The organism is Streptomyces sp. NPDC051180 (assembly GCF_040689545.1).
Classification (GTDB): Bacteria; Actinomycetota; Actinomycetes; order Streptomycetales; family Streptomycetaceae; genus Streptomyces.
The window spans coordinates 56,504-169,546 of record NZ_JBFBBC010000014.1 but is presented as its reverse complement, the minus strand read 5'-3'; the positions used below and the strand labels follow the sequence as shown (position 1 = coordinate 169,546).

Here is a 113,043-nt window from a genome sequence, read left to right as displayed (position 1 = left end):
GTCGGCGCGGCGGGCAAGACCGCCACCCCGGCCGCCCAGAAGGTGGCCGGCGACACCGCGGGCAGCGCGGGCGAGGTCGTCGGCAAGACCGCCGGCGCCGCCGCCGAGGGCGCCGAGGCGCCGACCGGGGGCGCCCTCGGCGGCGGCCTCGGCAACCTGCCGACCGGCCAGGCGCTGGGCGCCGCGCCGCTCGGCGGCCTGCCCATCGGCTGACCTCGACACACGCGGAAGGGCCCGGGAGGCGATCGCCTCCCGGGCCCTTCCGCGTACGGACTAACCGAGGCGCTTGACGGCGGCCTCGACGCGCTCGTCGGTGGCCGTGAAGGCCACGCGCACGAACCGCGCGCCCGCCTCGCCGTAGAAGTCGCCGGGCGCCACGAGGACGCCCTTCTCCGCGAGGTACGCCACGGTCTCCCAGCACGGCTCGTCCCGGGTCGCCCACAGGTACAGGCTCGCCTCGCTGTGCTCGATCCGGAAGCCGTGCGCCTCCAGGGCCGCCCGCAGCGCCGCACGGCGGGCCGCGTACCGCTCGCGCTGCTCGGCCACGTGCGCGTCGTCGCCGAGGGCCGCGACAGTCGCCGCCTGCACCGGGGCCGCGGTCATCATGCCGCCGTGCTTGCGGATCTGGAGCAGCTCGCCGAGGACGGCCGCGTCGCCGGCGACGAACGCGGCGCGGTAGCCGGCCAGGTTGGAGCGCTTGGACAGCGAGTGGACGGCGACGATGCCCTCGTACGAACCGCCGCAGACGTCCGGGTGGAGGACCGAGACCGGGTCGGCCTCCCAGCCCAGCTCCAGGTAGCACTCGTCGGAGAAGACCAGCACCCCGTGCTCGCGCGCCCAGGCCACGATCCGGGTCAGCTCGTCCTTGCCGAGGACCTTGCCGGTCGGGTTGGACGGGGAGTTCAGCCAGAGCAGCCGGAGACCGGCCGGGTCGAGCTCCGTCGGGTCGTCGTAGACGACCGGCTCGGCGCCGCAGAGCCGCGCGCCGACCTCGTACGTCGGGTACGCGAGGCGCGGGTACGCCACCTTGTCGCCGGCACCGAGCCCCAGCTGCGTGGGCAGCCAGGCCACCAGCTCCTTGGAGCCGACCACGGGCAGCACGTTCTCGTGCGCGAAGCCGACCGCGCCCAGACGCCGCTCGCACCAGCCGGTGAGCGCGTCCCGCAGCTCCGTCGTCCCCCACACCGTGGGATAGCCCGGCGAGTCCGCCGCCGCCACCAGGGCCTCCTGGATCAGCGCGGGGACCGGGTCGACGGGGGTGCCGACGGAGAGGTCCACGATTCCGTCCGGGTGCGCCAGGGCCGTCCTCTTGTACGGCTCCAGCTTGTCCCAGGGGAAGACGGGCAGGCGCGAAGAGACTGCGCTCACGGGTTGGCTCTCACTTCCTCGTACGTACGGGAAAACGCCTCGGTCCCGTACGGCGGCCGAGGCCGTACGGGACCGGATGCGGTCGATCAGCCGTTCTGCGGCGGCAGGGCGGCGATGAAGGGGTGGTCGCGCTCGATCTCGCCGAGCTTGGAGGCACCACCGGGCGAACCGAGGTCGTCGAAGAACTCGACGTTCGCCTTGTAGTACTCCTTCCACTCCTCCGGGGTGTCGTCCTCGTAGAAGATCGCCTCGACCGGGCAGACCGGCTCACAGGCCCCGCAGTCGACGCATTCGTCCGGGTGGATGTACAAGGACCGCTTGCCCTCGTAGATGCAGTCGACGGGGCACTCCTCGATGCACGCCTTGTCCTTCACGTCGACACAAGGCTGCGCGATGACGTAGGTCACGCTGTCGTTCCTCCTCGATAGGGCTGGTCTGCGCGGGAGCGCGGCGTCGTCGATGCCCGCACCTAGTATCTCCGTTCTTGGGGGCGATCCGAACAGGAGGGGCGGAGAAGCTGTGGAATTCACCGGCGGAGGGCGCCTTGAGGTCCGAATCACCAGCGCTGACGTGGGAAAACGTGTCTCCGTTCGGTGCGTGACGGAGTCACCGGCGGCGGGTGGGAAGTACACCGACGCGGTCGGGGTTCTCACATCATGGGATGCCGGTGTGCTGCTGATCACACGAAAGGGCGGCGAGAACGTCAGGATCGCCGAGTCCTCACTGGTCGCGGGCAAGGTCGTGCCGGCCGCCCCGGCCCGCCGCCGCGGCCCCGCCGCCACCTTCCCCGAGCTGGCCAGGGCCACCGCGCGCGCGTGGCAGCCGGTCGAGAGCGAGGCCCTCGGCGAGTGGACCCTGCGGGCCGCCGTCCAGGAGCTGTCGGCGGGCCCCGGAGGACCGGCGGGCGGACGCCGGACGGGCTTCACCCGCCGCGCCAACTCCGCGCTCCCGCTCGGCGACCCCGGACTCCCGGTCGCCGACGCGCTGACCCGCGTACGGGAGTGGTACGCGGCCCGCGGCCTTCCCGCGTACGTCCAGGCCGCGACCGGCGCCGAAGGCACCCAGGAGCTCCTGTGCGCCGCGCTCGACCGACACGGCTGGCGGCGCGAGGTCTCCGCCGAGGTGCGGATCGCCGCCCTCGCCCCGATCGGCGACCTCGACGCCGACGTCTCCGCCGTCCGGCTCTCCCGGACCGTCGACGACGCCTGGCTGGGCCGGTACGGGCGCTTCGAGGAGGCGAGCCCGACCGTGCGGTCCGTCCTCGCCTCGGGACCGCGTGTGTGGTTCGCTTCCGTGGCGGGCACGGGAGGGGTACCCGCGGCGATCGGCCGCTGCGTCGTCGACGGACGCTGGGCCGGCTTCATGGCCGTCGAGGTCGACCCCGACCGGCGGCGCACCGGCCTGGCGACGTCCGTCATGACGGCGCTCGCCCGGCAGGCCCTCGACGAGGGCGCGTCGGCGGCCTGGCTCCAGGTGGAGACGGACAACGACGGCGCGCGGGCACTGTACGACGGGATGGGCTTCGCCGCCCATCACCACTACCACCACTACCGATGGGTGGAGGCGTGACGGACGAAGGACCACCGGCCGCGGGGGGCGGGGAACCGCACGACGGGGCCGACGACGGGCGTCCCGACGGCACCGCGCCGCACGACGGACCCGGCGGCCGCCCGGCGGACCCGGGCGGGGAAACCCCCGACTGGCGGCAGGAGTTCGCCGAGGAGGCGCGGGCCGAACGGCCCGACCTCGCGCGGCTGTGCCTGCTCGTCGGAGCGGTGGCCGACCCCACGGTCACCCGGCACGCCCTCGACGAGGCGGAGATCGAACTCGACCGCCTCGCCGGCCTCGTCCCGTACGCGACCCGCGTCACCGGCGACTGGGCCGCCGAGCTCGCCGCGCTGCTCGGCCGCCACGAGGGCTTCGAGGGCGTCCCCGCCGACTACCAGCGACTGGAGTCCTCCCTCCTGCACGAGGTGCTCCGGCGCCGCCGCGGCCTGCCGATCCTGCTCTCCGTCGTCTGGATGGAGGTCGCCCGCCGGGCCGGCGCCCCCGTCTACGGCCTCGGCCTGCCCGGCCACTTCGTGGTGGGCTTCGGCGACCCCGCCGACCTGCACCTCGCCGACCCCTTCGCCGGCGGCCGCGCCATGACCGGCACGGACGCGGAGCTCCTGGTGGCGAGCGCGACCGGCGAGGCCCTCGACCGCTCGATGCTGCGGCCGGCCGAGCCCGGCGCCATCGTGCTGCGCATCCTCAACAACATCCGCGCCTGGGCCGCCTCCCGGCCCGAGCGCTCCGACGTCGCCCTCTGGGCGGTGGAGCTCTCCCTCCTCCTCCCCTCCCACCCCGCCCGCCTCCGCTACGAACGCGCCGAACTCCTCGTGCTCCGCGGCGAGTTCCTCACCGGCGCCATCGAGATGGAGGCGTACGCCCAGGTCATGGACGCCGTCGACCCGGAATCCGCCACCGCCATCCGGCGCCGCGCCCAGGCGGCCCGGGCCATGCTCAACTAGCGCGACACCCGTCCTGGCCCTCGTCCTCGTCCTCGTCCTCGTACGGCGGGATGGTCCAGCGCAGGACCGTGGAACCGTCGCGGGGGGCGAGGACCACCGGGTACACCCGGTCCCAGGGACGCTCGCCGTGATGGCGGACGGAGTGGTCCCCCTGGTCCCACCCGAGACCGAGGACCGGGCAGCCGTCGATGTCGAGGACCGCGGCGAGGAGCGGACGGTTCCCACCCGCCCGGTGCAGCAGGTGGTAGTGGGAATGCCGGTCCACCGCGACCATGAGGCCCTTGCCGGGGCCCCGCTCGACCCAGGCGTCGAGACGGGCGGCGAGCGCCGTCGCCTCGTCGACGGGCAGGTCGAGGTGGCCGTACTGGCTGTCGTACGCCAGCGGCTCGCCCCCGAACTCGGCATGGGCCGCGTCCTTGTGGAGCCCCCAGTACGTGACGTCCGCGAGCCCGTCCACGGACTCCCCCGCCAGACCGACGAAGCCGTCCAGCGCCCGCGCGTCGCCGACGACCATGCCGCACCGGTCCACGGGGAGATCGCCCAGGGGCACCGGGTCGGGGCCGCGCTCCGCGGGCCAGGGGAGCAGCAGGTCGACCTCCAGGACGGAGACCGTCGGCTCGCCGTCGAACGGGGAGGCGGCCGTCTCGGCCCGTACCGGGAGGGGCCGGTCGTTCGCGGCGGCCACGACGACCGCCTCGGCGTACCACTCCTCGGGATCCGCGTCCTCGGGCAGGTGCAGGTGCCCGCCGCCGGCGCGGGCCGCGTCGAGGCCGCGGGCGGACAGCGGGCGGCCGGAGTCGGCCCAGCAGTCGACGGCCCCGGCCATGCCGAGGACCAGGACGCCGGAGGGCGCGGTGACGGAACCGAGGAGACGGGTCATGCCCCGATCCAAGCGGAGCAGTCCGCGAGCGTCTCCGGCGGGGGGCGCGGTGATGGGGGGCCGGGGGCGGCAGACTGACGGGATGCCTCTGACCGCGGACATCCTCGTCGCCCTCGTCGCGCTGCTGCACGCCTCCATCATGGTGATGGAGATGTTCCTGTGGCAGAAGGAGACCGGGCGGCGCTTCTCGGGGTTCGACGCGGAGATGGCGCGGGCCACGGCGCCGCTGGCGGCGAACCAGGGGCTCTACAACGGGTTCCTGGCGGCCGGGCTGGTGTGGGGGCTGGTCGCGGAGGATCCGACGGCGTTCGCGGCGCGGGTGTTCTTCCTGTCGTGCGTGGTCGTCGCGGGGATCTACGGGGCGGCCACCGCCAACCGGCGCATCCTGTTCGCACAGGCGCTGCCGGGCGCGCTCGCCCTGTCCGCGGTCGTCGTCTCCCACTGACGCCTTCCGCCGAAGGGGGCGTCGCGCGTGTCCCCCCGGCGGGCCCGGCGACCGGCAGGCCAGTGTGGGACGGAACGGCACGCACACGGCGAAAGGCGCGCGATGGGAACCCCTCACGGCACGGGCAGCTTCGTGGCCCATACCGGTACCGACGTCTACGGGCCCGGGAAGGTCATCGGCGTGGAGGGGGTGCGGCGCCGCGTGCGGTTCACCCGCTACGTGGCGACGATCAGGGCCGACGACCTGCGGGCGGCCTCCGCCGCCGAGAAGCGGGAGGTCGAGGCGTGGCTGCGGGCCAGGAAGGCCCGCTACGGCGGCGCGTGGTGACCTCGGGAGCCCGCGGGACGGGACTCGGCCCGTGACGCGCGGGAGCCCCCGTCCCGGGAGGGGACGGGGGCTCGGGCGCGGGGTGGATCAGCCTCGGCCTTCGAGGTCGATGGTCTTGGTCCGCTCCGCGAGGTTCTTGCCGCGCAGGGCGTCGCGCATGACGAACGCGACGTCGTCGGCGGAGACCTGGTGCTTGGTCCCGTCCCCCTTGGTGACCATGACGCCGTCGAAGGCCCCGTCGAGGAGCCGGTCGATGGCCTCCTTGTCGTAGTACTCGACCAGTCGGCCGTCGACGGCCTTCATGGAGAGGATCTGCGGCAGGGAGCGCGCCGGGCCGAAGTCGATGTGCTTGCCGCCGGCGTTGATCCTGATCAGGCCGGACATCGCGGGCGTCGCGAAGTCCTTCATCGCCCGGTCGAGCTCGGCCTTGGTGATCGTGGGCTGGCGCGTGGTGACCGGGAGCTCGACGAGACTGCGCCGGCCCGTCTCGACCTGGGCGCGGAAGGCGTCCTTGACGGAGATCATCGAGCGCTGGATGTCCAGCCCCTTGCCGGGCTTGCCCGGGACGGCGGTCACCTTGTTCGGTGCGAAGAGGATCGTGCCCTCGGTCGCCGCGGCGGACCGGCCGGCGAGGTCGGCCAGGGCCACGGCGAGCTTCTCGTCGTCGACCGGGAAGACCGGCTTCGCGACCCGCTCGCCGCCGAGGAGGGAGCCGATGACGGAGACGGGGTTGTAGTCGCTGCCGGCCGCCGCGCGGACGGTCTCCTGGCTGTCGAGCGTCAGGCCCGCCTTGTCGGGGGCCAGCTGGACCTTCTCGCCGCCGACGCTGAGCTGGAGGGGGGCGTGGGCGCGCGTGCCCAGGGCCTTCTCCAGCTTGTTGACGGCCTCCTCCTTCGTGCCTCCGCCGATGTCCACGCCGAGCACGGTGGTGCCCTTGGGGACGTCGGAGTGGTTGAGGAGGAGGCCGGCGCCGTAGGCGACACCGGCCAGGCCGACGACTCCGACGGCGGCCAGGACCAGCTTGGAGCGGCCCTTCTTCGCCGGGGCGCGGGCGGGCGCGGGCGCCGGCCGCGGTGCCGGCGCGGGGGCCGGGGACGCCTGCTCGTCGCGGCGCGGGCCCGGCTCGGGGCGGCGGGCCGCGTTCGGCGGGACCACCGGGATGCCGCTGGTGAGCGTGTCCCCGGAGACGTGGCCGGCTCCGCCGTCGGCCGGAGCGCCCTGCCCGGGGGCGAACGCTCGCCCGGGGCCCGGGGCGGGCGCCTGCGGGGTGAGGATCGCGGTGTCGTCGGACATCCGGGGCGCTCCACCGGGGAACGGGGAGCCCTGCCCGGGCCCCCGGCCCGGGAAGGGGCCGGTGCCGGGGCCGCCGGGTGCGCCGAGGGACGCGGTGCCGGTGACCGGGCCGGTGGTGGGCCCGGTCGGGGCGGCCGCCCCCGGACCGCGGTGGACGGGAGCGCCGGCGGCGGGGGTGCCGGTGTACATCGGGGTGCCCCCTGCCGGGGTGCCGTCGTACATCGGCGTACCGCCCGCCGGCGTCCCGTCGTACATCGGCGTACCGCCCGCGGGAGTGCCGTCGTACCTCGGCGTGCCCCCTGCCGGGGTGCCGTCGTACATCGGGGTGCCGCCCGCCGGGGTGCCGCTCTCGTAGAGGGGGTTGCCGGGGCCGCTGACCGGGCGGCTCGACGGGGTGTTGCCGACCGTCGGGACGCCGGAGGTGGCCGAGCCGGCGAAGCCGGTGCCCTGGGTGTCGGGGCCGGACGGCTGCGGGCCGGGCCTGAGGGTGGGCGCCGGGGCCGCGGGGAGCGCGGGAGCCGCGGAGGGAGCGGGGGCCGCCGCCTTGCGGGGGGCGAACCAGTCGCTGGTCTCCTTGGCCTTCGGGGCCTCCTCGGCCTGCGGCGGCTCGGGGGCCGCCGGCGGCGCGGGCTCCGGCTCGACGACGGCCGGGGCCGGGGCCGGCTCGGGGTCCGGGGCGGGGGCCTCGTTGACCGTCTGGCGGACCACGACCGGCGGGATCGGCCGCGAACCCGGGATGTTGATCCGGATCCGGGTCGTCAGCGTCGTCTCGGTCTTGGGCTCCTCCGGCAGCGCGGGCGCGACGGGGGGCTCCGCCGGCGCGTCCTGCGTGGGGTGGAGCGACGGATACTGGCGGGATCCGTACGGCGGGGTACCCGAGGGGTACGCGGCTCCACCGCGCCCCTGGGCGCCGGAGGACGAACTGTCAGTCTCTCGACCAGTTTCACGACTCAAAGCAGGATCTCCCGGTTGGCTCCACCGCCCGCTCTTGCAGATGCTCGTGTACCCGGGCGGTTCGGCGGCGCGCACCACCATACTGGCCGCCGCCGCTTCTTACCCGACCCCCGGGTGACCCACGTCGGGCATTCCGGCCGAAGTCGGGACGTCCCCGGACTCAAGTCGTGCTGCTCACGGGGCCGGTCGCACCAGTCGGGCGAGCGTGGTGCACATCACAGCGGCCGCCATGCCCCCGAAGAGGAAGAGCAGCTCGCCGACGCCGCCGGCGAACACCCCGTCGCCCTCGGGGCGTCCGAGGCTGAGCACGATGACGGCGATGAGCCAGCCCGCGCCCGCGGCGACGACGGCGAGCTGGGTGCCGACGGCGCGCAGCCCTCCGTAGAAGAGGGCGGCGGTGGCGAGGAGGCCGAGGAGCAAGCCGCCGGGGAACCAGGCGGCTTGGACGAGGGAGCCGGCGGCGCCGACGAGGAGGCCGAGGAGGAACAGAACGGCGTACGCGGCATACCGGACGGCGGCGGAGGGTCCGGGCGTCGGGGCGGGCTTCCGGGCCGGGGCGGGGGCGGTCATGCGGTCACTCCCGCAAAGAGGTCGGTCTCTCGGACGCCGGCGGGAGCACCGGAGGCGCCCTGGACCAACTCGTAGTACTCGGTGGTGAAGAGGGGCTGGCCGAGGGCGTTGGAGAGCGCGAAGAACGGACCGTCGACGGCGACTTGGGTGACGTGCGCGGCCATCGCGGCGCTCTTGCGGGCCGCCTGACCGGGGGCCGCCTCGATCTCGGCGGTGATCCGGTCCTCGTCGACGACGCCGGGGACGTCGTCGATCGCCGCGACGGCCGGGAAGACGGAGCCCTCGGCCCGCAGCCGGGCGAATCCGGCCTCGGCGACGGACCGCGGGACGCGGTTCCAGTAGATCTTCGCGATCGCGTGGGCGGCGCCGAGGTCGGGCCGGTACGCCGGGTCGGCGGCGAGCTCGGCGGCCCGGGTGGCGACGCGGTGGGCCTGGATGTGGTCCGGGTGCCCGTATCCGCCGTCGGGGTCGTAGGTGACGAGGACCTGCGGGCGGGTCTCGCGGATCACCTCCACGAGGTACGGGGCGGCGGTGTCGACGTCGGTGTTCCAGAAGGCGTCGTCCCGCTTGTTCTGCTCGGCGCCCATCATCCCGGAGTCGCGGAAGCGCCCGGGGCCGCCGAGGAAGCGGTGGTCGGCGACGCCCAGCTCGCGCATCGCGGCGGCGAGTTCGCCGACGCGGTGGGGGCCGAGCCGGTCCTCGCGGTCCGGGGCCAGATGGGCGAGGTCGGGCGGGATGACCTCGCCCTCCTCGCCGAGCGTGCAGGTGACCAGGGTGACAAGGGCGCCCTCGGCCGCGTACCTGGCCATGGTGGCGCCGTTGTTGATCGACTCGTCGTCCGGGTGCGCGTGCACGAGGAGCAGACGACGGGCGGGGAGATCGGTCATGTCCCCACCCTACGAGACCCCTCCCGCGCGGGCCCCGAACCCTCCGGGGAACCCCCGCGGGGTCAGAACTTGAGGCCGCCGATCATCCCCGCCACGTTCGTCGTGAGGGTGCTGATGGACGAGGCCATGGACGAGCTCGCCAGGTAGAAGCCCAGGAGCGCGCAGACCGCCGCATGTCCAGCCTTCAGCCCGGATTTCCGGATCAGCAGGAAGACGACGATCGCCAGCAGCACCACCGCCGAAATCGAGAGTGCCACGGCGGTTCACCTCCACACTTCTTCGGTCGGATATTCGATCGGACAGGGCAGCGCGCATGTGCCAGTCGGGTACATACCCACCTAGCGCTACGGATCATAACTATCCGTGCCATCGCATCGATCGGCGGACGGAGGCACGCGGGGGGCGCACGGCGCTACTTTCAGCCGCATGACCTCGACTCGACAGCAGCCGGCCACTCCCCGGGCCCCGCTCTCCTTCCCGCGCCAGCTCGCCCGGACCCAGCGCTTCACCCTGGGCGCTCCGCGCGGCTTCTCGGTCTCCCCGGACGGCGAGCGGGTGGCCTTCGTCAGATCGGGCACGGGGACGGACCGTTCGCACCGGCTGTGGGTGCTCGACCTCCCGCCGGGCGGGACGCCGGTGGAGCGGACGGCCGCCGACCCCGGGGTGCTGCTCGCGGGCGCCGAGGAGGAGCTGTCCCCGGAGGAGCGGGCGCGCCGGGAGCGGAGCCGGGAGGGCTCGGGCGGCATCGTCGGGTACGCGGTGGACGGGGCGGTGGAGCTGGCGGCGTTCGCCCTGTCGGGGCGGCTGTTCACTGCGGAGCTGCGGGCCGGGACGGCGCGGGAGCTGCCGGTGCCCGGACCCGTGATCGACCCCCGGCCCTCGCCGGACGGGCGGCTCGTCGCGTACGTGACGGGGGGCGCGCTGCGGGTGGTGGGCGCGGACGGGTCGGGCGACCGGGAACTGGCCGCCCCGGAGGACGATCACGTCTCCTACGGATTGGCCGAATTCATCGCATCCGAGGAGATGGGCCGCGACCGCGGCTACTGGTGGTCCCCGAGCGGGGATCGACTGCTCGTGGCGCGGGCGGACGACCGGGCGGTACGGCGGTGGTGGATCGCCGACCCGGCGCGGCCGGAGCGGGAGCCGCAGCGGGTGGGGTATCCGGCGGCGGGGACGGCCAACGCGGAGGTGCGGCTGTTCCTGGTGGACCTCGACGGGACGCGGACGGAGGTGGTCTGGGACCGCGAGCGCCACCCGTACCTGGCACGGGTGCACTGGTCGGCCGCCGGGGCCCCGCTCCTGCTGGTGCAGACGCGCGACCAGCGGGAGCAGGTGCACCTCTCCGTCGACCCGGAGTCGGGGCGGACGGAGAGGGTGCGCACGGAGACCGATCCGGCGTGGCTGGAGCTGCACCGGGGTGTGCCGGCGTGGGGGCCGGGCGGGGATCTCGTCCGGGTCACCGACGAGAGCGGGGCGCGCGCCCTGGCCGTCGGGGACGCGCTGTGGACGGGCGCCGACCTGCACGTGCGGGCGGTGCTGGACGTCGGCGCGGAGGACGTCCTCGTGTCGGCGTCGGCGGGCGAGGCGGCCGCGGATCCGGAGACCGGCGAGATCCACGTGTACCGGGTGTCGGCCGGGAAGGGCGCCGAGCGGCTCTCCGAGGGCGTCGGGGTGCACGCGGCGGTGCGTGCGGGGGCGGTGACGGTCCTGGTGTCGGCGCGGCCCGACGAGCCCGGGAGCGTGGCGCGGGTGCTGCGGGACGGCGAGCGGGTCGCGGTCGTGGCGTCGTACGCCCAGCGACCGGTGATCACGGCCCGGGTGCGGCTGACCGAGGCGGGCGCCCGCCGGATTCCCTGCGCGGTCCTCCTGCCGTCGGGATACGCGGAGGGGGACGGGCCGCTGCCGGTCCTGATGGACCCGTACGGCGGTCCGCACGGGCAGCGCGTGGTCGCCGCGCACCACCCGTATCTGACCTCCCAGTGGTTCGCCGACCAGGGGTTCGCGGTGATCGTGGCCGACGGCCGGGGCATGCCGGGCCGCTCCCCCGCCTGGGAGAAGTCGATCCTGCGCGACCTGACGCCGACGCTCGACGACCAGGTGGAGGCGCTGCACGCGCTGGCCGGACGGTTCCCGCTGGACCTGGACCGGGTCGCGGTGCGCGGCTGGTCGTACGGCGGCTATCTGGCGGCCCGCGCGGTGCTCCAGCGGCCCGACGTCTTCCACGCGGCGGTCGTGGGGGCGCCGGTGACGGACTGGCGGCTGTACGACACCCACTACACGGAGCGGTACCTCGGGACCCCCGAGGCCGAACCCGACGTCTACGCCGCGCAGTCGCTGCTGACCGACGACGGGCTCTCGGTCGCCGAGGGACCGGCCCGGCCGATGATGATCGTGCACGGCCTCGCCGACGACAACGTGGTCGTCGCGCACGCGCTGCGGCTCTCCTCCGCCCTCCTCGCCGCGGGCCGCCCGCACGAGGTGCTGCCGCTCTCCGGGGTCACCCACATGACACCGCAGGAGCAGGTGGCGGAGAACCTCCTCCTGCTCCAGGTGGACTTCCTCAGGCGCTCCCTCGCCGGCTGACTCACCAGCCGGGCGGCGGCGGGGACGGCGGCGCCGGAGGCAGCGCGCCGGGCGGCCCGTACGCCCCGTACGGGCCGGCCCCGGCCGGCCCGCCGTACGGCCCGTACGACCCGAACGGGGCCGTCTCCTCGGCCGGGGCGCCGGGCGCGGCGAGCAGCACCAGCACCGCGACTCCCGCGCACAGCCCGAAGACGGCGCTGAGGACGCTCAGTTGCTGCACGCCGGCGAGGTCCCCGAAGTGGGTCACCCACTCGTACCGGACGTCCCGCGCCACCTCCGCCGACCCGGCGGCCGTCAGGAACCCTCCGGCCAGCAGACCGAAGGCCCGGCTGTGGCGGGCCCGCGCGAAGGCCGACCCGGCGGCCGTCGCGTACAGGCCGACGAGCACGGCCGACAGCCAGCCCGGCGGCGGCGCCAGGGCCGGCGTGACGGCGGACCGGCCTCCGGTGAGCCGGTCGACCGTGATCTCGGCCGGCAGCTCCCCCGCCCAGTACAGCTCCCAGCACGCCACCACGGCCGCGGCCACCGCGAGGAGCACCCCCGCGGCGACGGCGCGGCCCGTACGCGGCCGGGTCGGGGTCCGCTCGTACGCGGCCGTCACCGGGCGCCGCCCCGCCGCGGCGACGACGACCAGCCCGGCGGCGAGCGCCAGTTCGGCGAGTGCGGTGACGAGCGCCCCGCTCCCCGCCGCCCACAGTCCCGGCAGCCGCAGCGCGAGCGTCACCGCGCCGGTGGCGGCGAGCGCGGACGCCGCGTGCCGGGAGCGCAGCGATGCGACGGCCGCGGCCACCGAGACGACGAGCAGCACCGGGTCGGTCAGCGAGGTGGCGGACCTCCCCCGGATCAGGAAGAGGTGGTCCCCCGCCCAGTACCAGGCGAGATCGGCCGGCGAGCCGAGCACCGCGAGGTCCTTGAGGATCCACACGGCGGCGATGAGCGCGAGCCCGGCGCAGAGCGCCGCCCCCGTGAGACGTGCCGGTCGTGTCACAGTCACGACCCCGATACTCACGGTCGCGACCGACCGAAACAAGCGATTCCGCATGTACGTCACATGACGGCCGCCCGGGCGAGTGAGCCGAAGGGGCGCGTCGGTGTCGAGACGGCGAGCGCGCGGAGGCCCGACGAAGGAGGGTCGAGCACGATCGCCGACTCGACACCGGCACCAGCGCCCCGGAGGCGAACCGAGCCCAAAAAAGAGGGCGGCGAAGCCGGCCGGGGTGCTGGTGCGCCCCGGCCGGCCTACGGCACCCGCACGGCCGTACCTGGCCGAGCCTGCCGTGTCCGTATATCGGAGGGGATTCCGTGAAGTTGCCCGCGCGTTACGGCTCCTGGGGCTCCTCGGGCGCCTGGGGCTCCTCGGGCGGGACGACCTGCTTCTCCTCGGCGAAGTGGCAGGCGGAGTCGTGCTTGGCGGGGCTGTCGGTGAGGCGGAAGGCGGCGGGGACGGCGAGGAGGGGGACTTCCAGGGCGCAGCGTTCCTGGGCCTTCCAGCAGCGGGTGCGGAAGCGGCAGCCGGAGGGGACGTTGGCCGGGGAGGGGACGTCGCCGGTGAGGATGATCCGCTCGCGGTGGGCGCGGGCCTCGGGGTCGGGCACGGGCACGGCGGAGAGCAGCGCCTGGGTGTAGGGGTGGGTGGGGTGGTCGTAGATCTGGATGTCGGTGCCGATCTCGACGATCCGGCCGAGGTACATGACGCCGACCCGGTCGGAGATGTGGCGCACGATCGAGAGGTCGTGGGCGATGAACACGTACGAGAGGGAGAACTCGCTCTGGAGGTGGTCCAGGAGGTTGACGACCTGGGCCTGGACGGAGACGTCGAGGGCGGAGACCGGTTCGTCGGCGACGATGATCTCGGGCTGGAGCGCGAGGCCGCGGGCGATGCCGATGCGCTGGCGCTGGCCGCCGGAGAACTGGTGGGGGTAGCGGTTGATGTACTCGGGGTTGAGGCCGACGACGTCCAGGAGGTCCTGGACCTTGCGGCGCCGGTCGCCCTTCGGGGCGACCTCGGGGTGGATCTCGTAGGGCTCGCCGATGATGTCGCCGACGGTCATGCGGGGGTTGAGCGAGGTGTACGGGTCCTGGAAGACCATCTGGATGTTGCGGCGGACGGCCTTGAGCGCGCGCGGGGAGAGTTTGCTGATGTCCTCGCCCTTGTAGCGGATCTCGCCGGACGTCGGCCGTTCCAGGTTGACCAGCATCTTCGCGACGGTCGACTTGCCGCAGCCGGATTCGCCGACGATGCCGAGGGTCTCTCCGGCATGGAGGTCGAAGTCGACGCCGTCGACGGCCTTGACGGCGCCGACGTGCTTCTTGAAGAGGATGCCCTGGGTCAGCGGGTAGTGCTTGTGGAGGTCCCTGACTTCGAGAATCGCCTCAGCCATGGAGGCACTCCTTCCAGAAGTGGCAGGCGCTGGAGCGCTTCACCGGGGACTCGGTCACGTCGTAGAGCGGGGGCACGTCGGTGCGGCAGACGTCCTGGGCCATGGGGCAGCGGGGGTTGAAGGCGCAGCCGGGCGGGATGGCGAGGAGGTTGGGCGGGAGGCCCTTGATCGCGTAGAGCTCCTGGCCCTTCTGGTCCAGGCGCGGGATGGAGTCGAGCAGGCCGCGGGTGTAGGGGTGGGCGGGGGCCTTGTAGATCTCGTGGACGGGGGCCTGTTCGACGATCCGGCCGGCGTACATGACGGCGATCTTGTCGGCGACGTCGGCGACGACGCCGAGGTCGTGGGTGATGAGGATGAGGCCCATGTTGAGCTCGCGCTGGAGTTCGGCGAGGAGGTCCATGACCTGGGCCTGGACGGTGACGTCGAGGGCGGTGGTCGGCTCGTCGGCGATGATCAGCTCGGGTTCGAGGGCGAGCGCCATCGCGATCATGATGCGCTGGCGCATGCCGCCGGAGAACTGGTGGGGGTACTGGCCGACGCGTTCCTTGGCGGCGGGGATGCGGACCCGGTCCATCAGCTCGACGGCCTTGGTCCTGGAGTCCTTGCGCGACATGCCCCGGTGGACCTGGAACATCTCGCCGAGCTGGTCGCCGACGCTGAGCACGGGGTTGAGGGAGGACAGCGCGTCCTGGAAGACCATCGCCATCTTGGCGCCGCGGATCTTGCGCCGCTCGTCCTCCTTGAGCTTGAGCAGGTCCCGGCCCTGGAAGAGGATCTCGCCCTGGCTGATCTTGCCCGGGGGGACGTCGAGGATGCCCATGACGGCCTGGGCGGTGACGGACTTGCCGGAGCCGGACTCGCCGAGGACGGCGAGGGTCTCCCCCGCGTCGACGGAGTAGTCGACTCCGTTGACGGCCTTGGCCACCCCCTCGCGGGTGTGGAACTCCACGTGCAGGTCGCGCACTTCGAGCAGCATGGGTCCCTACCTCAGCTTCGGGTCGAGGGCGTCGCGGACGGCGTCGCCGAGCATGATGAAGGCGAGCACGGTGACGGCGAGCGCGCCGGCCGGCCACAGCAGCATGTGCGGGGCGTTGCGGATGTACTGCGAGGCCGAGGAGATGTCGATGCCCCAGGAGACGGTCGGCGGCTTGAGGCCCACTCCGAGGAAGGACAGGGTCGCCTCCAGGGAGATGTACGTGCCGAGGGCGATGGTCGCGACGACGATCACCGGCGCGAGGGCGTTCGGGGTGATGTGGCGCAGCAGCATCCGGGAGTTGGAGGCGCCGAGCGCCCGCGCGGCCTGGACGTAGTCGTTCTGCTTGGCGGTGATGACCGAGCCGCGGGCGATGCGGGCGATCTGGGGCCAGCCGAGGAGGACCATGAAGCCGATGACGGGCCAGACGGTGGCGCTGGTGACGACGGAGAGCAGGACCAGGCCGCCGAGGATCACGGGGATGGCGAAGAAGACGTCGGTGACCCGGGAGAGGACGCCGTCCCAGCCGCCGCCGAAGAAGCCGGCGAGGCCGCCGAAGAGGGAGCCGATGATCGCCACTCCGAGCGTGGCGAACACGCCGACCTGGACGGAGGCCCTGGCCCCGTAGACCGTGCGCGTGTAGACGTCGCAGCCCTGGCCGTTGAAGCCGAACGGGTGGCCCGGCTGGGAGCCTTCCTGGGCCTTGGACAGGTCGCACTGGAGCGGGTCGCCGCTGGCGATCAGCTGGGGCCAGATCGCGATGATCACCAGGAAGAGGATGATCAGGCTGGAGATGATGAAGACGGGGTTGCGCCGCAGGTCGTGCCAGGCGTCGGACCACAGCGAGCGGGGCTTGCCGGTGGGGCCGGTGCCGAGGGGTCCGCCCGGGGTCTTCTCCAGCGACTCGCCCTCTTCCATGGCGAGGTCCGTGGGCCCACCCGCTCCGGTGTGGTCGATGGCGCGTCCGTGGTCGAACGGCTCAAGGGGCTCAGGCATAGCGGATCCTCGGGTCAAGGACGGCGTACAAGAGGTCGACGAGGAGGTTGGCCAGGAGGAACACCAGGACGAGGACGGTCACGAAGCCGACGACGGTCTGGGTGTTCTGGCGCACGATGCCCTGGTAGAGCTGGTAGCCGACCCCGTGGATGTTGAAGATCCGCTCGGTGGCGATGGCGCCGCCCATCAGGGCGCCGATGTCGGCGCCGATGAAGGTGACCACCGGGATGAGCGAGTTGCGCAGCAGGTGGCGGGTGACGACCCGGCGGCGCGGCAGACCCTTGGCGACGGCGGTGCGGACGTAGTCGGCGCGCTTGTTCTCCGCGATCGAGGTCCGGGTGAGCCGGGTGACGTACGCGAGGGAGACCGAGGCGAGGACGAGGCCGGGGACGATCAGCTCGCTGAAGGGGGCCTCCGGCGAGACGGCGGGCTTGATCCATCCCCACTCCACGCCCAGCAGCAGCTGGAGGAGGAGGCCGGTGACGAAGGTCGGGATGGAGAGGACGACGAGGGTGAGCACCAGCACGGTGCTGTCGACGGGCCGTCCGCGCTTCAGTCCGGTCAGCACGCCGAGGCTGATGCCGATGACGATCTCGAAGAGGATCGCGACGATGGTGAGGCGGATGGTCACGGGGAAGGCGTTCGCCATCAGCTCGGTCACCGGCTGGCCGTTGAAGGCGGTGCCGAAGTCCCCGGTGAACAGGTTCCCCATGTAGATCAGGTACTGCTGCCACACGGGCTTGTCGAGGCCGAACTCCTTCTCCAGCTGGGCGGCGGTCGCCGGGTCGCAGGCGCGGTCGCCGCAGAGACCGGCGATGGGGTCGCCCATGACGTTGACCATCAGGAAGATCAGCAGGGTGGCGCCGATGAAGACCGGGATCATCTGCAGCAGACGCCGGATCACATAACGTCCCATGAGGGGCTCCGGGGGGTGTGGGGAAGGCGTACGGCCCGGCTCGCGCGCGAATCGCCAGGCCGGGCCGTACGACGACGAGCTGCGTCAGTTGACCTTGATCTGGTCGTAGACGGGGACGCTGAAGGGGTTCAGGGTCACGTTGGAGACGCGCTCGGAGTAGCCCGCGCTGCCGTTCTGGTACCAGAGCGGGATGGCGCCCATGTCGTCGCGGAGTACGCCCTCGGCCTGCTGGAAGATCCCCACGGCCTTGGCGATGTCGGACTCGGCGTTGGCCTGGTCGACCAGCTTGTCGAACTCCGGGTCGGAGTACTTCCCGTCGTTCGACGAGGCGTTGGTGTAGTACAGCGGCTGCAGGAAGTTCTGGATGAGCGGGTAGTCCATCTGCCAGCCGGCGCGGAAGGGGCCCTTCATCTTCTGCGTGCTGACCTGGCTGCGGAAGTCGGCGAAGGTGCCGACCGGGTTGCCGACGCACGCCCGGTTGTTGCCGAGGGCGTTGTTGATGGAGTTGCAGACGGCGTCCACCCACTCCTTGTGGGAGCCGGTGTCGGCGTTGTACGAGATCGTCATCGTGCCGCCGGGGATGCCGCCGCCCTCGGCGACGAGCTTCTTGGCCTGGGCGGCGTCGTACTTGCAGAAGTCGCCGCAGACGTCCTTGAAGCCGCCGTCCTCGCCGAGGACGGGAGAGGTCCAGTCGACGGCGGGGGTGCGGGTCTTCTGGAAGATCGTCTCGGTGATCTGGTCGCGGTTGATCGCCATGGAGAGGCCCTGCCGGAGCTTCTCCTGTCCGGGCTTGTTCCAGGCCGGGTCGTAGAACGGGAAGGACAGCGTCTGGATGATGCCGGCGGGGACGTTGATGTACCGGTCGCCGAGGTCGGCGGAGACGTTCTTCAGCTGGGAGGCGGGCACGTCGTCGACGAGGTCGAGGTTGCCGGCCGTCAGGTCGGTGTAGGCGGTGTTGTTGTCGGTGTAGACCTTGAGGGTGATGCCGCCGTTCTGGGCCTTGTCGGTGCCGGGGTAGGCGTCCCACCGCTTGAGGGCCATCTGGGAGCCCTTGGAGTACGAGTCGACGGTGTACGGGCCGTTGCCGATGGGCTTGGAGAGCCAGGCGGCGTGGTCGGTGAAGAACGCCTGGGGCAGCGGTGCGAAGGCCGCGTAGCCGAGGGTGATGGGCCAGGTGGAGAACTTCTGGGTGAGCTTGACCGTGAAGGTCTGGGGGCCGGTCACCTTGAGGCCGGACATGGTCTCGGCGGTCGGCTCGCCCTTCTCGGGGTGGACCTGGTCGTACCCCTCGATCTGGCCGAAGAAGTAGGCGTTCTTCTGGTTGTTCTTCAGTTGGGCGCCGTAGTTCCAGGCGTCGACGAACGACTTGGCGGTGACCTTCTCGCCGTTGGAGAAGGTCCAGCCGTCCTTGACCGTGATGGTGAAGTTGGTCGAGTCGGTGGTCTCGATGCTCTGGGCGAGCATGTCCTTGGCCTCGCCGGTCTTGGGGTCGTACTGCTTGAGTCCCCGGAAGATCATGGAGAGGACCTTGCCGCCCTGGACCTCGTTCGTGTTCGCGGGCTCCAGCGGGTTCTGCGGGTCGCCCCACGAGGAACTCACGATGCCGTCGGCACCTCCGCCGCCGCCGCTGTCGTCACCGCCACCGCAGGCGGTCGCCGCGAGGGCGACGGCGGTGGCCAGAGCGGCCCACTTGGCGTGCGTGGCTCCGCGCATGGAGTGCCTCCCGTATGTCCTAAGTCTCACTTAGGCCCCAATATCACCCGATACTGACGGTCATGCACTTTCAAGGCACCCGGACGGCGGCCGCCACGACGGAGGGCGCCCCCGGTCCTGGTGGACCGGGGGCGCCCCTCTGTCATGCGCGCGATGGGTCAGTGCGCTCCGACGACGTTCTTCTCCTCGGCGAAGTGGCACGCCGACGAGTGGGCGGCCGGGGTGTCGAGCCCCTGGAAGCGCGCCGGCACCGCGAGCAGCGGAACCTCCTGCGAGCAGCGCTCCTGCGCCTTCCAGCACCGGGTGCGGAAGCTGCAGCCCGACGGCGGGTTGGCCGGCGAGGGGACGTCACCGGTGAGGATGATCCGCTCGCGGTGCGCGCGGGCCTCCGGGTCCGGCACCGGCACCGCGGAGAGCAGCGCCTGGGTGTACGGGTGCGTCGGGTGCTCGTAGATCTCCTCGTCCGTACCGATCTCGGCCATCTTGCCGAGGTACATGACGCCGACGCGGTCCGAGATGTGCCGGACGATCGACAGGTCGTGCGCGATGAAGAGGTAGGAGAGGTTGAACTCGTCCTGGAGCTTCCCCATCAGGTTGATGACCTGTGCCTGGACGGAGACGTCCAGGGCCGAGACCGGCTCGTCGCAGATGATGATCTCGGGGTTCAGCGCGAGGCCGCGGGCGATGCCGATGCGCTGGCGCTGACCGCCGGAGAACTGGTGCGGGTACCGGTTGATGTACTCCGGGTTCAGACCGACGACGTCGAGCAGCTCCTGCACCTTGCGGCGCCGGTCGCCCTTCGGGGCCACCTCGGGGTGGATGTCGAAGGGCTCGCCGATGATGTCGCCGACCGTCATGCGCGGGTTCAGCGAGGTGTACGGGTCCTGGAACACCATCTGGATGTTGCGGCGGACCGCCTTCAGCGCGCGCCCGGACAGCTTGGTGATGTCCTGGCCCTTGTAGAAGACCTCGCCGGCGGTGGCCCGCTCCAGGTTCATCAGGAGCTTGGCGACCGTGGACTTGCCACAGCCGGACTCGCCCACGATGCCGAGGGTCTCGCCCTGGAAGAGGTCGAAGGAGACCCCGTCCACGGCCTTGACCGCGCCGACCTGCTTCTTGAAGAGGATGCCCTGCGTCAGCGGGAAGTGCTTCTGCAGGTTGCGCACCTGGAGGATCGGCTCGCCACGGCCCACAGGGGCGTCGAGGGCGGCGGCCACGGCCTCGTCGTTCTTGCTGAGGTCAGCCATGGATCGTCTCCTTCCAGAAGTGGCAGGCGCTCTTGCGGCCCGGGAGGTCCGCGCCGTTCTGCTCGGTGATCGGCACCAGGGCCGGGATCTCCGTGCGGCAGATGTCGTCCGCCTTGGGGCAGCGCGGGTTGAAGGCGCAGCCGGTGGGCACCTTGAGCAGGTTGGGCGGCAGGCCCTTGATCGCGTAGAGCTCCTGGCCCTTCTGGTCCAGGCGCGGGATCGAGTCCAGCAGACCGCGGGTGTACGGGTGGGCCGGACGCTTGTACAGCTCGTGCACCGGCGCCTGCTCGACGATCCGGCCGGCGTACATCACGGCGATCTTGTCCGCGACGTCGGCGACGACGCCGAGGTCGTGGGTGATCAGGATCAGGCCCATGTTGTATTCCTGCTGGAGCTCCGCGAGGAGGTCCATGACCTGGGCCTGGACGGTCACGTCGAGAGCCGTGGTGGGCTCGTCGGCGATGATCAGGTCCGGCTCCAGGGCGAGCGCCATGGCGATCATGATGCGCTGGCGCATACCGCCGGAGAACTGGTGCGGGTAGTCGGAGACCCGCGCCTTGGCGGCGGGGATCTTCACCCGGTCCATCAGCTCGATGGCCTTGACCGTGGCGTCCTTCTTGGACATGCCGTGGTGCACCCGGAACATCTCGCCGAGCTGGTAGCCGACGCTGAGGACCGGGTTGAGGGAGGAGAGCGCGTCCTGGAAGATCATGGCGATCTTCCGGCCGCGGATCTTCCGGCGCTCCTCCTCGGACATCTTCAGCATGTCCTCGCCGCGGAACAGGATCTCGCCCTGCGGGATCTTGCCCGGCGGCATGTCGAGGATGCCCATGACGGCCTGCGCGGTGACGGACTTGCCGGAGCCGGACTCGCCGAGGACGGCGAGGGTCTCGCCGGCGTCCACCGAGTAGTTGACGCCGTTGACCGCCTTGGCCACACCGTCACGGGTGTGGAACTCCACGTGCAGGTCGCGGACTTCGAGCAGCGGACCGTTGTGGTCGGAGCCGCCGCGCGGCGCGGGGACGGCCGCGGTCTTGTCGATGATGCTCATCTTTTACGCCCTCCTCAGCGCAGCTTGGGGTCGAGGGCGTTGCGGACGGCTTCGCCGAGCATGATGAACGCCAGAACGGTGAGGCTCAGCATGATCGAGGGCCAGAGCAGGACGTGCGGGGCCACTCGGATCTGTGCGACACCGGCGGAGATGTCGACGCCCCACGAGACGGTCGGGGCGGCGAGGCCCAGACCGAGGAAGGACAGGGTCGCCTCGGCGGAGATGTAGCCGCCGAGCGCGATGGTCGCGACGACGATGACCGGGGCCATGGCGTTCGGCAGGATGTGCCGGAAGAGGATCCGGGTCGTGCCGGCGCCGAGCGCCTTCGCCGCGTGGACGTAGTCGGCCTGCTTGACCGTGATCACGGCACCGCGCATGACGCGGGTGATCTGGGTCCAGCCGAGGAACGCGAGGGCGAAGACGACGACCCAGACGGTCCGCTCGACGAACGACTGCAGGACGACCATGGCGCCGAGCAGGAACGGGATGCCGAAGAAGACGTCGGTGACGCGGGACAGGATCGCGTCGACGATGCCGCCGAAGTAACCGGCGATCATGCCCATCACGCCGCCGACGATCGTGACGATCGCGGTGACGCAGACGCCGACGATGATCGAGGCGCGGGTGCCGTGGATCAGTCGGGCGTAGACGGAGCGGCCCTGCTGGTCGTAGCCCAGCCACTCCGGCGAGCCGATGCTGCCCAGCTCCGGCTTGCTGAGGAAGTGGTGGACCAGGTCACCGGCGGTCGGGGACGCGCTGGTGAAGAGGGTCGGCCACGCCGAGATCAGCAGCAGCAGCGCGATCAGCACCGACGAGACGATGAAGTACGGGTTGCGGCGGAGATCGGCCCAGGCGTCGCCCCAGAGGCTGCGGGCCTTCTCCTGCTTCGCCGCCGGAGCGGACGCGTCCACCGAGGGGGTGGCGACGGCGTCCTCGACTGCGGTGGCGGTCTTGGTCACGTCAGGCATACCGGATCCTCGGGTCCAGGACCGCGTACAGCAGGTCGATGAGCAGGCTGGTGACGAGGTAGACGATCACCAGGATGGTGACCAGGCCGACCAGGGTGGCACCTTCACGACGGGAGATCGACTCGGCGATGACGCCGCCGATTCCCTTGATGTTGAAGATGGCCTCGGTGACGACCGCGCCGCCCATCAGGGCGCCGATGTCGGTGCCGAGGAAGGTGACCACGGGGATCATCGAGTTGCGCATCAGGTGGACACCGATGACCCGGCGGCGCGGCAGGCCCTTGGCGACGGCCGTGCGCATGTAGTCGGCGCGCAGGTTCTCCGCCATCGAGGTGCGCGTGAGGCGCGCCACATAGGCAAGGGAGAGACCGCCGAGCACGATGGCGGGAGCGAGCATCTCGCTCAGCTGCGGCTCGGTGCTGACGTTCGGGTCGATCCAGCCCAGGTTGAAGGCGAAGACCATCTTGATGATGTAGCCGAGCACGAACACCGGGATCGAGATGATCAGCAGGGTGAAGATCAGGATCAGGTTGTCCGCGATGCGGCCGGCACGCAGGCCGCCGATGATGCCCAGGCCGATGCCGAAGATCAGCTCGATGGCGAACGCCAGGGCGGCCAGCTGGAGCGTGATGGGGAACGCGTCGCCCAGCACCTCGGTGACCGGCAGTCCGTTGCGGATCTGGGTACCGAAGTCCAGGTGCAGGATCATGTCCCGCATATAGAAGAAGTACTGCTGCCATTCCGGCTTGTCGAGACCGAGCTCATGGCGCTTCGCGGCGAGAGTCGCCGGGTCGGCGCCCTTGTCGCCGAACATCGCCAGCACGGGGTCACCGGGCAGGCTGTGCACCATGAGGAAGATCAGCAGGGTCGTCCCGAGGAAAACCGGGATCATCTGGAGCAGTCGTCGTGCGACATAACGCCCCATCATGCCTCCGTTGAGATGTGACAGCGGCAACCGACGGGCCCTCCCTCGACAGCATGCCCGTTTCCGGGCAGGGCTATGTCGTGGAAGGGCCCCCCAGCCACTGCGTAAGGCACCGAAACGGGACTGACGATCCGTCAGTCCCGTGACGGCGTGCGGACTACGCTCGGTTGGTTACTTCTTGACCTCGACGCCGGTCAGGATCGGGTCGCCGTCCTGACCGTAAGCCACGCCCGAAACCTTCTCGGAGTAGCCCGCGTTGACCTTGTAGTACCAGAGCGGGATGGACGGCATGTAGTTGACCAGGTCCTTCTCGATGGCCTGGAACTGCTTGACCGACTCGTCCAGCGTGGCGGCGGAGTCAGCCTTGGCGATCTTGGCGTCCAGCTCCTTGTTGGAGAAGTCGCCCTGGTTGCCGGCCGCACCCGTGCGGAACAGGTCCGAGATGAAGTTGGCGTTCACCGGGTAGTCGAGCACCCAGCCGGAACGGTAGAGCGACTTGACCTGCTTGGTCTTGCGAGCGGTCAGGTCGGCCTGGAAGTCCGGCTTGCCGTCGCCGACGCACTGGACGGAGGTGGACTGGGTGATGGAGTTGCAGACAGCGTCCACCCACTCCTTGTGGCCACCGTCGGCGTTGAACTGGATGGAGATCTTGTTGCCGGGGACGCCGCCGCCGGCCTTGATGAGCTCCTTGGCCTTCGCCGGGTCGAACTTGGTGACGCCGGCGCCACCGTCCTCCTGGAAGCCCAGGACACCCTTGGCGACCCAGCCGGTCGCGGGCTCACGCGTACCCTGCAGCACCGTCTTGGTGATGGTGGCACGGTCGATCGCCATGGACAGACCCTGGATGACGCGCGGGTCGATCTGCTTCGGCTTCTTCCACTGGTCGGAGTAGAAGGCGACGGCGATGGTCTGGATCGCGGAGTACGGCTGGTCCACGGCGCGGTCGCCGAGGTCCTGGCGGTAGACCGGGAGGTCCTTCGGCGCGATCTGACGCAGGACGTCGACGTTGCCCGACTTCAGGTCCTCGTACGCGGCCTCGAGGGTGGTGTAGTTCTTGAAGACCACACCGCCGTTCTTCGCCTTGTTCGGGCCCTTGTAGCCGTCGAACCGGGTGATCTCGATCTTCTTCTTGTGGTCCCAGCTCTTGAACTTGTAGGGACCGTTGCCGACCGGCTTCTGGCCACCGGCGACCGGGTCCTTGTAGAAGGACTCGGCCAGCGGCGCGAAGACGATGTAGGCGAGCTTGTGGCCGAAGTACGGAACGGCCTTCGTGAGCTCGATGGTGAAGGTGTTCTCGTCGACGACCTTCAGGCCGTCGAGCTTGTCGGCGGTCTGCTTCGCACCCTCGGCGTCGGGGTGGACCTTGTCGTAGCCCTTGATGTCGCCGAACCAGGACGCGAGGCCCTGGGCGTTCTTCAGGCTGGCGTTCCAGTTCCACGCGTCCACGTAGGACTTGGAGGTCACCGGGGTGCCGTCGTGGAAGGTCCAGCCCGGCTTCAGCTTGACGGTCCACGTCTTCGAGTCCGTCGTGGTGACCGACTCGGCGTTGATCATCTCCAGCGAGCCGTCGGCCTTGTAGTCGACCAGGGTCGAGAACAGGCCGGCCATGACGGCGGAGCCGTTGGACTCCATCGTGTCGCCGGTGAGCAGGGGCTTCTCAGGCTCGCCCAGCTCGATGGAGAAGATTCCGTTCGGGTCAACAGCGCCCTTGGCGTCACTGCCGCCGTCGCTCTTACCCCCGCCACAGGCGGTCGCAGCAAGGGCGACGATGATCGCGCCCGTTACCCACTTGGCGCTCTTGGCACCGCGCATGGGTTCCTCCTCATGAGTCCACTTTGTCACTACAAGAGGGGCACTCCGAGTTTCGCCGACACCCCTGACGGCTTTGGACTCAAGTGCCCCGAGTGTGCTCGTGAGTCGGCACTCCCCACAGTGCGTGACCCATTGACCCGAGCTCAATGGAGCCAACTATTAAGTACGTCCGGGCTGTAAACCACACTTAAGTGGTCTCGTTTTGACAACATCACCAGGGCCCTAGAGACCGAAATCCGGACAAACTGAGCACAGACAGACACGCCCGAAACGGACTGTTAACACACGTACCGGAGAGCGATCGCCGATATGCGGACACCCGGCCCACTAAATGGAGTTGACTCGACTTGACGAAAAGCCCGGACCCCCACAGCTTCTGTGGGGGTCCGGGCTCTGTTGCCGACGTCACGTCAGGCGGGAGCGGCGAAGATCACAGGACCCTGATCTACCCCGCCGTCCTCGGCCGTATGCGACCTTACTCAGCCGTTCTTGGCGCGGGAAGACGCACGGCCACGCGCGTTCTGGTCGAGGATGACCTTGCGGATGCGCACGGCCTCCGGGGTGACCTCGACGCACTCGTCGTCGCGGCAGAACTCCAGCGACTGCTCCAGCGACAGCTTGCGCGGCGGGACGATCGCCTCGAAGGAGTCGGCGGAGGCGGAGCGCATGTTGGTGAGCTTCTTCTCCTTGGTGATGTTCACGTCCATGTCGTCGGAGCGCGAGTTCTCGCCGACGATCATGCCCTCGTACACCTCGGTGCCGGGGTCGGTGAACAGGACGCCGCGCTCCTGGAGGTTGGTCATCGCGAAGGCGGTGACGGCACCGGCGCGGTCGGCGACCAGCGAACCGTTGTTACGGGTCGTCAGCGTGCCGAACCACGGCTCGTGGCCCTCGTGGATGGAGTGGGCGATGCCCGTACCGCGGGTGTTGGTCAGGAACTCCGTACGGAAGCCGATGAGGCCACGGGACGGAACGACGAACTCCATGCGGACCCAGCCGGAGCCGTGGTTCGACATGTTGTCCATGCGGCCCTTGCGGACGCCCATGAGCTGCGTGACGGCGCCCATGTGCTCCTCGGGGACGTCGACCGTGAGGCGCTCGACGGGCTCGTGCGTCTTGCCGTCGACCTCCTTGGTGACGACCTGCGGCTTGCCGATGGTGAGCTCGAAGCCCTCGCGGCGCATCTGCTCGACCAGGATGGCGAGCGCGAGCTCTCCACGACCCTGGACCTCCCAGGCGTCCGGGCGCTCGGTGTCGAGGACGCGGAGCGAGACGTTGCCGATGAGCTCGCGGTCCAGACGGTCCTTGACCTGGCGGGCGGTGACCTTGCGCTGCTTGACCGCGGACTTGGCGTCCGCGCCCTTGCCCGTGCCGCCGCGGCCGACGAGCGGCGAGGTGTTGGTGCCGATGGTCATGGAGATGGCCGGCTGGTCGACCGTGATCAGCGGCAGCGCGATCGGGTTCTCCGGGTCGGCCAGGGTCTCGCCGATCATGATGTCGGGGATACCGGCGACGGCGCAGATGTCACCGGGGCCGGCGACCTCGGCGGGCTTGCGGGTGAGCGCCTCGGTCATCATCAGCTCGGTGATGCGGACGTTGGAGATCGTGCCGTCCCGCTTGATCCACGCGACCGTCTGGCCCTTGCGCAGCTCGCCCTGCTCGACGCGGAGCAGCGCGATGCGGCCGAGGAAGTTGTCGGCGTCCAGGTTGGTGACGTGCGCCTGGAGGGGGGCCTCCTCGTCGTACACCGGGGCCGGGACGTGCTCCAGGATGGCCGTGAAGAACGGCTCCAGGTTGTCGCTGTCCGCGGGAACGGTGCCGTTCTCCGGCTTGGTCAGCGAGGCGACGCCGTCACGGCCGCAGGCGTAGACGATCGGGAACTCGATCTGGTCCTCGTCCGCGTCCAGGTCGAGGAAGAGGTCGTAGGTCTCGTTGACGACCTCGTCGATCCGGGAGTCCGGGCGGTCCGTCTTGTTGATGCAGAGGATGACGGGCTTGCGCTGCTGGAGCGCCTTGCGCAGCACGAAGCGGGTCTGCGGGAGCGGACCCTCGGAGGCGTCCACGAGGAGGACGACCGCGTCCACCATCGAGAGACCGCGCTCGACCTCGCCACCGAAGTCGGCGTGGCCGGGGGTGTCGATGATGTTGATCGTGATCGGGGCCCCGCCGTCCTTGGGGTGATACTTCACCGCCGTGTTCTTGGCGAGGATCGTGATGCCCTTCTCACGCTCCAGGTCGTTCGAGTCCATCATGCGGTCGTCGAGCTGCTGGTGGGCGGCGAAGGCACCGGCCTGCTTGAGCATGGCGTCGACGATGGTCGTCTTGCCATGGTCGACGTGGGCGACGATGGCGACGTTACGGATGTCGTGGCGCGTGGGCATGGGTGCTTGCGCTTCTCTCGGATCGTGGGATGCGGCGTCAGTTCCTCGTACGCCCGCCGGGCGGACGCGCCACGGCTATGTCCTATGGTACGGGGCTGCCGCGCAAGGGGCTTCCCCGCCCGGGATCCGAGAGGGTCTACTGGGAGTTTTCAAGGGTGTGGGGAGGGTCGTGCGACCGGGTCAAGGGGCCGACGCGATCCTGCCCGCCGGGTTCACCGGCGGGCAAGGAAATTGAGCTGCTTCTGAGGTTGTGACCTGCGGTTTCGGAGGTTTCGGAGGTTTCAGCGGTTTCGTTCGGCGCCGTGGGAGGACGCGGGCTTCTTGAAGCCGATGTCCTGGTAGCGGGGTCCGGCGAGACCCCAGGCCCCGGCGTTCACCAGATCGGCCTTGGCGGCGACGAGCTGGGGGCGCTGGTAGAGGGGGATGGAACCGGCCGCGGCCCAGATCCGGGCGTCGGCCTGGCGCACGAGATCGCGGGCCTCCTCCTCGTCGAGCGTACCCGCCGCCTGGTCGAAGAGCTGGTCGATGCGGTCGGTGCCGACCCGCGAGTAGTTCTGTTCGACCAGGAGCGAGCCGTCCGAGGCGGGCTCGGGCTTGGCGAAGATCGGCCGGGCGTCGGTCGCCGGGAAGGCGGAGGCGGGCCAGGAGTAGAGGGCGAGGTCGTAGTCCCCGGAGGCGACGTGGTCCTTGAAGAAGCTGTCGTCGGAGACCTTGGTCACCTCGGTGCGGATGCCGACCGCGTCGAGCATCCGGACGATCCGGTCGCCGACCGTGCGCAGCGACTCCGAGCCGGGGCCCGAGGGCAGGACGAAGCGGAGGCTGAGGGCCTTGCCGTCCTTGCCCAGGGCGGTCGCGGCGTCGGGCGCGGTGACCGGGGCGGCGGTGCCGCGCGGGGCGTAGGCGCCGGCCATGCCCTGGTCCGGCTTGGCGGCCGCCTGGGCGCCGACCCCGGCGGCGGAGCCCGTGCCGGTGTCGAGCGCCTCGGCGCGGGCGAGGAGCGCGGCGCTCTGGCGGGCGGCGGCGGGAGCCGGGGCGAGAACGGCGGTGCCGTTCTCGGGGCCGCCCGCGCCGATGGCCGGGGCGGCGGCGAGGCGGGAGCCGGGCTTGTCGTCCCCGACGATGTAGAGGCCCTCGTCGGAGGCGGTGTCGCCGCTCTTCCCGGCGCCGGTGGCGTCGGTCCCGGCCTTGTCCTCCTTGGCCGTGCCCTCCTTCTTCTTCTGTTCGGCCTCCTGCTTCTGTTCGGCCTCGCTGCCCGCCTTGGTGCCGGCGGGCTTCCTGGCCGCGCCGCCGGGGACCCAGCCCGCGTCGGCGAGGAGGGCGCGGGCCTCCTTGGTGTCCTGGCCGCCGAGCGCGTCGCTGCTGTCCGCGTACGCCGCCTGCCCGGCGAGGGCGAGGTGGCTGCCGGGGGGCTTCGCGGGGAGGCCGAGCGGCTTGAGCACGGATTCGGCCAGCTCCTGGCGGTTGATGGCGCGGGCCACCGCGCGCCGGACCCGCTCGTCGGCGAGCGGTCCGGACTCTCCGTTGAGCGACAGCTGGGTGTAGGCGGGTTCGAGGGACTTGCGGACGACGTACTTGGCGAGGGTGTCCTGGGCGGCCGCGTACGCGGCGATGGCCTGCTGGTTCTTCGCCCGGGCGGCGGTGACCTCCTCCGCCTTGTCGTCGTCGGAGCCATGGGCCAGGGCCCAGGACCGCAGGGCCTTGGAGGGGGTGATCCCGGATCCGGGGCCGTGGGCGAGGGCCGCCTGCGCTCCGTTCCGGCCGGCGCGGGCGTCGCGGAGCGCGAGGGCGATCCGTTCGGCGGTGGACCGGTCGATCTCGGCCAGGTCGAGCGTGCCGGCGGCGAGGGCGGCGGCCCGGTCGGCCCGGGGCACGGCGGCGAGGACGATGCTGTCGAGCTTGGCGGACTGACCCCACCAGCGGGGGTTGCGGGTGAGGGTGACGCCGCCGGTCCCGCGGTCGATCGACTTCAGCAGGAACGGTCCTGCAGTGGCCTTGAGGGTGGTGCGCGCCCCGTCGTTGAAGGAGTTCGGGGACCCCATGACCTGCTTCGGGTACAGGGGGGTGAAGAGGGACTGCCAGTCGGCGTAGGGCTTGGCGAAGGTGACCCGCACCTCCAGGTCGTTCTTGCCCCGCTCGATCTTCTCGATCCGCTCGTACCCGGAGTTCCGGGCGGTCCAGTACGCGGTGTCGCGGCCGCTCAGGGCACGCCACTGGGCGACGAAGTCGGGCGCCCCGATCTCGCGCCCGTCGCTCCACACCGCCTGCTGGTTGAGCTTGTAGAGGACGACCTGCTTGGGCTCGGTCTCGACGACCTGCGCCGACTCCAGGTAGTCGGCGTTGCGCTGAGGCCGGCCCCGCTCGTCGATGGTGTAGAGCGAGGGGAGCACCGCGGCCGCGATGCGCGAGGTGGCGCCGTCGGCGTCGGCCTGGAAGGTGTTGAGGGTGGTGGGCAGCGCGTCGACGGCCCAGCGCACGGTGCCGCCGTCGGCCACCCGGTCGCGCGCCGCGGGCGCGTTGTCCTGGGCCGCGGCCTGGGCCTCGTCGGCGTCGTCACCGGAGCTGCAGCCGGCGAGCACGGTGACGGCGAGGACGGCACTGGTGAGGGTCGCGACGGAGCGGAGCGTGCGGGAGCGGGGGCTCCTGGAGCATGTCCTCCCGCGAGGGGCGCCGATCTGGGACATGACTTGTACCCCTTCGTCCGTATTCATTCCATTTGGAGATGATCACACCTATTGCTCATCCACTGAAAAGGACGGAATGAATTCGGCCAGCACGACACGACGGCGCGTCCGGAAAACGCCACTCGTGCGGCGCAACAAGCTCCGCCGACAGCACCCGGCGGAGGGAAGGAGCGGTCCTCAGCCGGTCGCGCCCGCGCTCCAGCGGCCGAGGACCGGTTCGGCGAGGGTGCGGGCGGGGCGGCACAGCGTCTGGCCGTGGCGGGCGAAGAGGTCGTCGCGCGAGGTGAAGCGGCCCAGGTCCGTACGGAGATGGGCGGAGAGGTCGCAGGGCGCGGTGCCGGCACAGGCGGCGGGCGCGTCCCAGTCGACGGTGGTCCGGGCGACGGCCTCGAACAGGGTCTCCGCGCCGGAGTTGGTGAAGCTCGCGTCCGGCCCGACGGGGACTCCGGCGGCGAGGGTCCCGGGTGCGAGGGCTCCGGGTGCGGGGGTCCCGGGTGCGGGGGTCCCCGGTGCGAGGGCTCCGGCGGGGTCGGGTCCGGACTCCCGGGGCGCCGCGAACAGTTCGGCTATCGGCACCCAGGCGCCGTCGAGACGGAACTCCGGCCAGGCCAGCAGGACCTCCGCGGGCACGAACGGACGGAGCCGCGGGAAGCGCGGGTACCAGAAGGCGCCGTCCACCAGCAGGCCACGCACCCGGGTCTCCACGGCGAGCGAGCGGGCGACCGCCTCCAGGACCGCCATCCGCTGGCTGCACGAGCCGCGGCCGAGGCGCAGGGTGCGCGACACCCGGCGCCGGTCCTCGACGGAGTAGACCGGCCGGACGGAGGTGACGATCATCCCGTGCGCGATCCGGAGCCGGTCGCGGTCGGTCACCGCCCCGCGCTCGTCGGCCTCGCGCCGCACCCGGGCCACGAACGCGGCGACCCGCGGGTGGTCCAGGTCCAGGATCGCCGTGGGACGGACCGACCCGGCGGTCGGGTCCTGGTCCCCGGCCTCGAACACCCGGTGCGGGGCGGGTGCGACGGTGCGGAACGGCATCAGAAGACGACTGGTCATGGCTGGATCCCCCTTCGCCGGGCGGCTGGAGCGCCCCGGCGGCACCATCCTCCTCTCCCGCCCGCAGACCCCGTGACCGGGGTGAGGTCCGCTCAGTGCCAGCCCTCGCGGTAGGCCGCCCAGTCCCCCTCGCGCGCCGCGAAGTCGACGTAGAGGGCGAGTCCGAAGCGCTCGCGGCCGGGGTCGGTCCGGCCGAGGCCCAGCCGTGCGCCCCTGACGGCCGCAGCGACGGTCTCCGCGTTCTCGTGGTGGCCGAGGTCGTCCTCGTGGAAGAAGGGAAGCCCCATCAGGAGGTCGGTCGACTCCGGGGTGACCTCCAGGGCGAGGCTGGTCTGCTGGGCGACGTACCCGCCGTACAGGCTCTCCAGCGGCATCCACGTGTCGTACGACATGACGGCTATCTGGTCGACGCGCCGGGCGACCTCCCCGAAGAACTCCTGCGACCACCACTTCTCGCTGCCGCTGACCGCGCCCAGCGCCGTGTGGGCGCCCGGCAGCGGGTCGATCTGGTGGGCGGCGACCGACAGCGGGACCTTGCGGGACCGGGTCAGCCGCCCGAGGTCGTCGAGCAGGGAGAGGTAGTGCCGGTCGTCGGAGTGCAGCGGCTCCAGGTCGAAGTGGACCCCGTCGAAACCCGCGTCGAGGACCTGCCGGGCCGAGCCCACCACCGCCCGCCGGGATCCGGCGTCCTCCAGGCGCAGCCCCACCGGGCCCTCGGTCGCCAGGACGTCGCCGAGCCACGCCTGGACGCGTACCCCCGGCATCGTCCGGTGCACCCCGTCGACCAGCCACTTGACCCGGGGATACGCCGAGGCCGGCAGGGTGCCGTCGTGCTCCAGCGGTCCGGCGTGCACGTACAGGTCGCGTATGCCGGTGCCCTTGAGCCGGGCGGCGAGCGCCGTGAGGTCGGCGTCCTTCCTGCGGCCGTCCACCCAGGCGTGGCCGATCCAGAAGGCGTCCCTGCCGCGGGTCCTCGCGTCGTCCCTGAGGTCGCCCGCGTAGCTGACGCGAAGGGCGAGGGCGCCGAAGAGCGGCGGCACGACGAGGAGCAGCACGAGGCCGAGGACCCACCATCGTCCCCTCCGCCACCACCTGCGCAGCCGTCCGTCCAACCTGAGCCCCCCGGGGTCGTCACGCCACTGGAAACCACCGTAGAGGCGGCCACTGACAGTGACGCCGTGGGGCGAGGATCGGTTTCCGTCCGGTCGCGACACCCCATACCCGGACATAACCTCCACCTTGTGACGCGAATAGCCACCCGAGCCCTTCTCGCAGCACTGGTGGCGGCGTGGTGGCTCCTCGTGCCCGCCGTTCACGGTGCCCACGCCGACGACCCCGTCGTCCTGTCCCGCGACGGGCAGATCACCGACCGGGTGGATGCCCTCGGCGACCGCCGCCCCTCGGTCGTCGAGGCCCTCGACCGGCTCTACGACGACCGGCGGATCCAGCTCTTCGTCGTCTACGTCCGCGACTTCTCCGGCCGCACGGGGCAGAGCTGGGCCGACGCCACCGCCGAGCGCAACGGCCTCGGGACCGACGACCTCCTCCTCGCCGTCGCCACCCACGACCGGCAGTACGGCTACTCCGCCGACCCCGACGCCCGCCTCACCCAGGCACAGCTGGACGAGGTGGCCCGCACCGCGATCGAGCCGGCCCTGCGGCAGAACGACTGGGCGGGCGCCGCCATCGGCGCGGCCGACGGCTACGACGCCGTGCTCGCCGGACGGCCCGTCCCCGTCCCCAGCCTCACCCCCGGCCCCGCCGACCCCGGCACGGCGGCCGACGACGGCACCTCCGGCTCCGACCTGATCCTGCCGGTGGTCCTCGTCGGCGGCGCGGGGGCCGTGGCGGCCTACGCGTACACCAAGCGCCGCCGGCGGGCCCGGACCCGCACCACCCCGCAGGCCGGCCAGGGCTGGGGCGCGCCGCAGGAACCCGCGCCGCCTTCGCTCGCCGACCTCGACGGCCGGGCGCGCCGGACGCTGGTCGCCACCGACGACGCCGTCCGCACCAGCCAGGAGGAGCTGGGCTTCGCGTCCGCCCAGTTCGGCGAGGAGGCCGTACGCCCCTTCACCGAGGCGGTCGACTTCGCGAAGGAGCAGCTGACGGCCTCGTTCCGGCTGCGCCAGAAGCTCGACGACGCCTACCCCGAGGACGACTCGACCCGCCGGGCCATGCTGGACGAGATCCTCCGCCGCTGCGCCGAGGCGGACGCCCGGCTCGACGCCGAGACCGAGGACTTCGACCGGCTGCGGGCCCTGGAGCGGACCGCGCCCGAGGCGCTGGCCGCGGTCGAGGCCGCCGTACGGGAGCAGACCGGGCGGGTGGGCACGGCCGAGGCGGCGCTGACCGCGATGCGCGAGCGGTACGCGGAGAGCGCCGCCTCCCCCGTCGCCGGCGACGCCGAACAGGCCAAGGACCGGCTCGTCTTCGCGTCGGCCCACGTCGAGCAGGCCCGCGGGCAGGTCGACGCCGGCGACAACGGCGGCGCCGCCGTGCACATCCGGGCGGCCGAGGGCGCCGTCGACCAGGCGGCCCGGCTGATCGAGGCCGTGGACCGGCGGGCGCAGGAGCTGGCCGAGGCGGTGGGGAAGCTGCCGGGCGCGCTCTCGGAGGCCGACGCGGACCTCGCGGACGCCCGCGGTCTGCTGGACGGAACGGCCGAGGGGGTGTCCACCGCCGATCTGCGGGGCCGGATCGCCCGGGCCGAGTCGGTGGTAGCCGAGGTGCGGCGGACGGTGGACTCCGGACGGTACGACCCGATCGACGCGTTGCGGCGGGTCGAGGAGGCCGACACGGCGCTCGACGAGGCACTGGAGGGCGCGCGGGAGCGCGAGTCGGGTTCCCGGCGCGCCCGTGCGCTGCTCGACCAGGCGATGCTGACGGCCCGTTCGGCGATCGGGGCGGCCTCCGACTTCGTCACCACGCACCGGGGCGCGGTGGGCAGCGAGGCCAGGACGCGCCTGGCCGAGGCCCAGCGGCACTGGAACGAGGCGCACGCGCTGGCCGCCGCCGGGGACCCGCAGACCGCTCTCGCCGAGGCCCGGCAGGCGGACGCCCTCGCCCGCCGCGCGCAGGACCTCGCCGAGCAGGACGTCCGCACCTATGGGAACCCGAACGGCATGGGCGGTGTATCAGGAGGGGGAGGCGCCGGCGGCGGGCTCGGCGGCGCGGTCCTCGGCGGCATCATCCTCGGCGGGCTGTTCGGCGGGGGACGGGGAGGCGGACACGGGGGGTTCGGTGGGGGTTCGGGCGGGGGGTTCGGGGGCGGGGGCCCCGGCGGCGGGCCGGGCAGCTTCGGCGGCAGCGGCACGCGCGGCCGACTGGGCGGCGGCGGCCGGTTCTGACGGCGGTCCGCGCCGCGTCCTTTCCCTTTCTGTCCCTCTCAAGGAGAAGAGCCATGAGCAAGCAGACCATCCTCGGCCGTGTCACCCAGCTGGCGAAGGCCAACATCAACGCCCTGCTGGACCAGGCGGAGGATCCGCAGAAGATGCTGGACCAGCTGATCCGCGACTACTCGAACAACATCACCGAGGCGGAGGAGGCGGTGGCCGCGACCATCGGCAACCTCCGGCTGATGGAGCAGGACCACCAGGAGGACGTGGCGGCGGCCCGGGAGTGGGGCGGCAAGGCGCTGGCCGCGAGCCGGAAGGCGGACGAGCTGCGCGGCGGCGGACAGACGGCGGAGGCGGACCGGTTCGACAACCTGGCGAAGGTCGCGCTGGGCCGCCAGCTCCAGTCGGAGAAGGAGGCGCGGACGGCGGAGCCGACGATCGCCGCGCAGACCGAGGTGGTCGCCAAGCTGAGGACCGGCCTCGACCAGATGAAGGCCAAGCTCGGCGAGCTCCAGGCCAAGCGCGACGAGCTGGTGGCCCGCGCCACCTCGGCCCGGGCGCAGAACCGCATGATGGACGCGGTGAAGAGCATCGACGTGCTGGACCCGACGAGCGAGCTGAACCGCTTCGAGGACAAGGTGCGCCGGGAGGAGGCGCGGGCGCTGGGCAAGCAGGAGCTCGCCGCCTCCTCCCTGGACGCCCAGTTCGAGCAGCTGGACGCGCTCGGCGACAGCGCCGAGATCGAGGCCCGGCTGGCGGCGCTCAAGGGCTGACGCCCTGCGGGCGCCGGTCAGAACATGCTGAGGAGCTGTTCCACGGTGGGCTCCGCCGTGCCTTCGCCGTCCGGCAGCGCCAGTTCGAACCAGACGGTCTTGCCGCGCGGGGTGCGGCGCGAGCCCCAGGAGGACGAGAGCAGGCCGACCAGCTGGAGGCCGCGGCCGCCCTCGTCGGTGTCCCGGGCGCGGCGGCGCCGCGGCTGGACCAGGCCGGCGTCCCAGACCTCGCAGACGAGCGTGCGGTCGCGGAGCAGCCGCAGCCTGATCTCGCCCTCGCCGTACCTCAGGGCGTTGGTGACGAGTTCGCTGACGAGGAGTTCGACGGTGTCGACGAGCGGTTCGAGGTCCCAGGCCGCCAGCTGGGTGCGGGCCAGCTCGCGGGCCCGGCCGACCGAGCGGGGTTCCCTGGGCAGCTGCCAGTCGCCGACCGCCTCGCTGGGCAGTCCCTGGATCCTGGCCATGAGGAGCGCGATGTCGTCCTCGCCGTGTCCCGTGTTCAGGCTGCCGAGGACGCGGTCGCAGACGTCCTCCAGCGGCCGGGCCGGGTCGGTGAGGGCCCGGCGGAAGGCGCTGAGGCCCTCGTCGAGGGGATGGTCGCGGGACTCGACGAGGCCGTCCGTGTAGAGGGCGAGCAGGGCGCCCTCGGGGAGTTCGACCTCGACCTCCTCGAAGGGCTCGCCGCCGACGCCGAGCGGCATCCCGGGGGGCACGTCGAGCAGCATGGCCTCCTCGCCGGGCTCGACGAGCACCGGCGGGAGGTGGCCCGCGTTGGCGAAGGTGCAGCGGCGGGTGACCGCGTCGTAGACGGCGTAGACGCAGGTGGCGAGGTAGACCTCGGAGAGTTCGGGACCGCGGGACTTCTGGGTGCGGGACTGCTGGGTGCCGATCGGGGCGCCGAGGCCGCGGGCGATCTCGTCGAGGTGGGAGAGGACCTCGGCCGGTTCCAGGTCGAGCTGGGCGAGGGTGCGGACGGCGGTGCGCAGTTCGCCCATGGCCACGGCGGCGCGCAGACCGCGGCCCATGACGTCCCCGATGACGAGGGCGGTGCGGTGGCCGGGGAGTTCGATGACGTCGAACCAGTCGCCGCCGACCTCGGTGGCGGCGGTGCCGGGGAGGTAGCGGCAGGCGATGTCGAGGCCGGCCGCCTCGGGGTCGCCGGGCGGCAGGAGGCTGCGCTGGAGGATGAGGGCCCGTTCGTGCTCGCGGCGGTAGAGGCGGGCGTTGTCGATGCAGACGGCGGCGCGGGCGGCGAGTTCGACGGCGAGGGCCCGGTCGCGTTCGCCGAAGGGCTCGCTGCCCTTGGTGCGGGAGAACTGCACGAGGCCGACGACGATGTCGTGGGCGACCATCGGGACGACCAGGGTGGACTGGACGAGTTCGCCGTCGACGCCCGGCACCGTGCGGATGCGGCCGGTGCGCAGGGCGCCCGCGCAGGGCGAGTTGAACGGGTAGCGGTGGACGGCTCCGACCTCGATGGGCACGGGTCCGCAACAGCCGCTGTCGGCCGCGTGGCCCTCGTCGCTCCTGAGGGGGGTGTCGGAGACGGCGCTGGCGAAGGCGACCCGGCGGAGTTCGGCGCTGCCCGCCCCGTAGCCGACGTCGTGGGAGCTGCCCCACCGGCCGGGCGGGGCCTCGTCGCCGGTCAGCAGGCCCTGGTAGAGGTCGACGGAGGCGAGGTCGCAGAAGCCGGGGACGGCGACGTCGAGCAGTTCGCGGGCGGTGGCCTCCAGGTCGAGGGAGTTGCCGATGCGGGCTCCCGCCTCGTTGAGGAGGGCGAGGTTGCGGCGGGCGCTGGCGGCCTCCCTGGCCGCGTTGTGGCGGCGGGTGACGTCGATGCCGAGGCCGGCGACGCCGATCGGCCGGCCGGAGCCGCTGTGGACGCGGTAGAGGTTGATGGACCAGTGGCGGCGGTCGCGGGCGCCGGGCGCGGCGCCGACGATCTGGAAGTCGGTGACGGACTCCCCGGTGTCCAGGACCCGCTGGAGGGCGCCGGTCATCCGGTCGGCCTCGGGGCGGGTGAGGTAGTCGTGGACGGTGCGGCCGCGGTGGTCGTCGGCGGAGCCGCCGAAAACGGTGGCGAAGCGACGGTTGGCCCGCTTCACCGTGAGGTCCGTGCCGAAGAGGAGAAAGCCGAAGGGAGATTGGCCGAATATCGCCTGGGAGGCGGCGAGGTCCGTCTCGATACGGCGGAGCGCCCGCACGTCGACGACGATGCACAGCGCGGCCCGTTCACCGGTCTGGGTCTCGCTCGGCATGACGTACATCTCGGCGATGCCGTGGGGCCGTTCCTCGCCGGGCAGACGGAAGGGGACGAGTCCCGTCCACTCCTTGCCGTCGAGGATCTCCTTGACCCTCCGGTGTCCGCGCTCGCGCAGGTCGGCGGGCATGAACGCCTCGACGGGGTCCTTGCCCATGGCCTCCGCCGCGGTGACCCCGAAGAGGTCCACCGCCCGCCGGCTCCACTGCTCGACGAGGCCGTCGGGCCCGATCGAGAAGGAGGCGACCCGGATGTAGTCATAGATCGAGCCGGGCGGGCTGCTCTGCCACACGACGCCGCCGCTCGCCGTCTCGGATATCTCGCTCACGCGACCGTCCCCTCCAGCTCACCGCACCGGATCGGCCATGCCCGCAGTATTCAATACGGCGGGCCCCGACGGCACGACGTTCCCGATCACAGGGTGGTCTCGGTCGTCCCGTGCCGAGTACCGGTGATCGTTGTCCCACCCTGTTTACTCACCAGGGAGAGCCAGCTCGAACCATACGGTTTTGCCCGTCCTTCCTTTACGGGTCCCCCAGCGCCGTGCGGAACAGGCTACGAGGCCGAGACCGCGGCCCCCTTCGTCCTCCGGTCCCGAGGGGCGCGCGGTCGGCGGATCCGGAAGCGGATCGGAGACCTCCACCAGCAGGGCCGGGCCGCGGTCCGGGGCGGCGCCGTCGGGGGGGATCCGGACGAGCCGGACCCCGATCGGGCCGGAGGCGTACCGCAGCGAGTTGGTCACCAGCTCGCTGACCAGCAGAACGGTCACATCACCGACGGCCGCGTCGAGCTTCCAGGCCCGCAGGGTCTCGCGCACCGCGTGGCGGGCCGTGCGCACGGCGTTCGCCTCCGCGGGGAAGTTCCACTCGGCGCGGTCGCCGTCGGTGTCGATCACACCCGATCACTTCCCCAGCTGTGCGTCAGCAGGCCGACCCGCATCCTCTTTCAAGGGATCAATCTGGACATACCCGATATTCGGGGCGGGATATCGCGCCGGAGGCAGCAGCGGGCGCACGGTGGCACGAACGGCGTAGAGACTCAGTCGCGCGCTCCGTCGGCGGGCGTCTCCGGCAGCCTGCGCCCGGCCTCGGCGACGGCGGGCCGGTCCTGGTCGAGCCAGTCGACCGCGTCCAGCTCGTGCCGGGCGAGCCAGCGCAGCTCGTCGTGGTCCTCCAGCGGGCGCGGCGTGCCGGAGAGCAGACGGGCGGTCCACACCCGCAGGACGTATCCGGGCTTCAGCGGCCACTCGCCCGGGAGGCGTTCGCCCGGCTCGACCTCCACGCCCAGCTCTTCGCGGAGCTCCCGGACCAGGGCTTCCTCGCCGCTCTCCCCCGGTTCGAGCTTGCCGCCGGGCAGCTCCCAGCGGCCGGCGAGCTCGACGGGGGCGCTGCGGCGCGCGGCCAGCAGCCGGCCCCCGTCGTACAGGGCGCCCGCGGCGACGACCACGACACCGCCGCCCCGGTCGGGGTCGGCGTCGTGGCGGGACTCGTCGTGGCGGGGCGCGTCACGCCGGGGCTCTGCGGGGGTGGCGGGGTCGGTGGTGCGTTCCGTCATGGGCGCGAGCGTAGCCCGGCCCGGGCGGCGGCCGGGCTCAGAGAGCGGGGGTGCCGATGCGCTCGACCCAGTAGAGCTGCTTGTGACCGCGGTCGTCGAGGCTGTCCGCGATCTTCTGGGCCTCGTCCCTGGTCGCGTACCGCCCCACCCGGTAGCGATTGCCGTTGTCGTCCTGCCGTATGACGAGCCACGGGAGGAGAGGGCCGCTGTCGGTCATCGGGCTTCTCCTTCCGCCGGTCCGGGCGCCGTCCTGGATCTCCGGGAAACCGCAATCCGCATATGCCGGAGCTTACGCCTGACCTTCACACAGCGGATATGTGTTTTCACAAAGAGATACGGATCGGCCGGGAACCGACGGAAGGCGGCCGAAGCTCACACCCCGGGCGTCACACCGCAGGTGTCACGCCCCAGACGTCACACCCCGGGGGACGGTGGGCACCGGCAGGAGGACGGGACCGCCCGCCCCCTGCGGATCCTTGCGGCAGACGTCGCCGCACGCGCCGTCGAGCGAGCAGCACAGGGAGCAGATCGGCCCGGCCTGCACCGGGCAGTCGGCGATGTCGGGCAGCTCGTAGGCCGTCTCGCAGACCGCGCAGAGGTGGGTCGCCCGCTCGTCGGCGACCTCGGCCGACGGACCGTTCACGGTGTTGGGGCGGGCCAGGTAGTAACGCCCCTTGGTCGCCCAGGCGATCAGCGGGCAGAGGACGACGGCGAGTCCGGCGGCGATGAAGGTGGAGAAAGCCTGCGCGTACGTGCCGAAGAGGCCGAAGAAGGCGAGGATCGAGACGGTGGAGGCGACGACCATGGCGCCGAAGCCGGCCGGGTTCACGGCGTACAGGTAGGCGCGCTTGAACTCGATGTACGGCGGGCTCCAGCCGGCCCGCTTGTTGACGACGAGGTCGGCGGCGACGGCCGCGATCCAGGCGATGCCGACGTTGGAGTAGAACCCGAGCAGCTTGTTCAGCGCCGCGAACATGTTCATCTCCATCAGCGTCAGCGCGATGGCGAGGTTGAGGAAGATGTACCAGACGCGCCCGGGGTGCCGGTGGGTGACGCGGGAGAAGAAGTTCGACCAGGACAGCGAGCCGCTGTAGGCGTTGGTGACGTTGATCTTGATCTGGGAGACGATCACGAACAGCGCGGCGGCGGGCAGGGCGAAGGAACCGAGCCAGGGCCGGAGCGCCTCGATCTGCGGGGCGATCGGTTCCAGCGCGTGGGTGGTGCCGACGGCCTCCAGGGCGACGAAGGCGAGGAACGCGCCGCCGAGCTGCTTGGCCGCGCCGATGACCACCCAGCCGGGGCCGGCGGCCAGCACGGCGAGGTTCCACCGCCGCCTGTTCTCCTCCGTCTTCGCGGGCATGAAGCGCAGGTAGTCGGCCTGCTCGCCGATCTGGGCGATCAGCGAGAGGGCGACGCCCGTGCCGAGGCCGAAGCCGATCCACGAGAAGCCCGCGCCGGCGCCCTCCGTGCCGCCGAAGGAGGTGAAGGCGCCCCAGGCGTCGGGCGCCTCGAAGGCCAGGACGGCGAAGGGCAGCACCAGGCCGACGAGCCAGATCGGCTGGGTCCACGCCTGGACCTTGGCCAGGGCGCCCATGCCGCGGAAGACGATCGGGATGACGATCAGCGTGGTGACCAGGTAGCCGATCTCGACCGGCAGGCCGACGGCCTGGTGCATGGCCTGGGCCATGATCGAGCCTTCGAGGGCGAAGAAGATGAAGGTGAAGGAGGCGTAGATGAGCGAGGTGAGGGTGGAGCCGAAGTAGCCGAAGCCGGCGCCGCGGGTGATGAGGTCCATGTCCAGGCCGTACTTCGCGCAGGCCCGGGCGATGGGGATGCCGGTGAGGAAGATGAGGGTGGCGGCGGTGAGGATCGAGGCCAGGCCGCTGCCGAAGCCGTAGGTGAAGACGATCGAGGCGCCGATGGCGAAGTCGGCGAGGTAGGCGATGCCGCCGAGGGCGGTGCCGGCCACGGTCGCGGGCGACCAGCGCCGGAAGGAGTGCGGGGCGTAGCGCAGCGAGTAGTCCTCGCGGCTCTCGTCCGCCGCCAGCTTCGCGTAGCTGCGGCGGGGGCCGGGAGGCGGCGCGACCGCCCCCGGCTCCGGGGTGGGCGTGGTGACCGTTTCCGTCATGGGGATTCCTGTCGTCCGACCGGATCGCGGGTACGGCCAGGAAGCTAGGAGCCCGGGATGACGCCTGTCGTAGGCGAGGGGTTGCCGCGCGGTAACGCGGCCTGACGCCCCGTTAACTCCGGGTCACGCGCGCCGGACGGCGTGTCCCGCTCAGCGGGCCGCCCTCCGGGGCGGGCCCGCGGGGGGGGCGGACAGCGGAGGACCGACGGTCAGCGGACCGGCAGGTGGTAGGCGATGCGATAGCGGTCGGCGGGGACCACCACGTCCGCCGTCTCGACGGCCCTCCCCGAGGCGTAGTAGGTCCGCTCGACCACCATCACCACGTGCCCGGGGACCCCGCCGAGCGCGAGGAGCTCCTCGGCGAGGCCGGGCCGGGCCCCGACCTCCTCCGCGACGTTGTCCACGACCACGTCGATCGCGGCCATCCGCTCGACGACGCCGCAGCCGCCCAGCGGGCCCTCCTCGGGCAGCATGACCGGCGTCCGGCCGGTGACGGCGAGGGGCTCCCAGGAGGTGGAGACCATCATGGGCTCGCCCCCGTCCCGGTACACGTACCGCGTGCGCATGACCCGCTCCCCCGGGTCGATGCCGAGCCGCTCGGCGACCTCGGCGCTCGCCGGCTCCTGCTCGCTGTGGGACTCCCAGGTGCCGCGGGTCCCCTCCGCCGCCTGCTCCTGGCGGAAGGGGGTGGCGCCGGCCGCCGGACGGTATCCGGAGCGGGCGATCCGGCGCGGCACCGGGCGCTCCCGCACGTACGTCCCCGAGCCCGAGCGCCCCTCCACGAGCCCCTCGGCCATGAGCACCTTGCGGGCCTCCAGCGCGACGGTGTCCGACACCCCGTACTCCTCGCGGATGCGTGCCTGCGAGGGAAGACGGGTATGCGGGGGGAGCGAGCCGTTGGCGATCTTCTCCCGCAGATCGCTCGCCACGCGCAGATAGGCGGGCTGCTCACCGAACGTCACTGGACACTCCCCTCAGGTTGACTGACAGCTACAGCGTGACAACCGAGGGTCGCGATCCGCAAGCATGGGCCAGAGTTTCACCCGAAGTGATGACAGGGCGGTCCGAGCCCTTGCCCCCCGCGGCCACCCCGGATAGGCGCCGCCGAACCCCTTGACCTCATTGGTACAGACCAATACGTTCCTGCCTGAACCCCTCGGACCACTCCCGCACGCTCCATCCCGCCTCGCACAGGAACGAGCCCATGCGTCCCAGAGCCATGACCAAGCTGACCTTCGGCGCGGCCGCCGCCGCCACTCTCGGCCTCCTCGCCACCCTGGCCCCCACCGCGGACGCGCACCAGCCCTCCGCGCACACGCCGGCCCTCAAGCGCGTCGGCTACTTCACCCAATGGGGCATCTACGGCAGGAACTTCCAGGTCAAGGACCTGGAACAGAGCGGCACCGCCGGCAAGCTCAGCCACATCAACTACGCCTTCGGCGTGATCGGTTCGGACGGCAAGTGCCTCATGGGCAACGCGCCGGGCTCCGACCCGTGGGCCGACTACGTGCGCCCGGTCGACGCCGCCAACTCCGTGGACGGCGTGGCCGACACGGCCGAGCAGCGCCTGGCCGGCAACTTCAACGAGCTGCGCGAGCTCAAGGCGAAGCACCCCGGCCTCAAGGTCATGATCTCGCTGGGCGGCTGGACCGGATCCGCCCACTTCTCCGACGCGGTGCGCACCGACGCCGGCCGCAAGGCCCTCGTCGCCTCCTGCATCGACACGTACATCAAGGGCAACCTGCCGGTCGACGGCGCCCGGGGCGGCGCGGGCGCCGCGGCGGGGGTCTTCGACGGAGTCGACCTGGACTGGGAGTGGCCCGGTTCGGAGGGCAACCCCGGAAACGTGATCCGCCCGGAGGACAAGCCCAACTTCACCAAGCTCGTGCGGGAGTTCCGCACGCAGCTCGACGCCTACGGGCGCTCGCTCCCGCAGCGCAGGCACTACGACCTCAGCGCCTACGTCCCCACGGCGCCCGCCAAGATCGACGCGGGCTTCGAAGTCTCCAAGATCATGCGGGACTTCGACTTCGTGAACCTCCAGGGCTACGACTTCCACGTCTCCGGCGAGAAGACCACCGCCCAGCAGTCGGCGCTGTTCGCCAAGAACGACTTCAGCGTCGACCAGACCGTCAGGGCCTGGCTGCGGCGCGGGGCCCCGGCCCACAAGCTCGTGGTCGGCATGCCGTTCTACGGGCAGGGCTGGACCGGCGTCACCGGCGGCGGCGACGGCCTCGGACAGCCCGCGACCGGACCCGCCCCCGCGACCTGGACGGCCGGCTCGGAGGACTACAAGTACCTGAAGGCGCTGGCGGACTCCGGGACGTACAGGCTGTACCGGGGCGCGCACAACGGCCACGCCTGGCTCTTCGACGGCACCACCCTGTGGACCTACGACGACCCGACCGTGCTGCGCACCAAGGCGTCCTACGTCCGTCAGCACGGGCTCGGCGGAGCGATGGTCTGGTCGCTCGACGGGGACACCGCGAACGGTGAGCTGATCACCGCGATCGACCGCGGCCTGACCCGCCGCTGAACCGCCGCTGAACCGCCCGGACGGCGGCGCGGGGCCCATGCCCCGCGCCGCCGTCCGACCTGTGCGCCGCCGTACGGTCCCCGCGCCGCCGTTCGACCCGTGAGCCGCCGTCCGACCCCCCGCGCCGCCGTCGGCGCGGCCGCGTCGGCTCAGGCCGGGGAGCCCTCCCCCGGCGGCAGGGTGCCCGTGAGGCCGAGGGCGGTCCGCGCCTCCGCGCCGAGGTTCTCCGGTAGGACCTCCCAGGCGGTGTCGTACGCGTCCCAGTAGGCGTCCGCGTCGGCCGCCCGCGCCAGCTTGCCGAACTCCTTCGAGGCCGCGTCCAGCGTCCGGCCCAGCGCGGCGACCGGGGCCGTGGACGCCCCGGGCCAGGACTGCGCCCTGAGTCCCGCGCGCGCCCCGTCGATCGCCGTCAGCACCTTCCCGGCCCACGCCTTGTTGGCCGCGAGGTCCTCGTCCGGGTCCTCCTCCGGCTCCCCGTAGACGGCCGTCTCGATCGGGTTGACGACCCGGAGGAAGTACGCCTGGTCCAGGGTCAGGGTGGAGGCGTCGGAGCGCACCGAGCCCTTGAACGGCTCGCCCTCGCTGGCGTACGCGCAGATCACGGAGCGGTCGCCGAGGCGCCAGCTCTCCTTGCTGGGCAGGTAGTAGTAGGTCCAGACGTCCCTGGGGACGGCCCAGGTGTCCATCGCGTAGGCCGCGTTGATCGTGTCGCAGCGCTTCTCGGCCAGCTCGTCGACCGCGTCGTCGCCCGGCCACTTCGCGAAGCCGGTGACCTTGAAGCGGCCCGTGACCTCGCCGTCGTGCGGGAGGTCGCAGTCGACGACCTCGACGTCCGTCGCGTAGTCCGCCTTCTTGTCGTCGTCCCCGAAGCACTGGCCGGTGCGCAGCGACCCCGGCGACTTGGTGCGGGACGCCTCGTCCACGTTCTCCTTGAACCCGTGCCACGCCGTGCTGAACCCGCCGCTCACCAGGCCCACGACGAGCAGCAGGCTGCTCAGCGCGGAGAGGGCGATCCCCGTGATCGCGAAGCCCCGGCCCGCCTGGTCCCGCTTCCTGATCTGCGGCAGGGCCACGAGCCCGAGGACCAGTCCGAGGGGCGGGAGGCAGCAGACGATGCCCGAGACGAGCGAGCCGACGGCGAGGCCGTTGGTCGTGCGGCGCGGCGGCTGCCCGTAGGCGCCGGGGCCGGGCATGCCGGGCTGCCCGTACGGCGCGTAGGGCATCCCCGGTGAGGTGTACGGGCCCGGGGCGGGCCATCCCCGCTGCTGCGGCCCCCCCTCGGGGGACGGGGGCGGCGGGGTCGGCGGGGTCGGCTCCACGGGTACGGGCTCCTGTTTCGGGGCGGCGACGCGAACAAACGATCGGGCGCGCATCGTACGTGGCCGAGGAGAACCGCCGGGTGGGCGGGGGCACCCGGGGACGCGGCGGGGGCGGCCGCCCTGAGACGGCCGCCCCCACGGGTTCCTCCGGGACCGGGAGCCGCCGGATCGGCGGGCTCCCGGCCGGTGACCCGCGATCAGAACTGCAGGGCCCAGGAGTCGATCTTCCCGGTGTCGTAGGCCGCGTTGTCCGTGACCCGCAGCTTCCACGTGCCGTTGGCCGCCTCGGAGGAGGCGTTCACGGTGTAGGTGGTGTTGATGTTGTCCGTGCTGCCGCCGGTGCCGAAGCCCTTCAGCGTGTACGCCGAGCCGTCGGGGGCGATCAGCTGGACCTGGAGGTCGCCGATGTAGGTGTGGACGATGTTCACCGGCACCTGGAGGGCGGCGGGGGCGTTGCCGGTGACGCCGCTGACGGTGACCGGGGACTCGACGGTCGCGTTGTCGGCGATGGCGTGGTCGGCGGTGTTCTCGAACTTCGGGCCGGTGGGCGGCTGCGTGGTGCCGCCGCCGACGTAGAGCAGCCGGTTCGGGGAGCCGGTGCCCGGGTTCGTGACGACGTTCGGGGTGGCGGCGGCCGTCAGGGCCGTGGAGACCTGCGCCGGGGTCGCCGTCGGGTTGGCGGCGAGCCAGAGGGCCGCGGCACCCGCGACGTGCGGAGTCGCCATCGACGTGCCGGAGATGGTGTTGGTGGCGGAGTCGCTGCTGTTCCAGGACGAGGTGATGGAGGAGCCCGGCGCGAAGAGGTCCAGGCCGGTGCCGTAGTTGGAGTAGCTCGCGCGGGCGTCGGTCGACGTCGTGGCGCCGACGGTGATGGCCTCGGCCACGCGGGCCGGGGAGTGGTTGGCCGCGTTGTCGGACTCGTTGCCGGCGGCGACCGCGTAGGTGACGCCGGAGGCGATCGAGTTGCGGACGGCCTGGTCGAGGACGGAGTCGACGCCGCCGCCGAGGCTCATGTTGGCGACGGCCGGCTTGACGGCGTTCCGCGTCACCCAGTCGATGCCCGCGACGACCTGTTCGGTCGTGCCGGAGCCGGAGTTGTCGAGGACGCGGACGCCGACGATCTTCGCCTTCTTGGCGACGCCGTAGGAGGTTCCGGCGACCGTGCCGGCGACGTGGGTGCCGTGGCCGTGGCCGTCCTGGGCGGTGTTGTCGTTGTCGATGGCGTCGTAGCCGTTGGCCGCCCGGCCGCCGAAGTCGGCGTGGCTGATGCGCACGCCGGTGTCGATGATGTACGCGGTGACGCCCTGCCCCGCGGTGTCCGGGTAGGTGTAGCTCTGGTTGAGCGGGAGGGCCTTCTGGTCGATCCGGTCGAGGCCCCAGGAGGGCGGGGAGGGCTGCGTGCCGTCGATGTGGAAGACGCGGTTCTGGACGACGGAGGTCACGGCGGGGTCGGCCGCCAGCTTCCGCGCCTGCGCCTCGGAGAGCTCGACGGAGTACCCGTTGACGGCCGAGGTGTACGTCCGCCTGATCTTCGCGCCGAAGCGGGCGGCGACCGCCCGGCCCGCGGCGGTCTCCGCCGGCGCGGACTCGTCGAGGGTGACGATGTAGCTGCCCGCGACGGTGCCCTCGGCCCCGGCGTTCTCGATGACGCCTTCCGGGGCGGCCGGTGCGGCGGCGGCGGGGACGGCGGAGAGGGATCCGAGGGCGAGGGCGGCGACGGCGAGGGCCGCTGCGGCGGCGGTTCGGCGACGTGAGTCGCGCATCACTGACATGTGAGGGGTCCTCCTCATTGGTGGTGCGCTGCTGTGGGGGTGAGGCCGACGGACCCAAATATGACAAGGACATGACAAGAGAACGCGACAGGTCCACGCCGTTTCGGAGGTCCGGCTGCCGAGCGAAAGGTTGGCTGATCCATAGGAATCCCACAAGGGCTTCCGACTCCCCGCAACACCGCCGCCACACCGCTGCCATGCTGGGCGGCATGACCGCCTACGTGTGCTCCCGCTGCCAGGTCCACTCGCCCACGTCCGCGCTCACCTGGTGTTGTCCGAAGTGCCGGGGCCCCTGGGACCTCGACTTCGAGAGTCGACCGGTCCCCCTCCCCTCACTCCCGTCACGTGTGAATTCCTTGTGGCGTTACACGGAAGCACTGCCTCCGATGCCGCTCGCGTCGGAGGTGACCCTCGGGGAGGGCCGCACCCCGCTGGTCCCCCTCGCCGAGGCCGTCTCGGCCAAACTCGACTTCCTCATGCCGACCCTGTCCTTCAAGGACCGCGGCGCCGTCCTGCTCGCCGCCCACGCGCTCCGGCTGGCCCGCGCCGGGGTCCTCGAACGGGTCGTGGCCGACAGCAGCGGCAACGCCGGCACGGCGGTCGCCGCCTACGCGGCGCGGGCCGGGCTCGACTGCGTCGTGTACGTCCCCGACGGCACGTCCCCGAAGAAACTGGAGCAGATCCGCGCCCACGGCGCCCGGCTCGTCGAGGTCCCCGGCGACCGCGAGGCCACGGCCCGCGCGGCCCGGACGGCCGCCGACGAACCCGGCACGTACTACGCCTCGCACGTGTACGACCCGCACTTCCTCCACGGCACCAAGACCTACGTCTACGAACTCTGGGAGGAGCTCGGCGGCCGGCTCCCCGACACGATCGTCGTCCCCGTCGGCAACGGCACCCTCCTCCTCGGCGCCGCCCTCGCCGTCGACGAACTCCACCGCCACGGCCTCGTCGGCACCCGCCCCGCACTCGTCGCCGTCCAGGCCCGGGCCGTCTCCCCCCTGGCCACCGCCTTCCACGCCGGCGCGGACGACCTCACCGCCCCCGCCGACGCGCGCCCCACCCTCGCCGAGGGCATCGCCATCACGGCCCCGCCGCGCGCCCGCCAGATCCTCCGCGCGGTACGCGACAGCGGCGGCACCTTCCTCACCGTCGACGAGGACGGCATCCGCGCCGCCCAGCGCGACCTGGCCCGCCGCGGCCTCTTCGTCGAACCCACCGGCGTCGCCTGCTGGGCCGCCGTCCGCGCCGCCCCGCCCCGCCCGGGCCTCACCGTCGTCCCCCTCTGCGGCGCGGGCGCGAAGACGGGCCTGGCCCCCTGACCCGACCGCCGCCCGCCTCCCCGCGCGCGGCCCTCTCCGGCAGACTGACCCCGTGAACGGAGGCCGAGAGGTGACGGGGCTCGAAGCCCACGCGGCGGGCGGCGGCGGGCGCATGATCCTGCGCGACCCGCGCGACATCGGCATGGGCCACGTCGTGAGGCGGTACGTGAAGGCGACGTACTGGGGCAGGCCGCGCTACCTGGAGATCGCCTCCGCCCCGTACGCCCGGCGCGCGGGGCCGAGCCGCCGCCGCTTCGTCCGCCGGATCCTCCGGGACGCGGCGGCGATCACCGACCCCGAACTGGACGCGCTGCTCGGCTACGAATGGCGGTCACGGCTCACGGCCGCCTGGCTGATCGGAGTGGACCGCAGGGCCGCGTACCGCGAGCGGATCGGTGAACTGCTCCTGGCCGACGAGGTCTGCTTCGCGGGCACGGGGTACTGCTTCGCCCTCGCCCGCCTCGGCACCCGCGCGGACGCCGAGATCCTGGTCGCCCACCTGGACCGCTACCTGGCCCGGCCCGACCTCGATCACGACCAGGCGTCGGCCCTCGGGGCCCTGCTCCGGCTCGACGCGGACCTGGGCACGGCGTACGCCGACCCGATCGTCGCCCCCGGCGGCCCCTGGGACACCTGGGTCGGGGCCCGGGACGGCCACGACGCCTCCTCGTACGCACCGGAGCGGCTGCGGACGTGGACCGATCTGCGGTGCGACGTCGCGGACGGCTGGACCCGCCCCTGAGGCCGCACCGGACTCACGCCGGCCCGCGCACCGGTCAGAACTCGTCGGCGCCGTTGCGCAGTTCGTACGTCCAGTAGCCGGCCTTGGCGGCGGACTCGTCGACCGCGAGGCCGCCGGCCGGGGCCTTGACGACGACGCTGCCCTCGGCCGGGCCGTCGGAGGCGAAGAGGTTGACGTTGAACTCGCTGACGACCTTGTTGTCCTCGTCGACGCCGCCCAGGGCGACGCGCACGTTGGCGTACGCGGGCTCACCGGCCTTCAGGACGACGGGGGCCGAGGGCTTGCTCTTCGCGACCGCTGGGACGTCCTTGGCCGTCTGGATGGGACCGAAGGCGATCAGCGGGTACTGCAGGAGGGTGCAGGAACGGCCCGAGGTGTTGGTGGCGGTGAGGACGATGTGCTCGGTCGGGACCTCGTCCGCCTTCTTCGCCGTGATCTTCACGTCGCCGTAGGCGCAGGCCGGAGCCTTGGCGTCGGTCTTGGAGCCGCCGGACGAACCGGTCGAGCCGGTGGAGCCGGACGACGAACCGCCCGTGGCCGAGGAGGACGAGGACGAGGCGGTCGAGCCGCCGGTCGAGCCCGAGCCGCCCTTGGCCGTGGTCTGGTCGGCCGTGCCCCCGGTGGTCGTCCCGCCGTCGGCCGTCCCGCCGGTCGTCTGCGCGGCGCTCGCGCTGCCCGCGTCCTTCGCGCCGGTGCTGGCGTCGTCGCCGCCGCAGGCGGTCAGTCCCAGCGAGAGGGCGGCGATGGCGGCGGCGGCCAGGACGGTGTTCTTGCGGTGGTGACGCATGGTGGTTCTCCCCCGTAAACGCGGTGTCGGACAGTGCACGGTCTTCGTGCTGTATCCAGCTTCCGTGGCCGCGCTGCCGTCCCGCTTGCGTACCGCTAACGATCCGCTGACAGCCGGGAAAGCCGCTCCGTCGCCCGCGCCGATCCTTCCGGGAAACCCGCCTTCTCGGAGGCCGCGATCGCACGTTCCAGCTGGTCGGCGGCCTCGTCCAGGCGGCCGATGCCGGCCAGCGCCTCCCCCATGACGATCTGCAGCTGCGCCCGCACGACCACCGCGTCGGGCGCGACCAGTTCCCCGGCGCGAAGGGTGTGGGCGAGCGCCGCCTCGTACTCCTCCCTCTTCAGGCTGTGCCCCGCCAGGTGCTGGAGCGTCAGCACCTGGGTCGACGGATGGCCGGTGCGGTCGGCGAGGGACACGGCGTGCAGCATGAGCAGACCGGCCCGCTCGTGCTCCCCGGTCGCGTCCAGGACGGCGGCGTAGTTGACGTACGCGATCGCCTCGCTGATCGTGTCGCCCGCCCGGGCCGCCAGACCCGGCGCCTTCTCCAGGTGGACGAGCGCCTCCTCGTCCCGGCCCTCCTCGTGCAGGATCCAGCCGAGCAGCGCACTGGCCCGCGACTGGGCGTCGAGGTCGCCGACCTGCTGCGCCGAGGCGAGTCCGGCCTCCAGGAGCGGCGTCCAGCCGTCCCCGATCCGCATGAGCATCAGCGGCCACTGCACGAGGGCGATCCGCCAGGCCCGGTCGTGCAGCCCGAGGGAGGCGGCGACCGCCACCGCGCGCTCCAGGGCGGGGCGTTCGGCCACGTACCAGTCGAGCGCGGCCGTCCGGTCCTCGAACTCCCTGGTCGCGGCGGGCCGTCGGGCATCGGCGGGCAGCGAGTAGCAGGGCTGGGAGCCCGGTTCGGCGGCGGCGTCGGCCGCCAGGCCGGTGTAGAGGTAGTGGTCGAGGAGCCGGGTCAGCCCCTCGGGATCGGCCTGCGGGGCCAGGTGGCGCGCGTACAGGCGCACCAGGTCGTGCGGGGTCCAGCGGCCCGGCACGGACTCGGTGAGCAGGTGAGCGGCGGCCAGCCGGTCCAGGTCGGCGGAGGCGTGCGCGGGCGACGTCCCGGCGAGCGCGGCGGCCGCGAACCGGTCCAGGTCGGAGCCGGTGTGCAGGCCGATCGAGCGGAACATCCGGGCGGCGGACTCGGGCAGCTGCTGCACGGTGAGGTGCAGTGCCGCCGACACCCCCCGGTCCTCCACGTCGAGCAGCATCAACCGGCACTGCTCGTCGGCGAGTTCGCCGACCATCGCGTCGAGCGTCCACTGCGGGCGCTCGGCCAGGCGCGCCGCCGTCACCCGCAGCGCGAGCGGCAGCCCGTCGCAGAGCCCGGCGAGCCGCGCGGCGGCGGCCGGCTCCGAGGCGACCCGTTCCGCGCCGAGCACGGTGGTGAGCAGCGCCGTCGAGTCGGCCGTCGGGAGGTGCCGCAGCGGCACCGGCCGGGCGGCGTCGGAGGCGACGAGGCCGCCGAGCCGGTCCCGGCTCGTGATCACCGTCGCGCACAGGTCGCCGCCCGGCAGCAGCGGCCTGACCTGCTCGGACGAGCGCGCGTTGTCGAGGACGACGAGCAGCCTGCGGCCGCTGGTCAGCGAGCGGAACAGCGCGCCGCGTGCCTCGACGGCCTCCGGGATGCGCTGCGGCGGGACGCCGAGCGCGAGCAGGAACTCGCGCAGGACGGCGGCGGTCTCCGGCTCCGCGGTCTCGCTGAAGCCGCGCAGGTCGGCGAAGAGCCGCCCGTCGGGGAACTCGGCCAGCCGCTGGTAGGCCCAGTGCAGCGCGAACGCCGTCTTGCCGACGCCGGCGGGCCCGGTGACGAGGCAGACCGGCGCCTCGCCGGCGGCCACCGCCCGGTCCAGCGCGACCATCTCGGCGCCCCGGCCGGTGAAGCCGCGCGGCGCCCGCGGCAGCCCCTCCGGCACCGGCACGTCGACCGGGGCGGCGGGGCGGGGCGCGGTGACGGGTTCGGCGGAGCGCAGCAGCGTCGCGTACGCCTCGGCGAGCGTCTCGCCGGGGTCGACGCCCAGCTCCTCGGCGAGCAGCCGCCGGGTGCGGTGGTACCAGTCCATCGCGTCCGACTGGCGCCCCGAGCGGCCCAGCGCCAGCATCAGCGCGGCGGCCAGCGACTCGCGCAGCGGGTGCGCGACGGCCTCGGACCGCAGGACGGCGGCGGCCCGGGCGTGCTCGCCGAGCTTCCCGTACGCCTCCGCCAGTGCCTCCACCGACGCCAGCCGCATCTCCTCCAGCCCGCCGGCGGCCGCCTCCAGCGGCCTGCTGTGCACGGTCCCGGTGAGCGCGGGACCCTGCCAGTACGACAGCGCCTCCCGCAGCATCCGCACGGCGTCGGCCGGCTGCCGCTGCACCCCCGCGAGCCCCACCAGCTCCTCGAACCGGTGCGCGTCCACCAGCGACTCCGGCATCCGCAGCACGTACGCGGACCCCTGCGTCGCCAGCTCCACGCCGTACGCCTCGGCACCGTGCTCCGCCAACAGCGCCCGCAGCCGCGACACATGCCCCTGCAGGACCGTCTTCGCATGCGTGGGCGGTTCGTCCTCCCACAGGGCGTCGATCAACTGCCCTACGTTCACCGCACTGTTGGGGCGGAGCAGCAGCATCGCGAGCAGGCTTGTCCGCTTGGCGGGCCCCAAGGCTACGTCTCTGTCCTCCGTCACCAACGCAACGGAGCCGAGCAGCCTGAACTCCACCTGATACCTCCGCGGTCCCTGTCCCCCGTGCCCCCGTTCCCCAGCGATCGAGGATAGCCGCGCACCACCCGCCCTCTCCCCCGCCCCGACCCCACCGGCCTGGGACCACACCACCCGCCCGCCCGATCCCAGCACCCCGCACACCCCGCCGACTCCCCCCGCGACTCCCCTCTGACCTGCGAAGACACCACCCCAGCCGACCACCCCCACCCCCACCCCACCACCTCACCCGACCGCCCCGCCCCACTCCGTACGTTTGGTCACATGCCACACCCGCCGCGGCGGCGCCCGGCACGTTCCCGACGAAAGGGGCCTCCGGGTCCCGCGGTCACCGGTGACCGGGGACCCGGGACCGGGGACCGGGGACCGGGGAGCGTCCCGTCGGGGGCGGCCGCAGCCGCTACCGTGAGTCCGTGACCGCACGGCCCGACTGGATGCGCCCGCCGCGCGCGGAAGGCTGGTTCGCGGAGGACCTGGACAGCCTCCCCGAGGCGCCGCGCCACACCGAGCTGATCGACGGAGCCCTCGTCCTCGTGACGTCGCCGCAGCGGGCCTGGCACGGCCGCCTCGTCACCGCTCTGACCACGACGCTCATGACGCAGGCACCCGCCGGCTTCGAGGTCGAGCGGGAGATGACGATCCGCCTGGACGCCCGCAACCGTCCCGAGCCTTCCGGGACGCCCTCCACCGCCCGGTCCCCTTCGATATCTCCCTGGACCTCGGCGGACTCACACCGCGCGGCGGCTGAACCGTCGGGGCGTCACCGTGCGGGCAACCGGGTGGCATCGGAGGGGCATCGGGGCGGGCGATGGCGGAGGCATAAGGGATCGAAGGCGCGGGTTCCTAAGTTCCTCGTTGCCGGCCGAGAACGACCGGCACGAACAGGCGAACAGGGGCCGACCGCCAGGTCAGGGCCGTATGCCGCCGGTACCCGAAGGAACCGAACGTGCGCAGAACCGCGCTTCCCGCAGTGGCGGCCGTGTCACTGGCCCTGCTGCTCCCGCAGTCCGCCGTCGCCGAGGAGATCCCCTCGCCGGCGCTGGAGACCGGGGAGACCCAGCTGATCGGCCCGGGCATGTACCAGTCGGCCGACGACACCTTCCAGATATCCGAGAACGACGTGACGTACGGCCTGATGAGCCGCACCCACACGGTGGACGGCACCGGGCCGGGCCTCGCCCAGGCCCAGGACGCCCCGGCCGCCCGCGCCGACCTCGGGGTGTTCGGTCCGAGCTGGGAGGCCGAGTTCGTCGGCGGCCAGCTGAACCGCAAGCTGGTGCCGGGCTCCGGTTCGATCACCACGACCGACCTGGACACCGCGGAGTCCGTCCGCTACGACCTGACCGACTCGGTGGCCGGCGCCAACGGCGGCAGCATCAACACCTACAAGGCCGCCGACGGCTCCACGCTGGTGGAGAACGTGCAGTGGGACGACCTCGCGGGCGTGCTGAAGACCACGGTCACGGAGACGCTCAACGTCGACCTCGCCCAGGTCGCTTCCGGTGACGACGTGCCGGTGGACTCCGCCGGCACCCCCGTCGCGGCGGCCTCCCTCAAGCCGTCGTACACCTGGAAGCAGGTCGGCGGAAGCGGCGACACCTGGCGGGTGACGGCGGTCGGCAACACCGCCTTCAAGCAGACGACGGTCACCTACGACGGCACCGGCCGCGTCTCCACGGTCAAGGACCCGGCGCGCGCCGACGTCCCCGCGCAGACGGTGAAGATCAACTACGCGACCGCCACCACGGCCGCCGGCCAGACCCTCGGCGACGTCGCGGGCCAGGTCAAGGACATCACCGTCACCGTCGGCCAGACCGTGCAGACCCTGGCGCGCTACTCGTACGACGGCTCCGGTCTGCTCCGCAAGGTCGTCGACCCGGCGGCCGGCAGCCAGCTCAACACCTACAGCTACGACGCCTCGGACCGCGTGGTCGCCGCCTCCGCCGAGGACGGCGCGTCCTGGCAGCTGACCTACTCCGGTGACGCGGCGGCCCCGCAGTCGGTGGAGACGACCGGCATCCGCCCGGAGGCCGGCAGCGCCGTCCAGGGCGCCCCGAGCCTGGCCCAGGGCGAGGGCGTCGCCCCCGCAGCCGAGGACTTCGGCCCCGGCGAGATCACCTCCGCGCAGGCGTACCCGAGCTACTGCTCCCGCCCCGAGACGTGGATGTGGTACCAGTACAGCGGCTGCGCGACCAAGGTCGCCCACTACGGCTGGCGCAACCCGAGCTGGAAGCAGACCCCGACCGGCGCCTGGGTCATGGGCGTCTTCAAGGACCACTGCACCAGTGCCTCCGACAAGCCCGGCGGCTGGGACTTCCGTACCGCCTGCGACTCGCACGACTACGGCTACGGCACCATCGGCAACAGCTACAAGGGCTACCGCTACTACCTGGACCGCAACAAGGGCATCGCGACCGACGTCGCGTTCTACAACATGCTCTACTACAACACCTGCCCGGCGTACTTCTGGAAGAGCGCCTGCCGCTCCACCGCGTACACGTACTACCTCGGTGTCTTCTACGGCGGCCACCCGAAGAACGGTGCCGACGCCACCTGACGGGCCCGTGCGCACGCAGGGGAACCGGGCAGACGAACAGCCGACGCTGCTGCCCGGTCCCCGCCCCGGGGCCTGACCACACGGCCCCGCCCCCTTGAACTTCCGGCCCTGGACTCGCGGGCCTCGTCAGCGAGTCACCCCCCCTTCCTCCTTCTCTGCCGCCGCGGCACCGCCCGCTCGGTGCCTACTTCCTGGAGCCTGTCGTGAAGAGATCTGCTGTGGCCGTCGCGATGGCCTCGGGCCTGCTGCTCGGCGCACTGCCGGCGGGCCTGGCGCCCCTGGTCGGAGTGGCCCCCGCGGCGGCGGCCGACGAGGTCCCGGTGGACCCGGCGCTGGAGACCGGGACCGCGGGCGGCGGCACGGTGCGGGTGAACGTGGTGACCCAGACCCGCTCCGACGTGGCCACGGCCGCGGCCGCCGGTGAGACCGAAGTGTCGTACGAGCGGCTGCCGATGGTCACCCTGACGGTGGACCAGGCGGGACTCACCGCGCTCCGCTCCAACCCGGACGTGGTGAGCGTGACGGAGGACGTCCCGGTCCCCCCGATGCTGGACGAGTCGACGGTCCGGATCGGCGCGGACAAGGCGTTCGCCGCCGGCGCCACCGGGGCGGGCACCGCGGTCGCCGTGATCGACACCGGCGTCGCGAGGAACCACCCCTTCCTGGGCGGCCGGGTGACGGCCGAGGCGTGCTTCTCGGTGAACGACGAGAGCTACGGCGCGACCAGCCTCTGCCCGAACGGCGAGGCGTCCCAGGAGGGCACCGGCAGCGCCGACGCCGACACCGGCAGCTGCGCGGAACTGGGCGCGGCCTGCTCGCACGGCACCCACGTGGCGGGCATAGCCGCCGGCAACGGGACCGGTCTCAGCGGCGCCCCCAAGCGCGGCGTGGCCCCGGGCGCGAACATCGTGGCGATGCAGGTGTTCTCCCGCTTCGACTCCGACGACTACTGCGGCGCGGGCAACAGCCCCTGCGTGCTGAGCTTCACCAGCTCGCAGATCAAGGCGCTGGAGAAGGTGTACGCGCTGAAGCAGTCCGGCATGGACATCATCGCGGCCAACATGTCGCTGGGCGCGGGCCGTTGGACCACCGCCTGCGACACCGACCCCCGCAAGTCCGTGATCGACAGCCTGTACTCGGTGGGCGTGGCGACGGTCGTCGCCGCCGGCAACAACGGGTACGGCGACGCGGTCAACGCCCCCGGCTGCGTCCCGTCGGCGGTGACGGTCGGCGCGACGACCGACGACGACCAGGTGGCCTCGTTCAGCAACCGCGGCCCGCTGCTGGACCTGATGGCCCCCGGCACGTCCGTGGTGTCCTCGGTCCCGGGCGGCGGCTACGCGGCGAAGAACGGCACCTCGATGGCGGCCCCGCACGTGACGGGCGCCCTGGCGGTGCTGCGCCAGAAGTACCCGGCGGAGAGCATCGCGAACCTGGTGGCGAAGCTGGGCACCACCGGTACGCCGATCACGTACACCGGGGCCGTCACCCCCCGGATCGACGTCGGCAAGGCGGTCGTCGGCACGGTCGCCCCGGAGCCGGCGCCGGCCGCCCGGCCGCGTCCCTCCCAGGTCTTCGACGACACCGACCGGACCATCCCGGATCCGGGCACCCTGGAGGCCCCGCTGACCGTCACCGGCGTTCCGGGCAACGCGCCCAAGGCGCTCCGGGTCGAGCTGGAGGGCAGCCACGACTGGCGCGGAGACCTGAAGATCGACCTGGTGGCCCCCGACGGGCGGCTGTACCGCCTGAAGTCGACCTCCGCCACCGAGACGGGCGGCGCCCTCGGCGGCTTCACCGTCGACGCCTCCGCCTCCCCCGCCTCCGGCACCTGGAAGCTGCAGATCACGGACGCCTCCGCCGGCGGCAAGGGCACCCTCCTCGGCTGGTCGCTGAACTTCCCCACCCCCTTCGCCATGACCGGGAACCTCAGCGTCCCGGACGGCGGTTCGGTCACCTCCGACCTCACCGTGGACGGCATCGGCGGCAAGGCCCCGGCAGCCCTCCAGGTCTCCGTGGACATCACCCACGAGTGGCGTGGCGACGTCCGGATCGACCTGCTCTCCCCCGACGGCCGGACCTACCCGCTGCGTTCGACCTCCACCGCCGCCACCGAGAACGGCGGGGTGCTGCGCGAGACCTACCGGGTGGACGCCTCCGCCTCCCCGGCCGACGGCAAGTGGACGCTGAAGGTCTCCGACCCGTCCCCCGGCTCCGTCGGCACCCTCAACGCCTGGTCGATGACGTTCCCCGCGTACGAGGTGCAGACCCCGCACTCGGTCCCGGACCCGGGCACCGTCTCGGTCCCGCTCACCGTCACCGGCATCACGGGCAACGCGCCGAAGAACCTCCAGGTGTACCTGCACGCCACCCACACCTGGCGCGGTGACCTGGACGTCCACCTGGTCGCCCCGGACGGCAAGGTCTACCTCGTCAAGGAGTCCGTGGAGACGGAGGGCAACGGCGTGATCCAGCAGGTCTCCACAGTGGACGCCTCCGCCTCCCCGGCGAGCGGGGTCTGGTGGCTCCGGGTCGAGGACATCTCGGCCGGCTCCTCCGGCACGCTCGACCACTGGACCCTGAAGTTCTGACCGGTCCGCTCCGGACCTCCCGGCACCGCCGGGCACGGCCGAGCACCGCTCGGCACCGCTCCACACCACTCCTCACACCGCTCCCGAACACGAGGCCCCCGGTTTCCCCCACCGGGGGCCTCGCCCTTTCCGCAGGTGGGCGGGGCGGGAAGGCGAACGGATAGCGGTCCGATAAGGAATCGAAGTCCCCCTCCCCTAACGTCTGTCGATGTCAGAGCGAGTCGCTCGGGGAACGGACCGGCAAGAGGCCGGAGTCCGGTGGGCGACGGGTGAGAGGACGTGGGGACATGGGGAACGGGAAGCTCGTCAAGGCGGTCATGGCGGTCGCGGCGATCGTCACGGGTGTCGTCCTGGCCGCGGGTACCGCGGTGGCCGGCGGGACCACGGTGACGGCGGCGGCCGGCGGGACGACCGCGGTCGTCCAGACCGAGCCCTGGGACTGAACGACCGCCCGGGTCACGCCTCCTGCGGAAGCTCCGCGCCCGGTGCCGGCGCCTCCGCCCGTTCGACCCTGAGCAGGCGCAGGCGGTCCAGCAGGACCGTGCTGCCGGTCTCCTCGGCCAGCACGAGGGCCGCACGGAGGTCCTCGTCCGCCCGGTCGGCGCGGCCGGCCCGCAGGCGGGCCTCGGCCAGCCCCAGCAGGACGTAGGCCATGCCCAGCCGGTCGTGCTTGGCGCGGACGATCCCGGCCGCCTCGGTCAGGGCCTCCTCCGCCTCCGGCAGCCGCCCGGCCGCCAGCAGGGCCCGCCCGAGCCGGTGGAACGCCTGGGCCGCGCCCCGGGTGGCGCCCAGCCCCCGGGCCAGCGCGACCGCGTCCCCGCCGAGGCGTACGGCCTCCTCCGGGTCCCCCGCGTCCAGGGCGATCTGGGCGAGGTTGTTGAGCGCGTGGGCCTGCGCGGAGAGGTCACCGGCGGCCCGCAGGGCGGGCAGCGCCCCGTCCAGGAGTGCGCGTGCCGTGCCCGCGTCGCCCCGCTGGCGGATCACGACGGCCAGCTTGCAGGCGTTCAGCGCGGCCCCGTAGACCTCGCCGCCGGACCGCAGGACGCCGTCCGCCTCCTCCAGGAGCCGGACCGACGCCTCCGACTCGCCCCGGTAGAGCAGGGCGGCGCCCAGCTCACCGAGCATCACGCCCTCGCCCTGCCGGTCCCCGGCGGCCCGGGAGGCCGCCAGGCCCTCCTCGCAGAGGCGGCGCCAGTCGTCGGTGTTGCTGCGGATCTCGCAGAAGCCGACGGTGGAGGAGGCCAGGTCCCAGGCGAGCGCGGCCAGACCCAGCCGGGCGGCCTGGGTGACGGCCGCCACCAGGCAGTGGCGTTCGGAGTCGAACCAGTCCAGCGGGCGGGCCAGCAGGTCGTCCAGGAGGTCCCGGTCGACGTGCGGGCGGGGGGCCGGCCCGTGCACCACGGAGTGGTCGCCGCCGTACTCCCGGCGGTGGGCGGCCTCGGCGACGGTCAGCCAGCTGTGCAGCGCCCGGTCCCGGGCCGCCTCGGCGGCCGGACGATCGGGGTCCTCCTGGGCGCGTTCGCGCGCGTAGAGGCGGAGCAGGCTCTGGAAGCGGTAGCGGTACTGGCCGGTGGCGTCCGGGCCGGAGACCTCCAGGAGGTGGGCGTCGGTGAGTTCGTCCAGGTACTGCTCGGCGGTCTCCACCGGGCAGTCGAGGAGCGCGGCGACCGCCCAGGCCGGCACGTCGGGGACGTCGAGCAGGGAGAGCCGCCGGTACACGGACGCGAGGCCCGGTGACAGGCAGCCGTGGCTCAGCTCGAAGCTGGCCCGGACCCGGCTCCCGCCCAGGCTGAGCTCGTCGAGGCGGCGGTGCTCGTCCGCGAGCCGGTCGGCGAGGCGGCGCACCGTCCAGTGCGGGCGGGTGGCAAGCCGGGCGGCGGCGATGCAGAGGGCGAGCGGCAGCCCGTCGCAGAGTTCGGCCAGCCGGGCCGTCTGCGCGGGGGACGCGGCGGTACGGCCGCCGGTGACGATCCGGTCCAGCAGGGCGGTGGAGTCGGCGGGGTCGAGGACCCCGAGCGGCACCCGCACGGCGCCGTGCCGCAGCACCAGCTCCTCCATGCTCTCCCTGCTGGTGACGACCACACAGCAGCCGCCGTTGGCCGGGAGCAGCGGGGCGACCTGCGCGAACGAGGAGGCGTCGTCCAGGACGACGAGCACCCGGCGGCCGCGCAGCAGCCTGCGGTAGAGCGAGATCCGGGACGCCTCGTCGTCGGGCAGCCGGTCGCCGGGCGCGCCGAGCGAGCGCAGCAGCCGGCCCAGTACCTCGCCGGGGGCGGCCGGGGCGGAGCCCAGGTCCACATGGAGGCAGCCGTCCGGGAAGGCGGCGGCCGCGCGGTGCGACCAGTGCACGGCCAGCGCGGTCTTGCCGATCCCGGCCACCCCGGTGACCAGGGCGACCCGGGGCGGCTCTCCGTCGGGGCGGCCGTCGAGCAGGGCGTCGAGCACCTCGGTCTCGGCGGTCCGGCCGGTGAAGGACGGGATGTTCGGCGGGAGGTCGGACGGGGCGACGGGCTGTGCGACGGGCAGGGCGGGGCGCCGGTCGGCGGCGGCCTCGCCCGGGGCGTCCGCGGGCGCGCTCTCCGCCGCTCCCTCCGGCTCCTCGACCGCGCCGGTCACGGCGGGCAGGGCGATCGCGTCGGTCACGGCGACCACTTCGCTCACGGCGCCCACGGCGGGTACGGCGACGGCTTCGGTCACGGCGGGTACGGCGACGGCCGCGACGGTCACCGCGGGTGCGACGGCCGCGACCGGCTCGGGCACGGTCGGCGGGGCCGCGATGGCCGGATCCTCGCGGAGGACCGCGTTGTGCAGCTCCCGCAGCGCGGCGCCGGGTGCGAGCCCCAGCTCGTCGATGCTCAGCTGGTGGCCGGTGCGGAAGGTCTCCAGGGCGTCGGCACGCCGGCCCGAGCGGTACTGGGCGAGCATCAGCGCGTGCCGGGTCCGCTCCCGCAGCGGGTGCTCGCTGACCAGGGCGGCCAGTTCGGCGGTGAGCTCCTGGTGGCGGCCCAGGGAGAGCCGCAGTTCGGCGTGGTCGTCCAGCGCGGTCAACCGCTGCTCCTCCAGCCAGCCGGCCTCCTGCTCCAGCGCGTAGCCGGTCAGGCCGTCCAGGGCGGGGCCCCGCCACAGGGCGAGGGCGCGCCGGTAGGCGTCGGCGGCTTCCGCCGTACGGCCGGAGCCCGCCAGCGCGGACGCCTGCCCGGCCAGCGCGAGGAAGTCCGCGAGGTCGAGCGCGTGGCCGTCGGTGTCGAGCCGGTACCCGGGGTGGGAGGTGACGATGACCTCGCCGTCGACGCCCGCCTCCCGGAACAGCTTGCGCAGCTGGGCGACGCAGATGGAGATCTGGGTCCGGGCCGTGGGCGGCGGCGAGCCGTCCCAGACGGTCTCGGCGAGCTCGTCCACGGAGACCGTGCGGCCGCGCCGCAGCAGGAGCAGGGCCAGCACCGCGCGCTGACGCGCCCCGCCGAGCCGGATCTCCCGGTCCTCACAGGCCAGCCGGAGAGTCCCGAGCAGGCAAAACCGCATCGACGCCAATCCGGGCCCCCCCTGAAAGTTGTCATGATCATAATAGCTGGGGCACGGCTTAGACAGAGGGAACGGAGCCCGTCCCGACAGGCGGTCAGGCCCGCCGATAAGCGGCCGATACCGGGCGGATGCACCGCCCTCCTACGGTCTCTCCCCATGACGCCCTTCCTGGAGACCGCCCTGCTCGGACCGGTCCGCATCCGGTCCGCGTCCGGCGGTGCGGAGAACGCCCTGGGCGGCGCGAAGCCCCGCACGGTCCTCGCCGCACTGCTGCTCGCCGAGGGACGGGTCGTCCCCGACGACCGCCTGATCCGCGCCCTGTGGGGCGAGCGTCCCCCGGACCGCGCCGTCGCCCAGCTGCACACCTACGCCTCCCGGCTGCGCGCCCCGCTCGACGGGGCCGCCCGGCTGGAACGGGTGGGACGCGGCTACCGGCTCTCGGCCGTCCCCGGTCGACTGGCCTGCGACCACCGGCTGTTCGCCGACCGCGCCGCGCTCGGCGGCACGCTGCTGCGGCAGGGGGAGGCGCACCGGGCCGCCGCCGTCCTGCGGTCGGCGCTCGACCTCTGGCAGGGCGAGGCCCTCGCCGACACCACCGAGCACCTGGCCGAGGAGGAGCGCCCCTGGCTGGAGGAGGCCCGGCTCACGGCCCTCGAAGACCGTGCCGAGGCGGAACTCGCCACCGGCCTCCCGCACGGCCTGGTCGCCGAACTCACCCGCCTGGTCGCCCGATACCCCCTCCGGGAGCGGTACCGCTCCCTGCTGATGACCGCCCAGTGCCGTGCGGGCCAGCCCGCGGCGGCCCTGCTCCAGTTCCACTCCGGCCGGGAACTGCTCGCCGACCGCCTGGGCGTCGGCCCCGGTCCCCTGCTCACCCGCACCTTCCAGCGGGCCCTGGCGGGCGACCTCGCCGGCTGAATCGGGTCGGCTGCGATCTCGGGGGCGCTCCTCAGACGGAGAGCAGGGCGAGCGCGGCCGGGACGTCCGGCACGGGGGCGGCGGATTCCTCCAGGACCGCCAGGACGGCGTCCACGGCCTCGCACGTCCACTCCGAGCGGCTCTCCTCGCCCGCCCGCCACAGCCACAGGAGTGCGGCGCCGGCGTAGCAGAGCACGTACCGGGCGGCGAGGCGTCCGGCCGCGGAGCCCTCGGCCGGCTCCTCCCGCTCGGCCAGCTCCCAGTGCAGCCGGTCGGCGGCCCCGGCGAGCCGGTCCGCGCGGGAGGCCATCGCGCTCCCCGCCGACTCCCTGCTCAGCGCCGGCAGGGACTGCACCACCGCGCAGCCGCGCCCGTCGTCCGGCCCCACGGCGCCCGCCTCCCCGGGAAGTCCCGCCGCCGCACGGAACAGCGCCCCGCCGTCGGTCCTCTCCCCCGCGAAACCCCGCACCAACTGCGGCACCCGCTCCAGGAGCGCCGCGGGCGGCCCCTCGAACACCGCGGACGTCACCGCGGCCTGCCCGGGCAGCAGCCGTAAGGTGCCCGCCGCGTACTCCAGCACCGCTTCCCGCGCACTCCCCATGCCCGTCCCTCCCCCACCGGTCCCCGCCGCGCGGAGTCGAAGCCCCAACATCGCCCAGGGCGCTGCACGGGTTCTGTATTTTCTCCGCACTCCCCCGCCCCGGGGTCGCGATCCGGCCGCCCTCCCACCCCGACCACGCCACCCGGCACCCCCCTGCCCGTTGTGTACACATGGGACACTCGGTACGCTTGAGCGCATGACACAGCCGCTGCCCATAGAGACCATCCGCGACGTGCGCGCGCATCTGGCGGAGGTCGTGGAGCGCGCCGACCGCGATGACGTACCCACCGTGATCACACGCCGCGGCAAGGAAGTCGCCGCCATCGTCTCCATCGAGGTGCTGCGCAAGTACCAGGAGTGGGAAGAGCGCGAGATCAATCGGATCATCGACGAGCGCATGGCCAACCCCGCACCCGGCATCCCCATCGAGGACATCATGAGGGAGACCCTGGCTCGCAGTGAGTGAGTACAGAACCGTCTTCCGCCCCGAGGCGCAGGCCGAGCTTCGGAAAATCCCGCGCGAGACGGCGCTGCGCATCCTGGCCAAGCTGACCGCACTGGAAAGCGATCCGCTCGGCTTCAACACCACCGCGCTCGTGTCCCAGCCGGATCGCCGGCGCCTACGGGTTGGCGACTACCGCGTCGTCTACACGATCGACAACGGGGAACTGGTGGTCTGGGTCGTTCACGTGGGACACCGGTCCACCGTTTACGACACCTGACCACCGCTGACCACACGCCAGAACTCCGGCACCCATCCAGCACAGAAACGACGAAGGGGTCGGGCTCGACAGAGCCCGACCCCTTCTGACGTGTACGTTCGGCTCAACGCATCACATGCAGCATTCGAACGACTACACGTTGAAGCGGAACTCCACCACGTCGCCGTCCTGCATGACGTACTCCTTGCCCTCCATGCGGGCCTTGCCGGCGGAGCGGGCGTCGGCGACGGAGCCGGTGGCGACGAGGTCGTCGAAGGAGATGACCTCGGCCTTGATGAAGCCCTTCTGGAAGTCGGTGTGGATGACACCGGCGGCCTCGGGGGCGGTGGCGCCCTGCTTGATCGTCCAGGCGCGGGATTCCTTGGGGCCGGCCGTCAGGTAGGTCTGGAGGCCGAGGGTGGCGAAGCCGACGCGGGCGAGGGTGGCGAGGCCGGGCTCCTCGGCGCCGACGGACTGGAGGAGCTCCATGGCGTCCTCCTCGTCGAGCTCGGCGAGGTCCTGCTCCAGCTTGGCGTTGAGGAAGATCGCCTCGGCCGGGGCGACGAGGGCGCTCTGCTCGGCCTTGAAGGCGTCGTCGGTCAGCTCGTCCTCGTCGACGTTGAAGACGTAGAGGAACGGCTTGGTGGTGAGCAGGTGGAGGTCGTGGAGCAGCTCCGCCTTCTCCGAGCCCTGGACGATGCCCTGCGAGAAGAGGGTGTCGCCCTTCTCCAGGATCGCCTGGGCGGCCTCGACGGCGGCGACCTTGGGCGCGGTGTCCTTCTTGATCCGCATCTCCTTCTGGAGGCGCGGGAGGACCTTCTCGATCGTCTGGAGGTCCGCGAGGATCAGCTCGGTGTTGATCGTCTCGATGTCGTCCTTGGGCGAGACCTTGCCGTCGACGTGGACGACGTTCTCGTCCTTGAAGGCGCGGATGACCTGGCAGATCGCGTCCGACTCGCGGATGTTCGCGAGGAACTTGTTGCCGAGGCCCTCGCCCTCGCTGGCGCCGCGGACGATGCCCGCGATGTCGACGAAGTCGACGGTCGCCGGGAGGACCCGCTGCGAGGAGAAGATCTCCGCGAGCTTGGTCAGGCGGGCGTCGGGGACACCGACGACGCCGACGTTGGGCTCGATCGTGGCGAACGGGTAGTTGGCCGCCAGCACGTCGTTCTTGGTCAGGGCGTTGAACAGGGTCGACTTGCCGACATTCGGCAGACCGACGATTCCGATCGTGAGCGACACGGTGGCGACTTCCTGAAGTGAGGACGGGGGGCCGATCCCCCAGTTTACGGGCGGGGAGAACCGGCCAGTGACGCACGCCTTCGGTCGATCTCCGGCGCAACGTCACCCAAAGGGCGTGTCCTGGACCCGGTTCCCGGCCCATTCCGACCTACGTTGGTCGTGTGGAGCAGCACAGGACAAGTCAGCCGCAAGGCCGCCGAGGGCCGCAAACCCCCGTCACGCCGCCGCCCGCGCTCGTGGAGGGTGCGGCCGTGTACCGGGTGACCGGCAGGTCCGGGCGGGCCCGCGACGGCGCCCGGGTGGAGCGGGCCGGGGCCGCGGGTGCGGCGGCCGCGGGCGTCCCCGGGCGCGGTGCCGGGCGGCCGCCCGGGGCCCGGCCGGCGCCGCCCGTCGTCCTCGCGCTGCGGCGGCTGCCCGCGCCCCGCCTCACCGGGCTCGGCGCCGGTCTCTTCGCGTCCGCGGTCATGCTGACGCTCGGCTTCCTCGACCTGCTGCTCTTCGACGGTTCGCCGATCGTCTACGGGGTGCTCTTCCTGCCCGTCAGCGCCCTGACCGCGCTGTGGGTCCGTGCCGCCGATCTCGTCACGGCCCCCATCGGCGTCCCCATCGCCTTCGCCGTGGGCGTCGTGCCCATCGCCGGCGGCACCGGCGGGATCGGCGGCCAGGCCATGGCCGTGGTCACCGCGCTCGCCGTGCACGCCGGGTGGCTCTACGGCGGCACGCTCGTCGCCGGCGTCATCGCGAGCGTCCGCAAGGTCCGCGACATGGGCCGGCGCCATCAGCGCACCGCCGCGGCCGCCCGGAGCGCCGCCCCTGTCGCCGGCGCCGAGGCCCCGGGCGCCCGCCCCGGCTCGGCCGGCCGCCGCCGCCCCGTCGTCTGACCCGGAGCGGTGACGCTGCAGGTGTGAACGCCTAGGCGGTGCCCGCCGCCATCGCGGCGCCGACGATGCCGGCGTTGTTCCGGAGCTCGGCGGGGACGATCTCGGCGCGGATGCCCTCGATGAGGGGGAGGAACTTGTCGGCCTTGCGGCTGACGCCGCCGCCGATGATGAAGAGCTCGGGCGAGAAGAGCATCTCGACGTGGGCGAGGTACTTGCGGAGCCGGCGGGTCGCCCAGTGCTCCCAGCTGAGGTCCTCGTCCTCCTTGGCGCGGGTCGAGGCGCGGGTCTCGGCGTCGTGGCCCTTGAGCTCCAGGTGGCCGAGCTCGGTGTTGGGGACGAGGCGGCCGTCGGTGAAGACGGCGGAGCCGATGCCCGTGCCGAGGGTGAGGAGGACGACGGTGCCCTTGCGGCCGCGGCCGGCGCCGAAGGTCATCTCGGCGATGCCGGCGGCGTCGGCGTCGTTGAGGACGGTGACGGGGAGGCCGCCGAGGCGGTCGGCCAGGAGGGTGCCGGCGTCGACGCCGATCCAGGACTTGTCGACGTTGGCCGCGGTCCGGACGGTCGACCCGGTCACCACGCCGGGGAAGGTCACGCCGACCGGGCCGGTCCAGCCGAAGTTCGCCACGACCTCCGCGACGCAGCCCGCCACACCGTCGGGTGTGGCGGGCTGCGGGGTCAGTACCTTGTGGCGCTCGTCGGTGAGCGTGCCGCGCTCCAGGTCCACGGGGGCGCCCTTGATGCCCGAGCCGCCGATGTCCACTCCGAAGACGTTCATGGACCCACGGTAAGGGCTCGGGCGCCCGGCTACTCCTTGACGGGAGCGGCGGCGGCGAGCTTCTCCGCCTCGGCGCGGAGGTCCTTGTTGCGGAGCTCCTTGGGCAGCGAGAAGGTCAGGGACTCGTCGGCCGTCTTGACGATCTCGACGTCGGCGTAGCCGCGCTCGGCGAGCCACTCCAGGACCTCCTGCACGAGGACGTCCGGGACGGAGGCTCCGGAGGAGAGGCCGACGCTGGTGACGCCCTCCAGCCACGCCTCGTCGATCTCGCTGGCGAAGTCGACGAGGTAGGCGGCGGGGACGCCGGCCTGCTTGGCGACCTCGACCATGCGGATCGAGTTCGAGGAGTTCCTGGAGCCGACGACGATCACCAGCTCGGCCTGGCCGGCGAGCTCCTTGATGGCGATCTGACGGTTCTGCGTGGCGTAGCAGATGTCGTCGGACGGCGGGGAGATCAGCTGCGGGAACTTCTCCTTGAGCGCGTCTACCGTCTCCATCGTCTCGTCGACCGAGAGGGTGGTCTGGGAGAGCCAGACGACCCGGGAGGGGTCGCGGACCTCGATCTTGGCGACGTCGCCGGGGCCGTCGACCAGCTGGATGTGGTCGGGGGCCTCGCCGGAGGTGCCGATGACCTCCTCGTGGCCCTCGTGACCGATGAGGAGGATGTCGAAGTCCTCCTTGGCGAAGCGGACGGCTTCCTTGTGGACCTTGGTGACCAGCGGGCAGGTGGCGTCGATGGTCGCGAGCCGGCCCTGGCGGGCCTCCTCGTGGACGGTCGGGGCGACGCCGTGCGCGGAGAACATCACGATGTTGCCCGGCGGGACCTCGGTCGCCTGGTCGACGAAGATCGCGCCCTTCCGCTCCAGCGTCTGGACGACGTACTTGTTGTGGACGATCTCGTGGCGTACGTAGATCGGCGCCCCGTACTGCTCCAGGGCCTTCTCCACGGCGATCACGGCACGGTCGACGCCCGCGCAGTAGCCACGGGGTGCGGCGAGCAGGACACGCTTCGGGCGGTTCGTCGCGGGCGTTGCAGTCATGCGTCCCATCGTAAGGCCGCGTCGGTGAGCGGTTTGATCCGCGTGGTGGCCGAAACTGTCGCCATGGCCGAGGAAACGCAGGTGGCGGCGGACGCGGGGCACACGGGTCTTCGACGGAGCCTCGGCTTCCGCGACCTGGTGGTCTACGGACTGCTCTTCATCGCCCCGATGGCCCCGGTGGGCGTCTTCGGCACGCTGGACGCCAAGTCGGACGGGGCCGTCGCACTGGTGTACCTCGTGGCGACGGTCGCCATGGCGTTCACGGCCTTCAGCTACGCGCAGATGGTGCGGGTGGCGCCGCAGGCCGGGTCGGTCTTCACGTACGCGCGCAAGGGCCTGGGGGAAGGCCCGGGATTCGTCGCCGGGTGGATGGCGATGCTCGACTACCTGCTGATCCCGGCCGTGGCCTACCTCTTCGCGGGGATCGCCATGGAGGCGCTGGTCCCGGAGGTGCACCGGTGGGTGTGGACCGGGATCGCCGTGGTCGTCACCACGCTGCTCAACCTGTGGGGCGTCCGGGCGGCGGCCCGCGTCGGCTTCGCGGTCCTCGCGATGGAGATCGTGGTCCTGCTGGTCTTCGTGGTGTCGGCGGTGGTGGTGCTCGTACGGGACGGGGCGCGGCGCGACTGGTGGTCGCCGCTCACGGGCGACACCGGGTTCTCCATGGCGGCCGTCCTGGGGGCGGTGTCGGTGGCCGTCCTGTCCTATCTGGGCTTCGACGCGATCGCCTCCTTCGCGGAGGAGGTCACGGGGGGTTCGGCGAAGGTCGCGCGGGCGGTGCTGTTCTGTCTGGCCCTCGCGGGCACGCTCTTCGTCGCGCAGTCCTGGCTGGTCGCGCTGCTCGAACCGGTCTCCTCGGCCGAGCTCGCGGCCGATCCGGGGAAGCAGGGTTCGGCGTTCTACGACGCCGTGGACGCGTCCGTCGGCGGCTGGCTGCACGACCTGGTGGCCGTCTCGAAGGCGATCGGCGCGGCCTTCGCGGCGCTGGCGGGGCAGGCGGCGGGCGGCCGGCTGCTGTTCGCGATGGGCCGGGACCGGCGGCTGCCGCACCTGCTGGCCCGTACGGACGGGGGCGTGCCGCGCGTGGCGCTGCTCGTGGCGGCGACGGTCACGATGGTCGCGGCGCTGTGGGCGGCCCGGCGGGACGACGGCCTGGACCACCTCGTGTCGGTGGTCGACGTCGGCGCGCTGACGGCGTTCGTCCTGCTGCACGCGAGCGTGGTGGGGTGGTTCGCCGTGCGGCGGGCGGAGGGGCCGCCGCACTGGCTCAAGCACGTCGTGATGCCGGTGCTCGGCGCGGCGATCCTCGTCGCGGTGATCGTCGAGGCGTCGACGGCCGCCCAGGTGGTGGGCGCGGTGTGGCTGGGTGTCGGTCTGGTCGTCCTGGCCGTCCAGGGCGCGACCCGGAGACCCGCGCGAGGCACCGACGCCCGCTGACGCAGGGCCCCGGCGCCTCGCGCGCGTGTCCCCCGGCTGCGCCTCGCGCGCGTGTCCCCCGGCCTCGCGGCGTCCACCTCCGTCGCCCCGCCCCGCGCGGGCCTCCCACCCCTCGGTCTCCCGCCCCGCGCGTGCCTCCCACCCCTCTGTCTCCCGCCCCGCGCGCGTGCCTCCGTTCGTCGGCGCGGTCCTGACGTTGTCGTACCGCGCGGTTACGCTCGGTCCATGGGTCTGACTACGTCCGCCGAAGCACCGCTTCCCGTCGGTGAGGTCTCGCGGCTGATCGGGGGGTGGATCGACCGGCTCGGGGCGATCTGGGTCGAGGGGCAGATCACGCAGCTGTCGCGGCGGCCGGGCGCCGGGGTCGTCTTCCTGACGCTGCGCGATCCGTCGCACGACATCTCGATCGGCGTCACCTGCTACCGCAAGGTCTTCGACGCGGTCGCGGACGTCGTGTCGGAGGGCGCCCGGGTCGTCCTGCACGCCAAGCCGGAGTGGTACGCGCCGCGCGGGCAGCTGTCGCTGCGGGCCGTGGAGATCAAGCCGGTCGGGATCGGCGAGCTGCTCGCCCGGCTGGAGCAGCTGAAGCGGAGCCTGGCGTCCGAGGGGCTGTTCGCGCCGGACCGGAAGAAGCCGCTGCCGTTCCTGCCGCACCGGGTGGGCCTGGTCTGCGGGCGGGCGTCGGCGGCGGAGCGGGACGTCCTGGAGAACGCGCGGCGGCGCTGGCCCGCGGTCAGCTTCGAGGTGCGGAACGTGGCGGTGCAGGGCGTGAAGGCCGTCCCGCAGGTCATCCAGGCCGTGAAGGAGCTGGACGGCCACGAGGACGTGGACGTGATCATCGTGGCGCGCGGCGGCGGCAGCGTCGAGGACCTGCTGCCGTTCTCGGACGAGCGGCTGGTCCGCGCGGTGGCCGACTGCCGCACGCCGGTCGTCTCGGCGATCGGCCACGAGCCGGACTCGCCGCTCCTGGACCTGGTGGCGGACCTGCGCGCCTCGACGCCGACGGACGCGGCCAAGAAGGTCGTACCGGACGTCGGTGAGGAGCTGGACCGGGTGCGCGGGCTCCGGGACCGGGCGCTGCGGACCGTGCGCGGGCTCCTGGACCGTGAGGAGCGCGGTCTGGCGCAGGCGCTCGCGCGGCCGGTCATGGAGCATCCGCAGCGCATGGTCGAGGTCCGCGAGGACGAGGTCGCGGCGCTGCTGGCCCGCAGCCGGCGGGTCCTCGGGCACCTCCTGGACCGGGCGGACTCCGAGCTGTCGCACACCCGGGCGCGGGTCAGGGCGCTGTCGCCGGCGGCGACGATGGAGCGGGGGTACGCGGTGCTGCAGCGGGCCGACGGAGGGGTGGTCCGCTCCCCCGAGGAGGTCGCGGACGGCGAGGAGCTGCGGGCGCGGGTCGCAGAGGGCGAGTTCGCGGTGCGCCGCGTGGCCGGCGACCCGTCCTGAGCGGGACGGCGCGGGGCGCGCGCGACAGGTAGGACCCGCGCCGCACGGACGAGGGACGTGCGGCGCGACGGGAAGGACCCGCACGGCACGGACCCAGGACCGTGCGGCGGCGTGGACGGACATGAGACAGGCACGACGGAGGGTGGAGCAGATGGCGGCCGGTACGGAAGAGGCGGCGCTCGGCTACGAGCAGGCGCGGGACGAGCTGATCGAGGTCGTTCGTCGCCTGGAGGCGGGCGGAACGACCCTGGAGGAGTCCCTGGCGCTCTGGGAGCGTGGCGAGGAGCTGGCGAAGGTCTGCCGGCGCCGGCTGGAGGGGGCGCGGGCGCGGCTGGACGCGGCGCTGGCGGCCGAGCGCGCGGCCGAGGCGGCGGAGGCCGGGGACGAGGACGAGGAGTAGGCCGGGGCGACTTCCGTGGGCGCCTCCGCCGGGCGGCGGTCCTGGCGTAGACTCGACACAGTGAAGCGGATCACTATCCGGATGGATTAGTTGAACTTTCACCAATCATGGGCGTACTGTCGAGACATCGCTTGAACGTTGAACGAGCGAACCCCCTTTGCAGTCCGGAAGGTACGCAGCATGTCTCTCGCCCTTGACCCCGCCGCCCAGGACCTCCTCTTCCGCGAGGCCCGCACCGCCAACACGTTCACCGACGAGCCGGTGACCGACGAGCAGGTCCAGGCGATCTACGACCTGGTGAAGTTCGGCCCGACCGCCTTCAACCAGTCCCCGCTGCGCATCACGCTGGTCCGCTCCCCCGAGGCCCGCGAGCGCCTGGTCAAGCACATGGCCGAGGGCAACCAGGCCAAGACCTCCGCCGCCCCGCTGGTCGCGATCCTCTCCGCGGACAACGAGTTCCACGAGGAGCTCCCGGCGCTGCTCCCGCACTTCCCGCAGGCCAAGGACATGTTCTTCGCCGAGCGCCCGGTCCGCGAGGGCTCGGCCACGCTGAACGCCGCCCTCCAGGCCGCGTACTTCATCGTGGGCGTCCGCGCCGCCGGCCTGGCCGCCGGCCCGATGACCGGCCTGGACTTCGCCGGCGTCCAGAAGGAGTTCCTGGACGACGACCACACCCCGCTGATGGTCGTGAACATCGGCAAGCCGGGCGAGGACGCCTGGTTCCCGCGCTCCCCGCGCCTGGCCTACGACGAGGTCATCACCACCGTCTGAGCCCCGCCCGGACAGGCCGAAGGCCCCGCACTCGACGAGTGCGGGGCCTTTCCCTTGCCACGGACGGGCCGCCCGCGGCGGACACCCGACGGACGGGCCCGGCTCGGGCCCGCGCCCGCCCGGACCCTGCCCGATCAGACCTTGCCCGATCAGACCTTGCCCGACCGGACCCTGCCCGATCAGACCTTGTTCGACCGGAGCGCGCCGGCCATCTCCGCCAGCCGCTCGAAGGAGGCGGTGCCGGTCACGACGGTGGTCGCGCCGCCGTCGGTGCGGACGAGCGCGTCGTACTTGGGGCCCTCCCAGCGCTGCCAGACCTGGCCCGCCACCGTCTCGGTCCGCCCGGTGTTCTTCGCCCGCTGGGTGACGTCCGGCACATAGGTGCTCGCCGCCGCCGTCGACTGGTGGACCGCCACGTACTGGGTGTCCGGGGAGAGGAAACCGAGCTGCCAGGCGTTGGCGTTCTCGCGCTTGTACGAGACCACCGTCGCCTTCCACCCGTCGCCGAGGCCCTCGGGGGCCAGCACCGGATACGGTGCCGCCCGCTGGGCCGTGAGGAGTTCCACCCGGTAGTCCTTCGCCTGGACCGGTGCGACTTCCTCGTCGTGCGGAATGAAGAGATACATCACGCCCGCGGCGACCAAGATCACCCCGAGGGACTGGAACATCCCGCGTACCGTCTGCCTGCCTCGCATACCTGCCACGCCCACCATGGTCGCATCACGGTCTCGTGCTCATACGTGGGCCCCTCTGCTCATTTTGTCGACGTACCGATAGAGTCGCAGCACCCTCTTATTTCCGGCCGTCGCCGTACAGAAAGGTGCGTTCCGATGACCGAGCAGCATCATCTGCCGCCCGAGCTTGTGGTATCCCCCGAGGCCCCCGACCGCAACCTGGCCCTTGAGCTGGTCCGGGTCACCGAGGCCGCCGCCATGGCCGCGGGCCGCTGGGTCGGCCGCGGAGACAAGATCGGCGCGGACGGCGCCGCGGTCAACGCCATGCGGACCCTGATCTCCACCGTCTCGATGGACGGCGTCGTCGTCATCGGCGAGGGGGAGAAGGACGAGGCCCCGATGCTCTTCAACGGCGAGCGGGTCGGCGACGGCACCGGTGCCGAGGTCGACATCGCCGTCGACCCGATCGACGGCACCACGCTGAACGCCAAGGGCATGCCGAACGCGATCGCCGTCCTGGCCGCCGCCGACCGCGGAGCCATGTTCGACCCGTCCGCGGTCTTCTACATGGACAAGCTGGTCACCGGCCCCGAGGCCGCCGACTTCGTCGACATCAACGCCCCCGTCTCGGTCAACATCCGCCGGGTCGCCAAGGCGAAGAACTCCTCGCCCGAGGACATCACGGTCGTCATCCTGGACCGCCCCCGCCACGAGGGCATCGTCAAGGAGATCCGCGAGACCGGCGCCCGGATCAAGTTCATCTCGGACGGCGACGTCGCCGGTTCGATCATGGCGGTCCGCGAGGGCACCGGCGTCGACATGCTCATGGGCGTCGGCGGCACCCCCGAGGGCATCATCTCCGCCTGCGCGATCAAGTGCCTCGGCGGCGTGATCCAGGGCAAGCTGTGGCCGAAGGACGAGGCGGAGCGCCAGAAGGCCCTGGACGCGGGCCACGACCTGGACCGGGTGCTCTCCACCGACGACCTGGTCCGCGGCGACAACGTCTTCTTCGTCGCGACCGGCATCACCGACGGCGAGCTGCTGCGCGGGGTCCGCTACCGCGCCGAGACCGCGACCACGCAGTCCCTGGTCATGCGCTCGAAGTCCGGCACCATCCGCCAGATCGACTCCACGCACCGGCTGTCGAAGCTGCGCGCGTACAGCAAGATCGACTTCGACCGCGCGAAGTGACGCACGGCGTCCCGCGCGAAGTGACGCACGGCGTCCCGCGCGAAGTGACGCACGGCGTCCCAAGCGAGGTGACGCCGGACCCGACGCGCGTCGCGGCGCACCGGGCGCCGTGAGGCGCGACGGGTGACGCGGCGGCCGCGCGGCGACGACGGCACGAAGAGGGGCGCCCCCATGTGCGGTGGGGGCGCCCCTTCCCGTACGGGTCCGCGGAGGCGCGTCCGCGGTTCCCGTCAGCCCGCCTGGGCGATCCGCTCGGTCGCGGCGGTCTTGCGCAGTTCCACCTCGCGGCGCCGGCGCCGGGCCAGCACGACGCGGCGCTCGGCGGCCGTGAGCCCGCCCCACACGCCGTACGGCTCGGGCTGGAGCAGCGCGTGCTCGCGGCACTCGACCATCACCGGACAGCGCGCGCAGACCCGCTTGGCCGCCTCCTCGCGGGCCAGCCGCGCGGCGGTCGGTTCCTTGGACGGGGCGAAGAACAGTCCGGCTTCGTCCCGTCGGCACACCGCCTCCGCGTGCCAAGGGCCTGCCTCGTCCTCCCGGGTGGGCGTGGTGCGCTGAGGGGGGACGGCGGCGACCTGGAGGGGCTGATGCGGCAAGTGCAGCACGGTCTACTCCTGACGACGACTTCGCGAGCGAGCGGCGATGCAGCAGCCCTACCCGCTGTGCGCGCGCCTATGCACTGCGTGCCGTGCCGTTCCGCACTGCGGAGACCCGTGGGCGGATTCCGGTCACCCCCCGTCCGGGGGGCCGTTCACCGCCCGCACGGGGGCCCGTCCGCTGACGGCTCGGGCCGCTCGCGCCGTCCGGCCGGGGTCAGGTGCCCAGGTGTTTGCGCAGCTTGTCCTGGAGGTCGGTGATCCACTTGCCGCGCTTGGGGCGGGCCTCGACGTTCCCGAAGACCGAGTAGCCGTTGATGACGACGACCGGGGCCTGCGGGTCGACGCCCTCCAGGGTGACGACCTCGAAATTGCCGAAGATCCCGCTGCCACTGCCGCGCAGGCTGATGTTCTCCGGGACGCGCACCTCGACGTTGCCGAAGATCGAGGTGGCGTTGATGGTGGTGAGGCGCTGGGCGAAGATCGCCTCGGTCAGGTCGACCTCGATGTTCCCGAAGAGCGCGAAGGCGTTGGTCCGCCGGCTCACCCGCCAGCGGCCCTTGCGGGTGGTGCTGGAGAAGATCGCGACGAGGTTGTCGGCCGGGCCGTCGGTGTCGTCGGCCGCCCAGGTGTACCCGGGCTCCGCCTCCTGCCGGGTCCTGGCCGACGGCAGGTCGCGGACGATCGGCTCCAGTTCGCCGACGGTCTTGGCCCGGTAGACCGCGTCGATCCGGTCCGAGTGCTCCTCGGGGTCGAGCCGCCCCTCGGCCAGGGCGTCCCGGAGGATGTCCGCGATCCGGTCCCGGTCCGCGTCCGAGGCCCGCAACGCCCCCTGCGGGTCGGCGAACACGGTCTCCGCGGGAGCGGTCTCGGCGGGGGCGGCCGACCGCTGCGGCTGCGGCTGCTTCTCGGGTTCGGGCTGCTTTTCGAGGTCCACGGAGCCAGCCTAGCGAAACGCGATAGATCGCGACCAGGGGGCGGGGCCGGGGCTGTGGACGAAAGGGCGCCGACGGCAAGTGAGCCTTACCTCACAGGATGCGCACCGCACCCGCGCTCTACGCTGGAGTGCGCGCCGCCAACGGAGGCGGCGCGCTGCTGTCTGCCGAGTGAGGAATGGCCGCCGTCATGCCAGAGTTTGCGTACTCCGATCTGCTCCCGCTGGGAGAGGACACCACGCCCTATCGCCTGGTGACCTCCGAAGGTGTCTCCACCTTCGAGGCCGACGGCCGTACGTTCCTCAAGGTGGAGCCCGAGGCGCTGCGGCAGCTGGCCGCCGAGGCGATCCACGACATCCAGCACTTCCTGCGCCCGGCCCACCTGGCGCAGCTGCGGCGGATCATCGACGACCCCGAGGCGTCCTCGAACGACAAGTTCGTCGCGCTGGACCTGCTGAAGAACGCGAACATCGCCGCCGCGGGCGTCCTGCCGATGTGCCAGGACACCGGCACCGCGATCGTGATGGGCAAGCGCGGCCAGAACGTGCTGACCTCCGGGCGCGACGAGGAGGCCCTGTCCAAGGGCATCTACGACGCGTACACGAAGCTGAACCTGCGGTACTCGCAGATGGCCCCGGTCACCATGTGGGAGGAGAAGAACACCGGCTCGAACCTGCCCGCGCAGATCGAGCTGTACGCGACCGACGGCGGCGCGTACAAGTTCCTCTTCATGGCCAAGGGCGGCGGCTCGGCCAACAAGTCCTTCCTCTACCAGGAGACGAAGGCCGTCCTCAACGAGGCGAGCATGATGAAGTTCCTGGAGGAGAAGATCCGCTCGCTCGGCACGGCCGCCTGCCCGCCGTACCACCTGGCGATCGTCGTCGGCGGCACCTCCGCCGAGTTCGCGCTGAAGACCGCGAAGTACGCCTCCGCGCACTACCTGGACGAGCTGCCGGGCGAGGGCTCCGCCGAGACCGGCCACGGCTTCCGCGACAAGGAGCTGGAGGAGAAGGTCTTCGAGCTGACGCAGAAGATCGGCATCGGCGCGCAGTTCGGCGGCAAGTACTTCTGCCACGACGTCCGGGTCGTCCGGCTCCCCCGCCACGGCGCCTCGCTGCCCGTCGCGATCGCCGTGTCCTGCTCGGCCGACCGCCAGGCCGTCGCGAAGATCACCGCCGAGGGCGTCTTCCTGGAGCAGCTGGAGACCGACCCGGCGCGCTTCCTGCCGGACACCACCGACGAGCACCTGTCGGAGGAGGCCGACGTCGTCACCATCGACCTGAACCAGCCGATGGACGACATCCTCGCCGAGCTGACCAAGTACCCGGTGAAGACCCGGCTCTCGCTCAACGGCCCGCTGGTCGTGGCGCGCGACATCGCGCACGCCAAGATCAAGGAGCGGCTGGACGCGGGCGAGGAGATGCCGCAGTACCTGAAGGACCACCCGGTCTACTACGCGGGCCCCGCGAAGACCCCCGAGGGCTACGCCTCCGGCTCCTTCGGCCCGACGACGGCCGGCCGCATGGACTCGTACGTGGAGCAGTTCCAGGCCGCGGGCGGCTCGAAGGTGATGCTGGCCAAGGGCAACCGCTCCGGTCAGGTCACGGCCGCGTGCGGCGCCCACGGCGGCTTCTACCTCGGCTCGATCGGCGGCCCGGCGGCGCGCCTGGCGCAGGACTGCATCAAGAAGGTCGAGGTCGTCGAGTACGAGGAGCTCGGCATGGAGGCGGTCTGGAAGATCGAGGTCGAGGACTTCCCGGCGTTCATCGTCGTGGACGACAAGGGCAACGACTTCTTCCAGAACCCGGCTCCGGAGCCGACGTTCACCCACATCCCGGTGCGCGGTCCGGGTCTGGGCTGACCCTTCCGGCCTCGCGGCGCCCCTCGGTCCCTCCGGGCCGGGGGGCGCTCGGCGTTCCCCCTCGCCGGGCTCCCGCGCCCGCCGTCTCCGGGTCCCCGCGTCGCTCTCCGCTCAGAAAGTCGCTACCGACCGGTAGCCCTCTCGTCGCCTACTGGCCAGTATGGGGCGCGAGCATGTCAACCACTGAGCCGGTCGACCCCTCGGGAGCCCCCCATGCCCTCTGCCAGGACCACCGCTGGCGCCACCGCCGCACTCGCCCTCGCCGGACTGCTCGTCGTCGGCCCCGCGCCGGCGGCCTCCGCGGCCGACCCGGACACCCACGTCACCTCGACCGCCGCCCTCAAGGACGTCGACTACGGGACCTGGCGCCGTGACGTGGCGGCCGTGGTCGCCGAGGCGCGCCCGTACATCGAGGCGCGCTCGGCGGACGCGGGACGGGAACGGCAGGCGATCGTCCTCGACATCGACAACAGCTCGCTGGAGACGGACTTCCACCCGTTCTGGGAGCTGCCGACCCCGGCCATCGCGGACGTGCGCGACCTGGTGCGGGACGCCCACGCGCGCGGGGTGGCGGTCTTCTTCGTGACGGCGCGGCCCGGGATCATCCAGTCGCTCACGGACTGGAACCTGAAGAAGTCCGGGTACCCGGTGGACGGCCTGTACGTGCGGAACCTGCCCGACCTGTTCGCCGAGGTCGGCGCGTACAAGACCGCCAAGCGCGCGGAGATCGAGGCCAAGGGCTACACGATCATCGCGAACATCGGCAACAACACCACCGACCTCGTCGGCGGCCACGCCGAGCGCGCGTTCAAGCTCCCGGACTACGGCGGCAAGCTGTCGTGACGGGCGCTCAGCGCACGGTCACGTGGAAGTCCATCCGTTCGTAGTCCCCGTCGGGGGTGGTACGGACATAGCCGCGGGCCTGGGTGAAGTCGCCCGTGCCGCCGGTGATGGCGACGTCGTACGCGGCGGGCGACTCGGCCGAGGTGTCGAAGGTGACGAGGGCCTGGGCGGTGAGCTGTCCGCCCGGTCCTCCGTTCAGGACGAAGGTGCCGACGCAGTTCACGTCGGCCTGGGTGCCGGAGACGCGGACGACGGCGCAGGTGACGCCGTCGCGACCGACCTTGCTGCCGCCCTTGGTCCTGTACAGGTCGTCGGCGACGGTGAACACGTCGCCGACCTTGGGCGCGGCGGCGCTCTCGTCGGTTCCCCCGCCGGGGACCTCCTTGGCGTAGAGCGTGAACTCGAACCCGTCGGCCTCGTCGGCGTGCACCGGGGCGACGGCGCCGAAGGCGACGGCCGCGACCGAACAGGCGCCGAGGACGCCGATCCTCCTGAGGGTGCGGTTCATGTCCTGCCTCCCGTGGGGTGGGGGTCCCCCCTCGGCCTGCTTCACATTGTGCGACGGGCACCCCGCGTTCGCCCGTCCGGCCGTATCCGGCCGGACGGCATCGGCGATCATGGCGCCATGCGAGAGAGAGCACGTCCGATACGTACGGCCCTCCCCGTCGCCCTGGCGGCGACGGGGCTGCTGCTGGCCGGCTGCGGCACCACCCCCGGGACCGGGGCTCCGGCGGCGACGCCGACGGCCTCCGGGGCCCCCACGGCCTCGGGAGCGCCCTCCGGCACCGGGGTGCCGGAGGCGGCGAGGGCGGCCGGCACGGTCGGCGGGCCGGGGACGGCCTGCGCGCTGCCCGTCTCCTTCGCCCTGGCCGAGGAGTGGAAGCCGGAGGCGATCGACGATCCGGACGACCCGGAGTTCGCGGTGCTCATGCGCCAGGGCCCGGCGACGGTCCGCTGCGAGGTGGACGCCAAGCCGGCCGGACACATCGGCTACCTGCGGGTGTGGACGGCGCCGAAGGGTCCGGCGCGGGCCGCGCTGGAGGGCTTCGTGAAGGCCGAGAAGGGCGCCTCGAAGGCCGTCTACCGCACGACCGCGGCGGGCGCGCTGCCGGCCGTCGAGGTGACGTACACGGTCCGCGACGCGCTGATGGAGGAGTCGAAGGAGGAGCGGGCCTTCGCCGTCGCGACCTCGAAGGGGACGGTGATCGTCCACCTCGGCGGACTCGACACGGACGAGCACCGGGAGATGATCCCGGCGTACGAGCTGGCGCGCACGACGCTCAAGCCCTCCTGAGCGGGGCCGTGGCCCCCGGTCCCGCACCGGACCGGGGGCCACGGCGTCCGTGGGCCGGCTACGCGAACCGCTGGTTCGCGGAGCCGTCGCAGTTCCGGAGCCGGACGGGCTCCCTGGCCGCGCCCTGGGTGAGGCAGAGGCCGGTCGCGGCGGCGGGGCGGATCGTGGCGCCGTCGCGGACGAACCTCTGGTTGGCGCCGCCGTGGCAGTTCCAGACGAGGAGCGCCTTGCCGTCCTGGTAGGCGGAGCCGGGGACGTCGAGGCAGCGGTCCTGGGTGAGCTGGGTGTGGACGGTCCGCCGGGCGGAGTCGTACCACCAGCCCTGGTTGCGGCCGCCGTGGCAGTCCCAGCCGAGGACGGCCGTGCCGTTGGCCGACTCGCCCGCGTTCACGTCCAGGCAGTTGCCGGTCGCCTGGTTGACCAGCGGCTTGTACGCGTCGTCCCAGGCCAGCGGGAAGAGCGTCGGGGTGCCGGAGGAGTCGACGTCGGCGCAGCTCGCCTCGCGGAGACCGGAGTCGTAGATCTGCTTCAGACAGGAGGCGAACGCGGCGTGGCCGCTCTTGTTGGGGTGGAAGGACTGGCGGACGGAGTTCTCGTCGATGCCGCCGGGCTTGGAGAGGTCGATGTAGAGACCGCGGGCCCAGGTGTCCTCCATGCAGACCTCGTGGCCGTGGAAGAGCCGCGAGTTGTCGAGGTAGACGGCCCCGGTGGAGGCGGCCGCCCTGCGCATGCCGCGTTCGAAGGCCGGGACGGCGGTGTTGCGACCCCACTTGGTGTCGGAGTCGTATCCCATGCCGCCGCAGATCAGCTTGCCGGGGAAGTTCGGGTTGTCGTTGAAGTCCGGGCCGATGGGGCTGGGGTAGCCCATGACGACGAGCTTGTAGTCGCCGTCGGCGTAGCCGGCGTCGCGCATGACGGTCCTGAGGTCCCGGACGGTCTGCTCGACCTTGGGGACGAGGCCGTCGACGCGGGCCTGCCAGCCGGGGGCGTACTTGGGCTCGCAGGTGCCCTGGCTGAGCACGAAGCGCTGGACGCAGTCGGTCATGACGGGCCCGAACTGCAGGTCGTCGTTGGCTCCGGCGACGAGCAGGACCATCTTGATCCGGGTGTTGCGGGCCTTGATCGCGAGGTTGTCGCTCTGGACCAGCTCGTCGGCGTACTGCTTGGAGCCGCCGATCCGGATGTTGCCGGTGTAGGCGCCGGAGCAGGCCACGTTGAAGGTGAGGTCCGCGGGGATGCCCGTGCGGTGGATAGCGGCGTCGGGCGAGCGGTGGCACCAGTTGGTGGGGCCGTTGGTGGGCGACTCGTACGTGCCGACGCCCTCTCCGGAGATCTCGCTGTCGCCGAGCGAGATGAGGCCGGTCCTGCGCTGGGCGAGCGGGCGCTCGGCGGGGTCGCCGTAGATCCTGGTGGCCTCGGCGGCCCGGATCGCCTCCAGCTCGGGCGGGAGCGGGACGGCGGCCGACACCGCCGCGGTGCCGGTCTCGGCCGCGGTGCCGGTCTCGGCCGCGCCGGCGGGTGCCGCCGCGGTCATCGTGCCGAGTGCGGCGGCGGCCGCGGCGACGGCGGCGATGGGCCAGCGGAATCTGTGCCTGGTGCGCGTCATTGCGCCTCCTGGAAGTGGGGTTACCCACGGTTTTTACTGGCCGGTACGCGTGTTGGGAATACATCGAACAAGACAAGTGCTCATCTTTTGTAGGAGGTTGAGGAAATGAACGAGGCAGACGGCTACCGGATCGAACGCGACTCCATGGGCGAGGTGCGGGTTCCCGCCCACGCCAAGTGGCGGGCCCAGACCCAGCGGGCGGTGGAGAACTTCCCCGTCTCCGGCCAGCGGCTGGAGCGCGCCCACATCGAGGCACTGGCCCGGATCAAGGCCGCCGCCGCCACGGTCAACGCCGAGCTCGGCGTGATCGACGAGGACCGCGCCCGGGCCATCGTCGCGGCCGCCGCCGAGGTCGCCGAGGGGCGCTGGGACGACCACTTCCCCGTGGACGTCTTCCAGACCGGCTCCGGCACCTCGTCCAACATGAACACCAACGAGGTCCTCGCCACCCTCGCCACCGAGCGGCTCCCCGAGGGACGCGAGGTCCACCCCAACGACCACGTGAACGCCTCGCAGTCGTCCAACGACGTCTTCCCCTCCTCCATCCACATCGCGGCCACCGGCGCCGTCACCCACGACCTGATCCCCGCGCTCGACCACCTGGCCGCCGCCCTGGAGCGAAAATCGGCCGAATTCGCTTCGGTGGTGAAATCCGGCCGCACCCACCTGATGGACGCCACGCCCGTCACCCTCGGCCAGGAGTTCGGCGGCTACGCGGCCCAGGTCAGGTACGGCGTCGAGCGGCTGCGCGGCGCGCTCCCCCGGCTCGCCGAACTCCCCCTCGGCGGTACGGCGGTGGGCACCGGCATCAACACCCCGGCCGGCTTCTCGGCCGCCGTCATCGCCGAGGTCGCCCGCGCCACCGGCCTGCCGCTGACCGAGGCCCGCGACCACTTCGAGGCCCAGGGCGCCCGCGACGGCCTGGTCGAGACGTCCGGGCAGCTCCGCACCCTCGCCGTCTCCCTCACCAAGATCGCCAACGATCTGCGCTGGATGGCCAGCGGCCCGCGCACCGGCCTCGCCGAGATCAACCTCCCCGACCTCCAGCCCGGCTCCTCGATCATGCCGGGCAAGGTGAACCCGGTGATCCCCGAGGCCGTCCTCATGGTGGCCGCCCAGGTGACCGGAAACGACACCACGGTCGCCGTGGCCGGCGCCGCCGGGAACTTCGAGCTCAACGTGATGCTGCCGGTGATGGCCAAGAACCTCCTGGAGTCCGTACGGCTGCTCGCCAACGCCTCCCGGCTGCTGGCGGACCGCACGGTCGACGGCATCACCGCCAACGTCGAACGCGCCCGCGAGTACGCCGAGTCCTCGCCGTCGGTGGTCACCCCGCTCAACAAGTACATCGGGTACGAGGAGGCCGCCAAGGTGGCGAAGAGGTCCCTCGCCGAACGGAAGACCATCCGCGAGGTGGTCATCGAGTCCGGCTACGTCGAGCGGGGCGACCTCACCGTCGAGCAGCTCGACGAGGCCCTCGACGTGCTGCGCATGACCCACCCGTGACCGGGGTCACGGCTGACTCATCCGTGACCCGTACCGCAGCGGCCGTGGGAGCGCGCCCCTAAGATCTGCGCATGACAGGATCGGGCGGCTCCCAGCACTGGGCGCCGGGGGAGCACATCCTCTGGCGCTACCGCGGCAACGGCACCGGAGAGGTGCACATCTGCCGGCCGGTGACGGTCGTCCAGGACACGCCCGAGCTGCTCGCGGTGTGGATGGCGCCCGGCACCGAGTGCGTCCGCCCCGTCCTCGCCGACGGCACCCCGGTCCACGACGAGCCGCTCGCCACCCGCTACACGGCACCGCGCACCACGGAACGCGCCCGCTGGGCCGGCAGCGGGGTGCTGAAACTGGCGAGACCCGGCGAGCCGTGGTCGGTGTGGCTGTTCTGGGAGCGCGGATGGCGCTTCCGCAGTTGGTACGTGAACCTGGAGGAGCCGCGGGTCCGCTGGTCCGGCGGCGTCGACTCCGAGGACCACTTCCTCGACATCTCCGTCTATCCCGACCGCAGCTGGCTGTGGCGGGACGAGGACGAGTTCGCGCAGGCCCAGCGCTCCGGACTGATGGGCCCCGAGCAGGCCGCGCGGGTGCGGACCGCCGGGCAGCGGGCGGTGGAGCGGATCCGCGCGTGGGGCGCGCCGTTCGCCGACGGCTGGGAGGACTGGCGGCCCGATCCGGCGTGGAAGGTCCCGGAGCTGCCGGCCGACTGGGACCGCACCCCGGCGCACACGGCGTCGTGAGACCCTTGATGCGCCCCCGGGGTTCAAACGTAGGATCGTCCTCCGCACGGCAGAAGCGGATCGGACGGTCCGTCGGACGGACCTCACGGCACGTCAACGACTCAGAACTGCGCAGGACCTGACCGCCAATCATCCACGAGGGGGAGAGCAGTGCCGGACGTCTGCCCGGGTGTTCCGACCCCTGCCGTTGCCGCAGCTCGCGGAACGTCCACATCCGCTGCATACGAGGGGTTTATCCCCGGCGAAGGCGCGGCATCGGCGAGAAGAGCGAGTGCATCGCACCACCGGCCCGGACGGACGGAACCCCACGCGTGACGGAGCATCCCACCTCCCACGAAGGCCGGCAGCCCCTGGCTGCCCGGCCGCAGGAACGCGCGCGCCCTCGCCAGGAGGCGGCCGGCCTGCCCTCCGACGTGCCCGCCCAGCCGGGCGGACCGGCGGGACGGGCGGTCCCCGCCCCCGGTGCGGACGCGCCGGCCGTGCCCGGCCCCGCGGCGGCGCCCGCCGGCGGCCCCCCGGGCGCGGGCCCCGGCTCGCCCCACTCCCCCGGCGCGCCCCAGCCCCCCGGCCCGCCGGGCGGCACGGGGGCGGTGGCCGTCGCGGTCGCCGCGCAGCCGCCCGGCGGCGTCCGGAGCGGGGACACCGCCGCCCGGCGCGAGGGCGACCGGCTGCGGTTCGTCGGCGCCGCGACGCGGCGGATCGCGCGCGGCATCGACCTGGACGAGATCGTGCTCGGCCTGTGCCGGGCCAGCGTGCCGACCTTCTCCGACGAGATCCTGGTCTACCTGCGCGACCCGCTGCCGGTGGGCGACGAGCGCCCGGTGGCGCCGTTCGTGCTGCGGCTGCGGCGCACGGACCGGCTGCGGTTAAGCGATCTGGAGGGCGAGGAGCTGGTCCTCGTACCCGATCCGGACCCGACCCCCGCGGCCGAACTCTGCGAGGTGCGGTCCGGCGGTGCGCTGGCCGAGGTGCTGCGCGGGGTGCGGCCGGTCTTCGGCGACTCCGCCGCCGCCAAGACGGCGCTGGGCGAGCTGCTCGGCCCGGACCACCCGCTGCCGGGCGGGCTGCGCGCGGTCCTCGCCCCGCTGCGCGGGCGGCGCCGGGTGATCGGCGCGGCCGTGTTCCTGCGCCGTCCCGAGCGGGCCGGCTTCGAGCCGAACGACCTGCTGGTCGCGGCGCAGCTGGCGACGCACACCGCGCTCGGCATCGACAAGGCGGTGCTGTACGGCCGTGAGGCGTACATCGCGGACGAGCTCCAGCGGACGATGCTGCCGGACTCGCTGCCGCAGCCGACCGGCGTGAAGCTCGCCTCGCGCTATCTGCCGGCGGCCGAGACGGCCCGGGTGGGCGGCGACTGGTACGACGCGATCCCGCTGCCCGGCAGCCGGGTCGCCCTGGTCGTCGGCGACGTCATGGGCCACTCCATGACCTCGGCGGCGATCATGGGCCAGCTGCGCACCACGGCGCAGACGCTGGCCGGGCTCGACCTGCCGCCGCAGGAGGTGCTGCACCACCTGGACGAGCAGGCGCAGCGGCTCGGCCAGGACCGGATGGCGACCTGCATGTACGCGGTGTACGACCCGGTCTCGCACCGGATCACGGTCGCCAACGCGGGCCATCCGCCGCCGATACTGCTTCACCTGGGCGGGCGCGCCGAGGTGCTGCGCGTGCCGCCCGGAGCCCCGATCGGGGTGGGCGGGGTGGACTTCGAGGCGGTCGAGCTGGACGCCCCCGCGGGTGCCACGCTGCTGCTCTACACCGACGGTCTGGTCGAGTCCCGGCTGCGGGACGTGTGGACCGGGATCGAGCAGCTGCGGGAGCGCCTGGCGGCGACCGCGCAGCTGACCGGCCCGGACCACTCGCCCCCCCTGGAGGCGCTCTGCGACGACGTCCTGGACATGCTGGGGCCGGGTGACCGGGACGACGACATCGCGCTGCTCGCGGCCCGTTTCGACGGGATCGCGCCGAGCGACGTGGCGTACTGGTTCCTGGAACCGGAGGACGCGGCCCCGGGGCGGGCCCGTCGGCTGGCCCGGCGGGCGCTGGCCCGGTGGGACCTGGAGGAGCTGACGGACTCGGTCGAGCTGCTGATCAGCGAGGTCGTGACGAACGCCGTGCGGTACGCGGAGCGGCCGGTGACCCTGCGGCTGCTGCGGACGGACGTGCTGCGCTGCGAGGTCGGCGACGACTCGCCGCAGCTGCCCCGGCAGCGTCGGGCGCGGGACACCGACGAGGGCGGGCGCGGCCTGTTCCTGGTGAACCGGCTGGCCCGGCGGTGGGGTGCGACGCGGCTCTCGGGCGGCAAGGTCGTCTGGTTCGAACTGGCCACCCGCACCTGAGCGTTCCGCCCCGGTCCGGGGCGGAGGGCGCGTACGAACGGCGAAGGCCGGACCCCTGGCGGGGTCCGGCCTTCGCCGTTCGTCGTGCGCTACTGGCCCGATCGGCTGCCGTCGATGCCCCGGACGGGGTCGGTGCCGTCCGGCGGCTCGATCGACGGCGGCGGGGAGGGCTCGTCGGTCGTCGGCTCCTGGGTGGGCTCGGGCGGCGTGGTGACCGGGTCCCGCGTCGGCTCCGGCGGCGTGGTGGCCGTGGGGGCCGGCGGGGACGTCGGGTCGGGCGAGGACGTCGTCGGCGCCTCGGTGGGCTCGTCGTCGGGGGCCTCGGTGGTGGCGGTCGGATCCGGCAGGGTGCCGTCCGGGGCCGCGCCGTCGGTCTCCAGGTCGAAGGAGGCGTCCGAGCCGCCGTTCAGGGCGCGCTCGGTGTAGTCGCCCCAGATCTCGGCGGGCGTGCGGCCGCCGTTGGCCCGGCCCGGGTTGATGGTGTCGGTGAGGGTGACCTGGTTGCCCTTGGCGTCCTCGCCGAAGAGGCCGACGGCGGTGACGAGTTCGGGGGTGTAGCCCACGAACCAGGCGGAGCGGTTGTTCTCGGAGGTGCCGGTCTTGCCGGCGGCCTCGTAGTCGCCGGCGGCGCGGAAGCCGGAGCCGTTGCGGACGACGCCCGTCATGGCCTGGGTGGCGGTGTCGGCGGCCTCGCGGGAGACGACCTGGTCGCCGATGGCCTTCACGGCCTCGACCGTGCGGTCCCGGTGCGTGGCCTTCTTCACCAGGGTCGGGGTGACCTTCCGGCCGTGGTTGTCGAGGGTGGCGTAGACGCCGGCCATGTCCATCGTCGAGGCGCCCATGGTGCCGAGGGAGATGGCGGGGCTCTCGGGGAAGTCCTTGCCGTCCTTCATGCCGAGGGCGAGGGCGGTCTTCTTGGCCTTGGCCGGGGTGACGTCGACGATCATCTGGGCGTAGACCGAGTTGATCGAGCTGTTGGTGGCCTTCTGGACGGTGACCGGGCCGTAGTCGTCGTCGTCCTCGTTCTCCGGCGCGAAGGGGATGTCGCTGCCGACGACCGGGCGGCGGCTGTTGCCGTCGTAGACCGTGCCGAGGCCGATGCGGCGGCCGTCCTGGGTGACCGCGCTGTTGTCGACGGCGGAGGCGAGGACGATCGGCTTGAAGGTGGAGGCGGGCTGGTAGTCGCGGCGGGTGGCGTTGGACAGCCAGTGCTCGGTGGCGCCGACACCGCCGTACAGGGCGACGACCGCGCCGGTCTTCGGGTCGACGGAGGTGGCGCCGGCCTGGACGGTGGCCTGCTTCTTGTCGCCCTTGCGGTCGAGCTTGGCCTCCAGCTGCTTGCCGACGGCCTTGACGAGGTCCTTCTGCTTCTTCTCGTCGATGTTGAGCGTGATGGTCCAGCCGCCGGCCTTGATGTCCTCCTCGCTGACGCCCTGGCGCACCAGCTCCTGGTTGGCGGCCTCGACGATGTAGCCGGTCTGGCCTTCCATGCCGGGGGCGGGCTTGGGCTTCTGCGGCACGGGGAACTTCATCCCGGCGCGCTCGGAGGAGGAGAGCCAGCCCTCGCCGACCATGTTGTCGAGGACGTAGTTCCAGCGGTCCTCGACGAGCTTGCGGCCGGTGGTGCTGGCGGAGGTCCAGTCGTACTGGTTGGGCGCCTGGAGCAGCGAGGCGAGATAGGCGCCCTGGGCGGTGGTGAGCTGGGTGGCGTCGACGCCGTAGTACGAGCGGGCGGCGGCCTGGATGCCGTAGGCGCTGCGGCCGTAGTAGCTGGTGTTCATGTAGCCGGCGAGGATGTCGCTCTTGGAGGTCTGCCGGTCGACCTTGATGGCGATGACCATCTCCTTGAGCTTGCGGGTCGCCGTCTGGTCCTGGCTCAGGTAGAAGTTCTTGACGTACTGCTGGGTGATCGTCGAGCCGCCCTGCTTGCCCTTGCCCGTGAGGGTGGACCAGGCGGCGCGGGTGGTGCCCTTGATGTCGACGCCGTTGTCCCGGTAGAAGGACTTGTTCTCGGCGGCGACGAACGCCTTCTGGACCTTCTCGGGGATCTTCTCCAGGCCGACGATCTCGCGGTTGATCTCGCCGGTGCGGGCGAGGATCTTGCCGTTGGAGTACTTGTAGATGTTGCTCTGCATCGTCGCCTCGGCGTTGGCCGAGGGCACCGGGACCATGAGGTAGACGACGTACAGGGCGCCCATGGCGAGCAGGCAGCACACGAAGAAGGTGCCCAGGAGCTTCTTCCAGGAGAAGAAGCGGCGTATGCCGCGTTTCTTCGCCTTGCTCTTGTCGGGTCGGCCCATGGGTCCTGTCGCTCCGCTCGTCGTGTCGTGTCGGCGCCTCGGCGCTCTGTCGTCCACGCCGGATCAGCTCAGCAAGCTAACACCGACGAGGCGGACAAAGGACAACCGATCACGCCTTTTCATGACGTGACAATCAGCACCTGTCCCCAGGGGAACCGACGCTCCGGCGGACCGGATGGTTGCGCCGTCCGTACACACCAAAAAGCGGAGGAACCACCTCCGGAGCGGCGGCCGTCCGCTATACACACGACGTATACACAGTGTGTAGAGTGGAACCATGTCCATCGGTCACACCCTGCTGGGGCTCCTGGAGTCCGGCCCGCGCCACGGCTACGACCTCAAGCGCGCCTTCGACGAGAAGTTCGGCCACGACCGGCCGCTGCACTACGGCCAGGTCTACTCGACCATGTCCCGGCTCCTGAAGAACGGGCTGGTCGTCGTCGACGGCATCGAGGCGGGAGGCGGCCCCGAGCGCAAGCGCTACGCCATCACCGACGCCGGCATCACCGACGTCGCCCAGTGGCTCGCCACACCGGAGAAGCCGGAGCCGTACCTCCAGTCGACGCTCTACACCAAGGTCGTCCTCGCCCTGCTCACCGGCCGCGGGGCCGCCGACCTCCTCGACACCCAGCGCGCCGAGCACCTGCGCCTGATGCGCGAGCTCACCCGCCGGAAGAAGGACGGCGACCTCGCCGACCAGCTGATCTGCGACCACGCGCTCTTCCACCTGGAAGCCGACCTGCGCTGGCTGGAACTGACCGCCGCCCGCCTCGACCGGCTCGCCGAGGAGATCCGCCCGTGACCACCACTCCCCTGCTCCGGGCCACCGGCCTCGACAAGACCTACGGCCCCACCCCCGCCCTCGCGGGCGCGGACTTCTCCCTCCGGGCCGGCGAGGTCGTCGCCGTCATGGGGCCCTCCGGCTCCGGCAAGTCCACCCTCCTGCACTGCCTGGCCGGCATCGTCCGCCCCGACGCGGGCACCATCACCTACGACGGACGCGAACTCACCGCCCTCTCCGACACCGCCCGCAGCGCCCTGCGCCGCACCGACTTCGGTTTCGTCTTCCAGTTCGGCCAGCTCGTCCCCGAGCTGACCTGCGCCGAGAACGTCGCCCTGCCGCTCCGCCTCAACGGCGAGAAGCGCAAGGCCGCCGAGGCCCGGGCCGTCGAATGGCTGGCCCGCCTGGAGGTCGACGACACCGCGGGCAAGCGCCCCGGCGAGATATCCGGCGGCCAGGGCCAGCGCGTCGCCGTCGCCCGCGCGCTCGTCACCGCCCCGCGGGTGATCTTCGCCGACGAGCCGACCGGCGCCCTCGACTCCCTCAACGGCGAGCGCGTCATGCGCCTGCTCACCGACGCGTCCCGGGACACCGGCGCCGCCGTCGTCCTCGTCACCCACGAGGCCCGGGTCGCCGCCTACTCCGACCGCGAGGTCGTCGTACGCGACGGCTCGGTGCGGGACGCGGAGTGGGCCGCATGACGCTCCGCACCTGGGCCCGCGACCTGGCCCTCGGCGCCCGGTTCGCGGTCACCGGCGGCCGCTCCGGCCTGCTCCGCACCCTGCTGACCGCCACCGGCGTCGGCTTCGGCGTGGCCCTGCTCCTCCTCGCCGCCTCCTTCCCGAACATGCTCTTCCAGCGCGAGGTGCGGGAGTCGGTCCGCGCCGTCGACGGCAGCGAGTCGGTCGACGCGCCGCGGCCGGACAGCTTCCTCCACCTCTCCCAGACCACCGGATACCGGGACGACGTCGTCACCGGACTGCTGCTGCGCCCCGAGGGCGACGCGCCGCCGCTCCCGCCGGGCGCGGCCGCGTTCCCCGCGACCGGCGAGATGCTGGTCTCCCCCGCCCTGCGCGAACTGCTCGACTCGCCCGAGGGCGCGCTGCTCGCCGAACGGCTCCCCTACAAGGTGTCCGGGACCATCGGACCGGCCGGTCTCATCGGCCCCGCCGAGCTGCGGTACGTCGCCCACGTCGACTTCCTCGACACGGAGAACTTCGACGGGCGGGGCACCCGCTACGGCTGGTCGGTGCCCGAGGAGCCGCTGAACGCCTTCCTCCTCCTGCTCGTCGCCGTCGCCTGTGTCGTCCTGCTCCTCCCGGTGCTGGTCTTCATCGCCACGGCCGTGCGGTTCGGCGGCGAGCAGCGCGACCGGCGGCTCGCCGCGCTCCGGCTGGTCGGCGCGGACACCGCCATGACCCGCCGGATCGCGGCCGGCGAGTCCCTCGCGGGCGCGCTCCTCGGCCTGCTCGCGGGCCTCGGACTCTTCGCGGCGGCGCGGCAGTTCGCCGGGGCGTTCACCATCTGGGACGTCAACGCCTATCCGTCCGACGTCGTCCCGATGCCCGCGCTCACGGTGCTCGTCCTCCTCACCGTCCCGGTCGCCTCGGTCGTGGTCAGCCTCTTCGCGCTGCGCGGCGTGGCGATCGAGCCGCTCGGCGTCGTCAGGACCGCGCCGCCGCGCCGCCGCCGGCTCTGGTGGCGGCTGCTGCTCCTCGCGGCCGGCGCGGCCCTGCTCGTCTCGCTCAGGGGCGACGTCGAGGTCACCGACACCGACATCGACACCGTCGTCGTCGCCACCGGCACCACCCTCGCCCTGATCGGCCTCACCACACTCCTGCCGTGGCTCGTCGAGGCCGGGGTGAAGCGGCTGCACGCCGGCCCGGTGGCCTGGCAGCTCGCCGTCCGCAGGCTCCAGTTGAGCAGCGGGACCGCGGCCCGCGCCGTCAGCGGCATCGTCGTCGCGGCGACCGGGGCGATCGCCCTCCAGATGCTCTTCCAGGCGATGGAGCAGGACTTCACCCAGTCCACCGGCGAGGACACCTCCCGTGCGCAGATCGCGGTCGGCAGCGACGCCCAGGACGCCGCCGACGCCCGCCGGATGATCGCCCGCTTCGAGCGGACCGAGGGCGTCACGGGCGTGATCGGCCTCGTCGAGTCGCACGTGTGGCGGCCCGGCCCCCTGAAGGGCGGCGAGGAGTTCGCGCCCATGGCCTCACTCCGGGTCGGCGACTGCGCCTCCCTCGGGGAGTTCGCCACCCTGCCCTCCTGCACGGACGGGGACGTGTTCGTCCTGCTCGCGCACGGGGCGCAGGGCGCTCCCCCCGACAGCTTCGTGACCCGCGCCGCCCGGCCGGGCTCCCTGGTCGCCCTGCGCGACCCGCATCCGCACCCGAGCGAGCCGCGGCGCGCAGGGGACACCCCGGTGCCGCACTGGCGCATCCCCGCCGACGCGCGGACCGTCGACTCGCGCCCCGATCCGACGGGCATGTACCAGTACGGCGTCCTCGCGACCCCGTCGGCGATCGACGCCATGCGGCTCGACGAGCCCGACGCGCAGGCCATGGTCCGGCTCGACCCGGCGGTGCCGGACGCCGCGGACCACGTGCGGAACACGGCCGCGGCCATCGACCCGACGGCCTGGGTGCGCACCCTGGAGGACACCCAGCGGGACGCCGCGTTCGGCAGCGTCCGCACCGGCATCCTCGTCGGCTCCACCCTGACGATGCTCCTGGTGGCGGCCTCGCTCCTGGTCGCGACGCTGGAACAGCTCCGGGACCGCAGGCGGCTGCTGTCCTCGCTGGTCGCCTTCGGCACCCGGCGCTCCACCCTGAGCTGGTCGGTGCTCTGGCAGACGGCGGTGCCGATCGGCCTCGGTCTGGTGCTGTCCGTGGTCGGCGGGCTCGGCCTCGGGGTCGTCCTGCTGCGGATGGGCGGGCAGCGGGTCCAGGACTGGTGGGCGTTCCTGCCCGTCGTCGGCATCGGGCTCGGCCTGATAGCGGCCGTGACGCTGCTGAGCATGCCCGTCCTGTGGCGGCTGATGCGCGCGGACGGCCTGCGCACGGAGTAACCCTCCGGGCGGATGTACGAGGGCGGGCGGCGGTTCCTGGCACCGGGGGGTGTCAGGAACCGCCGCCCGCCCCGGTCTCCGCCCGCCCCGGCCCCGGCCCCGGCCCCGGCTCAGGATCCGGCGCCCAGCACCCGTACGGGAAGCCCGCGCATGTCCTCCCGCAGCGCCTCGGCCAGCTGCTCGAACTCGGCGTGCCGGGCCGCGCCGGCCCGCATGGCGAGGGCGATCCGCCGCGAGGGCGCGGGCTCGGCGAAGAGCCCGGTCCACAGGGCGGTGTTGCGGGCGGTCTCGACGGTGACGGCGGTGCGCGGCAGCAGGGTCACCCCGAGTCCGCCGGCCACCAGCTGGACCAGGGTGGCGAGTCCGGCGGCGGTCGTGGTGACCTCGGCGCCGTCCGTGCGCCCGGCCTCGCGGCAGATGTCGAGGGCCTGGTCGCGCAGGCAGTGCCCCTCGTCGAGAAGAAGCAGCCGCAGTTCGCGCAGCTCCTCGCGCGGGATGTCGTCCCGGCCGGCCAGCGGATGGCCCTGCGGGGTGACGAGCACGAAGTCCTCGTCGAAGAGCGGTAGTTCGGTGACTCCGGGCACGCCGAGGGGGACGGCGAGCAGCAGCAGGTCGAGCCGGCCGGCGGAGAGCCCCTCCAGGAGCGAGGACGTCTGCTCCTCGTGGACCTGGAGGTCCAGCTCCGGGTAGCGCCGATGGACGAGCCGCAGCACGGTCGGCAGCAGGTACGGCGCCACGGTGGGGATCACACCGAGCCGCAGGACCCCGGTGAAGGGGGCCTGGGCCGCCTCCGCCTCCTCCAGCAGCTCGGCCACCGCGTCGAGGACGGCCCTCGTGCGCACCGCGAGCCGCTCCCCGGCGGGCGAGAGCAGCACCTTTCTCGTCGTACGCTCGAGGAGCTGGACACCGAGTGCCTCTTCGAGAGCCGAAACCGCGCCCGAGAGCGCGGGCTGGCTCATGCCGATGGCGGCCGCGGCATCGCGGAAGTGCAGATGCTCGGCCACCGCCGCGAAGGCCCTGAGCTGGGAAAGGCTCGGCTGCTTGCCGCGGTGCGGGGAGTGTGGGGGGCTGTACGGGGATGCCACTGATAACCACCTTCGATCAACACGAACCACTCTAGCTATTTCACTGATCAATGCACTCCGTGCCATGCTGGTCTCTCGTCCAACCCCCATGGAAGACCCCAAAAGGGACCCTTCCTGCCTTGCAAGGAGAGCGCGTGCTCACTGTCGGTGACAAGTTCCCCACCTACGACCTGACCGCCTGCGTGTCGCTGGAGAGCGGCAAGGAGTTCGAGCAGATCGACCACAAGTCCCACGAGGGCAAGTGGCGCGTGGTGTTCTTCTGGCCGAAGGACTTCACCTTCGTCTGCCCCACCGAGATCGCCGCGTTCGGCAAGCTGAACGACGAGTTCGCGGACCGCGACGCCCAGATCCTCGGCGTCTCCGGCGACTCCGAGTTCGTGCACCACGCCTGGCGCAAGGACCACGCCGACCTGCGTGACCTGCCCTTCCCGATGCTGGCCGACTCCAAGCACGAGCTCATGAGCGACTGCGGCGTCCAGGGCGCGGACGGCTTCGCCCAGCGCGCGGTCTTCATCGTGGACCCGAACAACGAGATCCAGTTCACCATGGTGACCGCCGGCTCCGTCGGCCGTAACCCCAAGGAGGTCCTGCGGGTCCTCGACGCCCTGCAGACCGACGAGCTGTGCCCGTGCAACTGGAACAAGGGCGAGGGCACCCTCGACGCCGCCGCGCTCCTCTCGGGCGAGTAAGGGCGATCTGACATGGCTCTCGACGAACTGAAGTCCGCCATACCGGACTTCGCCAAGGACCTGAAGCTGAACCTCGGTTCGGTCATCGGCAACAGCGACCTCCCGCAGCAGCAGCTGTGGGGCACCGTCCTCGCCTGCGCGATCGCCTCGCGCTCGCCGAAGGTGCTCAAGGAGCTGGAGCCCGAGGCCCAGGCCAACCTGAAGCCCGAGGCGTACCAGGCCGCCAAGTCCGCCGCCGCGATCATGGCGATGAACAACGTCTTCTACCGGACCCGGCACCTGCTGTCGGACCCCGAGTACGGGACGATGCGCGCCGGCCTGCGGATGAACGTCATCGGCAACCCGGGCGTCGAGAAGGTCGACTTCGAGCTGTGGTCGCTGGCCGTCTCCGCGATCAACGGCTGCGGCCAGTGCCTGGACTCGCACGAGCAGGTCCTGCGCCAGGCCGGTGTCGACCGCGCCACCATCCAGGAGGCCGTCAAGATCGCCGCGGTGATCCAGGCGGTCGGCGTCACGCTGGACGCGGAAGCGGTCCTCGCCGAGTAGGCGTCGCCGTACGAGAAGGGCCCCCGGGGTGACTCACCCCGGGGGCCCTTCCGTCATGTCCTGAGCGCCTTCATGAGCGCGAGCGCGTCCTGGGTCATGGGCACGTCGATCCCGGAGAGGTCGACCGGCGGTCCGGTGTCGACCGGCTTCCCGTTCAGTTCCACGTCGTGCGGCACGTAGATCTGGAGATCGAGCTCGACCTGACCGTCGAGGATCCGCAGCCGGCCGCCCTGCCCGCTCTCGTCGTCGAAGAACGCCTCCTCGCCGACGCCGTCGACCTTCTGCAGGACGCCGTACTGCTGCGCCCGGGTCGCGAACTCCGGGCCGGGGTCGGTCACCTTGTGGAGGGTGTACGTGACCGAGACGGACGGCCCGGTGTCCACCTGCCCGAAGGTGACGTTGCACGACGTCTCGCTGATCGACGGTTCGTCGATGACGGGACTGACCCCGTCCTGGACCCGCTTGCCGAGGGCGCCGCCGATCGCCTTCAGCCCGGCGACCTTGCAGAGGTCCTCCACGGGGCGGTATCCACCCAGGTCAGGGCCCGGATCGGGGCGCTGCCCGTACGCGTAGAGCCCACCCGCCCACACCGCCGAGGCCACCACGGCGCCGCCGACCGCCCACAGCCAGGGCCGGCCGGGCCGGGGCGGACGGGGCGGCGGGGTCTCGGTGAGCACCTCGGGGGCGTCGAACTCCGTCCCGCCCACGAGCTCCGGTTCCGAGATCATCTGCCGTCCCCCTTGCCGGCGAGCGAGCCCGGAGCGGGCGTCGGGGCCACCTCGAAGGCGGTCGCCCCGCGCGGCTCCGGGGAGCTGCGCAGGGCCTGTTCGGTGCTGTACGCCCGCAGGTAGCCGACCACCGTGTTGGCGACCGCGACCAGCGGGACCGCGACGACGGCGCCGCCGATGCCGGCGGTCAGACCGCCGGCCGCGACCGCGAGGACGACGGCGAGCGGGTGGACCCGGACGGCGCGGCCCAGGATGAAGGGCTGGAGGACGTGGCCCTCGATCTGCTGCACGGCGAGGACGACGACGAGCACCATCAGGGCGGTGAAGAGCCCGTTGGTGACGAGGGCGACGACCACCGCGAGGGCGCCGGAGACGACGGCGCCGACCAGCGGGATGAAGGCGAAGAGGAAGATGAAGACGGCGAGCGGCACGGCCATCGGCACGTCGAGGAACCAGAGCCCGAGGCCGATGAAGACGGCGTCGATGAGGGCGACGAGGACCGTGCCCCGCACGTAGGCGGTGAGGGTGCGCCAGGCGCGCGGGCCGGCGCCGGCGACGCCCGGCCGGGCCTGGGCGGGGACCAGCTTGAGCGTCCACTCCCACACCTTCTTGCCGTCGTAGAGCAGGAAGAGGGTGGAGAACATCGCGAGCAGGATGCCGGTGATCGCCTCGACGACGACGGTGACGCCCTGGAGTCCGGCCGAGGTGATCTGCTCGGCGTTGGCCCCGATGGTGTCGCTGAGGTTCTTGGCGATGTCGTTGATCTGCTGTTCGGTCACGTGGAAGGGGCTGTTGAGGAGTCCGCGCTTGAGCTCCTCGATGCCGTCCCTGACGCGGTCGGACAGGTTGTCGATGTTGTCCATGACCTGCCAGACCACGAACCAGCCGACCAGGCCCATCACGACGAAGCCGGAGACAGCGGTGACGGCGGTGGCGAGCCCGCGGGGCAGGCCCTTGCGGCGCAGCATGGCGACGGTGGGCTGGAGCAGGGCGGTGACCAGGAGCGCGGCGACGAAGGCGAGGACGACGAGCTGGACGGAGCTGATCACCTTCATCAGCACCCAGACCGTGCCGGCGAAGACGAGCAGGCGCCAGCTCGCCTCGGCCGCGACGCGCATCCCCCACGGGATGGCGGCGACCGGGTCGGGCCGGGCCGCGACGGCCGGCGCGTAGGACGGGGGTGCGGGCACGGACCGGCCCGGCTCGGCGACGGCGATCGCGGTGTCCGGCAGGGGCGGCGCCGTGTCGGGGTCGCTCTCGGGCGTCGCGGGGACGGCCGCGCCGTCCTTCGGGGCGTCGCCGGGGTTCTCCCCCCGGGCCTCGTAGGGCGGACCGAGCGGGTCGTCGCGTTCCGCCTCGGCCCTGCGCTCGTCGAGGCGTTCACCCATGCGGCTCAGGCTCTCGCCCAGCCGGTTCAGCCACCCTGGCACTCTCGACATCTCTTTCCTCTTCCCCCGCCGGTTCTTCCCGTGGTGCTTCCCCGTGGACGCTTGCCCGCTCGCTCCCCCGCGATGCCAGGGACCTTCGAACCTACACGGAAGAAGCCCCTCACCGTAGGACGGCGAGGGGCTCCCCGAGGTTGAGCACGCGGGTACTAGTACCAGCGGTTGGCCTGCCAGAACGACCAGGCGCCGCAGGGGCTGCCGTAGCGTCCGTCCATGTAGCTGAGGCCCCACTTGATCTGGGTGGCCGGGTTGGTCTGCCAGTCGGCGCCGGCCGACGACATCTTCGAGCCCGGCAGGGCCTGCACGAGGCCGTAGGCGCCCGAAGAGGCGTTGGTCGCGCGGTAGTTCCAGCTGGACTCGTGGTCCACGATGTTGCTGAAGCACTGGAACTGCGAGGCCGGGATCATCTGGCGGGCGATCGCCTTGACCTCGGCCACGGTGTACGAGCCCTGGGCGGAGAAGGTCGAGGCGTCGCGGACGGAGTCGCGGCTGGCGCGCTCGGCGGCCTCCTTGCGCTCCTTCTCGGCCTTGGCAGCCTTGTCGGCCGCCTCCTTCTTGGCCTCGGCGTCCTTGGCGGCACGCAGGCGTGCCGCCTCCTCCGCGGACTTCTTCGCGGCCGAGTCGGCGGCGGCGGCCTGGACGTCGGCCTGCTCCGAGAGGGACGCGACCTGTACCTGGGCCTGCTCGCCCGCGGGAATGTCCGCGAGCAGCGTGGTGTCGGCCGCGGTGGCCTCGAAGTTGTCGTCCGAGGGCTGAACGGCGTTGCCCGACGCTACGCCCACGACGGCGCCGACGGTGGTGACCGCAGTGGCCGAAGCCACCGCGAATCCCCGGACCGAGATCCGGCTCACACGGTTTCCTTCCAGCACGCCCGCACAGGTGACCACGCGGGCGAAATCGTGCCCCTGGCGCTGGTCTCCGACGTACGGGGTCACTGAAGACACGGGCCCGTGGTGCTGTGGGCGGCATACGGCGGACGGCTGTTGAGTTGTGCGCTGCTGTGCGCACCCCTGAGGGTGCACGGGTGCCGTATGCGGGGCCTGACGGAAGCAAGACTTTGCCGGACGGCGACACCGCAAGGCAATTCCGTGTTGCGTGTGAAAGCTCACACCCCTGCAGGGGCACGTGTTTTCGGAGTTACCGGCGACAGCGCGACGCCGCCCGGCTAAGCTCCTGCGCTCTGCCGGGCGGCGCCAACTGCCGTACTCGTACAGACGGGTACGAATCGGTCAGATCTGACCGTCCTCCAGCATCTCCGTCACGAGCGCGGCGATCTGGGAGCGCTCGGAACGGGTGAGGGTGACGTGGGCGAACAGCGGATGCCCCTTCAGTTTCTCGACCACGGCGACGACTCCGTCGTAGCGGCCGACCCGGAGGTTGTCCCGCTGGGCGACGTCATGGGTCAGGACGACCCGCGAATTCGCCCCGATCCGGGACAGAACGGTCAACAGGACGTTCCGCTCCAGGGACTGGGCCTCGTCCACGATGACGAACGCGTCGTGGAGGGAGCGGCCCCGGATGTGGGTGAGCGGCAGGACCTCCAGCATGCCGCGCCCGAGCACCTCCTCGATGACCTCGCGGCTCGCGACCGAGGACAGCGTGTCGAACACCGCCTGCGCCCACGGGCTCATCTTCTCGGACTCGCTGCCCGGCAGGTACCCGAGTTCCTGGCCGCCCACCGCGTACAGCGGCCGGAAGACCATCACCTTCTGGTGCTGCCGGCGCTCCAGGACCGCCTCCAGGCCCGCGCAGAGGGCCAGGGCGGACTTGCCGGTGCCGGCCCGGCCGCCCATGGAGATGATGCCGACGTCCGGGTCGAGGAGCAGATCGAGCGCGATCCGCTGCTCGGCGCTGCGGCCGTGCAGGCCGAACGCCTCGCGGTCGCCCCTGACCAGTCGTACGTTCCCGTCGGCGGTGACCCGCCCGAGCGCCTTGCCGCGCTCCGACTGGAGCACCAGGCCGGTGTGGACCGGGAGCTCGGCGGCCTCCGGCACGTACAGCGTGTTCTGCTCGAAGAGCAGGTCCACCTGCTCGCCGGAGAGCGCCAGCTCGGACATCCCGGTCCAGCCGTTGGCGTCCGTGATGGCGAGTTCGGCGCGGTACTCCTCGGCGAGCAGGCCCACCGAGGACGCCTTGATGCGGAGCGGGAGGTCCTTGGAGACGACCGTGACGTCGTACCCCTCGGCCTGGAGGTTGCGCGCGACGGCGAGGATCCGTGAGTCGTTGTCCCCCAACCTGTAGCCGGCGGGCAGGACGCCGGGGTCGGAATGGTTGAGTTCGACACGCAGGGTGCCGCCCAGCTCCCCGACGGGGAGGGGGGCGTCGAGGCGCCCGTACCGGACCCGGAAGTCGTCCAGCAGGCGCAGGGCCTGCCGGGCGAAGTAGCCGAGTTCGGGATGGTGCCGCTTGGCCTCCAGCTCCGTCACCACGACGATCGGGAGCACGACCTCGTGCTCCTCGAACCGCGAGACGGCGTTGGGGTCGGCCAGCAGGACGCTGGTGTCGAGAACATAGGTGCGCCGGTCGGAAAGGCGGCGCTTCGTGCTGGTCACCACGGAAGGACAGACCCCCTCGGAAGACCCCTGTGAGGTCGGGGTGCGACGGAACCGGTGTCGCTGCGGAATGGGACCGGGCTCAGGCCGCCATGCGCGGGCCGAACCACGGCCCTCCGCTTCTCCCGTACGTGTCCCGCACGGTCGTCCTGGTGCAAGGGGCCTCCCGGGTGGCGGTCTCCGTGCCGCTCACTTCACCAGGGATATGCCCTCGAACCGGTGCTGCCATGCCATGGCATATGACGACGTGTTCGTGAACACGAGATGATCGGTTCCGACCGGTTTCCGTCAGGTCCCGTAGCGCCGGTGGCGGGCGGCGTAGTCGCGCAGCGCCCGCAGGAAGTCGACCTTGCGGAAGGCCGGCCAGTGGACCTCACAGAAGTAGTACTCGGAGTGCGCGCTCTGCCACAGCATGAATCCGGACAGTCGCTGCTCGCCGCTCGTGCGGATCACCAGGTCCGGGTCGGGCTGGCCGCGCGTGTAGAGGTGCTCCGAGATGTGCTCGACGTCGACGATCTCGGCGAGCTCCTCGAAGCTCGTCCCCCGGTCCGCGTGCTCCAGGAGCAGCGAGCGGACCGCGTCCGCGATCTCCTGCCGGCCGCCGTAGCCCACGGCCACGTTCACGAGTATCCCCGTGTTGGCGTGGGTGGCCTGCTCGGCCTCCTTCAGCACCGACTGCGTGCGGGCGGGCAGCAGGTCCATCGTCCCGACGTGGTGGACCCGCCAGCGGCCGTCGGCGGCCAGCGCGCGCACGGCGTTCTCGATGATCCCCAGCAGCGGGACGAGCTGCTCCTCGGGCCGGTTCAGGTTGTCCGTGGAGAGCATCCAGAGCGTGACGACCTCGACGTCCGTCTCGGCGCACCAGCCGAGCAGCTCCTGGATCTTGTCCGCGCCGGCCTTGTGCCCCTGCTCGGGCGTCCCGCCGGACGCCTTGGCCCAGCGGCGGTTCCCGTCGAGGATGACCCCGATGTGCTTGGGCACCTGGGCGTGGTCGAGGCGGCCTTCCACCCGGCGTGCGTAGAGCCCGTACACCAGGTCGCGCAGGTTCACTGTTCTTTACCCCTCCATGCACCGGCGGTCCGCCAGGCAGCGGCGGTCCGCAAGCCGCCACACTACTGCGCACGGGCGACGGGCTCCCAGCCCGGGACGGTCACAAGTCCGTGATAAGCAGAGATACGTGACTGATTCCCCCCTGTACCGCGCCTCCGCGGACCGCTACGACGCCATGGAGTACCGCCGCTCGGGCCGCAGCGGCCTCAAGCTCCCGGCCGTCTCCCTCGGCCTCTGGCACAACTTCGGCGACGACCGCGCCCTCGACACCCAGCGCGCGATCCTGCGCCGGGCCTTCGACCTCGGCGTCACCCACTTCGACCTGGCGAACAACTACGGGCCGCCGCCCGGCTCCGCCGAGCTGAACTTCGGCAAGCTCTTCGCCCAGGACTTCGCGCCCTACCGCGACGAGCTGATCGTCTCGACCAAGGCCGGCTACGAGATGCACCCCGGCCCCTACGGCGAGTGGGGCTCCCGCAAGTACCTGATGTCCTCGCTCGACGCCTCCCTGCAGCGGATGGGCCTCGACTACGTCGACATCTTCTACTCGCACCGCTTCGACCCGCACACCCCGCTGGAGGAGACGATGGGGGCCCTGGCCTCCGCCGTCCAGCAGGGCAAGGCGCTCTACGTCGGCGTCTCCTCGTACAGCAGCGAGCAGACCGCCGAGGCCGCGCGGATCCTGCGCGAGATGGGCGTCCGTCCGCTCATCCACCAGCCGTCGTACTCGATGATCAACCGCTGGACCGAGGCCGACGGCCTCCTCGACACGCTGGAGGCGGCCGGCATGGGCTGCATCTCCTTCGTGCCGCTCGCCCAGGGGCTGCTCACCAACAAGTACCTGAAGGGCATCCCCGAGGGCTCGCGGGCCACCCAGGGCAAGTCCCTCGACCCGAACCTGCTCTCCGACGAGGTCCTGCGGCGCCTGCGCGGTCTCGCGGACATCGCGGAGCGGCGCGGGCAGTCCCTGGCACAGCTGGCGCTGTCGTGGGTGCTCCGCGACGAGCGGATGACCTCCGCGCTGATCGGCGCGTCCAGCGTCGCCCAGCTGGAGGAGAACGTCGCCGCGCTCGCCGCTCCGCCGCTGACCGCCGAGGAGCTCCGGGAGATCGACTCGTTCGCGGTCGACACCGAGGGCACGAACATCTGGGCCGGCCGGGGCTGACGCCTCACGGGGGGGGCCGGGCGCGGGCCCGGGTGACGGGCCCCGGGGGGCGGGCCCTCCCAGGATCCGGAAAGGAAAAACGGGCCGGTCCGTGGGGGGGATACGGACCGGCCCGAGGGGGGGTTTCCACCATAACCCTTCGCCGGTCGTCTTGCGCGCCGGGTGCGGCGGACGAACACCGGCTGATTCACCGGATCCCAAGGGGGACAAGGGCTGTGAAGCCCAGTGGCGGGTTTGCGCCCCGGCGTGGCGGCGGAGTTCCGTCCCTCCCACGAGGGACCGTCCGGGAGAGGCCCGGCGTTGACGCCACGAGGCCGCCCGGAGGCCGTCACGGCGTTCAGGGCACCGCGGTGAACGCGCCGAGGAGCAGTCCGACGAGCGCGCCCGCCAGCATGAACGGCCCGAACGGGATCGCCGTGGACCTCCCGGCCCTCCGCACCACCATCAGCCCGAGGCCGTACACCGCGCCGAACAGGAACCCCGCGAAGGCCCCGCTGAACAGCACCCCCCAGCCGTACCAGCCGAGCGCGGCGCCCAGCGGAAGCGCCAGCTTCACGTCGCCCCGCCCCAGACCGCTCGGACTGATCAGGTGCAGCACCTGATAGGACCCGCCCAGCGTCAACGCGCCGAGCAGCGCGTGCGGCCAGGACCCGGCGTCGTACGGCAGGAGCTCGGCCCCGGCCAGCAGCAGCGGGACCACCACGGCGAGCGACAGCGTCAGCTCGTCCGGCAGCCGTCGCACCCGGACGTCCACCGACGCCAGCAGGACGGCCACCGGCGCCACGAGGAGCCAGACCGCCAGCTCGGGCCGCGGCCCTCCGGTGGCGGCGGCGAGCGCCGCGCAGGCCAGCGCGGTGACCACGGACGGCGTGAGCGGGTCGGAGGCCGTCGCGCACTCCCGCCGGCCCGGCCCCCCGAGCCAGCCCCTCCCCGGCCCCACCAGCACGTGCCCGGCGGGGCAGCGGTCCCGCCACGCCACCTCCGGCTCCACGGAGAACCGGTACGCGGCCCGCGGCACGAGGCGGCCGGCAACGGCCCCCCACAGGGCGGCGACGGCGATCAGGGCGAGGTACACGCACCTGACCTTAGGGTCCGCGGCCCGCTACGGTCTGTCGCATGGGGAAATGGGTGGACGGGACGGGGACGCTGACCGTGGCCGACGGGGCGGCCCGGCCGCTGGAGATCGCGGCCGGCCACCGCGCCCGGCGCCGGGGACTCCTCGGACGCGACGGGATCGCCGGGGCCCTGCTCATCGTGCGGACCAACAGCGTGCACACCTTCGGGATGCGCTTCCCGATCGACGTCGCCTACCTCGACCGCTCCTTCACCGTCCTCTCCGTCGTCACCATGCGGCCCGGCAGGCTCGGCATGATCCGGCCCCGCGGCCGCCACGTCCTGGAGGCCGAGGCGGGCGCGATGGCCGCGTGGGGGCTGCGGCCGGGCGCACGCGTGCGCGTGGACGCGGACGTCACCGCGGGCAGCTGACCCGGCGGCCCCTGGCCCGGCCCGACGCACGCGTGCGCGTGGGTGTGGGTGTGGGTGTGGGGGCGTGGGCGGACGTCACGGTGGGCCCGAGCCGAGCAGGGTGAAGGCGCCGTACGCGGCGGAGGCCAGCGCCAGTCCGGCGACGACCGGAACGGCCGTACGGGTCCGCACGCGCGCGAGGGCCACCGCGGGCGGCAGGAGCAGCCCGAAGGCGGGCATCATCAGGCGCGGCCGGGAACCGAAGTACGCGGCGCCGACCAGGGAGACGAACACGACGCCGATCGTGTACACGAGCAGCGGCAGCGGCTGCCCCTGCCGCACGCACAGCGCCACCAGCCAGCCGAGCAGCCCGAGTGCCGCGCACAGCCCCAGCGCCGCCGGCCACGGCAGGCCCACGATGAACCGGGCGAGGGCCACCCCGCCGTCGATCGAGTTCCCCCACGCTGCCTGCACGTCGAAATAGGCGGTCGCGCTCCCCAGCCGCACCCCGACGTAGACGACGTACCCGAGCCAGCCCAGCGGCGCCAGCAGCACCCCCGCCGCCATCCGCGCGGGCAGCCTCCGCTCCCGTACGACGGTCACCACCGCCGTGATCCCCACGGCGGCGATCAGCGCGGCCGCCGTCGGCCGGGTCAGCCCCGCGGCCGCGCACAGCGCGCCCGCCAGGATCCACCGCCCGCGCAGCACCGCGTACAGCGACCACGCCGCGAGAGCGGTGAACAGCGTCTCGGTGTACGCCATCGACTGCACGAACGCCGTCGGGTACACCCCCCACAGCACCGCCAGCAGCACCCCCGCCCGCTCCCCCGCCACCTCGGCGCCACAGCGGTAGATCCCCCAGGTGGCGGCGACCCCCGCGCTCCACGCGACCAGCAGCCCGGCCGTCGCCGCGTCCATCGGGAGCACCGCCGACAGACCCCGCTCCAGCGCCGGGAACAGCGGGAAGAACGCCAGGTCCGCGTGGACGTCACCGTTCGGCAGGGTCACCTCGTACCCGTACCCGTGCTCGGCGATCCGGACGTACCAGACGGCGTCCCAACGGCCCTTGAGCCGGTGCAGCCCGTCCTCGCCGGACGCCGCCGCGGCGATCGCCAGGACCACGAGGCCGATCAGCCGGGTCGCGACATAGCCGCCGAGGGCTGCGGACAGGGGCGTGCGGGAGACGAAGACGGGCCGGGGCATGGAGCGATTATCCCGGCACCGCCCGCGCGCTCAGCCGTGCGGCCTTATGCGGCCGAACCTCGCCGCCATCACCGGCCCGAGCTGCTGCACGATCCCGTGCCCCGGCTCCTGCGGCGACGGCAGGTCCCCCAGGAAGGACGTGACGATGACCTCGTCGATCCCGACGACCCCCCGGCTGCTCTGCTCCTCCAGGAAGGCGAGCGTGCGGCGCCAGTCGGCCGCCGCCGGAGCCTCGCCGAGGAACGAACGGACCGTGTCCTGCACGACGTCCCAGAAGAACACGTGCGGCAGCACACCGCCCTGATGGAAGACATGGACCTCGTACACACCACGGAACTCGGGGATGGTGGTGACGAGATCACTGACCAGCTGCACGCTCGGAGTCTGGCTCGGCGTCTCGCTCGGAGTCGTCGTCATCTGTCCAGAATGCTCCTGCCCGACGGATACGTCCCGCCACTTTTGCGTTTTCCTGACGACGTCTTTCGACGGGTTTTCCACAGGGGGTGCGAAGTGTCCCTCTTCCGTGGATCGTTGCGCGTATGTACGAGTTGGCGACCCTCGCCAGGGGCGGGGTCCTCCTGACGCCCCGGGCCGTCGCGGCCGGCTGGCCGCCCGGCCGACTGACCGCGCGCCTCCGCCGCGACGGCTGGCAGCGGATCTGCCGCGGCGCCTGGGCCGCCCCGGGCAAGGAGGTCGACTGGCGCGTCAGGGCCACCGCCCACCAGCTCCTCCGCCCGGAACTGGTCTGCAGCCACGGCACCGCCGCGCTCCTCCACCGCATCGAACAACTCGCCGCCGGCCCACCGGACATCCTCCACTTCACGGCCCCGCCGCCCGCCCGGCCCGCCCGCCCCCACCGGACACGCGTCCACACCACCGCCCTCCTCGCCGCCGGCGACCACACCACCCGGCGCGGACTGCGGACCACCACCCCGGCCCGGACCGTCGCCGACCTCATACGGCACTCCACCGGCCGCGACCACGCCGTCGTCGTCGCCGACTCCGCGCTCGCCTCCCGCGCCGTCGGCGGCGTCCGGCGCGACGCCCTCGTCCGCTACGAGGACCTCGCCGCCCAACTCGCCGCACCCCTCCGCGGCGCCGCCCGCGCCCGCGCCTGGCTCCCCTGGGCCGAGCCCGCCTCCGGCTCCCCGGCCGAGACGATCGCCCGCCTCCGCATACGGGACGCCGCCCTTCTCCCCGATTCCCAGCCCACGCTCCACACGCCCGACGGCCGCCCCCTCCGCCCCGACTTCCTCTTCCGCGCCGCCGGCCTCGCCGTCGAGATCGAGGGCTACGCCTTCCACGGCACCCGCCGCGCCCACGAACGCGACATCGCCCGCTTCAACGCCCTCCAGTCCTGCCCCGCCGTCCGCCGCGTCCTGCGCTTCACCGCCACCGAGGTCTTCCACCACCCCGACCGCATGACCGCCACGATCCTCACGGCCCTGACGGAACTGTCGCGCTAGACGCCTCCTAGGGGTTCGTGCCCGAGCCCGAGCCCGAGCCCGAGGTCCTCGGGAAGGAGATCTCCACCCGGCGGTTCTTCTTCCGCCCCTCCTCCGTCCCGTTGTCCGCGATCGGGTAGTCCTCGCTGTACCCGCGGATGTCGAACGTCGTCCCCGGGTCCAGGCTCCGCGACAGCACCTGCTGCACCGCCACCGCGCGCTCCTTCGACAGCTTCAGCCCGTGCTCGTACGTCCCCAGGTTGTCCGTGAACCCGAACACCCTGACCCGCCCGGACCCCATCCTGTTGATCTCCGCGGCGATCGCCGCGATCCGCGCCGTCGACGCCGCGCCCAGCTTCGCGCTGTTCTTCGGGAACAGCACCTCCGCCTGCAGCGCGAACGTCACGTCCACGTTCGTGTCCTGCCGCCGCTGCTCCCCTCCCTCCTCCTCCACGATCTGCTTGATGTCCAGCACCTTCGCCGGCGCCAGCGTCGCCCCGTCCGGCAGCATCAGCCCCGGCGCGTTCGCGTCGACCACCGGCGCCGGCGACGCGCTCCCCGCCGCCCCCGGCCCGTCATCCGCCCACGCCACCGGCCCACCCACCGGCCACCCCACCACCGAGACCAGCACCAACACCACGAACCCGCGCTTCGTCTTCATCATCACGCCGCCTCAGGAAAGTTTGAGCGTGGCCGGCTCGAACGTGGGCAACTGAAACGACACCTCGGTGGTGGATGCGGGGGGCGCGGGGAACTGCATGAAGACGTCCACCGAATCACCCGCGGAGACGATCCCCAGACCCGTCGTGGTCAGGGGCCGTCCGTCCGTGTCCCTCAGAACGTAGTACCGCTTCTTCCCCAAGCCGTCGACAAGGGTCGCACCGCCCAAGGACGTGCCGTGCTTGACGACTTCGGTCTCGTCACCGCTGATCTGGGCCGGAACGGCCGTACTCGAATCGCCTGTGTTGCTCAGACGTCCCTTGAGCGTGAGAAAGCCGCCTGCGTCCCGCTCCGCCGAAGTGATGGCAAGCTCTAGACCCTTGCGGCCCTTCGAGGTCGCCATGGTCTCCGCTGGTTCTGCCGTCGCCGAACCGGAAGACGGCATTTGAGCGCTCGGGGTCTTCTGCGTGCTCGCAGCATTGGAGCTTGGCTTGGCGTCCTGAGGCTTCTCCTCGCCTCCGCAGCCCGTCACGAGGAGAGCCGCCGACGCGACTGTCACGACAACAACGGCTCGCCGAAGCCTCACTGCGTACCGCACCTTCATCTACCGCTCTTCCTTTGCTCGTCGTCGCCGATCATTCGGACAGTCGGACGGTGAAGAGATCCGTGGCATCCGGCAGTACCGGGTTCTCTGGATCGATCTCCCAGGGGTCGCCGGAACACACGAGCCCTTCGATGGGACTCGCTTCCTCCTCGTCGTCCCCCTCCTCGCCCGGCGGCGTCGGAGTGGATGTGGGCTCCGAAGGCGGATCAGGCGCCTCGAACATGCAACGCGGTTCGACCACAGCCTCTGCTGACGCGATCGCCTCCTTGGGCTCCTGTCCGATCGTCCGCACCGTGACGCGGAAGCCCTCGGTCCCTGAGCCCAGTCGCACACACCGGTCGCCGACGAGCTCGGCCGAATTTCGGGCCGCGAACGCCTCGGCCTGCAGACATGCCGAGGGGTCGTACGCCTCGCCGCTGAGGAACCGGTCCCATTGCGCCGGATCGAGGATCACGTCGAGCCACCCCTGGCGAAGCTGCTCACGGGCATCCTGAGCTGCCGCCAGTGCCGCTGCGTCAGCCGCCGTTTGCGCACTGTTTCGCGCCGAGGCGGCCTGCCCCACCGCAAAGTAGACGACCGCGAGAAACAGCAGGCCCCCTACGACAGCGATGTAGACGGGGAATGCCTGCCCGGAGTCCCCACGCGGCCTTCGTGCTAGTTGCCCGTCAGGTCGGCGATCTTCTCGGTGATCGCCGTCTTGATCGACTGGCCGATGTCCGTCCCGGTGATCGCGATCACGATCGCCACCACCACCACGATGATGCCCAGGTATTCCACCGCCGTCTGGCCCCGGTCGCGGTCGCGGGGGGTGGTGAGGTGGAGGTGGGCTTTGGTCAGGGCTTTGAGCATCGCGTCGTTCATCGTGGTCCCCTCCGCGTTGAGACGCCTGCGTGTGGGCTCGGTACGCCGACGGGGGGGTCGGCGGACAGGGCCCGGGGGCCCGGGGGTGGGCCCGGGTGGTCGGGTCGGCGGGTGGGAGGGACGGGTCCGGGGCGAACGGGTCCATCGCGTGCACCTCCCTCACACTCAGTTGGCACTGTGGCACATCGTGTTGCGCGGACGAAGGGGTTTCGACGGAATATGTCAGAGGGCGGACGGATCACTCGCCGGTGACGGAACCGAAGTCGGTTCCGGTACCGAGGAAGAGGCCGGCGCCGAGGAGGATCATGGTGGCGGGGACCATGAGCGTGGTGATCACCATGGTGGCCTTGGGGACGGCCTTGGCGGCCTTGCGGCGGGCGTTCTGGGCGTCGGTGCGCCGCATGTCGTTGGCGATCTGGATGAGGGTGTCGACGATGGGCGCGCCGAGTTCCTCGCCCTGCTGGAGGGCGGTGACGAACTGGGCGACCTGTTCGGAGTCGTTGCGGCGGCGGAGTTCGTCGAATGCCTGGCGGCGGCTGACGCCCATGTCCATCTGGCGCAGGGTGATGCGGAGTTCGTCGGCCCAGGGGCCCTCGTACTTCTCGGCGACGCGTTCGAGGGCCTGGCGGAAGCCGAGGCCGGCGGAGACGACGACGGCGAGGACGTCGAGGAAGTCGGGGAGGGTGCGTTCGATCTGGTCCTTGCGGATGCGGACGGCGGACCAGATGCCGACCTCGGTCCAGAAGGCGCCGAAGGCGAGGAGGAGGAGCGCGGTGAGGTACGAGCCCTTGCTGATCATGAGCAGGCCGCCGAGGGCGCCGAGGAAGCCGTAGACGGCGCGGCGCGCCCCGTAGCGGTCGATGGTGAGCCCGCCGGGGTTTCCGGCGAGGTCGATGCGGCGGCGGACGGCGTTGACGCGCTTGGGGCCCATGAGGCGGAGGACCGCCGGGGACCAGCGCATGCCGAGGCGGTCGACGGCGGAGTCGACGGCGCCGGTGCGGGTGGCGCCGACCTCGAGGGCGAGCCGGAGGTCGTCGGGGAGGCGGGCGTCGGCGCGGTAGAGGCGCAGGCCGTAGCAGGCGCCGGCGACGGAGAGGCCGGCGAGGAGGGCGAGGAGGAGGTCCACGGCGGCCGTCCCTATACGTCGATCTTGGAGAAGCGGCGGATGACCGCGAAGCCGACCACGTACAGGGCGAACGCGGCGACGACGGCGACCTGTCCGATGCCGGAGCCGGTCATGCGGTCGAGGGCGCCCGGCTGCATGTTGTCGATGAGGAGGAGGGAGCCGACGCCGATGACGGGTACGGCGTACGCGGTCATGCTGACCTGGGAGAGCTGGGTGCGGACCTCGCGCCGGGTCTCCTTGCGTTCCTCCAGGGTCTCGGTGAGGTTGCGCAGGGAGGAGACGACGGTGCCGCCGGCCCGGTTGGCGAGGACGAGCGTGGTGACGAGGACGACGAGTTCGCGGGAGGGCAGCCGGTCGGCGAGTTCGCCGAGGGCGTCGTCGAGGGAGGTGCCGACGGCCAGCTGCTGGGCGACCTTCTCCAGTTCGTCGCCGGCCGGGGCCTCCATCTCGTCGGCGGCGAGGCTGAGGGCCATGCGGAGGGCGAGGCCGGCCTGGGTGGCGTTGGCCAGGATGCGGGAGAGTTCGGGGAGTTGGTTGATGAACTTCTCGATGCGCTTCTGGCGCTGCCAGTTGAGGTAGCCGAGGGCGACCCAGATGCCGAGGAGTCCGCAGATGGGTCCGAAGAACGGGGAGAGCGCGGCCTGTCCGACGATCCACAGGACGGCGACGGTGGCGGCGAGGGCGACGGTGAACTCGCCGGGGGTGACGTCGAGGCCGGTGGCCGCGATGCGCAGCTCCAGCCGCCGCCCGAGGGCGGTGCGGCGGACGCGCCGGTCGACGCCCCGGAAGCGGCGCCTGCGGCGGCCGGTGGCCTCGGGCTCGTTGCTCTCGTCGAGCCGGGCGACGAGGGCCGCGTGCCGGCGGGCCCCACTGGCGTACACCTGGACGCCGGTGATGCCGAGGACGCAGGCGAGCAGGGTGACGCCCGCGGTCAGCCAGAAGGGGTCGGTCATCACTCCGCCTCTCGGGTGGCGAGGTGGGCGTCGGTGACGGCGACGCCGAACGCCTGCGGGATGGGCTGTCCGGCCATGTAGAGGCGCTCGGCGACGCGCCGGGGCAGCGGGTGGTGGGTGAAGCGCCCGTACACCCGGCCGTCGGCGGCGAGCGGCTGGGCCTGGAAGCGGCAGACCGTGGCGAGGAGGAACCGTTCGCGTCCGTGCGAGGCGAGGACGGAGATCTCGGTGATCCGTCGGGTGCCGTCGGGGTGCCGGGTGAGCTGGACGAGGACGTCGACGGCGCTGTTGATCTGGTCGCGGAGCGCCTCGAACGGCACCTTGACCTCGGACATCGAGGCGAGGGTCTGGAGGCGCATGAGGGCGTCCTCGGCGGAGTTGGCGTGGACGGTGGCGAGCGAGCCGTCGTGGCCGGTGGACATCGCCTGGAGCATGTCGAGGGTCTCGCCGCCGCGGACCTCTCCGACGATGATCCGGTCGGGGCGCATCCGGAGGGAGTTGCGGACGAGGTCGCGGATGGTGATGGCGCCGCGGCCCTCGATGTTCGGCGGGCGGGCCTCCAGCCGGATGACGTGGGACTGCTGGAGCTGGAGTTCGGCGGAGTCCTCGATGGTGATGATCCGCTCGCCGTCCGGGACGAGCCCGGAGAGGGCGTTGAGCAGGGTGGTCTTCCCGGTGCCGGTGGCGCCGGAGACGATCAGGTTGAACTTGGCCTGGACGAGGCCGGAGAGGAGCAGCAGCATCTGCTCGTCGAGCGAGCCGAGGCCGAGCATCTCGTGGAGCGTGTACGCCCGGGGGAAGCGTCGGATGGTGAGGGTCGCGCCGGTCAGGGAGAGCGGCGGGATGATGACGTTGACGCGTTCGCCGGAGGGGAGCCGGGCGTCGACCATCGGGTTGGACTCGTCGACGCGGCGGTTCACGGTGGAGACGATCCGCTCGATGGTCTGCATGAGCTGGTCGTGGGAGGCGAAGCGGAGCGGGAGGAGTTCGACGCGTCCGCCGCGCTCGATGAAGATCTGGTCGGGTCCGTTGACCATGATCTCGGTGATGGAGGCGTCTTCGAGGAGCGGTTCGAGTACGCCGAGGCCGAGGGCCTCGTCGACGACCCGGCGGATCAGCTGGGCGCGCTCGGCGGTGGAGAGCACGGGGCCCTCGCGGCTGATGATGTGCCCGAGGACGCGCTCCAGCCGGGCCCGCCGCTCGGCGGCCGCGAGCGCGGACATCTCGGTGAGGTCGATCTCCTCCAGCAGCTTGGCGCGGAAGGAGGCGACGAGGTGGCCGTCCTCCCGGGAGGCGGGACCGTTCTTCTCCTCGGGGGCGTTGATCCGGGCGCGCAGGCTCATGGCCGGTCCTCCGGGGGCGTCTCGGTCAGAGGCATGGTGGCGGACTTGGTCACGTCGCCGAAGTCCCAGAAGGGCACGACGGAGGGGATGCGGACGGTGACGGTGGCGGTGGCCTCGCCGCCGCCCTCGCTGACCGCGACGGAGGTGGCCCAGCCGGCGGCCGCGCGGCCGGCGGTCTCCGGGTCGGGCCCGTCCTCGTCGTCGCTGCTCGCCGCCCTCGCCGCCGCGCGGGCCGCCGTGCCCGCCTGCTGGGCGGCGTACGCGGCGACGCCGAGCTGGAGCCCGGCGAGGCCGACGAGCAGCAGGACGGGCAGGAAGCCGAGGTACTCGACGGCCGCCTGGCCCCGGTCACGTGGCGTCCCGCGTCGGGCGCGTCCGGTTCCACGTACGTCTCCGTTCACGGCCGCACGCCCTTCCCGTCTCGTACCCGCACGCCCTTGCCGTCTCATGGCCGCATGCCCTTCTCGTCGACCGCGGCGGCCGTCGCCTTCACCGGGAAGAGTCCGCCGACGCCGGGGAAGAGCACGGGGACGTCGATGGTGACGACCGCGGTGACCATGCCTCCGCCGCTGGAGCAGGCCGGCCTCGCGCCGCTCCTCCAGGCCCCGTCCAGGTGGCGCAGGGCGGCCTCGGAGCAGTCGTCGCCGACGGCGGCGGCGCGGGCGGCCTCGTCCGCGGCGTTCCCGGCGAGGGTGTACGTGTAGCCGACCAGGACGACCTGCCAGAGCAGGGCGAGGGTGAGCAGGATGAGCGGCACCATGCCGACGAACTCGACCGCCACCTGCCCCCTGTCGTCGTCCCGGATCCCGGCCATGGTTCAGCGGCCTCCGGTGCGGCGCCGCAGGCCGAGGGAGCCCCGGTCGGCGGCGCGGGCGAGCTGCCGGCCGGGCTTGCCCGGGGTGTCGGCGGCGGGGGCGCCGACGAGGCCGAGTTCGCCGGCGAGGGCCCACAGGGCCTGCTTGACGGTCGACTTGGCGTCGAGTTCGTGGAGGCGGCCGGCGTCGACGACGGCCTGGAGCTCCTTGAAGTGGGCGGGGACGGCGACGCCGGCGACGCGGGTGCCGGTGATCTTCTGGACGAGGGGCGGCTGGATCTCGGTGGAGCGGTGGTGGCGGTTGACGACGGTGACGGTCTCCTCGGCCTTGCGGACCTGGAGCCGTTCCCACATGCGGACGGTCCGTTTGGCGGCGCGGACGGCGACGACGTCGGGGGTGGCGACGAGCAGGGCGGTGTCGGCCATCTCGATGGCGGCGGCGTTGGCGCTGTTCAGCTGGGAGCCGCAGTCGACGACGACGACCTCGTGGCGGCCGCGCAGGGCGCTGACGATCTGGCGCGCGGCCCGGTCGGTGACCTCCTCGCCGCGTTCTCCCTCGGCGGGGGCGAGGAGGAGAGCCAGTCCGGTCTCGTGGAGGTAGACGGCGTCCTGGAGGACGCGGGGCGAGATGTCGGCGATGGTGGCGAGGTCGGCGACGGAGCGCCGGAACTGGACGTCGAGGTAGGAGGCGATGTCGCCGCTCTGGAGGTCCATGTCGACGAGGGCGACGCTGCGTCCGGCGGCGCGGGCGGCGAGGGCGAGGTGGACGGCGGTGACGGTGGTGCCGACGCCGCCCTTGGCGCCGCTGACGGTGACGACGGTGCCGCCGGGGCCGGTGGGCCGGTCGGCTCCGGTGCCGAGGTGGCGGCGGACGCCGGTGGACCACTGGGCGGCGGCCTGGACGCGGCTGGCGAGCTCCTCGTACCCCAGGGGGAGGGTGACGAGGCCGCGGGCGCCGGAGTCCATGGCGGCGGAGAAGAGGACGGGGCTGGCGTCGGCGGTGATGACGACGGTGCCGACGGCGGGGAAGCGGAGGGCGACCTCGCGGACGAGTTCGAGCGCGGGGACGGGGCCGATGCGTTCGTGGACGAGGACGACCTCGGGGAGTTCGTCGAGGGAGACGGCCGCGAGGCGGGCGAGGGCGTCGACGAGCTGGGTGGAGTCGGCGACCGGCGGGGCGGGTTCGGCGTCGGGCAGCTGGCTGAGCAGCGTCATGACGGACCGGGCCGCGTCGGGGTCCCCGACGGCCGGCAGGATCCTGGTGCTCATACCGGCCTCACTTGTCCTTGTCGAGCGTGTAGGTGCGGTCGCGCTGGTCGGCGGGGGCGCCGCCGGTGGAGGGGGCCACGAGGGCGAGGCGTACGTGTTCGGCGAAGGACTCGGCGTACGCGACGCGCTGGGTGTCGAGCGTGGAGAGGGCGAAGCTGATGGGGACGGCCTCGGCGCCGCCGGTGCGGGTGGTGCTGCCGGAGCGCTCGCCGATGGGGGTGAGCTTGCCGACGTCGAGGACGCGGGCGCCGGCGACGATCATCCGGGACTGCGAGGGGTCGCCCTTCTTCTCGCCGGCGAAGGTGGCGTAGATGTTGACCGTGGCCCCGGCGGTGATCTTGCCGGCGACGCCGGTGGCGGCGTCGATCATGATCGCGATCTCCTGCTGGCCGGGCTGGAGCGCGGGCCGGTCGACGATCATGTCCTCCTGGAGGAGCGACCCGGCGCGCAGTTCGGTGACGGCGATCTTGCCCTGGATCCGGCGCAGGTCGGTGATCGCGGTCGGCGAGAGCCAGCGCTTCGGCATGGTGATCTTCTCGAACTGGGCGGCGTTCAGGGCCGTGTAGGGCTTCACGTTCTTGCTGATCCGGTACGCGGTGACCTCCGGGCCGACCTTCGAGTTCACGTCGCTGATGACGGCGAGCACGCCGGCGAAGGCGCCGAGCGCGCACAGGACGGACAGCAGCAGCAGGATGACGCCGCGGCGCTGGCGGGAGTTCATGGCCGTACTACCTCGATCGGAGACGTGGGTCCGGACGGACGGGGCTGGCGGGCGGGCGGTCGTACGGGGCGGGACGGCGTACGGGTCGGGTGGCGGGCCTCGTGGCCGACCTCGTGGCCGATCGGGTGGCGGGCCTCGTGGCCGATCGGGTGGCGGGCCTCGTGGCCGGCCGGGTGCCCGGTCGGTCGTGCGGGGCGGGCGCCCGGACCGTACGGATCCGGCCGGCGGCCCGCCGTACGGGGTGTCGCGCCGGGGCGGTTCACGGCAGGGCGCGGGTCGGGTGCGGGACGGGTCCGAGGCCCGGGGTGGCGGGGGCGCCGGGCCCCAGGGCTCCCTGCTGCGTGCCGGCCGGTCCCAGGGCTCCCTGCTGCCCCAGCTGCCCCTGCTGCGTCCCGGACGGTCCCAGGGCTCGGGCCGCCTGTCTGCCGGTGAGGGCGCCGGGGCCGGGTGGGGCGGTCGTGCGGGGTGCCGGTTCGGGTGGAGCGGGCGGGGCCAGGGGGGCGGCGCAGAAGCCGCAGC

Annotated in this window: 101 protein-coding genes and 2 pseudogenes (2 of these 103 only partly in view); 38 read left to right on the top strand and 65 right to left on the bottom strand. The window is 72.4% G+C overall.

The annotated features are described in order from the left end of the window. On the top strand, window positions 1-213 hold the 3' end of the coding sequence (locus AB0424_RS24370) for an ATP-binding protein (protein WP_366308637.1). It extends 261 nt beyond the left edge of the window; 213 of the gene's 474 nt are visible here — the last part of the coding sequence; the start codon falls outside the window, past its left edge; it ends in the stop codon at window positions 211-213. Between the two features lie 60 nt (window positions 214-273). Here the strand turns inward: AB0424_RS24370 and AB0424_RS24365 are convergent, their stop codons facing one another. Both AB0424_RS24365 and fdxA read right to left on the bottom strand, forming a co-directional pair. After that, window positions 274-1,368 (bottom strand): bifunctional succinyldiaminopimelate transaminase/glutamate-prephenate aminotransferase, encoded by a 1,095-nt coding sequence (locus AB0424_RS24365; protein ID WP_366308636.1) that lies wholly within the window; start codon window positions 1,366-1,368, stop codon window positions 274-276. A gap of 86 nt (window positions 1,369-1,454) precedes the next feature. Further along, window positions 1,455-1,775, bottom strand: a complete 321-nt coding sequence (fdxA, locus tag AB0424_RS24360) for a ferredoxin (RefSeq protein ID WP_366308635.1) — start codon at window positions 1,773-1,775, stop codon at window positions 1,455-1,457. A gap of 112 nt (window positions 1,776-1,887) precedes the next feature. On the opposite strand from fdxA, the gene AB0424_RS24355 reads away from it, so the two are divergent. Then, complete coding sequence (locus AB0424_RS24355; RefSeq protein WP_366308634.1) at window positions 1,888-2,937, top strand: GNAT family N-acetyltransferase; 1,050 nt, start codon at window positions 1,888-1,890, stop codon at window positions 2,935-2,937. Next, window positions 2,934-3,878 (top strand): transglutaminase-like domain-containing protein, encoded by a 945-nt coding sequence (locus AB0424_RS24350; protein ID WP_366308633.1) that lies wholly within the window; start codon window positions 2,934-2,936, stop codon window positions 3,876-3,878. The genes AB0424_RS24355 and AB0424_RS24350 overlap by 4 nt, the downstream gene beginning before the upstream one ends. On the opposite strand, the gene AB0424_RS24345 is transcribed toward AB0424_RS24350, so the two are convergent. After that, the gene (locus AB0424_RS24345; protein ID WP_366308632.1) at window positions 3,871-4,758 is read right to left on the bottom strand and encodes a hypothetical protein; all 888 of its coding nucleotides are present in this window, start codon (window positions 4,756-4,758) and stop codon (window positions 3,871-3,873) included. The genes AB0424_RS24350 and AB0424_RS24345 overlap by 8 nt on opposite strands. An 82-nt stretch (window positions 4,759-4,840) precedes the next feature. Between AB0424_RS24345 and AB0424_RS24340 the strand changes: the two genes are divergently transcribed. Beyond that, the gene (locus AB0424_RS24340) at window positions 4,841-5,203 is read left to right on the top strand and encodes a DUF1304 domain-containing protein (RefSeq protein ID WP_366308631.1); all 363 of its coding nucleotides are present in this window, start codon (window positions 4,841-4,843) and stop codon (window positions 5,201-5,203) included. Between the two features lie 102 nt (window positions 5,204-5,305). After that, window positions 5,306-5,530 (top strand): hypothetical protein, encoded by a 225-nt coding sequence (locus AB0424_RS24335; protein WP_366308630.1) that lies wholly within the window; start codon window positions 5,306-5,308, stop codon window positions 5,528-5,530. Window positions 5,531-5,617: 87 nt separating this feature from the next. On the opposite strand, the gene AB0424_RS24330 is transcribed toward AB0424_RS24335, so the two are convergent. The 4 genes from AB0424_RS24330 to AB0424_RS24315 form a co-directional block, all read right to left on the bottom strand. After that, the gene (locus AB0424_RS24330) at window positions 5,618-7,858 is read right to left on the bottom strand and encodes a hypothetical protein (protein ID WP_366308629.1); all 2,241 of its coding nucleotides are present in this window, start codon (window positions 7,856-7,858) and stop codon (window positions 5,618-5,620) included. A gap of 93 nt (window positions 7,859-7,951) precedes the next feature. Further along, entirely contained in the window at window positions 7,952-8,347 is a 396-nt protein-coding gene (locus AB0424_RS24325; protein ID WP_366308628.1) for a DUF6113 family protein, read from the bottom strand. Further along, window positions 8,344-9,234: an N-acetyl-1-D-myo-inositol-2-amino-2-deoxy-alpha-D-glucopyranoside deacetylase gene (gene mshB, locus AB0424_RS24320; RefSeq protein ID WP_366308627.1), complete on the bottom strand. Its 891-nt coding sequence runs from the start codon at window positions 9,232-9,234 to the stop codon at window positions 8,344-8,346. Before mshB ends, AB0424_RS24325 begins: the two co-directional genes overlap by 4 nt. A 62-nt stretch (window positions 9,235-9,296) precedes the next feature. Next, entirely contained in the window at window positions 9,297-9,491 is a 195-nt protein-coding gene (locus AB0424_RS24315; protein ID WP_033201312.1) for a hypothetical protein, read from the bottom strand. 169 nt (window positions 9,492-9,660) lie between these two features. Here AB0424_RS24315 and AB0424_RS24310 point away from each other — a divergent pair, with 169 nt between their 5' ends. After that, a complete protein-coding gene (locus AB0424_RS24310; protein WP_366308626.1) occupies window positions 9,661-11,817 on the top strand; it encodes an alpha/beta fold hydrolase in 2,157 nt (718 codons plus the stop codon). Window position 11,818: 1 nt separating this feature from the next. On the opposite strand, the gene AB0424_RS24305 is transcribed toward AB0424_RS24310, so the two are convergent. The 15 genes from AB0424_RS24305 to AB0424_RS24235 form a co-directional block, all read right to left on the bottom strand. Continuing rightward, the gene (locus AB0424_RS24305; protein ID WP_366308625.1) at window positions 11,819-12,811 is read right to left on the bottom strand and encodes a hypothetical protein; all 993 of its coding nucleotides are present in this window, start codon (window positions 12,809-12,811) and stop codon (window positions 11,819-11,821) included. A 325-nt stretch (window positions 12,812-13,136) separates the two neighbouring features. Beyond that, a complete protein-coding gene (locus AB0424_RS24300) occupies window positions 13,137-14,198 on the bottom strand; it encodes a dipeptide ABC transporter ATP-binding protein (RefSeq protein WP_366308624.1) in 1,062 nt (353 codons plus the stop codon). Continuing rightward, complete coding sequence (locus AB0424_RS24295) at window positions 14,191-15,174, bottom strand: ABC transporter ATP-binding protein (protein WP_366308623.1); 984 nt, start codon at window positions 15,172-15,174, stop codon at window positions 14,191-14,193. Before AB0424_RS24295 ends, AB0424_RS24300 begins: the two co-directional genes overlap by 8 nt. A gap of 6 nt (window positions 15,175-15,180) precedes the next feature. Then, a complete protein-coding gene (locus tag AB0424_RS24290; protein ID WP_366308622.1) occupies window positions 15,181-16,167 on the bottom strand; it encodes an ABC transporter permease in 987 nt (328 codons plus the stop codon). Next, window positions 16,160-17,083, bottom strand: coding sequence for an ABC transporter permease (locus AB0424_RS24285; protein WP_366308621.1), 924 nt, complete (start codon window positions 17,081-17,083; stop codon window positions 16,160-16,162). Before AB0424_RS24285 ends, AB0424_RS24290 begins: the two co-directional genes overlap by 8 nt. Before the next feature lie 84 nt (window positions 17,084-17,167). Further along, window positions 17,168-18,796: an ABC transporter substrate-binding protein gene (locus tag AB0424_RS24280; protein WP_366308620.1), complete on the bottom strand. Its 1,629-nt coding sequence runs from the start codon at window positions 18,794-18,796 to the stop codon at window positions 17,168-17,170. A gap of 158 nt (window positions 18,797-18,954) precedes the next feature. Beyond that, window positions 18,955-20,043: a dipeptide ABC transporter ATP-binding protein gene (locus AB0424_RS24275; protein WP_366308619.1), complete on the bottom strand. Its 1,089-nt coding sequence runs from the start codon at window positions 20,041-20,043 to the stop codon at window positions 18,955-18,957. Next, the gene (locus tag AB0424_RS24270; RefSeq protein WP_366308618.1) at window positions 20,036-21,094 is read right to left on the bottom strand and encodes an ABC transporter ATP-binding protein; all 1,059 of its coding nucleotides are present in this window, start codon (window positions 21,092-21,094) and stop codon (window positions 20,036-20,038) included. The genes AB0424_RS24275 and AB0424_RS24270 overlap by 8 nt, the downstream gene beginning before the upstream one ends. A gap of 14 nt (window positions 21,095-21,108) precedes the next feature. After that, window positions 21,109-22,062, bottom strand: coding sequence for an ABC transporter permease (locus AB0424_RS24265; RefSeq protein WP_366308617.1), 954 nt, complete (start codon window positions 22,060-22,062; stop codon window positions 21,109-21,111). After that, window positions 22,055-22,987, bottom strand: a complete 933-nt coding sequence (locus AB0424_RS24260; protein ID WP_366308655.1) for an ABC transporter permease — start codon at window positions 22,985-22,987, stop codon at window positions 22,055-22,057. Before AB0424_RS24260 ends, AB0424_RS24265 begins: the two co-directional genes overlap by 8 nt. Before the next feature lie 171 nt (window positions 22,988-23,158). Continuing rightward, window positions 23,159-24,799 (bottom strand): ABC transporter substrate-binding protein, encoded by a 1,641-nt coding sequence (locus AB0424_RS24255; protein WP_366308616.1) that lies wholly within the window; start codon window positions 24,797-24,799, stop codon window positions 23,159-23,161. 479 nt (window positions 24,800-25,278) lie between these two features. Then, window positions 25,279-27,180, bottom strand: coding sequence for a translational GTPase TypA (typA, locus tag AB0424_RS24250; RefSeq protein WP_366308615.1), 1,902 nt, complete (start codon window positions 27,178-27,180; stop codon window positions 25,279-25,281). Between the two features lie 281 nt (window positions 27,181-27,461). Beyond that, a complete protein-coding gene (locus AB0424_RS24245; RefSeq protein WP_366308614.1) occupies window positions 27,462-29,861 on the bottom strand; it encodes an ABC transporter family substrate-binding protein in 2,400 nt (799 codons plus the stop codon). 177 nt (window positions 29,862-30,038) lie between these two features. Further along, on the bottom strand, window positions 30,039-30,917 hold the full coding sequence (locus AB0424_RS24240) for a transglutaminase domain-containing protein (RefSeq protein WP_366308613.1): 879 nt from the start codon (window positions 30,915-30,917) through the stop codon (window positions 30,039-30,041). Between the two features lie 92 nt (window positions 30,918-31,009). Continuing rightward, a complete protein-coding gene (locus AB0424_RS24235) occupies window positions 31,010-32,029 on the bottom strand; it encodes a hypothetical protein (protein WP_366308612.1) in 1,020 nt (339 codons plus the stop codon). 129 nt (window positions 32,030-32,158) lie between these two features. Here AB0424_RS24235 and AB0424_RS24230 point away from each other — a divergent pair, with 129 nt between their 5' ends. Continuing rightward, on the top strand, window positions 32,159-34,264 hold the full coding sequence (locus AB0424_RS24230; protein ID WP_366308611.1) for a TPM domain-containing protein: 2,106 nt from the start codon (window positions 32,159-32,161) through the stop codon (window positions 34,262-34,264). Window positions 34,265-34,317: 53 nt separating this feature from the next. After that, the gene (locus tag AB0424_RS24225; RefSeq protein ID WP_366308610.1) at window positions 34,318-35,025 is read left to right on the top strand and encodes a PspA/IM30 family protein; all 708 of its coding nucleotides are present in this window, start codon (window positions 34,318-34,320) and stop codon (window positions 35,023-35,025) included. A gap of 17 nt (window positions 35,026-35,042) precedes the next feature. Here AB0424_RS24225 and AB0424_RS24220 read toward each other — a convergent pair whose 3' ends face one another. From AB0424_RS24220 to AB0424_RS24195, 6 genes are all read right to left on the bottom strand, one after another. Next, complete coding sequence (locus tag AB0424_RS24220) at window positions 35,043-37,613, bottom strand: SpoIIE family protein phosphatase (RefSeq protein WP_366308609.1); 2,571 nt, start codon at window positions 37,611-37,613, stop codon at window positions 35,043-35,045. 144 nt (window positions 37,614-37,757) lie between these two features. Next, window positions 37,758-38,180 carry an ATP-binding protein gene (locus AB0424_RS24215; protein ID WP_366308608.1) on the bottom strand — a complete coding sequence of 141 codons (423 nt, stop codon included), beginning with the start codon at window positions 38,178-38,180 and terminating at the stop codon, window positions 37,758-37,760. A gap of 143 nt (window positions 38,181-38,323) precedes the next feature. Further along, complete coding sequence (locus tag AB0424_RS24210; RefSeq protein WP_366308654.1) at window positions 38,324-38,731, bottom strand: (deoxy)nucleoside triphosphate pyrophosphohydrolase; 408 nt, start codon at window positions 38,729-38,731, stop codon at window positions 38,324-38,326. A 145-nt stretch (window positions 38,732-38,876) separates the two neighbouring features. Further along, window positions 38,877-39,056 (bottom strand): SPOR domain-containing protein, encoded by a 180-nt coding sequence (locus AB0424_RS24205; RefSeq protein WP_366308607.1) that lies wholly within the window; start codon window positions 39,054-39,056, stop codon window positions 38,877-38,879. Window positions 39,057-39,239: 183 nt separating this feature from the next. After that, entirely contained in the window at window positions 39,240-40,967 is a 1,728-nt protein-coding gene (locus tag AB0424_RS24200; protein WP_366308606.1) for a hypothetical protein, read from the bottom strand. A gap of 209 nt (window positions 40,968-41,176) precedes the next feature. Continuing rightward, window positions 41,177-41,929 carry a GntR family transcriptional regulator gene (locus AB0424_RS24195; protein WP_366308605.1) on the bottom strand — a complete coding sequence of 251 codons (753 nt, stop codon included), beginning with the start codon at window positions 41,927-41,929 and terminating at the stop codon, window positions 41,177-41,179. A 242-nt stretch (window positions 41,930-42,171) separates the two neighbouring features. On the opposite strand from AB0424_RS24195, the gene AB0424_RS24190 reads away from it, so the two are divergent. Then, window positions 42,172-43,503, top strand: a complete 1,332-nt coding sequence (locus AB0424_RS24190) for a glycoside hydrolase family 18 protein (protein ID WP_366308604.1) — start codon at window positions 42,172-42,174, stop codon at window positions 43,501-43,503. Between the two features lie 149 nt (window positions 43,504-43,652). Here the strand turns inward: AB0424_RS24190 and AB0424_RS24185 are convergent, their stop codons facing one another. Together AB0424_RS24185 and AB0424_RS24180 are read right to left on the bottom strand one after the other, a co-directional pair. Continuing rightward, the gene (locus AB0424_RS24185) at window positions 43,653-44,726 is read right to left on the bottom strand and encodes a DUF4190 domain-containing protein (RefSeq protein WP_366308603.1); all 1,074 of its coding nucleotides are present in this window, start codon (window positions 44,724-44,726) and stop codon (window positions 43,653-43,655) included. A gap of 293 nt (window positions 44,727-45,019) precedes the next feature. After that, a complete protein-coding gene (locus AB0424_RS24180) occupies window positions 45,020-46,594 on the bottom strand; it encodes a S8 family serine peptidase (protein WP_366308602.1) in 1,575 nt (524 codons plus the stop codon). A 197-nt stretch (window positions 46,595-46,791) separates the two neighbouring features. Between AB0424_RS24180 and AB0424_RS24175 the strand changes: the two genes are divergently transcribed. Continuing rightward, the gene (locus AB0424_RS24175; RefSeq protein WP_366308601.1) at window positions 46,792-47,916 is read left to right on the top strand and encodes a pyridoxal-phosphate dependent enzyme; all 1,125 of its coding nucleotides are present in this window, start codon (window positions 46,792-46,794) and stop codon (window positions 47,914-47,916) included. 52 nt (window positions 47,917-47,968) lie between these two features. Then, complete coding sequence (locus AB0424_RS24170; RefSeq protein ID WP_366308600.1) at window positions 47,969-48,658, top strand: DUF6000 family protein; 690 nt, start codon at window positions 47,969-47,971, stop codon at window positions 48,656-48,658. A gap of 34 nt (window positions 48,659-48,692) precedes the next feature. Here AB0424_RS24170 and AB0424_RS24165 read toward each other — a convergent pair whose 3' ends face one another. Then, window positions 48,693-49,445 carry a DUF4232 domain-containing protein gene (locus AB0424_RS24165; RefSeq protein WP_366308599.1) on the bottom strand — a complete coding sequence of 251 codons (753 nt, stop codon included), beginning with the start codon at window positions 49,443-49,445 and terminating at the stop codon, window positions 48,693-48,695. A 95-nt stretch (window positions 49,446-49,540) separates the two neighbouring features. Then, entirely contained in the window at window positions 49,541-52,186 is a 2,646-nt protein-coding gene (locus tag AB0424_RS24160) for a BTAD domain-containing putative transcriptional regulator (RefSeq protein WP_366308598.1), read from the bottom strand. A 413-nt stretch (window positions 52,187-52,599) separates the two neighbouring features. Between AB0424_RS24160 and AB0424_RS24155 the strand changes: the two are divergent. From AB0424_RS24155 to AB0424_RS24140, 4 genes and pseudogenes are all read left to right on the top strand, one after another. Beyond that, window positions 52,600-52,857, top strand: a pseudogene (locus AB0424_RS24155) (Uma2 family endonuclease); the annotation flags it as partial. A gap of 275 nt (window positions 52,858-53,132) precedes the next feature. Next, the gene (locus AB0424_RS24150; protein WP_366308597.1) at window positions 53,133-54,743 is read left to right on the top strand and encodes a phospholipase A2; all 1,611 of its coding nucleotides are present in this window, start codon (window positions 53,133-53,135) and stop codon (window positions 54,741-54,743) included. Window positions 54,744-54,946: 203 nt separating this feature from the next. Further along, window positions 54,947-57,334 (top strand): proprotein convertase P-domain-containing protein, encoded by a 2,388-nt coding sequence (locus AB0424_RS24145; RefSeq protein WP_366308596.1) that lies wholly within the window; start codon window positions 54,947-54,949, stop codon window positions 57,332-57,334. A gap of 287 nt (window positions 57,335-57,621) precedes the next feature. Next, window positions 57,622-57,777, top strand: coding sequence for a hypothetical protein (locus AB0424_RS24140; RefSeq protein WP_366308595.1), 156 nt, complete (start codon window positions 57,622-57,624; stop codon window positions 57,775-57,777). Between the two features lie 13 nt (window positions 57,778-57,790). On the opposite strand, the gene AB0424_RS24135 is transcribed toward AB0424_RS24140, so the two are convergent. Next, entirely contained in the window at window positions 57,791-60,856 is a 3,066-nt protein-coding gene (locus tag AB0424_RS24135) for a BTAD domain-containing putative transcriptional regulator (protein ID WP_366308594.1), read from the bottom strand. 156 nt (window positions 60,857-61,012) lie between these two features. Between AB0424_RS24135 and AB0424_RS24130 the strand changes: the two genes are divergently transcribed. Then, the gene (locus AB0424_RS24130; RefSeq protein WP_366308593.1) at window positions 61,013-61,774 is read left to right on the top strand and encodes an AfsR/SARP family transcriptional regulator; all 762 of its coding nucleotides are present in this window, start codon (window positions 61,013-61,015) and stop codon (window positions 61,772-61,774) included. 31 nt (window positions 61,775-61,805) lie between these two features. Here the strand turns inward: AB0424_RS24130 and AB0424_RS24125 are convergent, their stop codons facing one another. Next, window positions 61,806-62,375, bottom strand: a complete 570-nt coding sequence (locus AB0424_RS24125) for a hypothetical protein (RefSeq protein WP_366308592.1) — start codon at window positions 62,373-62,375, stop codon at window positions 61,806-61,808. Window positions 62,376-62,571: 196 nt separating this feature from the next. On the opposite strand from AB0424_RS24125, the gene AB0424_RS24120 reads away from it, so the two are divergent. Then, window positions 62,572-62,841, top strand: coding sequence for a type II toxin-antitoxin system Phd/YefM family antitoxin (locus tag AB0424_RS24120; protein ID WP_366308591.1), 270 nt, complete (start codon window positions 62,572-62,574; stop codon window positions 62,839-62,841). Then, on the top strand, window positions 62,834-63,097 hold the full coding sequence (locus AB0424_RS24115; protein ID WP_366308590.1) for a type II toxin-antitoxin system RelE/ParE family toxin: 264 nt from the start codon (window positions 62,834-62,836) through the stop codon (window positions 63,095-63,097). Before AB0424_RS24120 ends, AB0424_RS24115 begins: the two co-directional genes overlap by 8 nt. 132 nt (window positions 63,098-63,229) lie before the next feature. Here AB0424_RS24115 and ychF read toward each other — a convergent pair whose 3' ends face one another. After that, window positions 63,230-64,318 carry a redox-regulated ATPase YchF gene (gene ychF, locus AB0424_RS24110; RefSeq protein ID WP_366308589.1) on the bottom strand — a complete coding sequence of 363 codons (1,089 nt, stop codon included), beginning with the start codon at window positions 64,316-64,318 and terminating at the stop codon, window positions 63,230-63,232. A 401-nt stretch (window positions 64,319-64,719) separates the two neighbouring features. On the opposite strand from ychF, the gene AB0424_RS24105 reads away from it, so the two are divergent. After that, window positions 64,720-65,199 carry a DUF6542 domain-containing protein gene (locus tag AB0424_RS24105; protein WP_366308653.1) on the top strand — a complete coding sequence of 160 codons (480 nt, stop codon included), beginning with the start codon at window positions 64,720-64,722 and terminating at the stop codon, window positions 65,197-65,199. Window positions 65,200-65,230: 31 nt separating this feature from the next. Here the strand turns inward: AB0424_RS24105 and ppgK are convergent, their stop codons facing one another. Both ppgK and AB0424_RS24095 read right to left on the bottom strand, forming a co-directional pair. After that, entirely contained in the window at window positions 65,231-65,974 is a 744-nt protein-coding gene (gene ppgK, locus AB0424_RS24100) for a polyphosphate--glucose phosphotransferase (RefSeq protein WP_366308588.1), read from the bottom strand. 29 nt (window positions 65,975-66,003) lie between these two features. Further along, the gene (locus AB0424_RS24095; RefSeq protein ID WP_366308587.1) at window positions 66,004-67,023 is read right to left on the bottom strand and encodes a 4-hydroxy-3-methylbut-2-enyl diphosphate reductase; all 1,020 of its coding nucleotides are present in this window, start codon (window positions 67,021-67,023) and stop codon (window positions 66,004-66,006) included. 54 nt (window positions 67,024-67,077) lie between these two features. Between AB0424_RS24095 and AB0424_RS24090 the strand changes: the two genes are divergently transcribed. The 4 genes from AB0424_RS24090 to AB0424_RS24075 all read left to right on the top strand — a co-directional run bounded on the left by AB0424_RS24090 (window position 67,078) and on the right by AB0424_RS24075 (window position 71,068). Further along, a complete protein-coding gene (locus tag AB0424_RS24090) occupies window positions 67,078-68,451 on the top strand; it encodes an APC family permease (protein WP_366308586.1) in 1,374 nt (457 codons plus the stop codon). 225 nt (window positions 68,452-68,676) lie between these two features. Further along, the gene (gene xseA, locus AB0424_RS24085) at window positions 68,677-69,897 is read left to right on the top strand and encodes an exodeoxyribonuclease VII large subunit (RefSeq protein ID WP_366308585.1); all 1,221 of its coding nucleotides are present in this window, start codon (window positions 68,677-68,679) and stop codon (window positions 69,895-69,897) included. Between the two features lie 151 nt (window positions 69,898-70,048). Next, entirely contained in the window at window positions 70,049-70,297 is a 249-nt protein-coding gene (locus AB0424_RS24080; protein ID WP_366308652.1) for an exodeoxyribonuclease VII small subunit, read from the top strand. Between the two features lie 180 nt (window positions 70,298-70,477). Further along, window positions 70,478-71,068: a malonic semialdehyde reductase gene (locus AB0424_RS24075; protein ID WP_366308584.1), complete on the top strand. Its 591-nt coding sequence runs from the start codon at window positions 70,478-70,480 to the stop codon at window positions 71,066-71,068. A 179-nt stretch (window positions 71,069-71,247) separates the two neighbouring features. Here AB0424_RS24075 and AB0424_RS24070 read toward each other — a convergent pair whose 3' ends face one another. Beyond that, window positions 71,248-71,781: a DUF4245 domain-containing protein gene (locus tag AB0424_RS24070; protein WP_366308583.1), complete on the bottom strand. Its 534-nt coding sequence runs from the start codon at window positions 71,779-71,781 to the stop codon at window positions 71,248-71,250. Between the two features lie 117 nt (window positions 71,782-71,898). Between AB0424_RS24070 and glpX the strand changes: the two genes are divergently transcribed. Next, on the top strand, window positions 71,899-72,933 hold the full coding sequence (gene glpX / locus AB0424_RS24065) for a class II fructose-bisphosphatase (RefSeq protein ID WP_366308582.1): 1,035 nt from the start codon (window positions 71,899-71,901) through the stop codon (window positions 72,931-72,933). Between the two features lie 230 nt (window positions 72,934-73,163). Here glpX and AB0424_RS24060 read toward each other — a convergent pair whose 3' ends face one another. Then, entirely contained in the window at window positions 73,164-73,538 is a 375-nt protein-coding gene (locus AB0424_RS24060; protein ID WP_366308581.1) for a WhiB family transcriptional regulator, read from the bottom strand. 208 nt (window positions 73,539-73,746) lie between these two features. Further along, on the bottom strand, window positions 73,747-74,466 hold the full coding sequence (locus tag AB0424_RS24055; protein ID WP_366308580.1) for a DUF1707 domain-containing protein: 720 nt from the start codon (window positions 74,464-74,466) through the stop codon (window positions 73,747-73,749). 188 nt (window positions 74,467-74,654) lie between these two features. Between AB0424_RS24055 and AB0424_RS24050 the strand changes: the two genes are divergently transcribed. Continuing rightward, complete coding sequence (locus AB0424_RS24050; RefSeq protein WP_366308579.1) at window positions 74,655-76,325, top strand: fumarate hydratase; 1,671 nt, start codon at window positions 74,655-74,657, stop codon at window positions 76,323-76,325. Between the two features lie 213 nt (window positions 76,326-76,538). Then, on the top strand, window positions 76,539-77,168 hold the full coding sequence (locus AB0424_RS24045; protein WP_366308578.1) for an HAD family acid phosphatase: 630 nt from the start codon (window positions 76,539-76,541) through the stop codon (window positions 77,166-77,168). 7 nt (window positions 77,169-77,175) lie between these two features. Here the strand turns inward: AB0424_RS24045 and AB0424_RS24040 are convergent, their stop codons facing one another. Next, window positions 77,176-77,676, bottom strand: a complete 501-nt coding sequence (locus AB0424_RS24040) for a dirigent protein (protein WP_366308577.1) — start codon at window positions 77,674-77,676, stop codon at window positions 77,176-77,178. Between the two features lie 117 nt (window positions 77,677-77,793). On the opposite strand from AB0424_RS24040, the gene AB0424_RS24035 reads away from it, so the two are divergent. After that, entirely contained in the window at window positions 77,794-78,462 is a 669-nt protein-coding gene (locus AB0424_RS24035) for a lipoprotein (RefSeq protein WP_366308576.1), read from the top strand. 58 nt (window positions 78,463-78,520) lie between these two features. Here AB0424_RS24035 and AB0424_RS24030 read toward each other — a convergent pair whose 3' ends face one another. Beyond that, on the bottom strand, window positions 78,521-80,068 hold the full coding sequence (locus AB0424_RS24030; protein ID WP_366308575.1) for a ricin-type beta-trefoil lectin domain protein: 1,548 nt from the start codon (window positions 80,066-80,068) through the stop codon (window positions 78,521-78,523). A 105-nt stretch (window positions 80,069-80,173) separates the two neighbouring features. On the opposite strand from AB0424_RS24030, the gene AB0424_RS24025 reads away from it, so the two are divergent. The 3 genes from AB0424_RS24025 (at window position 80,174) to AB0424_RS24015 (ending at window position 84,650) form a co-directional block, all read left to right on the top strand. After that, complete coding sequence (locus AB0424_RS24025) at window positions 80,174-81,574, top strand: class II fumarate hydratase (protein WP_366308574.1); 1,401 nt, start codon at window positions 80,174-80,176, stop codon at window positions 81,572-81,574. 71 nt (window positions 81,575-81,645) lie between these two features. Continuing rightward, window positions 81,646-82,311, top strand: a complete 666-nt coding sequence (locus tag AB0424_RS24020; RefSeq protein ID WP_366308573.1) for a DUF402 domain-containing protein — start codon at window positions 81,646-81,648, stop codon at window positions 82,309-82,311. A gap of 311 nt (window positions 82,312-82,622) precedes the next feature. Then, a complete protein-coding gene (locus tag AB0424_RS24015) occupies window positions 82,623-84,650 on the top strand; it encodes an ATP-binding SpoIIE family protein phosphatase (protein WP_366308572.1) in 2,028 nt (675 codons plus the stop codon). A gap of 89 nt (window positions 84,651-84,739) precedes the next feature. On the opposite strand, the gene AB0424_RS24010 is transcribed toward AB0424_RS24015, so the two are convergent. Beyond that, complete coding sequence (locus AB0424_RS24010; RefSeq protein ID WP_366308571.1) at window positions 84,740-86,950, bottom strand: transglycosylase domain-containing protein; 2,211 nt, start codon at window positions 86,948-86,950, stop codon at window positions 84,740-84,742. A gap of 277 nt (window positions 86,951-87,227) precedes the next feature. On the opposite strand from AB0424_RS24010, the gene AB0424_RS24005 reads away from it, so the two are divergent. From AB0424_RS24005 to AB0424_RS23995, 3 genes are read left to right on the top strand one after another with little or no spacing between them, the layout of a single operon-like run. Further along, window positions 87,228-87,752 carry a PadR family transcriptional regulator gene (locus tag AB0424_RS24005; RefSeq protein WP_366308570.1) on the top strand — a complete coding sequence of 175 codons (525 nt, stop codon included), beginning with the start codon at window positions 87,228-87,230 and terminating at the stop codon, window positions 87,750-87,752. After that, on the top strand, window positions 87,749-88,432 hold the full coding sequence (locus AB0424_RS24000) for an ABC transporter ATP-binding protein (protein WP_366308569.1): 684 nt from the start codon (window positions 87,749-87,751) through the stop codon (window positions 88,430-88,432). Before AB0424_RS24005 ends, AB0424_RS24000 begins: the two co-directional genes overlap by 4 nt. Continuing rightward, window positions 88,429-90,801, top strand: a complete 2,373-nt coding sequence (locus AB0424_RS23995; RefSeq protein ID WP_366308568.1) for an FtsX-like permease family protein — start codon at window positions 88,429-88,431, stop codon at window positions 90,799-90,801. The genes AB0424_RS24000 and AB0424_RS23995 overlap by 4 nt, the downstream gene beginning before the upstream one ends. Before the next feature lie 110 nt (window positions 90,802-90,911). Here AB0424_RS23995 and AB0424_RS23990 read toward each other — a convergent pair whose 3' ends face one another. Then, window positions 90,912-91,886, bottom strand: a complete 975-nt coding sequence (locus AB0424_RS23990; protein WP_366308567.1) for a LysR substrate-binding domain-containing protein — start codon at window positions 91,884-91,886, stop codon at window positions 90,912-90,914. 134 nt (window positions 91,887-92,020) lie between these two features. Between AB0424_RS23990 and AB0424_RS23985 the strand changes: the two genes are divergently transcribed. Beyond that, the gene (locus AB0424_RS23985; RefSeq protein WP_366308566.1) at window positions 92,021-92,575 is read left to right on the top strand and encodes a peroxiredoxin; all 555 of its coding nucleotides are present in this window, start codon (window positions 92,021-92,023) and stop codon (window positions 92,573-92,575) included. Window positions 92,576-92,587: 12 nt separating this feature from the next. After that, complete coding sequence (locus AB0424_RS23980) at window positions 92,588-93,121, top strand: alkyl hydroperoxide reductase (RefSeq protein ID WP_030222466.1); 534 nt, start codon at window positions 92,588-92,590, stop codon at window positions 93,119-93,121. A gap of 53 nt (window positions 93,122-93,174) precedes the next feature. Here AB0424_RS23980 and AB0424_RS23975 read toward each other — a convergent pair whose 3' ends face one another. From AB0424_RS23975 to AB0424_RS23955, 5 genes are all read right to left on the bottom strand, one after another. Further along, a complete protein-coding gene (locus tag AB0424_RS23975; RefSeq protein WP_366308565.1) occupies window positions 93,175-93,849 on the bottom strand; it encodes a hypothetical protein in 675 nt (224 codons plus the stop codon). Continuing rightward, window positions 93,846-95,288 carry an AI-2E family transporter gene (locus tag AB0424_RS23970; RefSeq protein ID WP_366308564.1) on the bottom strand — a complete coding sequence of 481 codons (1,443 nt, stop codon included), beginning with the start codon at window positions 95,286-95,288 and terminating at the stop codon, window positions 93,846-93,848. Before AB0424_RS23970 ends, AB0424_RS23975 begins: the two co-directional genes overlap by 4 nt. A gap of 155 nt (window positions 95,289-95,443) precedes the next feature. Further along, window positions 95,444-96,145 (bottom strand): transglycosylase SLT domain-containing protein, encoded by a 702-nt coding sequence (locus AB0424_RS23965; RefSeq protein ID WP_366308563.1) that lies wholly within the window; start codon window positions 96,143-96,145, stop codon window positions 95,444-95,446. Window positions 96,146-96,523: 378 nt separating this feature from the next. Beyond that, window positions 96,524-97,849 carry a PhoH family protein gene (locus AB0424_RS23960; RefSeq protein WP_366308562.1) on the bottom strand — a complete coding sequence of 442 codons (1,326 nt, stop codon included), beginning with the start codon at window positions 97,847-97,849 and terminating at the stop codon, window positions 96,524-96,526. A 285-nt stretch (window positions 97,850-98,134) separates the two neighbouring features. Next, a complete protein-coding gene (locus AB0424_RS23955; protein WP_366308561.1) occupies window positions 98,135-98,896 on the bottom strand; it encodes an isoprenyl transferase in 762 nt (253 codons plus the stop codon). 127 nt (window positions 98,897-99,023) lie between these two features. Between AB0424_RS23955 and mgrA the strand changes: the two genes are divergently transcribed. Beyond that, complete coding sequence (gene mgrA, locus AB0424_RS23950; protein WP_366308560.1) at window positions 99,024-100,061, top strand: L-glyceraldehyde 3-phosphate reductase; 1,038 nt, start codon at window positions 99,024-99,026, stop codon at window positions 100,059-100,061. A gap of 337 nt (window positions 100,062-100,398) precedes the next feature. On the opposite strand, the gene AB0424_RS23945 is transcribed toward mgrA, so the two are convergent. Continuing rightward, a complete protein-coding gene (locus AB0424_RS23945; protein WP_366308559.1) occupies window positions 100,399-101,136 on the bottom strand; it encodes an A24 family peptidase in 738 nt (245 codons plus the stop codon). 41 nt (window positions 101,137-101,177) lie between these two features. On the opposite strand from AB0424_RS23945, the gene AB0424_RS23940 reads away from it, so the two are divergent. Next, window positions 101,178-101,546: a DUF192 domain-containing protein gene (locus AB0424_RS23940; RefSeq protein WP_366308558.1), complete on the top strand. Its 369-nt coding sequence runs from the start codon at window positions 101,178-101,180 to the stop codon at window positions 101,544-101,546. A 75-nt stretch (window positions 101,547-101,621) separates the two neighbouring features. Here the strand turns inward: AB0424_RS23940 and AB0424_RS23935 are convergent, their stop codons facing one another. Both AB0424_RS23935 and AB0424_RS23930 read right to left on the bottom strand, forming a co-directional pair. Next, window positions 101,622-102,728, bottom strand: coding sequence for a glycosyltransferase family 39 protein (locus tag AB0424_RS23935; RefSeq protein ID WP_366308557.1), 1,107 nt, complete (start codon window positions 102,726-102,728; stop codon window positions 101,622-101,624). A gap of 30 nt (window positions 102,729-102,758) precedes the next feature. Beyond that, window positions 102,759-103,145 carry a hypothetical protein gene (locus tag AB0424_RS23930; protein ID WP_366308556.1) on the bottom strand — a complete coding sequence of 129 codons (387 nt, stop codon included), beginning with the start codon at window positions 103,143-103,145 and terminating at the stop codon, window positions 102,759-102,761. Window positions 103,146-103,267: 122 nt separating this feature from the next. Here AB0424_RS23930 and AB0424_RS23925 point away from each other — a divergent pair, with 122 nt between their 5' ends. Beyond that, window positions 103,268-104,194, top strand: coding sequence for a hypothetical protein (locus tag AB0424_RS23925; RefSeq protein WP_366308555.1), 927 nt, complete (start codon window positions 103,268-103,270; stop codon window positions 104,192-104,194). A 7-nt stretch (window positions 104,195-104,201) separates the two neighbouring features. On the opposite strand, the gene AB0424_RS23920 is transcribed toward AB0424_RS23925, so the two are convergent. The 13 genes and pseudogenes from AB0424_RS23920 to AB0424_RS23860 all read right to left on the bottom strand — a co-directional run. Further along, window positions 104,202-104,837, bottom strand: a complete 636-nt coding sequence (locus AB0424_RS23920) for an OmpA family protein (protein WP_366308554.1) — start codon at window positions 104,835-104,837, stop codon at window positions 104,202-104,204. 9 nt (window positions 104,838-104,846) lie between these two features. Further along, a complete protein-coding gene (locus AB0424_RS23915; protein WP_366308553.1) occupies window positions 104,847-105,437 on the bottom strand; it encodes a hypothetical protein in 591 nt (196 codons plus the stop codon). Window positions 105,438-105,468: 31 nt separating this feature from the next. Next, entirely contained in the window at window positions 105,469-105,891 is a 423-nt protein-coding gene (locus tag AB0424_RS23910) for a hypothetical protein (protein WP_366308656.1), read from the bottom strand. A gap of 45 nt (window positions 105,892-105,936) precedes the next feature. Further along, window positions 105,937-106,056: pseudogene (locus tag AB0424_RS23905) on the bottom strand (pilus assembly protein TadG-related protein); the annotation flags it as partial. Between the two features lie 35 nt (window positions 106,057-106,091). Then, window positions 106,092-106,298 (bottom strand): Flp family type IVb pilin, encoded by a 207-nt coding sequence (locus tag AB0424_RS23900; protein WP_366308552.1) that lies wholly within the window; start codon window positions 106,296-106,298, stop codon window positions 106,092-106,094. A gap of 238 nt (window positions 106,299-106,536) precedes the next feature. Next, complete coding sequence (locus tag AB0424_RS23895; RefSeq protein WP_366308551.1) at window positions 106,537-107,424, bottom strand: DUF5936 domain-containing protein; 888 nt, start codon at window positions 107,422-107,424, stop codon at window positions 106,537-106,539. Between the two features lie 11 nt (window positions 107,425-107,435). Next, window positions 107,436-108,377, bottom strand: a complete 942-nt coding sequence (locus tag AB0424_RS23890) for a type II secretion system F family protein (protein WP_366308550.1) — start codon at window positions 108,375-108,377, stop codon at window positions 107,436-107,438. Continuing rightward, a complete protein-coding gene (locus AB0424_RS23885; protein ID WP_366308549.1) occupies window positions 108,377-109,720 on the bottom strand; it encodes a CpaF family protein in 1,344 nt (447 codons plus the stop codon). The genes AB0424_RS23890 and AB0424_RS23885 overlap by 1 nt, the downstream gene beginning before the upstream one ends. Next, window positions 109,717-110,121, bottom strand: a complete 405-nt coding sequence (locus tag AB0424_RS23880) for a TadE/TadG family type IV pilus assembly protein (RefSeq protein ID WP_366308548.1) — start codon at window positions 110,119-110,121, stop codon at window positions 109,717-109,719. The genes AB0424_RS23885 and AB0424_RS23880 overlap by 4 nt, the downstream gene beginning before the upstream one ends. Before the next feature lie 44 nt (window positions 110,122-110,165). Next, the gene (locus tag AB0424_RS23875; RefSeq protein ID WP_366308547.1) at window positions 110,166-110,534 is read right to left on the bottom strand and encodes a TadE/TadG family type IV pilus assembly protein; all 369 of its coding nucleotides are present in this window, start codon (window positions 110,532-110,534) and stop codon (window positions 110,166-110,168) included. A 3-nt stretch (window positions 110,535-110,537) separates the two neighbouring features. After that, window positions 110,538-111,803 carry a P-loop NTPase gene (locus tag AB0424_RS23870; protein WP_366308546.1) on the bottom strand — a complete coding sequence of 422 codons (1,266 nt, stop codon included), beginning with the start codon at window positions 111,801-111,803 and terminating at the stop codon, window positions 110,538-110,540. A 7-nt stretch (window positions 111,804-111,810) separates the two neighbouring features. Continuing rightward, the gene (gene cpaB, locus AB0424_RS23865; protein WP_366308545.1) at window positions 111,811-112,524 is read right to left on the bottom strand and encodes a Flp pilus assembly protein CpaB; all 714 of its coding nucleotides are present in this window, start codon (window positions 112,522-112,524) and stop codon (window positions 111,811-111,813) included. A 259-nt stretch (window positions 112,525-112,783) separates the two neighbouring features. After that, window positions 112,784-113,043 carry the 3' portion of a hypothetical protein gene (locus AB0424_RS23860; RefSeq protein WP_366308544.1) on the bottom strand. Its footprint extends 790 nt past the window's final position, so only the last 260 of its 1,050 coding nucleotides appear in the window; its start codon lies off the right edge, out of view — the gene reads right to left on this strand; it ends in the stop codon at window positions 112,784-112,786.

What these genes read in the sequence shown, in the direction of transcription:
- AB0424_RS23920 (WP_366308554.1), bottom strand. Translation starts at nt 104,837, where the DNA reads ATGATGAAGACGAAGCGCGGGTTCGTGGTGTTGGTGCTGGTCTCGGTG.
- AB0424_RS24255 (WP_366308616.1), bottom strand. Translation starts at nt 24,799, where the DNA reads ATGCGCGGTGCCAAGAGCGCCAAGTGGGTAACGGGCGCGATCATCGTC.
- AB0424_RS23915 (WP_366308553.1), bottom strand. Translation starts at nt 105,437, where the DNA reads ATGAAGGTGCGGTACGCAGTGAGGCTTCGGCGAGCCGTTGTTGTCGTG.
- AB0424_RS24290 (WP_366308622.1), bottom strand. Translation starts at nt 16,167, where the DNA reads ATGCCTGAGCCCCTTGAGCCGTTCGACCACGGACGCGCCATCGACCAC.
- cpaB (WP_366308545.1), bottom strand. Translation starts at nt 112,524, where the DNA reads ATGAACTCCCGCCAGCGCCGCGGCGTCATCCTGCTGCTGCTGTCCGTC.
- AB0424_RS24190 (WP_366308604.1), top strand. Translation starts at nt 42,172, where the DNA reads ATGCGTCCCAGAGCCATGACCAAGCTGACCTTCGGCGCGGCCGCCGCC.
- ppgK (WP_366308588.1), bottom strand. Translation starts at nt 65,974, where the DNA reads ATGAACGTCTTCGGAGTGGACATCGGCGGCTCGGGCATCAAGGGCGCC.
- AB0424_RS24130 (WP_366308593.1), top strand. Translation starts at nt 61,013, where the DNA reads ATGACGCCCTTCCTGGAGACCGCCCTGCTCGGACCGGTCCGCATCCGG.
- AB0424_RS24275 (WP_366308619.1), bottom strand. Translation starts at nt 20,043, where the DNA reads ATGGCTGACCTCAGCAAGAACGACGAGGCCGTGGCCGCCGCCCTCGAC.
- AB0424_RS23925 (WP_366308555.1), top strand. Translation starts at nt 103,268, where the DNA reads ATGTACGAGTTGGCGACCCTCGCCAGGGGCGGGGTCCTCCTGACGCCC.
- AB0424_RS24075 (WP_366308584.1), top strand. Translation starts at nt 70,478, where the DNA reads ATGTCTCTCGCCCTTGACCCCGCCGCCCAGGACCTCCTCTTCCGCGAG.
- AB0424_RS24020 (WP_366308573.1), top strand. Translation starts at nt 81,646, where the DNA reads ATGACAGGATCGGGCGGCTCCCAGCACTGGGCGCCGGGGGAGCACATC.
- AB0424_RS23900 (WP_366308552.1), bottom strand. Translation starts at nt 106,298, where the DNA reads ATGAACGACGCGATGCTCAAAGCCCTGACCAAAGCCCACCTCCACCTC.
- AB0424_RS24300 (WP_366308624.1), bottom strand. Translation starts at nt 14,198, where the DNA reads ATGGCTGAGGCGATTCTCGAAGTCAGGGACCTCCACAAGCACTACCCG.
- AB0424_RS24340 (WP_366308631.1), top strand. Translation starts at nt 4,841, where the DNA reads ATGCCTCTGACCGCGGACATCCTCGTCGCCCTCGTCGCGCTGCTGCAC.
- AB0424_RS24045 (WP_366308578.1), top strand. Translation starts at nt 76,539, where the DNA reads ATGCCCTCTGCCAGGACCACCGCTGGCGCCACCGCCGCACTCGCCCTC.
- AB0424_RS24120 (WP_366308591.1), top strand. Translation starts at nt 62,572, where the DNA reads ATGACACAGCCGCTGCCCATAGAGACCATCCGCGACGTGCGCGCGCAT.
- AB0424_RS24140 (WP_366308595.1), top strand. Translation starts at nt 57,622, where the DNA reads ATGGGGAACGGGAAGCTCGTCAAGGCGGTCATGGCGGTCGCGGCGATC.
- AB0424_RS24285 (WP_366308621.1), bottom strand. Translation starts at nt 17,083, where the DNA reads ATGGGACGTTATGTGATCCGGCGTCTGCTGCAGATGATCCCGGTCTTC.
- AB0424_RS24005 (WP_366308570.1), top strand. Translation starts at nt 87,228, where the DNA reads ATGTCCATCGGTCACACCCTGCTGGGGCTCCTGGAGTCCGGCCCGCGC.
- AB0424_RS24345 (WP_366308632.1), bottom strand. Translation starts at nt 4,758, where the DNA reads ATGACCCGTCTCCTCGGTTCCGTCACCGCGCCCTCCGGCGTCCTGGTC.
- typA (WP_366308615.1), bottom strand. Translation starts at nt 27,180, where the DNA reads ATGCCCACGCGCCACGACATCCGTAACGTCGCCATCGTCGCCCACGTC.
- AB0424_RS23930 (WP_366308556.1), bottom strand. Translation starts at nt 103,145, where the DNA reads ATGACGACGACTCCGAGCGAGACGCCGAGCCAGACTCCGAGCGTGCAG.
- AB0424_RS24050 (WP_366308579.1), top strand. Translation starts at nt 74,655, where the DNA reads ATGCCAGAGTTTGCGTACTCCGATCTGCTCCCGCTGGGAGAGGACACC.
- AB0424_RS24030 (WP_366308575.1), bottom strand. Translation starts at nt 80,068, where the DNA reads ATGACGCGCACCAGGCACAGATTCCGCTGGCCCATCGCCGCCGTCGCC.
- AB0424_RS23875 (WP_366308547.1), bottom strand. Translation starts at nt 110,534, where the DNA reads ATGGCCGGGATCCGGGACGACGACAGGGGGCAGGTGGCGGTCGAGTTC.
- AB0424_RS24330 (WP_366308629.1), bottom strand. Translation starts at nt 7,858, where the DNA reads ATGGTGGTGCGCGCCGCCGAACCGCCCGGGTACACGAGCATCTGCAAG.
- AB0424_RS24165 (WP_366308599.1), bottom strand. Translation starts at nt 49,445, where the DNA reads ATGCGTCACCACCGCAAGAACACCGTCCTGGCCGCCGCCGCCATCGCC.
- AB0424_RS24240 (WP_366308613.1), bottom strand. Translation starts at nt 30,917, where the DNA reads ATGACCAGTCGTCTTCTGATGCCGTTCCGCACCGTCGCACCCGCCCCG.
- AB0424_RS23935 (WP_366308557.1), bottom strand. Translation starts at nt 102,728, where the DNA reads ATGCCCCGGCCCGTCTTCGTCTCCCGCACGCCCCTGTCCGCAGCCCTC.
- AB0424_RS24175 (WP_366308601.1), top strand. Translation starts at nt 46,792, where the DNA reads ATGCTGGGCGGCATGACCGCCTACGTGTGCTCCCGCTGCCAGGTCCAC.
- AB0424_RS23890 (WP_366308550.1), bottom strand. Translation starts at nt 108,377, where the DNA reads ATGACCGACCCCTTCTGGCTGACCGCGGGCGTCACCCTGCTCGCCTGC.
- AB0424_RS24010 (WP_366308571.1), bottom strand. Translation starts at nt 86,950, where the DNA reads ATGGGCCGACCCGACAAGAGCAAGGCGAAGAAACGCGGCATACGCCGC.
- AB0424_RS23995 (WP_366308568.1), top strand. Translation starts at nt 88,429, where the DNA reads ATGACGCTCCGCACCTGGGCCCGCGACCTGGCCCTCGGCGCCCGGTTC.
- AB0424_RS23970 (WP_366308564.1), bottom strand. Translation starts at nt 95,288, where the DNA reads ATGTCGAGAGTGCCAGGGTGGCTGAACCGGCTGGGCGAGAGCCTGAGC.
- AB0424_RS24090 (WP_366308586.1), top strand. Translation starts at nt 67,078, where the DNA reads ATGGCCGAGGAAACGCAGGTGGCGGCGGACGCGGGGCACACGGGTCTT.
- AB0424_RS24265 (WP_366308617.1), bottom strand. Translation starts at nt 22,062, where the DNA reads ATGCCTGACGTGACCAAGACCGCCACCGCAGTCGAGGACGCCGTCGCC.
- AB0424_RS24280 (WP_366308620.1), bottom strand. Translation starts at nt 18,796, where the DNA reads ATGCGCGGAGCCACGCACGCCAAGTGGGCCGCTCTGGCCACCGCCGTC.
- AB0424_RS24200 (WP_366308606.1), bottom strand. Translation starts at nt 40,967, where the DNA reads ATGACGGAAACGGTCACCACGCCCACCCCGGAGCCGGGGGCGGTCGCG.
- AB0424_RS24070 (WP_366308583.1), bottom strand. Translation starts at nt 71,781, where the DNA reads ATGGTGGGCGTGGCAGGTATGCGAGGCAGGCAGACGGTACGCGGGATG.
- AB0424_RS24325 (WP_366308628.1), bottom strand. Translation starts at nt 8,347, where the DNA reads ATGACCGCCCCCGCCCCGGCCCGGAAGCCCGCCCCGACGCCCGGACCC.
- AB0424_RS24295 (WP_366308623.1), bottom strand. Translation starts at nt 15,174, where the DNA reads ATGCTGCTCGAAGTGCGCGACCTGCACGTGGAGTTCCACACCCGCGAG.
- AB0424_RS24225 (WP_366308610.1), top strand. Translation starts at nt 34,318, where the DNA reads ATGAGCAAGCAGACCATCCTCGGCCGTGTCACCCAGCTGGCGAAGGCC.
- AB0424_RS24025 (WP_366308574.1), top strand. Translation starts at nt 80,174, where the DNA reads ATGAACGAGGCAGACGGCTACCGGATCGAACGCGACTCCATGGGCGAG.
- AB0424_RS23940 (WP_366308558.1), top strand. Translation starts at nt 101,178, where the DNA reads ATGGGGAAATGGGTGGACGGGACGGGGACGCTGACCGTGGCCGACGGG.
- AB0424_RS24205 (WP_366308607.1), bottom strand. Translation starts at nt 39,056, where the DNA reads ATGACCGACAGCGGCCCTCTCCTCCCGTGGCTCGTCATACGGCAGGAC.
- AB0424_RS24180 (WP_366308602.1), bottom strand. Translation starts at nt 46,594, where the DNA reads ATGTCAGTGATGCGCGACTCACGTCGCCGAACCGCCGCCGCAGCGGCC.
- AB0424_RS23975 (WP_366308565.1), bottom strand. Translation starts at nt 93,849, where the DNA reads ATGATCTCGGAACCGGAGCTCGTGGGCGGGACGGAGTTCGACGCCCCC.
- AB0424_RS24095 (WP_366308587.1), bottom strand. Translation starts at nt 67,023, where the DNA reads ATGGGACGCATGACTGCAACGCCCGCGACGAACCGCCCGAAGCGTGTC.
- AB0424_RS24185 (WP_366308603.1), bottom strand. Translation starts at nt 44,726, where the DNA reads ATGCCCTACGCGCCGTACGGGCAGCCCGGCATGCCCGGCCCCGGCGCC.
- AB0424_RS24035 (WP_366308576.1), top strand. Translation starts at nt 77,794, where the DNA reads ATGCGAGAGAGAGCACGTCCGATACGTACGGCCCTCCCCGTCGCCCTG.
- AB0424_RS23980 (WP_030222466.1), top strand. Translation starts at nt 92,588, where the DNA reads ATGGCTCTCGACGAACTGAAGTCCGCCATACCGGACTTCGCCAAGGAC.
- AB0424_RS23870 (WP_366308546.1), bottom strand. Translation starts at nt 111,803, where the DNA reads ATGAGCACCAGGATCCTGCCGGCCGTCGGGGACCCCGACGCGGCCCGG.
- AB0424_RS23885 (WP_366308549.1), bottom strand. Translation starts at nt 109,720, where the DNA reads ATGAGCCTGCGCGCCCGGATCAACGCCCCCGAGGAGAAGAACGGTCCC.
- AB0424_RS24245 (WP_366308614.1), bottom strand. Translation starts at nt 29,861, where the DNA reads ATGTCCCAGATCGGCGCCCCTCGCGGGAGGACATGCTCCAGGAGCCCC.
- AB0424_RS24310 (WP_366308626.1), top strand. Translation starts at nt 9,661, where the DNA reads ATGACCTCGACTCGACAGCAGCCGGCCACTCCCCGGGCCCCGCTCTCC.
- AB0424_RS24260 (WP_366308655.1), bottom strand. Translation starts at nt 22,987, where the DNA reads ATGGGGCGTTATGTCGCACGACGACTGCTCCAGATGATCCCGGTTTTC.
- AB0424_RS24335 (WP_366308630.1), top strand. Translation starts at nt 5,306, where the DNA reads ATGGGAACCCCTCACGGCACGGGCAGCTTCGTGGCCCATACCGGTACC.
- xseA (WP_366308585.1), top strand. Translation starts at nt 68,677, where the DNA reads ATGGGTCTGACTACGTCCGCCGAAGCACCGCTTCCCGTCGGTGAGGTC.
- glpX (WP_366308582.1), top strand. Translation starts at nt 71,899, where the DNA reads ATGACCGAGCAGCATCATCTGCCGCCCGAGCTTGTGGTATCCCCCGAG.
- AB0424_RS24135 (WP_366308594.1), bottom strand. Translation starts at nt 60,856, where the DNA reads ATGCGGTTTTGCCTGCTCGGGACTCTCCGGCTGGCCTGTGAGGACCGG.
- AB0424_RS24040 (WP_366308577.1), bottom strand. Translation starts at nt 77,676, where the DNA reads ATGAACCGCACCCTCAGGAGGATCGGCGTCCTCGGCGCCTGTTCGGTC.
- AB0424_RS24080 (WP_366308652.1), top strand. Translation starts at nt 70,049, where the DNA reads ATGGCGGCCGGTACGGAAGAGGCGGCGCTCGGCTACGAGCAGGCGCGG.
- AB0424_RS24125 (WP_366308592.1), bottom strand. Translation starts at nt 62,375, where the DNA reads ATGGGGAGTGCGCGGGAAGCGGTGCTGGAGTACGCGGCGGGCACCTTA.
- mshB (WP_366308627.1), bottom strand. Translation starts at nt 9,234, where the DNA reads ATGACCGATCTCCCCGCCCGTCGTCTGCTCCTCGTGCACGCGCACCCG.
- AB0424_RS24270 (WP_366308618.1), bottom strand. Translation starts at nt 21,094, where the DNA reads ATGAGCATCATCGACAAGACCGCGGCCGTCCCCGCGCCGCGCGGCGGC.